The sequence below is a fragment of the Shinella granuli genome (assembly GCF_004341885.1).
Taxonomy (GTDB): Bacteria; Pseudomonadota; Alphaproteobacteria; order Rhizobiales; family Rhizobiaceae; genus Shinella; species Shinella granuli.
Window position 1 is genome coordinate 55,236 of record NZ_SLVX01000015.1, and the last position, 91,642, is coordinate 146,877.

Genomic DNA, 91,642 nt, shown 5'->3' on the forward strand with positions numbered 1-91,642 from the left:
ATGCGGCTCGACCGGTGGTTCAAGGTCCACTATCCGGGCCTCGGCTTCGGCCAGTTGCAGAAGCTGCTGCGCTCCGGCCAGGTGCGCGTCGATGGCGGCCGCGCCAAGAGCGACACCCGCATCCAGCCCGGCCAGATGGTCCGCATCCCGCCGATGGACGTGGATGCCAAGGGACCGAAGGCCGGCCCCATCGCCGGCCGCGACCTGAAACATTCCCCCGATGGCGAACTGCTCGCCCGCATGCTGCTGCATGAGGACGACAAGGTCTTCGTGCTCAACAAGCCGGCGGGCATCGCCGTGCAGGGCGGCTCGGGCGTCACCCGGCACATCGACAAGATGCTGGAAGCCTGGACGAACCAGAAGGGCGAGAAACCGCGCCTCGTGCACCGCCTCGACCGCGACACGTCGGGCGTGCTCGTCATCGCCCGCACGCGCGGCGCGGCGCAGAAGCTGACCGCCGCCTTCCGCGAGCGCGACACCAAGAAGACCTACTGGTCGCTGGTCAAGGGCGTGCCGAAGAAGCGCGAGGACAAGATCTCGACCTGGCTGGTGAAGGAGCAGACGCCTGACGGCGACCGCATGCGCATCGCCAAACATGGCGAGGACGGTGCGGACCACGCCGTTTCCTTCTACCGCGTCGTCGAGCAGGCGGGGCAGAACTTCGCCTGGCTCGAGATGGAGCCCTATACCGGGCGCACGCACCAGCTCCGCGTGCACGCCGCCCATATCGGCCACCCGATCCTCGGCGACCCGAAATATTTCGACGCGGACGTCAACTGGGCGTTTCCGGGCGGCGTGCAGAACCGCCTGCATCTCCATGCCCGCCATATCGACATCCCGCACCCGTCCGGCGGGCGCCTGCGCGTCACCGCGCCGCTGCCGCCGCACATGGTGCAGACCTGGAACCTCTTCGGCTTCGACCAGAACGCGGCGGACGAGGAAGACTGATGCGGCTCGTCCTTTTCGATTGCGACGGCACGCTGGTCGACAGCGTCAACCTGATCCATGAGGTCATGGCGCGCACCTTCGTCGATTTCGGCTTCGCACGGCCGGATATCGCGCAAACCAAGGCGATCATCGGCCTGACGCTCGACATCGCCATCGCCCGCATGCAGGGCAAGCCGCATGTCGACGACGAGGCGCTGGCGATGACCGCGCATTACAAGGCGGCCTATTCCGGCGTGCGCGCCGAACCCGGCTTCCAGGAGCCGCTCTTTCCGGGCATCGCCACGATGATGGCGCGGCTGGAGCGGCAGGACGACCTGATCCTCGGCGCTGTGACGGGAAAGTCCCGCCGCGGCCTCGATCTCATCCGCGCCGCACACGGCTTCGACAAGACCTTCTTCGTCTCGCGCACGGCCGACGACTGCCCCTCCAAGCCGCATCCGGCCATGGTGACGGAATGCTGCAGCGAGGCGGGCGTGGATGCGGTGCGCACGGTTGTCATCGGCGATGCGGTCTACGATATGCAGATGGCGAAGGCGGCGGGCGCGAAGGCGATCGGCGTTTCCTGGGGCTATGCCACCGTGCCCGAACTGGTCGAGGCCGGCGCGGATCACATCCTGCGCACGCCCGCCGACCTTCTCGAATGGCTGGAGATTTCCGATGCGTGACATCCTGAGCGACCTTTCCGATGCGATGAGCGATCCCGATCCGGTGCGCCGCGCGCAGATCCAGATGAAGCGCCCGTTGCCGAAGCGGTTCTACAAGGCCGTCTCGACGGACGAGGCGGAGGAGGGCCACCGCATCCTGCTCGACGGCCGCCCGGTGCGCACGCCCGGCAAGAAGCTGCTCGCCGTGCCGGCCAGGCCGATCGCCGACCGTCTCGTTGCCGAATGGGACGGGCAGGGCGAGGAGATCGATCCGGCGAAGATGCCCGTGACGCGGCTCGTCAACACGGCCGTCGACGGCGTCGCGGAGAATTTCGATGCGGTCTTCGAGGAGATCGTGCGCTTTGCCGGCACGGACATGCTCTGCTACCGCGCGGATTCGCCGGCCGGGCTGGTCGAGCGGCAGCGCGAGGGCTGGGATCCGGTCATCCGCTGGGCGGCCGATGCAAGGGGCGCGCGCTTCATCCTCGTCGAAGGCGTGATGCACCAGGAACAGCCGGCCCCGGCGATCGAGGCTTTTTCCGCCGCGCTTGCCGCCTTCCGCGATCCACTGGCGCTCGCCTGCCTGCACACGGTGACGACGCTCACCGGCTCGGCGCTGTTGGCGCTGGCGCTCGCCGAGGACGTCATCGACGCCGACCGCGCCTGGACGCTCGCCCATGTCGACGAGGACTGGCAGATCGAGCATTGGGGCACGGACGAGGAGGCCTTCCGTCGCCGCGAGCTGCGCCGTGCGGAAATGGACGTCGCCGCCGCCGTGCTTGCGGAAATTCCACGCTGAAAAGACTTTGTTAAGAGGTCCGCACCATTTTGGCACGCGGCCGAAATCCGACATGGAGCAGTTCCGGTGAAATCCGGTTTATCGGAATTGCTCTAAACGCCTGTTTTTATCGCATTGTCCTGCGCCGGAGCGATGCCGCCTCGGCGGGAAATGCTCCAGCATACCGGTATCGAGTTCATGCAGTTCCTTGTTCGCACACTTCTTTCCGCCACGCTTCTCCTTTCCACGCCCTTTGCCGCCAGCGCCGACGAGGCCTTTCCGGTCCGTGATATCCGCAAGATCGTGGTGAGCGGCGACGACAGCGCGTCTCCCACGGTGCTGAAGCGCACCGGCGAGCACCTGAAGCGGGCCGCCAGGGCGACGCGCCGGACCGTCGCGATCGACCCGGCGACGATGGATGTGCGGGTCTCCGGCGTCCGGGAGGGCAGCAATGGCCAGAGCACCGCGCGGGTGACGGTGACCTTGTCCGGCCCCGGCGCATCGTCGAAGAGGACGCTGACGATCAACAGCTTCATGCCGCAGCAGAAGGGCCGCGATGCGGCGCTGGGCGATGCCATCGCCAGGCGCGTGGCGCTCGCCTATCACCTGGCGCCGGTCGCAGGCGCCAAGGCGGTCGAGGGCAAGCGCCCGGGCAAGGGCCGCAAATATGCCGGCGGCAAGCGCCGCACGGCGACCACCACGTCGGTCCAGTCCTATTCGGGTGGGCAGGACCGCCCGCTCGTCATCCCCACCGAGGCGGCGCTGAACGTGCGCTCGCGCGCGCTGCCGGAAGGCTCGACGAAGAAGGTTGCACCCTGCGTCGTCACGCAGGCGATCAGCTGCGACTGATCGCCCGGCCGGGAGCGGCGACCAGGAGAATCCGGGCGGAAAGCGTGATAGCATCCTCCTTTCGTTGGAACGGAGGGAGTGAACGGCATGTTCGAGGGATTATCCGCCTATCGGCCGCAGGCGCTGGCGGCGCTGCGCATCATGACGGCGCTGCTCTTCATCGAGCACGGCACGCAGAAATTCTTCAATTTCCCGCCGTCGGATCAGCCCTTCGGCGACCTGATGAACCTGATCGGCCTGGCCGGCGCGCTGGAGATCGCCGGCGGCCTTTTGATCCTGCTCGGCCTCTTCACGCGGCCGGCGGCCTTCGTGCTCTGCGGCTTCATGGCGGTCGCCTATTTCATGGCGCATGCGCCGCAGAGCTTCTTTCCGATCAACAATCGCGGCGACGCCGCGATCCTGTTCTGCTTCGTCTTCCTCTACCTGACAGCCGCAGGGCCGGGCGCCTTCGCCTTCGACAATCGCCGTTAGAACAACTGCGGACGATTGCTCTAGGCCGCGAATTTCAGGCCGAGGATGCCGGTGACGATGAGGGCGATGCAGCCCATGCGGATGGCCGTCACCGGTTCGGCGAAGAGAAAGATGCCGAGCATCACGGTGCCGACCGTGCCGATGCCGGTCCAGATCGCATAGGCGGTGCCGATCGGCAGCGTCTTCACGGCAAGGCCGAGCAGGACGATGGAAACGACCATCGAGCCGGCGGTGAGGGCCGTCGGCAGGGGCCTGGTGAAGCCGTCGGTATATTTGAGGCCGATCGCCCAGCCGATTTCGAACAGGCCGGCGAGGGTGAGGTAGATCCAGGGCATTGCCCACTCCGTATCAAGGGAGCGAGGCCGTCCCCGCATTCGTGACCGGATGTCATCCGGCGGTAGCCGTCTACCGGGGCGCACTATACCGCTGTCGCGGGGAAGGGCAAGGACGGGGGGCGGCATGCCAGCCATGCGCCCCCGCCATGGCAATGGCTTAGAGCATTTCCGCTTTTCTCCGAATCGCGAAACGCTCTATCTGTTTGTTTTCACGCAATTCCGGACGCAAAACCGCTCCGCACTTTTGCTGGAATTGCTCTAGCCGAGACGCTCGGCATGCCACTTCAGGTGATCGTCCATGAAGGTGGAGATGAAGTAGTAGGAGTGATCGTAGCGCTCGTGCATGCGCAGCGTCAGCCCGATATCCGTATCCTTGACCGCCGCCTCGAAGAGCCAGGGGCGCAGGCCGTTTTCCAGGAAACCGTCCGCCTTGCCCTGGTCGATGAAGAATTCCGGAAACCGGGCGCCATCAGCGACGAGCGCGCAGGCATCGTATTGCCGCCACGCCGCCCTGTCGGCGCCGAGATACTTCTCGAAGGCCGGGGCCGACCAGTCGGCGGTGGACGGCTCGACGATCGGCGCGAAGGCCGAGCAGCTCCTGAAGCGCTCCGGGTTCTTGAGCGCGATCGTCATGGCGCCGTGGCCGCCCATCGAATGGCCGAAAATGCCCTGGCGCGCCATGTCCATGCGGAAATGCTGGCTGACGAAATTCGGCAGCTCCTCCGTCACGTAGCTGTACATCTGGTAGTGTTCCGCCCAGGGCGCCTCGGTCGCATCGAGATAGAAGCCGGCGCCCTTGCCCATCTGCCAGTTGGTGATTTCGTCCGGTACGTCGTTGCCACGCGGGCTGGTGTCCGGGCAGACGACGATAAGGCCGAGTTCGGCGGCCATGCGCCGGTATTCGCCCTTCTCCATGACATTGGCATGGCTGCAGGTGAGGCCGGACAGATACCAGAGCACGGGACGCGGCTCGTGGATCGCCTGCGGCGGCACGAAGACGGCGAAGGTCATCTCGCATTTGCACGCCTCGGAATCGTGGGCGAACACGCCCTGCATGCCGCCGAAGGCCGTGTTCTGGGAAAGCACTTTCATCTGGAAACTCCGCATGGGTTCAGGAAGCGAGCGACACCGCCGCATTGACGGCGGCGGCGACCAGCACCGTGTTGAAGAAGAAGGAAACGATCGCGTGCAGCAGGTTGACCTTGCGCATCGCCGTCGAGGTGATGGCGACGTCCGAGGTTTGCGCGGTCATGCCGATCACGAAGGCGAAATAGAGGAAATCGTAGGCACCGGGCGCGGCCTTGCCGGGAAAATCGAGGCCTCGGCCGGTGTCGGGGTCCGTTTCCGCGCTGCCGGGGCGCCAGTAGAGATGGGCATAGTGCATGGCCGCCATGGTGTGGATGGTGAACCAGCCGAGTGCGACGGAGGCGAAGGCGAGCACGAATTCGCCGCTAGAGACGGCGGGCCGGTTGAGCACCACAAAGAGCGAGCCCGTGGAAACGGCGACGGCCGCAAAGGTGACGGCGAAGATGACCGCGACCGGCTCGTCCGTGTCCGTCGCATAATGTTCGAGATGGGCGGCGGTCAGGCGCGGCACGCGCCAGGCGGTCAAGAGCAGATAACAGAGGAAGAAGACGACAACCGCGGTGCCGATGGCGAAATCCGGCTCGAACCAGAGCGCAGGGGCAAGGCCGAGCGCCGCCGCGCCGATGCCGACATAGAAGGGCAGGTGCCTGCCGTAGATCCTCGGCCCCGGCGCGCTTTTCATGGGGACGGGCCAGCCTGCGCGTTCTTTGCCCGGCGGCAGAGCCGGTCGAGCATTTCGAGGAAGGCGGAGCGGTCGCGCGGGGAGAAGGCGGCATTGTAGCCCTTGCTCTCGCCCGTTTCGCGCAGATGCGCGCCGAGGTCGCGCATGGCGCTCGCCATGCCGATATTGGTCTTGTCGAAGAGGCGACCGGTGGGGCCGGTGACATGCGCGCCCTTCTCGACGCAGCGCACGGCCAGCGGCACGTCGGCCGTCACGACGATGTCGTCGGCGCCGGCATGATCGGCGATCCAGTTGTCCGCCGCGTCGAAGGCACCCGAGACGATGACGTTGCGCACCATCGGGTCGCGCGACGGGCGCAGGCCCGAATTGGCGACGAAGGTCACCGCCATGCCATGGCGTTCCGCCACCTTGAGGATTTCGGCCTTTACCGGGCACGCATCCGCGTCAACGTAAATCATGGCGCCGTAATTTCCTGTATGTCGTGGTTCCGCGCAGGCTCAAGAATGGCCGGCAGGACGCTGCATGTCGATATGGGGAATACCATCCTCGACATATTCCCCCGATGTCGGCGCGAAACCCAAGGATCGGTAGAAGCGCTCCAGATGGCCTTGCGCGGAAAGGGCGATGGGTTGCCCCGGAAAATGCGCCTCGCAGGCCGATATCGCTTCGTGCATCAGAGCCTCGCCGAGGCGTTTGCGCCGGTGTCCGGGCGAAACGAGGACGCGGCCGATGCGCGGCGCCCTGTTCTCCGGTTGCCACAGGCGCGCATAAGCGGCCGTCTCGCCGTCGATCAGCAGCCGCAGATGCAGCGCGTCCTCGTCCTTGCCGTCGAGTTCGGGATAGGCGCAGGCCTGCTCGACGACGAAGACATCGACGCGCAGTCTCAAGAGAGCATAAAGCTCGACGGCGGAAAATGCTGCCATCCTCCGCACGTCGATTGTATAGGGAACCGTGTCCGTCAATAGACCACGACGCCGCGGATGGACTTTCCGGAATGCATCAGCTCGAAGCCCTCGTTGATGTCGTCGAGCGGCATGGTGTGGGTGATCATCGGGTCGATCTGGATCTTGCCCTCCATGTACCAGTCGACGATCTTCGGCACGTCCGTACGCCCGCGCGCGCCGCCGAAGGCCGTGCCCATCCACTGGCGGCCGGTGACGAGCTGGAACGGACGCGTCGAGATTTCCTGCCCCGCGCCGGCAACGCCGATGATCACCGACTTGCCCCAGCCGCGATGGGCCGATTCCAGCGCCTGGCGCATCACCTTCGTGTTGCCCGTGCAGTCGAACGTGTAGTCCGCCCCGCCGATCAGGTCGCCGTTCCGCTTCGTCAGGTTGACGAGATAGGGCACGATGTCGCCTTCGACCTCCTTCGGATTGACGAAATGCGTCATGCCGAACTTCTCGCCCCAGGCCTTGCGGTCGGGATTGATGTCGACGCCGATGATCATGTCCGCGCCGGCAAGGCGAAGGCCCTGCAGGACGTTGAGGCCGATGCCGCCGAGGCCGAAGACGATGGCGGTGGAGCCGATCTCGACCTTGGCCGTGTTGATGACGGCGCCGATGCCGGTCGTGACCCCGCAGCCGATGTAGCAGATCTTGTCGAAGGGGGCGTCAGGATTGACCTTGGCGAGCGCGATCTCCGGCAGCACCGTGTAGTTCGCGAAGGTCGAGCAGCCCATATAGTGGTGGATCTTGTCCTTGCCGATGGAAAAGCGCGAGGTGCCGTCGGGCATCAGGCCCTGGCCCTGGGTGGCGCGGATGGCGGTGCACAGGTTCGTCTTGCGGGAAAGGCAGGAATAACATTCGCGGCATTCGGGCGTGTAGAGCGGGATGACGTGATCGCCCTTCTTGACCGAAGTGACGCCGGGACCGACATCGACGACGATGCCGGCGCCCTCATGGCCGAGGATGGCGGGGAAGAGGCCTTCCGGGTCGGCGCCCGACAGGGTGAAGTCGTCGGTGTGGCAGATGCCCGTCGCCTTCACCTCGACCAGCACCTCGCCGGCGCGCGGGCCTTCGAGCTGCACGGTCATGATTTCCAGTGGTTTTCCGGCCTGAACGGCAACGGCGGCGCGTACGTCCATCTTCGTCTCCCTATGCGGATTCTGTGTCGGGCCGACCATTGCAGAGCAGGTCCGGCCTCTCAAGTGCGGTTTCCGGAAAAAATCAGCCCTGATCTTTTTTGATCAATTTTGCGACCTCGGCTTCGAGCAAGGCGATCGCCTTGCCGGTCTGGTCGTGCAACTTATGGATTTCCTGCAACTGGCGCATGAGCGGATGCAGGTGCTCCTCGCCGGAGGGGTCCGACGGCGCCTCGCCGATGCCGGCGATCAGCCAGGAGGGGGAGACCGAGAGAACGCCGGCCAGCATGAACAGCGCCTTCGTCTCCGGCTCGGCATGGTCGCGCTCCCAGCCGCTCACCGTGCCCTCGGGCAGGCCGAGACGGGCGGCGAGGTCTTCCAGGCCGAGCCCCAGCGCATCGCGCGCGCGCCAGATGCGCCCGCCGAGCGTGTCGCCGTCGGCGCGGCCCGAAGGGAAGGGGATGGTGTTGCTCTCGCCGGGAAAGGTCATCGCGGCCTCCATTGTCCTTGCCGCAAGTCTACAGGCAAGGCGCAAGGCCGGGCTACCTCAAATGCGCCGCCCCGATGACGCGATTTCCGGCATTGCCAGTGTGCGGAAAAGGACTATGCAGAGGCGAACGAAGGAGTCGCAGCATGAACACCACGGCCAGCACCACCGATCCGTCGGGCGCCGGCACGATGCAGGGCGTGGCGCTGATGGCGGTCGCCATGCTGCTCCTGCCCTGCATGGACGCCATCGCCAAATACATGGCGACCTTCGCAGACATGTCGCCGGGCCAGGTGACGTTCTACCGCTTCTTCTTCCAGGTGGTCTGCACGATCCCGCTGATCTTCACGGCGGCCGGCAGCGCCATGCTGCGGCCGAAGCGGCCGTGGCTCAACCTGTTGCGCGGCGCGATCCACGGGGCGGCGAGCCTTCTCTTCTTCGCAGCGGTGAAATACATGCCGCTTGCCGACGTCTTCGCGATCTATTTCGTCGAACCCTTCATCCTGACCGCCATGTCCGCGGCCTTCCTCGGCGACAGGGTCGGCTGGCGGCGCTGGCTCGCCATCGTCGTCGGCTTCGGCGGGGCGCTGATCGTCATCCAGCCGAGTTTCGTGCTGTTCGGCTGGACGGCGCTGCTGCCGGTCGCCTGCGCCTTCCTCTATTCCATCTATCTCTTCATGAACCGCGCGATCGGCAATGCCGATTCGCCGCTGACCATGCAGACCATCGCGGGCTTCGGCGGCACGATCTTCATGGGCGCGGCGCTCTTCCTCGGCTCCTCCGCCGGCATCGCCGATTTCGAACCCTCGCTGCCGGGCTCGCTCTTCGGCCTCGTCCTGCTCGTCATCCTCGGCGCGCTCTCCGGCTATGCCCACATGCTCGTGGTTCGCGCCTTCCGCATGGCGCCGCTCTCGCTGCTCGCCCCGTTCCAGTATTTCGAGATCATCTCGGCGACCGTGCTCGGCTATGCCATCTTCGGCGACTTCCCGACGCCCTCGAAATGGCTGGGCATCGCCATCATCGTCGCCTCGGGCCTCTTCATCATCTGGCGCGAGCACAGGAGCCGCAAGCTCAGGGCCGACATCGCCTTGGACTGACAGGTTTTTCAGGCCGGGGAACCTTAACATTTGTTAGGAGATTGCCGTTAGCCTCGATGCCACCTGCCATGACGGCCGGGGAGGACGGCATGTCGACATCGGTTTCGGTGATCCTGCTTCTGGCGATCAATCTCGGCCTGATCTGGCTGCTGATCGCCGCACCGGTCGGTCGCCGGACATTGCAGATAACCCGCATCTTCAAGGCCCCGCCACCGCGAATCGCCGCCCTCGTCAGCCCGTTCGGCAGGCAGGCAGACTGGCATCCCTCGGTCATCTCCAGCGAAAGGCTGTCGGCCGACCGCGTCCGGCAGACCTTTTCCCATCCCGACCGGCGCGGAAACCCGATCATCCGCACGCTGGCGGTCAACGAGGCGGCGGAGGCGGACAACATCGCCTGCGAAACGCGGGTGATCGAGGACAGCGCGCTCGATGCCGCCTTCTGGAAAAACTATGTGGAGCGGCGCACGCTGCGCCCGGTGCCGGGCGGCACGGCCCTGACCGTCGAGCAGACCGACCGCTACCGCGGCGTCGCCTTCCTCCTCTTCCGCTACATCCAGCTCCGCCGGGAGATGAAGGCGCTCGAACAATGGCTGGAGACCGGGAGCGGCGAGGTGCGGGGCGTGCTGGAGCGCCCGGCGACGCAGGCGGGGCTTGCGGTGCTCTCCACCCTGCTGCTCTGGCCGTTCTTCGGGCTGAATGCGCGGGGCCTGCTGCTGTCGACCCTGCTGACGGTGGTGATCGTCCTCCACGAGCTCGGCCACATGGCCGCCTACCGCACCTTCGGGCACCGGCGGGTGCGCATGATCTTCGTGCCGCTGCTCGGCGGCATCGCCGTCGGCGGGCGGCCGTACAATTCGCGATTCGAGGTGGCGGTCTGCGCCCTGATGGGCGCCGGCATGCCGGCTTTCCTCGTGCCGCCGCTCATCGCGCTGCACGATGCGGCGGGCCATCCGTCGGATACCGTATTGCTGATCTTCCTGCTGATTCTCGGCGCCTTCAATCTCCTGAACCTCCTGCCCATGCACCGGTTCGACGGCGGGCAGGTGCTGCGGCAGGTCTTTTCGAGCAGGCTCGGTCTTCTGGCGGCCAGTTTTCTCGTGACGCTCGCGATCCTTTGGGTGGGCTGGCGGATCGGCTTGCCGGTCGGCCTGCTGATCGCCGGCCTTGCGGTCTTCACCGTGCTGAGCCTCATCGGCGCGGGCGGCGTGAAGCCGCGGATGGCGCTCGACCCGATGACGGCGCCGCAGCGCCTACTCGCCGGCTTCGGCCTCTACGCCGCCATCGTCCTGCACGGTTATGCGATCATCTACGCCTGCGACAGGCTGACGGGCTGACAGTCGGCCTCCGAAACAGTGGGGCCGAAGACGCGCTCGAACGAATCGCGGATGCGCATGTCCACATCGCTCATCATGACGGGCAGGCCGAGGTCGACGAGGCTCGTCACCCCGTAGCCGCGGATGCCGCAGGGCACGATGCCGGAGAAATGGTCGAGATCCGGATCGACATTAAGCGAGAAGCCGTGAAAGCTCACCCACCGCCGCAGGCGGATGCCGATGGCCGCAACCTTGTCCTCCGCCGGCGAACCGTCCGGCAGCGGCGGACGCTCCGGCCGGCGCACCCAGACGCCGACGCGGTCCTCGCGCCGCTCGCCACGGACATTCATCGCGGACAGCGCGTCGATGACGACCTCCTCCAGTGCCGCCACGAAAGCGCGCACGTCCTGCCGTCGCCGCTTGAGGTCCAGCATGACATAGACGACCCGCTGGCCGGGGCCGTGATAGGTGTATTCACCGCCGCGGCCCGTGGAAAATACCGGGAAGCGATCGGGCGCCACGAGGTCGGCCGCGTCGGCGCTGGTGCCGGCCGTATAGAGCGGGGGATGTTCGACCAGCCAGACGAGCTCGTCGGCCTCGCCGTTCGCGATCGCCGCCGCCTCCCTTTCCATGGTTTCGACCGCCTCGTCATAGGCGACGAGGTCCTGCGCGACGCGCCAGCGCACCGGCGGCGAGCCCGGAATGGCGAGAAGGGAGGCGGAAATGTCCTGACGCTGCATGAGGGCCGTCCTTTTCGTTCCTTTGTGCCAGATATAGGCGCGATCCTGCAAGGATTTCAGGGGTTTCAGGGTGTTTGCACAGGCTCTGTTGAAATTGTTCGCTTTTCGTCATTTTTCTTTCGCGACGGCCTTGTGCACCCCAAATGCTTTTGCTACATGCACCCCCGTCGCCGCAAGACGACGCCTACCACGATGCGGTCGTGGCGGAATTGGTAGACGCGCAGCGTTGAGGTCGCTGTGGGGCAACCCGTGGAAGTTCGAGTCTTCTCGACCGCACCAAAAAAACCCGGCTGAAAAGCCGGGTTTTTTGTTTTCGTTTCGTGTTTCGATTTGCGCGTGGTCCAACGGCACCGAAACGCTGGACCGTTTCTCAGGAAACGATCTGCACGCGGGCTTCCCGTGCTGCGGCAATGAAGGCGAGGCGGGCGCGGACGGCACTGCCGCGGCCCTCCAGCGCGCGGGCGCAGAAGGCGAGCGCCCGCTGGTAGGCCTTGCCGTAGGTTACCGGCCAGAGTTCGGCCAGGACGTACATCGCGTTCCCGATATCCTCGATGAAACGCGGGCGCAGGGCGCCCGGCAGCAGGATGCCCAGTTTTCGGTTCCAGTGGGTGGTCGGCATTGGTCTCGTCCCTTGCATTCGCGCGTTAGAATGCGGGGCGGGACCGATGGTTCCCAAAAAAAATGCGAGGCGTTTCCGCTTCGTGCGGGAGGGTTTGCGCGGCTCAGGCCTTGCCCTTGCTGTACTTCCTGACGATGCGCTCGCGCTTCAGCCGCGACAGGCGGTCGATCCAGAAGATGCCGTCGAGCTGGTCGATTTCGTGCTGCAGGCAGACCGCGAGCAGGCCGTCGGCCTCCTCCGTCTGCGGGGCACCGGAAAGATCCTGGTAGGCAAGGCGGATGCGGGCAGGGCGCTCCACCTCGTCTGTCACGCCGGGCATGGAGACGCTGCCTTCCGTATGGCGCTGTTTTTCCGGCGAGAACCATTCGATATGCGGGTTCACATAGGCCTTGAGCGAACCCGGTCCGTCGAGCTCGATCACCGTCAGCCGTTCGAGAATGCCGACATGGGCCGCGGTGATGCCGATGCCGGGGGCGGCCCGCATCGTGGCGGCGAGATCGTCGGCAAGCCTCGCCAGCCGTGCATCGAAGGTTTCGACCGCCTGGCAGGGAAGGCGGAGGCGCGAATCGGGGTAACGCAGGATGGGAAGGATCGCCATGGTTTCTCCGGATGCCGGTTGAGCCGCTTTCCTAGCCTGTTTGCGGCAAGGGGAAAACGCTGCACCGGCGCGAGGCGTCGCGATTCGTGTGATTTTCGTGAAATTGCAACAGCTTGCGAAAATTTTGCATCCGGCCGGCTTTTGCCGCTTTCGGCGATGGACCGGCCGCGTTCTTTGCTTTAGCACGAGCAAAGCAGTGCATCCGCTTGGGCGGCGCGCTGCACCCGAACCCTCTACGCAATCCCTGTCGTCCCAGCGCCGCCGACATGCCGGGCGGGACGAGCCCGATACAAGGAGCGGCCCGATGGACGACACCGGCGACGACGACCGTATCCATCGGGGACAGGCAGGGCACAGTACCTTTGACGGCGAGGACATCTATGCCGAGGACGGTTCGATCCGCTCGGACTTCCTCATGCATGTCGGCGCGGCGATCGCCGACCGCGACCTCCTGTTCCTGCGCCGGCACGTCGCGCGGCTGCACGAATCGGAAATGGGCGACCTGCTGGAAGCGATCCAGCCGGAGCAGCGCCGCCAACTCGTCTCCCTGCTCGGCGACGACTTCGACCTTGCCGCGCTGACCGAGGTCGACGAGGCGATCCGCCTCGACATCGTCGAGCACATGCCGAACGAGCAGATCGCCGCCGCGCTCGGCGAGATGGATTCGGACGACGCCGTCTACATCCTGGAAGACCTCGACCAGGAGGACCAGGAGGAGATCCTCTCCAAGCTGCCGTTCACCGAGCGCATCCGCCTGCGCCGCTCGCTGGACTATCCCGAAAGCACGGCCGGGCGCCGCATGCAGACCGAATTCGTCGCCGTGCCGCCGTTCTGGACGGTCGGCCAGACGATCGATTACCTGCGCGAGGACGCCGACCTGCCGGAAAGCTTCTCGCAGATCTTCGTCATCGACCCGACCTTTCGCCTGCTCGGCGCCATCGATCTCGACCGCGTGCTGCGCACCAAGCGCGGCACGAAGATCGAGGCGATCATGCGCGAGACGAACCATCCGATCCCGGCCGAGATGGACCAGGAAGAGGCCGCCCAGCTCTTCGAGCAGTACGACCTTCTTTCCGCCGCGGTCGTTGACGAAAACGGCCGCCTTGTCGGCGTCCTGACCATCGACGACGTGGTCGACGTCATCCAGGAAGAGGCCGAGGAAGACCTGATGCGCCTCGGCGGCGTTGGTGACGAGGAGCTGTCCGACACCACCATCGAGACCGTGCGCTCGCGCGCACCCTGGCTGCTCGTCAATCTCCTGACAGCCTTCATCGCCGCCTCGGTGATCTCGCTCTTCGAGGCGACGATCGAGGAGATCGTGGCGCTCGCCGTGCTGATGCCCATCGTCGCCGGCATGGGCGGCAATGCGGGCTCGCAGACGATGACCGTCACCGTGCGGGCGCTGGCGACCCGCAATCTCGACATCCACAATGCCTGGCGCGTCGTGCGGCGCGAGGCGGGCGTCGGCCTGCTGCACGGCGTCGCCTTCGGCTTGATGATCGGCCTTGTGGCGGGCATCTGGTTCCATGACGCCAATATCGGCGGCGTCATCGCGGCGGCCATGCTGATCAACATGAGTGCGGCGGCGCTCGCCGGCATCGCCATTCCACTCTTCCTCGACAAGGCGGGGGCGGACCCGGCCGTCTCCTCCGCGGTCTTCGTGACGGCCGTCACCGATATCGTCGGGTTCTTCGCCTTCCTCGGGATCGCGACCTGGTGGTTTGCCATCCGCTGAGGCTTTTCCGGGAACGCACGGCGCGATTTCGCGTTCGGATAGACGTCGAAAAGAGCGAAAATTGACTTATACGTAAAAGTCAATAAAATGTCCGCCCAGACGAGATCGGAGCAGGCGTGGACAAGTTTTATACCATAACCGAGCTGACGCGCGAATTCGGGGTTTCCACCCGCACGCTGCGCTTCTACGAGGACGAGGGGCTGATCAACCCCGAGCGCCGCGGCCGCACGCGTCTCTTCCGCCCGGCCGACCGCCGCCTCATCCAGGAAATCCTGCGTGGCCGGCGCATCGGCTTCACCATAGCCGAGATCCGCGACATCATCCGCGTTTACAAGGATCCGCCGGGCGAGGTCGGGCAATTGGAATTGCTGATGGCGAAGGTCAGCGAAAAGCGTGACGAATTGCGCCAGAAGCGGCGCGATATCGAGGAGACGCTGGCCGAGCTCGACAATGTCGAAGAGGCCTGCCTCACCCGCCTCGCCGAAATCGGCGTCGGCACCTGAACCCTCGTCAGATCCAGCGCGTCGTCCCGTTGCAATAACGTTCGAAATCGATGCCGAAGCGTGAGAGCAGGTGCAGCTCCTCGCGCTTGATGGCGACGATGCTCGTCAGCACGGCGGCGATCATTGCCGTCACGATGCACCAGGGATTGAGCACCGCAAGGCCGATGCCGGCGGTCGCCAGCGTATAGCCGAGATAGATCGGGTTGCGGGTGAAGCGGTAGGGGCCGGACGTCACGAGATGGGTCGAGCAGCGGTTCGGCAGGATCGTCGTATGGCAGTCGAGCAGCGTGCGCATCGCCCAGACATCCAGCACGATGGCCATGAAGATCAGGAGACCGCCGGCCGTGCGGGCGATCCAGATGTTCGTCTCGGCCGCCGCGAGCGGAAAATACGCCTGGAGCAGGAAGGCCGCCGCGAGCGCCGCGCCGTAGATCAGCGGGGGCCAGGGAAAGGCGAGTGGCTTCATGCGATAGGCATTCATGATCCTACTCCTTCAGGTCGGTCTTCGTTTCCGCATCCATCGTGCATTGCGACGAGATCGCGGCGATGCGCTCGTCCTTCGTCACATCGATCGCACCGCGCGCAAGGTCGGTGAATAGGTTCTCTTCCGTCAGCCGGTCCAGCGTACAGCCGCAGAAGCTCCGGCAGAACCCGTCGCCGCGCTCGCTTTCGCAGGCGCGCATGCAGCTCTTCGTATAACCGACGACGGGATCGGCTGCAGGCGCGGGCACCACGAGGGAGAAGCCGTAGACCAGTGCGATCAGCATGGGCTGATGGATAAGGTAGATGGCGAGACTGTGGCGGCCGGCCTTTTCCAGAAGGCTTTTCCACCAGACTTTCGTCTGACCTCCGAAGCCCGCGAGCCGCTCGGGAAGCGGGCTTGAAATGAAGAGCCTGCCGAGCACGATGCCGATGAGGACCGGCGCCAGCCAGGGCAGCAGCGGCACATAGTCGTTCGAACGCGGGATGTCGACCGAAAGCCCGACCCACCAGAGCGCCGGGTGATCGAAGAGCGGGGCGCGCAGATAGAAGGGCGCTGCGACGGCGGCGGCGGCAGCAAGCAGCGTCACGACGAGCGGCAGGCGCAGGAAGAAGAGGCCGACGAGGCTCGCCGCGGCGATGGCATGCAGGATGCCGAAGAAGATGAAGGTCTCCGGGAAGGCGAACCAGGTGGCAAGTGTGATCGCCGCCGCCGCCAGCCCGATCTTGCCGAGGCGGATGAGGAAGGGCCTTGCGCGCAAACCCTGGACATGGCCGAGCACCAGGCTGAAGCCGACGAGGAACAGGAAGGAGCCGGCGATCAGCCGCGCGAAGATCTTCCAGCCGCCGGTCGTCGCCGTGTCCGGTTCGATATAGCCGAAGAAGCCGAGGTCCCAGGTGAAGTGGTAGACCGCCATGGCGACCAGCGCGAGGGCACGGAGCTGGTCGATCAGCGGGATGCGCGGAAGGCGGCGCGGTGCCGCACCTTCTCCTGCCACATTGCCGTCAATCACCGTCGTCGTCATGGGTCGGGGTCGCCGCATTGCTTTGGTCCATGGGAGAATGTCACGCCAAGCTTGCGCCGGGCGGATGGCCGAAAGGTGGCCGTCGGGAGGGGATGTCAGTCGATCCGTTCGAGAACGGCGAGCCGCGCTTCGGAATAGAACTGCCGGCGCACGAGCACGATGATGATGCCGACGGTCGTCGCGATGAAGAGATAGGGGCTGACGAACCAGCCGAGATAGCCGATCGACAGGAAGATGGCGCGCAGCCCCATGTTGAAGTGTTTCGCGGCGAGGATGTTCATGCGGATGACCTTGTCGGCGGCAAGGTCGGCGCCGGCCGGGTCCTTGTGGATGTCGCCGCTCATCGGGATCGCGCCGAGCAGGATCGTGCAGTAGTTGAAGAGGCGGTAGGACCAGCCGAACTTGAAGAAGGCATAGCCGAAGATGCCCGCGAGCCCGCCGACCTTCAGCTCGAAGCCGGCGCGGCTGCCCTGGAAGACCAGCGGCAGGTCGCTGAAGATGGCGAAGACCTGTTCCGTGGCGCCGAGCAGTGCGAAACAGCCGCCGAGCGCCAGGATCGAGGTGGAGGCGAAGAAGGCCGTGCCGTTCTGCAGGCCGGCCATGATCTGCGTGTCGATCATGCGCAGGTCGCGGTGCATCGCGTTGCGGATCCAGACGGCGCGCTGCGAGCTCATCGCCCGGGTGAGGCTGACACGGTCGAAGAATTTCGCCCGCTCCGTGATCCAGGAATATCCCGTCCACAGCAGGAGGAAGATGGCAAGGGCGACAAGATCCGATGTGCTCATGGCAAGCGTTGTGCCACGGATTCGGCATTTTGCAAGCGTCGTCGGGGCGGCCGCACGGGCCTGTTCAGACCTTGGGCGAAAAGGCGGCAATCCGCCGCCGCGGCCGTGCCGTCCAACCGTCTGATTTTGCGACATGTCATGCGTCTGGCGCGGGGCTCCTATGATCAGGACGCCTTGGTTTCGCCATCTTTCGCGATTGCGGTTTCATGAATTCTTCATTAAACAGGGCGCCGTGCAGGGCCGTCGCGGCCGTTGCAACGACATCTTCCAATCGGGGAAATCATGGAAAGTACCGTTCAGAAATCCTGCTGGGGCGTCACCGCCCGCGCAGTCCTCGGTTTTTGCGCAGTTCTGGTCATCGCCTATCTTTTCGGCGGCATCTGAAAACACCGGTCTGGCATCCTTACATGAACAGCGTGCTTCCTCGCGAAGCACGCTGTTTTTGTTTCGTGGCCTGTTGGAAGGGACATGTCGCGCAGGTAAAACCCGATGTCGGGAGATCGCCTTAAGTGCGCCGCATGATGACGTAGCTTCAGGGATCAGTGCGCCTGCCAAGGCAAGGGAGAAGTTCGGGACATGTTTCTTTCGGTATTCGATGTTTTCAAGATCGGGATCGGGCCGTCGAGCTCCCACACGATGGGACCGATGTCGGCCGCCAACCGCTTTCTCGATCTGATCCTTTCCGCCGACTGGCCGCGCCCGTCGGGCGCGCAGGTCACGGCGATCCGCATGAGCCTGCACGGTTCGCTCGCCTATACCGGCGTCGGCCACGGTTCCGACCGCGCCGTCATCCTCGGCCTGATGGGCGAGCGGCCCGATTCGGTCGATCCGGACCGCATGGACGCGATCGTCGCCGAGGTGGAGCGCGCCGGCCGCATCACCCCGCCGGGCCATCCCGGCTATGCCTTCCGGCCGAAGGACGACCTGATCTTCGACAAGAAGAACCCGCTGCCCGGCCATGCCAACGGCATGACCTTCTCGGCCTATGACCGCGACGACCGGCTGCTCCTCAAGCGCATCTACTATTCCGTCGGCGGTGGCTTCGTCGTTACCGACACCGAACTGGAACAGATGCGCGCCAGCAAGGCGCGTTCCAGCGACAAGAAGGTGCCGTTCCCCTTCGCCTCGGCCAGGCAGATGCTGGAGATGGCGGAACGCTCCGGCATGACGATCGCCCAGATGAAGCGCGCCAACGAGGAAGCCACCATGTCGCGCGAAGAGCTGGATGCTGGTCTCGACCGCATCTGGGGCGCGATGAAGAGCTGCATCGACCGCGGCCTCAAGAACGAGGGCATCATGCCGGGCGGGCTGAAGGTGCGCCGCCGCGCCCGCTCGATCCATGACAAGCTGCAGGAGGAATGGCGCTCCAACAAGGCGAACCCGCTGCTCGCCAACGACTGGCTCTCCGTCTATGCCATGGCGGTCAACGAGGAGAATGCGGCGGGCGGGCGCGTCGTGACCTCGCCGACCAACGGCGCGGCCGGCGTCGTGCCCGCGACGATCCGCTACTACCTGCATTTCCATGAGGATGCCGACCAGGACGGCATCCGCGACTACCTGCTGACGGCGGCCGCCGTCGGCGGCATCATCAAGCACAATGCCTCGATCTCGGGCGCGGAAGTCGGCTGTCAGGGGGAGGTGGGCTCCGCCTCCGCCATGGCCGCCGCCGGCCTTGCCGCCGTGATGGGCGGCACGCCGGAGCAGGTGGAGAACGCCGCGGAAATCGCGCTGGAACACCATCTCGGCATGACCTGCGATCCCATTGCCGGCCTCGTGCAGGTGCCCTGCATCGAGCGCAACGCGCTCGGCGCGGTGAAGGCCGTGACGGCCGCCTCGCTCGCGCTCAAGGGCGACGGCGTGCATTTCGTGCCGCTCGACGCCTGCATCGAGACGATGCGCCAGACGGGCGTCGACATGAACGAGAAGTACAAGGAAACCTCCACCGGCGGCCTTGCCGTCAATGTGGTGGAGTGCTGAGGCTTTCGCCGCGAACGCTGTGGAGTGCGACACGGCGGCCCCTTGACCGGGCCGCCGCAAGAGCGTTCAAAGGGGCATGGCCCTGCATCTCATCAAACTCTGTGTCGGCGCGGACTCGATCGAGGACCTGCGCGAATGGGTGTCCGAACGCTCGCTGATCGCGATCGCGGCGGGCATGGAACCGCATTCGAGCCACATCACCCGCATGGTGCCCAAGCGCGAGCAGGACCTGCTCGACGGCGGCTCGCTCTATTGGGTGATCAAGGGCCAGGTGCAGGCGCGCCAGCGCCTGCTCGACATCAAGACCTTCACGGATGCCGACGGCATTTCGCGCTGCGAGCTGGTGCTCGGGCCGGAGGTCGTCGAGACCGAGCTGCAGCCGCGCCGCGCCTTCCAGGGCTGGCGCTACCTGACGGACGACGACGCGCCGCGCGACCTGAAGAACATGGGTGACGGGACGGCCGACCTGCCGCTGGAATTGCGGCGGGAACTCGCCGAACTCGGCCTGCTCTGAAGAATCCCGCGCTCAGCGCAGGCGCAGGCGAACCGGATGGCGGCGTTCGCTGACACCGACATGGAGATGGATCCCGGCGGCCGGCTGGCCCGAGCGCCAGGCCCTGGCGCCATGGGCGAGCAGCATGCCGACGAGATCCTTCGTCCTGTTGCGCGAACGGCCGAGCCCGATATCCGCGATCCGCATCGCTGCCTCGTGCAGCGGATGGAGCGTGCCCTTCAGCGACCTGCGCTTTTCCGCGCTGGCCGCGGGAGGGACATCGAACAGGTTCTCGTTCATCGCCATGATCTGCCTCGTACGCATTACCCAATCGAGGATGGCAGAGCCGCTTTCGCGGCATTCCGCCTGCCTTGCTCCGCAGTCCCGGGACGCACTACCTGTCCGGTGACGTTGCTGGGGCAAGGCGGTAGTTGAGGGAGCGCGCCGAACCGCCGGCGCGTCCGGTCGTTCTTACTGCTGGCTGGCCCAGCAGGCGAAACCCTTGCGCTTCAGCGCGTTGCAGGCTGCCGTTGCGCCGTTCTGGTTGTCGAAGCCGCCGAAGCGGGCGCGGAAAAGCTGCTGGCTGCCGCTGTTGACGGCGACGGTGAAAGGCTGTGCGCTGGAAAGCGCCTTGCCACCCTGGCTCTTCGCCTTGGCAAGCAGGTCCTGTGCCTGGCCCTTGTCGGGCGTCGCGCCGATCTGGATGACCCAGCCGGAGGGCACGGCATTCGAGACGACGGTGGAGGAGGTGGTCAGCTCGTCGAGCGAGCCGCCCGTATCGCCCTGTTCCGTCAGGTCCGCCGGCGGCACGGCGGCGTCGCGCTGGATCTTCAGCGTTGCGGCGAGCGCACGCTTGCCGACAACTTCCGAGCTCGACGTTGCGGCATAGGCCGTCTCGATGCGGGCCTCGTTGTAGCGATAGGTCGGGATCGGGCCGTTCTCCGGCAGGTCGAGGCCACCGGAAACCGATGCGGTCGTCGCCTTGCTGGCGACTTCGGCGGTCAGCGTCGGCGCATCCTTGGTTTCGGCGATCAGGTCGCCGCTGCCGCGGCGCGAGGCCTTCGGCATGTAGGTGGCGATCAGCTTGCGCATCTGCTGGTCGCGGGCGGCGCCCGAGCGGCCGCCGATGACGACGCCGACGACGCTGCGCCCGTCGGCCACGGCCGAGGTCACGAGGTTGTAGCCGGAAGCGCGGGTATAGCCGGTCTTGATGCCGTCGACGCCGCGCACGGTGCCGAGCAGCCGGTTGTGGCCGTTGATGGTCTGCTTGCCGAAGCGGAAGCTGCGGACCGAGAAATAATCGTAATATTGCGGGAAATGCTGGCGCAGCGCGATGCCGAGGCGGGCCTGGTCACGGGCGGTGGTCACCTGCGCCGTATTGGGAAGGCCGTTGGCGTTGCGGTAGACGGTGCGCGTCATGCCGAGCGCGCGCGCCTTCTGCGTCATCATGCGGGCGAAGCGCTCTTCCGAACCGCCGAGGAATTCGGCGAGCGCCGTGGAGGCGTCGTTCGCCGAGCGGGTGATGAGGCCGAGCATCGCCTGTTCGACGGTGATCGAATTGCCGGCGCCGACACCGAGCTTCGTCGGCGGCTCGCTCGCGGCGTTCTTGGAGAAGGGGACGCGGGTGTCGAGGCGGATCTTCCCGGCCTCCAGCGCCTCGAAGGTGAGGTACAGCGTCATCATCTTGGTGAGCGATGCGGGATAACGCAGCGCGTCCGCATCCTCGCTGTAGAGCACCTTGCCCGTCTTGGCGTCGATGACGATGCCGGAATATTTCGGATTGGCTTCTGCCGGTGTGGCGACGGCGACGGTGGCGACCATTCCAATCATCACCAGACCTTTCGCCGCAATGGCAAATGCCTGGCAGGAGCGGGGGAGGAAATCGAGGAATACGGAACGGGACACTACGTTACTCTTCATTCTCGGATTGCACATGTTGTCCGGGCGTGACCTGCCGGATCGACCATTTCCGGCACAGTAGCGGGATAGCGTTACCAATCGGTTTATGATGAATCATTGGTTTCTGAGATTGGCGGTGTTTTATCGGCCGGGGCCGGTGAACGAGGGGCGGCCGTTGCGGATCAGCGACCGGCCGAGATAGTCGCGAATGCGCGCCTCCATGGCCTGCCACTGCGGCAAAAGTCTGCTCGAAAAACGATAAAGCACGGAAAGGTCCTCACCGATGTGGATATCGCGCTGGCAATCGGCGCTGGTCGACTGCGCTTCCTCGGCCGGGATCATGCAGCGCACCGCATAGTCGGAACCGTCGGGCAGGCGGCCCGTGAAGAACACCTCGTCGCCATAACCGGAGTTCTCCTTCAGGCGCCGCAGGACGAGGCCGGCCGGGCCGGGCTCGAACGTGCCGGCGAAGAGATGGCCGTAGATCGGCTCCAGCCGGCCGGACATGTCCTTCGACATCGTGCTTTGCGAAAGATTGAGGAAGACCAGGCTTTCCGGGCGGCTGGCATCGTTGAAACGGCTGCGCTGGGCATTCGAATAGCCCCGCATTTCCGGCCAGGTGAGATAGAGGTCGACCCGGTCCGCGCGGCCCGTCTGGCGCTGCTCCTCGAAGCGGATCGTGTTGGCGGGAAGGCGGATCTGGTCCTGGCCGATGACGATGTCGACGAGCGCGGCATTCTCCGTGTGCCCCGCCAGCGCGATGCGTTCACCGAGAACGCGGCCGGCGACGCTGATCGCGACCGTCAGGCTCGCCAGCACGGCGACGCCGATCGTCAGGCGCGTCAGAAGGCGATGGGAGATGAGGGGGGCATGTTCGTCATTGCCGGTCGCTGCCGCTGTCATCTCTTCCGCCTTCGATGGTCTGGCCGGAATCGGCTTCTTCCGCCGCCTCGACCCTGTGCGGAGCCTCTGTGAGCAGGGTTAATTTTTGGTTGAGATCGGCGATCCGGTGCATCAGATCCGTCCGGCGCCGGGGCGTGATCCTGCAAGATTTCCCGACTTGTTGCTGACGCATTCTGCACCTAGACTTCCCGGCGCATCCGACAGAAATCCTGCCGGCTGGATGCGGAACAGGGGAGGCAGCCATGGACGTGCTTCGAGACCCCACGCATATCGGCATGTTCGAGCCTCAGGACCTTGTCGTCCTGCAAGGCGTCTTCACCCGATTGGCGGCGGCAAAAACCCCCAGTCTCGATGAAGACCGCGCCCGGTCGCTGGCCCGGTCGATCATCACCCTCTATAGACACGGCGTGCGCGACCCCGAGCAACTCTTCGACGTGCTGCAGGTCCAGGCCTCCTGAGACCGAAGTCGATGGGCGGGTCGGCCCCGGATTAACCGGACATAAACCATGAATCATGGAAGCTTGCGGCGGGGTTCCCATCCATTCGCAATTTTGCCATCTTATTGGCATGATTAACGGACTGTTATTTACTGAGTGGCATTGACGGCCGACTTGCAGGGGCAAGGCAGTTGGCTGGCGCACCGTCGGGGACAATAGCGGCGTGGGACATAAAAAATCGAAGATCATTGCGACCCGGTTCGGCACGAGCCTGCGGTTGTTGACTATTCCGCTGGTCTGCGCGGGTCTTGCCGCCTGTGCGACGACCACGCCGGCGCCCAAGAAGAAGGTGCGCAGCAAGGAATATTTCTCCGAGGCCGAATACGGCGTGAAGGCCAGCCCGCGCGTCGTCGAGGAAGGCCAGCCCGTGCCCAAGGGCGGCGGCCGCTACCAGGTCGGCAAGGCCTACCAGGTTCGCGGCAAGTGGTATCAGCCGAAGGAAGAGCCGGGCTACAACAAGACCGGCCTTGCCTCCTGGTACGGTTCCGCCTTCCATGGCCGCAAGACGGCGAATGGCGAGGTCTACGACAAGTATCATCTCTCCGCCGCGCATCCGACCTTCCCTCTGCCGAGCTACGCGCGCGTCACCAATCTGGAGAACGGCACCTCCGTCGTGGTGCGCGTCAACGATCGCGGCCCCTATCATGAGGGCCGGGTGATCGACGTTTCCTCCAAGACGGCCGACCTGCTCGACATGAAGCGTACCGGGACGGCCAAGGTGCGCGTGCAATATGTCGGCAAGGCGCCGCTCGAGGGCAACGACATGCCCTATCTCATGGCGTCCTACGTCACCAAGGGCTCGCGCGTTCCGGCGGTCGATCCGGGCGGCCAGATCGCCACGGGCGTCATGGTGGCCTCGGCCGACAACAGCATGCTGCCGGGCGTCGGCCAGGGCGAGGGCATCCTCAGGGTTCCCGCCGAAAGCACGATGACGGCCCTTGCCAAGACAGCGCCGGCAAGCGACGCCTTCCAGGTCATGGAGCAGTTCGTCATGCTGCCTGACATCGGCCCGCTGCCCATCGAGCGGCCGAATTTCGTGCCGCAGCTTTCCGCCGATCCGAGCTATGCCGCAGCCTATGCGGACGAGCGCGTGCGGGATGCCGCCGGTGCCTTCGATGCCATCCTGACGATCGACGGCAAGCTGACGCCGCTCTCGGCGCTTGCCGACAACGCGGGCTGATCGCCCGCGTTCCCGAAGCCGTTTGCGCTCGGCAGGCGGCTGTGGGAGTGTGACGACATCCGGAGTCGCCATGCATCGCCGCCTTTTCGCCGCCCTTGTTCTCCTCCTGTCCGTCGCGAGCCTTGCGTTTGCCCAGTCGGCCGCGCCGCAGGCCGGTTTCGACGTCAAGGCGAAGCAGGTCTACCTCATCGAGGCGGAAACCGGCACGGTGCTGTTCGCACGCGCCGAAGACGAGGCGGTGCCGGCCGCTTCGCTCGCCAAGCTGATGACCATGGCGAGCGTCTTCAAGGCGCTCGCGGCCGGCGAGACGACGCTCGACACGACCTATCCCGTCACCGAACATGCCTGGCGCACGGGCGGCGCGCCGTCGCGCACCTCCACCATGTTCGCCGCCCTGAAGTCGACGCCGCGCGTGGAAGACCTCATCCGCGGCGTCACGGTGCAGTTCGCCAACGATGCCTGCATCATCCTCGCCGAAGGCCTTGCCGGCTCGGAGACGGCCTTTGCCGAGCGGATGACAACGGAGGCGCGGGCGCTCGGCCTCGAAAACGCGACCTTCGCCAACGCGACCGGCCTGCCCAACCCCGGCAACACGGTGACGATGCGCGAGATGGTGGCGCTCGCCCGGCACCTCCAGACGACCTATCCCCAGCACATGGGCTACTATCTCGAGCCGGAATTCGAGTGGAACAAGATCAAGCAGCGCAACCGCAATCCGCTGCTGGCGCTCAATATCGGCGTCACCGGCTTCGTCACCGGGTTTTCGGAGGAGGGCGGCTACTCCATCGTCGCCGCCGTGAACCGGGACGGCAAGCATCTCGTGCTCGCCATGGGCGGGATGGAAAACGACAAGACGCGTATCGACGAATCCCGCCGCATCATCGAATGGGCGCTCTCCTCCTTCGAACGCCGCACGCTGTTCAAGGAGGGCGAAGCGATCGCCGATGCCAGCGTCTATGGCGGCGATGCCTCGACGGTGCCGCTGGTCGCCGGCGAGCAGGTCGACGTCTTCCTGCCGAAGGACAATTCGCAGCGCCTCGTCGCGCGCGTCGTCTACAACTGGCCGGTGCGCGCGCCGGTGACGCCGGGGCAGGCGGTCGGCACGCTGAAGATCTGGAACGACAAGCAGCTCCTGCGCGAGGTGCCGGTGGAGACGGCGGGCACCGTCGGCGTCGGCACGCTGCGCGCCCGCGCGCTCGATGCGCTGATCGAACTGTTCTTCTTCTGGATCTGACGGGGTGGAGCGGGGCGAAAAGCGTTTCGCCGGCCGGAAACATGGGTTAGTAGTGTCCCGAGTCATCCCGGCCCTGCCGGATATCGCGCGTAAAAACGGAAACAGGATTTGTCGGCCGCACCGGGTTTGTTTGTCACGTTCGAGGGCGGCGAGGGCGCCGGAAAGTCGACGCAGATCCGACTTCTGGCCGATTCGTTGCGCGCGCGCGGCCTCACCGTGCTGATGACGCGCGAGCCGGGCGGCTCCAGGGGCGCGGAGGCAGTGCGCCACGTCCTGCTTTCAGGCGCCGCGGAACCCTATGGCATCCGCATGGAGGCGGTGCTGTTCGCCGCCGCGCGCAGCGACCATGTCGAAGAGGTGATCCGCCCGGCGCTTGCCGCCGGCACGGTGGTGCTGTGCGATCGCTTCATGGATTCCTCGCGCGTCTACCAGGGCATTACCGGCAACCTGGAACAGCCCTTCATCGAGGCGCTGGAGCGCGTCGCCATCAACGGCGTCGTGCCCGATTGCACGATCGTCTTCGACCTGCCCGCCGCCATCGGCCTGGAGCGCGCTCGCAAGCGCGGCGCCGGCGAGAGCGCGGCGCCCGACCGCTTCGAGAAGGAAGAGCTGGAAACCCACGAAAAGCGCCGCGAGGCCTTTCTCGACATTGCCGAGCGCGAGCCGCTGCGCTGCCGCGTCGTGGATGCGACGCAGGCCCCGGAGGCGATCGCCGCCCAGGTGCTCGCCCTCGTCGAGCCGCTGCTGCCCATCACCGCCCATGGCCGGCAGGATCCGGAGCACGTCTCGTGAGCGAGGAGCGGCCCGGCATTCTCGACGGCGCGGTGCATCCCGCCGAACAGACGAAACTCTTCGGCCATGCCGAGGCGGAGGCTTTCCTTGCACGCTCCTATCGCTCCGGCAAGGGGCACCATGCCATCCTGATCGAGGGGCCGAACGGCATCGGCAAGGCGACGCTCGCCTTCCGCTTCGCCAACCACGTTCTTCACCACCCGGAACCCGCCGAGGCGCCGGAGACGATCGCCGACCCGTCGCCCGCCTCGCCGGTCACCCGGCAGCTTGCCGCCGGCGCCTCGCACAATCTCCTGCATCTCACCCGTCCGGTCGACGAGAAGACCGGCAAGGTGAAGGCCTTCATCACGGTCGACGAGGTGCGCAGGGCCGGAAAGTTCCTGGCGCAGACATCGGGCACCGGCAACTGGCGCATCGTCATCATCGACCCCGCCGACGACCTCAACCGCAACGCCGCCAACGCCATCCTGAAGATCCTGGAAGAACCGCCGAAGCGCTCGCTCTTCCTCGTGCTGACCCACGCCCCCGGAAAGCTCCTGCCGACCATCCGCTCGCGCTGCCTGCCGCTGGCGCTGTCGCCGTTGTCGCAGGACGATCTCGCCGCCGCCCTCGACAGCCTCGGCGCATCGCCGTCCGGCCCGCGGGCAGGGGAGGTGCTTGCCGCCGCCCATGGCAGCGTCTCCGAAGCGCTGAAGCTCACCCATTATGGCGGCTTCGACATCGTGGAGGCCTTCCGCGCCATCGTCGCCGCCCCGGCCGAGCCGCCGCGCCGCGACGTGCACAAGCTCGCCGACGTGCTTTCGGCGAAGGACAGCGACACGGTCTTCTCCTTCTTCTGCCAGCACGCCACCGATTTCGTCACCGACGCCGCGCGTTCCGCAGCGCTGTCCGGCGACCTGGCCCGCGCCGACCGCCTCGCCCAGCTCTCCTCGCAGCTCGGCGAGCGCATCGCCGTCGCGCAAGGCTACAATCTCGATCGCAAACAGACGATCATCACCGTGCTCGACGACATTCGCGCCTCGCTTTAAGTGAACTTGCTGTTTCCCTTGCCGCCCGCATGGTCTAATACCTTGCGGCATTGCACAACCGAAGACAGAACGCTCCCATGACCGACACGTCCCGCTTCTACATCACGACCGCCATTTCCTATCCGAACGGCAAGCCGCATATCGGCCATGCCTACGAGCTGATCGCGACGGATGCCATGGCGCGCTACCAGCGGCTGGACGGGCGCGACGTGTTCTTCCTGACCGGCACGGACGAGCATGGCCAGAAGATGCAGCAGACGGCACGCAAGGAAGGCATTTCTCCACGCGAGCTTGCCGATCGGAATTCGAAAGAATTCAAGGATATGGCTGTTCTTCTTAATGCGTCGAACGATGATTTCATCCGCACGACGGAAGAGCGCCATTACGAGGCCTGCGCCGAGATCTGGCGCCGCATGGCCGCCAATGGCGACATCTACAAGGGCGGCTATGCCGGCTGGTATTCCGTGCGCGACGAGGCCTATTACCAGGAGAACGAGACGGAGATGCGCGACGACGGCGTGCGCTACGGCCCGCAGGGCACGCCCGTCGAATGGGTGGAGGAGGAGAGCTACTTCTTCCGCCTCTCCGCCTACCAGGACAGGCTGCTGAAGCATTACGAGGACAATCCGGACTTCATCGGTCCGGCCGAGCGCCGCAACGAGGTGATCTCCTTCGTCAAGTCGGGCCTCAAGGACCTATCGGTCTCGCGCACCACCTTCGACTGGGGCATCCCGGTTCCGGACGACCCTGATCATGTCATGTATGTCTGGGTCGACGCGCTGACCAACTACATCACCGCGACCGGCTACCTCACCGATCCCGAGGGACCGCGCGCCAAATACTGGCCGGCGAACATCCACATCATCGGCAAGGACATCATCCGCTTCCACGCCGTCTACTGGCCGGCCTTCCTGATGTCGGCGGGCCTGCCGCTGCCGGGCCGCGTCTTCGCCCATGGCTTCCTGCTCAACAAGGGCGAGAAGATGTCGAAGTCGCTCGGCAACGTGGTCGACCCGGTCAACCTCGTCAATCATTTCGGCCTCGACCCGATCCGCTACTTCTTCCTGCGCGAAGTCTCCTTCGGCCAGGACGGCAGCTACAGCGAGGAAGGCATCGCGACCCGCATCAACTCGGACCTCGCCAACGGCATCGGCAACCTCGCCAGCCGCTCGCTGTCGATGATCGTCAAGAACTGCGACGGCAAGGTGCCGGAGTGCGGCGACCTCTCCGACGCCGACCGCGCCATGCTCGCCTCCGTCGATGCGCTGCACGCCATCACCCGCGAGGAGATGGGCAGGCAGCAGATCCACAAGGCGCTGGCCGCGATCATCGCCGTCGTCTCGGAGGCAGACCGCTATTTCGCCGGCGAAGCGCCCTGGGCGCTGAAGAAGACCGATCCCGTCCGCATGGGCACCGTGCTTTATGTCACGGCGGAGGTCGTGCGGCAGATCGCGATCCTGCTGCAGCCCTTCATGCCGAAATCCGGCCGCAAGCTGCTCGATCTCGTTGCCGCGCCCGTCGAAAAACGCGATTTCGCGGCGCTCGGCGAGGCCGGTCGCCTCGTCAGCGGCACGCCGCTGGAAGCGCCAACCCCGGTCTTCCCGCGTTACGTCGCGCCCGAGGCGTAAATGCTGATCGATACCCATTGCCATCTGGATTTCCCCGACTTCGAAGCGGAGCGCGACGCTATCGTCGCACGGGCGCACGCGGCCGGGGTGACGCAGATGATCACCATCTCGACGCGGGTGAAGAAATTCCCCGCGATCCTGGCGATCGCGGAAAAATACCCGTCCGTCTTCTGCTCGGTCGGCACCCATCCGCACAATGCGGACGAGGAGCTCGACATTCCGGTCTCGGAACTGGTCGAACTCTCGAAGCACCCGCGGGTCGTGGCGATCGGCGAGGCGGGGCTCGACTATTTCTACGACAATGCACCGCGCGATGCGCAGGCCATCGGCCTTCGCAACCACATCGCCGCCGCGCGGGAAACCGGCCTGCCGCTGGTCATCCACAGCCGCTCGGCGGACGAGGACATGGCGGCGATCCTGACCGAGGAAACGGGGAAGGGGGCCTTTCCCTTCCTGCTGCACTGCTTTTCCTCCGGGCCGGAGCTTGCCCGCACCGGCGTGGCGCTCGGCGGCTACGTCTCCTTCTCCGGCATCCTGACCTTCCCGAAATCGGAAGAGCTGCGGGAGATCGCGAAAACCGTGCCGCTGGAGCGCATGCTGGTCGAGACCGACGCACCCTACCTTGCGCCGAAACCCTATCGGGGAAAACGCAACGAGCCGGCCTATGTGGCGCACACCGCGGCCGTGCTGGCGGAGACCGTCGGCGTCAGCGAGGACGAGATCGCCCGCATCACCACCGAGAACGCCTTCCGCATCTTCTCGAAGATGCCGCGGGTGTAGCCGTGGCCACGACGCGGCGCTTCACCATTCTCGGCTGCGGTTCGTCGCCCGGCGTGCCGCGCATCACCGGCGACTGGGGCGCCTGCGATCCCGCCAACCCGAAGAACCGTCGCACCCGCGCCGCCTTCCTCGTCGAGCAGATCGGCCCGGAGGGCAGGACGACCGTCGTCATCGACACGGGGCCGGATTTCCGCATGCAGATGATCGCCGCGGGCGTGGAAGGCATCGACGCGGTGCTCTACACCCACGCCCATGCCGACCATATCCACGGCATCGACGACATCAGGGGCTTCGTGCTGCAGAACCACAAACAGGTGCCGATCTGGGCCGATCCGGTGACGATGGAGCGCATCCGCGAGGGGTTCGGCTACTGCCTGAAGACGCCGCCGGGCAGCATGTATCCGCCCATCGTGACGGAAAACCTGATCGAGCCGATGGATGCGCCGGTGAAGATCGACGGGCGAGGGGGCGCGATCACCTTCCAGCCCCTCCTCCAGGTGCACGGCTCCATCCATTCCCTCGGCTTCCGCATCGGCGACGTCGCCTATTGCAGCGATATCAGCGACTTCCCGGACGAGACGATCCCGCGGCTCGAAAACCTCGACATGCTGATCGTCGACGCCCTGCAATACCGCTTCCATTCCAGCCACCTGTCGCTCAGCCAGGCGCTCGAATGGATCGAGCGGCTGAAGCCGGCGCGCGCCATCCTGACCCATATGCATGTGCCGCTCGATTACGACACGGTGCAAAGGGAAACGCCGGCCCATGTGGAACCGGCGTTTGACGGGCTCAGCTTCGAGATCGAACTTCCGGACGATCAGGCGAAATAGGGCTTCAGGTTCTGGCGGATCCGTTCCAGCACCGTCGCGCCCGAAAGGTCGGGCACGAAGGTCTTGCCGGTGATCTGCTCATAGGCCTGGATATAGACCTTCGAGGTCTGCTCGACGAGTTCGCGCGGGATTTCCGGGATCGGGTCCTTGTAGGGATCGCAGCGCTCGGTGACCCAGGCACGCACGAAATCCTTGTCGAAGCTCGCCGGGCGGCCGCCCGTGGCGAAACTCTGCTCGTAGCTGTCGGCGATCCAGTAGCGGCTCGAATCCGGCGTGTGGATCTCGTCGGCCAGCACGATGCGGCCATCCTTGTCCGTGCCGAACTCGTATTTGGTGTCGACGAGGATCAGCCCGCGTTCGGCCGCACGGGCCTGTCCGCGCGCAAAGAGCTCCAGCGCATAGCGCGACACCGTTTCCCATTGCTCGGGCGTCAGCAGGCCTTGCTCAAGGATTTCTGCGCCGGAGAGCGGTTCGTCGTGACCGCCGTCGAAGGCCTTGCTCGTCGGCGTGATGATCGGCTCGGGCAGCTTCTCGTTGTCCTTCAGGCCATCCGGCAGCGTGATGCCGTACATTTCGCGCTCGCCCTTGCGGTATTTCGTCAGGATCGAGGTGCTGGTCGTGCCGGCGAGATAGCCGCGCACGACGATCTCGACCGGCAGGATGTCGAGCCGCGTGCCGATGACGACGTTCGGGTCCGGATAGGAAATGACGTGGTTCGGGCAGATGTCGGCGGTTTCCTCGAACCAGTAGCGCGCCGTCTGGGTGAGAACCTGGCCCTTGAAGGGAATGGCGGTGAGGATGACGTCGAAGGCGCTGAGCCGATCCGTCGCGATGATGATGCGGCTGCCGTCCGCAAGGTCGTAGTTCTCGCGGACCTTGCCGTTGTAGCGGTTCGGCAGTTCCGGGATATGGGCGTCGGAGAGAATGCGCAAATCGCTCATCGTGGCGGGCTTTCGCTGTTGGTTTCGTCTGCCGTTTCGCTTAAGGCCACGGGTGGTGAAGGGTCAAGGCGGAAACCGGATTTCCAGAGGGTTTGGGACGTTTGCGAGCATCGTATAGTTCCATAATCTATCTTATGTGACATTTGGATATGGTTGAATATGCCCTCCTTCCGGCTGCTACACCCGCATGAATTGGACGGCGTCGTGCTGGAACCACAACGCCATTTGCATCCCGCCCGCGCGGATAGCCGCCCCTTTCGCTGACGCGATATCGACGGTCCCGATCAATTCGTAGTAGAATGCCACGAATCCCGGCCTTCGGCGTCAAGGCGAACACCCGCTCCAGCTCGCCATGTCGTCCAACCCCGCACGATCCCATGCCCGATATCCCTGTGCTTGAAACCGACCGTCTCGTCCTGCGCGGCTTTCGCCCGGACGATCTCGATGCCATGACCGCGATGTGGGCCATGCCCGAGGTTGTGCGTTATATCGGCGGCGTGCCGCTGTCCCGCGAACAGTCGTGGACCCGCCTGCTGCGCCAGATCGGCATGTGGAGCGTCATGAACTTCGGCTTCTGGGCGGTCACCGAAAAGACCTCCGGCCGGCTCATCGGCGAAGCCGGGTTCCATGAGATGCGCCGCGAGATGTCGCCCAGCATCGAGAACACGCTGGAAGCCGGCTGGGGCCTGCTCCCGGATTTCCGCGGCCGCGGCTATGCCAGCGAGGCGCTGGATGTGATGCTGCCCTGGGCGGCGGCGAACCACGGCGACCTGCCGGTGACCTGCATCATCGACCCGGAAAACACGGCCTCCATCCGGCTTGCCGAGCGGCACGGCTTCCGCGAATTCGCCCGGTCGACCTATCAGGGAACCGAGATCGTCGTCTTCCGGAAGGTCCCGGCATAGGTGTTTGCGCGCCACCCACTGCTGCCTATTGCGAGTATATCACAAATAAGTGATACTAAACTGAACTATTAGGTTTTCACGACAGGTCACTGCTTCCAAAAGACATTTCTGCCATGAATCTCCGGCGATCGGCACATATGGCCGCGTGGCAGTTCTTTTCCGACGTCCATGCTATTCTAGTTTCGTCCGAAAAGGAGAGTGCGCCATGAAAATGCTTGCCGCCGTGTTCCTTTGCGTTTCGCTGTTCCCGCTTTCCAATGCCCGGGCGGACGAACCCGTCGATACGGTTCAGGGCATCATCCAGGGCCAGATAACCGCCTTCCTCAACGACGACGCGAAGACCGCCTATTCCTTCGCCTCGCCGACCATCCGCGGAAAGTTCCCGACCGAGGACGCCTTCTTCGACATGGTGAAGAAGGGTTACGCGCCGGTCTACCGCCCGGGCAATTTCGCCTTCGGCCGCTTCAAGGTCGCGGACGACACGGTGGTGCAGGAGGTGCTGATCTCGGGGCCTGATGGCAAGGACTGGACGGCGCTCTACCAGGTCGTGAAGCAGCCGGACGGCAGCTACAAGATCAACGGCGTGCACATGGTGCGCACCGCGCCGGGGCCGGAGATCTGACCAACGGAGATCTGACCAGGGAGGCGCGGCGGAGCGCCCTCAGAGGGGGGCGAGATCGCCCCTCGCCCAGTTCTCCTGCGTCTCCGCCATGAAATCGGCGAAACGCCCCTCCTCGATCGCCGTGCGGATGCCGGCCATCAGGTCCTGGTAGTAGGAGAGATTGTTCCAGGTCAGAAGCATGCCGCCGAGCGATTCGTTGGCGCGGATGAGGTGGTGCAGGTAGGCGCGCGAATAGTCGCGCGCCGCCGGGCAGGTCGATTCCTCGTCGAGCGGGCGCATGTCCTCGGCGTGGCGCGCATTGCGCAGGTTGATGCGGCCGCGGCGGGTGAAGGCGAGGCCATGGCGGCCAGAGCGGGTCGGCATCACGCAGTCGAACATGTCGATGCCGCGGGCGACGGATTTCAGCATGTCGTCGGGCGTGCCGACGCCCATCAGGTAGCGCGGCTTTTCGGTCGGCATGTGCGGCACGGTCGTGTCGATCATGTCGAGCATGACCTCCTGCGGCTCACCGACGGCAAGGCCGCCGATGGCGTAGCCCTTAAGGTTCAATTCGGCGAGCGCCTGCGCGGAGCGCACGCGCAGATGCGGGATGTCGCCGCCCTGCACGATGCCGAACATCGCCTTGCCCGGCTGGTCGCCGAAGGCGGTCTTGCAGCGCTCGGCCCAGCGCAGCGACATTTCCATGGCGCGCTCGATTTCCTTCGGCGAGGCCGGCAGCGCCACGCATTCGTCGAGCTGCATCTGGATGTCGCTGTCGAGCAGGCCCTGGATTTCGATCGAGCGCTCCGGCGACATATGGTGCAGCGCGCCGTCGACATGGCTCTTGAAGGTGACGCCCTTCTCGTCGAGCTTGCGCAGGCCCGCGAGCGACATGACCTGGAAGCCGCCCGAATCGGTGAGGATCGGGTGCGGCCAGCGGATGAGCTCGTGCAGGCCGCCGAGGCGCGCGACGCGCTCCGGGCCGGGGCGCAGCATCAGGTGATAGGTGTTGCCGAGGATGATGTCGGCGCCGAGGTCGCGCACCTGGTCGAGATACATCGCCTTGACGGTGCCCACCGTACCGACCGGCATGAAAGCCGGCGTGCGGATCGTGCCGCGCGGCATGGAGACCTCGCCGCGGCGCGCCTTGCCATCGGTTGCAAGCAGTTTGAACTGGAAGGTTTCGGTCATCGGTCGTTCCGGAAAAGCAGGCTGGAGTCGCCGTAGGAATAGAAGCGGTAGCCGGTGGCGATCGCATGGGCATAGGCGCCGCGCATCGTCTCCAAGCCTGAAAAGGCGGAGACGAGCATGAAGAGCGTCGATTTCGGCAGGTGGAAATTGGTCATCAGCATGTCGGCCGTGCGGAAGCGGTAGCCGGGCGTGATGAAGATGCCCGTCGCGCCGGACCAGGGCCGGATCGTGCCGTCTTCGTCCGCGGCGCTTTCGAGGAGGCGCAGCGAGGTGGTGCCGACGGAAACGATGCGCCCGCCCCTCGCCCTGACGGCGTTGAGCGCGGCGGCCGTCGCCTCGCAGACATGGCCGATCTCCTCGTGCATGACATGGTCCGTCGTGTCGTCGGCCTTCACGGGCAGGAAGGTGCCGGCGCCGACATGCAGCGTCACGAAATGCCGTTCGACGCCGAGCGCGTCGAGTTTTTCGAAGAGGGCGTCGGTGAAATGCAGGCCGGCCGTCGGCGCCGCGACGGCACCTTCCTCGCGGGCGTAGATCGTCTGGTAGTCGCGGCGGTCCGCCTCGTCGTCCTCGCGCTTGGAGGCGATGTAGGGCGGCAGCGGGATATGGCCGACGGAGGCGATGGCGCGGTCGAGATCGGGACCGGAGATGTCGAAATGCAGGGTGACCTCCCCGCCCTCGCCTTTCTGCTCGACGATCGCCGAAAGCGCCTCCGCCGCGCCGAAGGCGATGCGGTCGCCGCGCTTGATGCGCTTGCCGGGCCTGGCAAAGGCCTTCCAGCGGTCGCCCGCGATGCGCATGTGCAGCGTCGCGGACACCTTCTGGCCACCGGCGCCCTCGCGATGGCGGATGCCTTCGAGCTGGGCGGGGATGACGCGCGTGTCGTTGAAGACCAGCGCATCGCCGGGCCGGAGCAGCGAGGGCAGGTCGCCGACGGTGCGGTCCGCGTAGGGCGTCTCCTGCCCCGGGCGCACGACGAGCAGCCTTGCCGCCTCGCGTGGCGTCACCGGACGAAGCGCGATATTGTCTTCCGGAAGATCGAAATCGAAGAGATCGACGCGCATGCCCGGCCTCAATACAAGCGGATCAGCAGCGCACCGACGACGAGCAGCATGGCCCCCGCGATGCGGCCGAGGGAGATTTCGCGCACGGCCATGCCGAGAAAGCCGATGCGGTCGAGCAGGATGCCGGCCATGAGCTGGCCGGAAACGGCGAAGGCCATGACGGCGGCCGCGCCGATGCGCGGCGTCAGGAAGATGGCGGTCGTCACATAGACCGTGCCGAGCGCGCCGCCGGCAAAATAGAGCCAGGCATCCGGCCCGCGCCAGTCCGGCGCCCGGCCCTCGAAGGCGGCGGTGGCGAAGACGACGAGGGCGAGGACGAGCGCGCCCGAGAAGAACGAGACGCAGGCGGCGGCGACCGGCATGCCGAGCCCGCGGCCAAGCAGCGCATTGATGGGGGCCTGGATGGCGATGCACGCGCCCGCCGCAATGCCGAGCAGCGCCCAGAGGAAAGCAGCCATATCGACTTGTCTCTTGAAAAGCGCACAAAGAAAAACCGCGCCCGCCGGGGCGAGCGCGGTCGAAAACGAAAGGTTCTCTATCAGGCCGCCACGTCGGCGGCAACCTTCATCGAGACGATGGTGTCGGGATCGCGCACCGGCTCGCCGCGCTTGATCTTGTCGATGTTTTCCATGCCTTCGACGACCTGGCCCCAGACGGAATACTGCTTGTTGAGCCAGGGGGCATCGGTGAAGCAGATGAAGAACTGCGAGTTGGCCGAGTTCGGCATCTGGCTGCGGGCCATGGAGCAGGTGCCGCGCACATGGCTCATGTTGGAGAACTCGGCCTTGAGGTCCGGCTTTTCCGAGCCGCCCATGCCGGCGCGGGCCGGGTTGAAGTCCTTGCCGCCGGTCTTGCCGTACTGCACGTCGCCGGTCTGGGCCATGAAGTCCTCGATGACGCGGTGGAACACGACGCCGTCATAGGCGCCTTCGCGCGTCAGCTCCTTGATGCGCGCGACGTGGCCCGGTGCGAGATCCGGAAGCAGTTGGATGACCACCTTGCCCTTCGTGGTCTCCATGATGATGGTGTTTTCCGGATCCTTGATCTCGGCCATGGTCTTTCTCCTTCAAAGGCATGTTGCGCAAAAGGTGTGTCGCCGTTCTGCGATTGCAACGGGCGACACAGCAAAAAGTGGATTACTTGCCGACGGTGACCTTGATCATCCGGTCGGGATCGGTGACCGCGCCGTTGTTGGCCTCGTCGCCGCGCTTGATCTTGTCGACGTTCTCCATGCCGGAAACGACCTTGCCGACGACCGTGTACTGGCCGTTCAGGAAGTCGCCCGGGGCGAACATGATGAAGAACTGCGAATTGGCGGAGTTCGGGTCCTGCGAACGGGCCATGCCGACCGTGCCGCGCTCGAAGGGCACGTCGGAGAATTCCTGCGGCAGGTCCGGCTGGCTGGAACCGCCCGTGCCGGCCGCGCCCGGCTGGAAGCCGTCTTCCATGTCGCCGAACTGCACGTCGCCGGTCTGTGCCATGAAGCCTTCGATCACGCGGTGGAAGGCGACATTGTCGTATTCGCCGGCGGCGGCGAGCGCCTTGATGCGCTCGACATGCTTGGGCGCGACCTTATCGTTCAGCTCGACGACGACGGGGCCGTCCTTGAGCTGGATCGTGATGAACTCGGCGGCCTGGGCAACGACGGCGCTCGTCGTGGTCGCAAGGAAGAGGGCTCCTGCAAAGGCAAAACGGAGGATGGTCATGATAGCTCCCTTGAGGGGTTCAGGATGATGGGCTCAGCCCGTCTTGCGGGCTTTCAGCGCCGTGAAGACGGGCGCCGGAACGAAGGCACTGACATCGCCGCCCATGGCCGCGATCTGGCGGACCAATGTGGCGGTAATGGGCCGCGAGGCGACGCCCGCCGGCAGGAAGACGGTCTGCACATCAGGCGCCATCTGGCGGTTCATGCCGGCCATCTGCATTTCATAGTCGAGATCCGTGCCGTCGCGCAGGCCCCGGATCAAGAGGCGCGCACCGTGCTCGCGCGCGGCATCGACGACCAGATTGGAAAAGGAGACGACGCTGACATCCCCTGCCCGCGCCGGCAACGCCTCGGCGATCGACCGGCGGATGAGGTCCGCGCGCTCCTCGAAGGAGAAGAGCGGTGTCTTGCCGGGATGGATGCCGATCGCGACGATGACCTCGGGCGCCACGTTCAGCGCCTGCACGAGCACGTCGATATGGCCGTTGGTGATCGGATCGAAAGAGCCAGGGTAGAAGGCGACTGTCATCGGCGGGGTCCCGTTTGCCGCCTTTTGTCACGGACGGCCCCTTTCCGCAAGGGCGCGGCCCGTCGCAGCCCACACTGTCCCCTGCCAAGAACATGAACGCGGCATGAACGGGCCGTTCAAGACCATTTCAGGCAGGCCATGTCTAAATAGCAGCATCGGAGCCGGGAACAAAGGTCGCCCTCGCGCATTCTCCCGGCTGAATACAGTGAAACAAGTAATGCGTTTCCTTAGGCTTGAAGGAACACGAAAATGGCCCTCGCTCTACTCTGCATGACCATGTTCATCGCCCTTACCGCCGCGACCATCCATGCGCTGCGGGAAGAGGATCGCCCGGCAACGCCGAAAATCGCCGCCCGCGGCAAGTGGCTGCGTTGAGCGGAACAGCACCATGGCCGCGCTCACCATCTTCTTCACGATCTTCATCAGCACCGTCTTCACCTTCGACTTCGTGCGCACGATCCTTGAACTGAAACGGGACCGCGCAGCCCTGAAGGCGGCCAGGCTGAAAACCCAAGCAGGCGGCTTCGGCGTCTGAGAACGTCTCCCTGCGGCGCGCCGCCCCCGGCGTCGGACCTGCCGCAGCACGTATGCCGCCGTCAGAGCGGGCAGCCTTTCCTCCGGGCTGCCCGCAAAATTGAAAAGCCGGACGGTCGTTCCCTGCCGTCCGGCTTTTCCGTTTCAAGAAAACAGGGCCTTTCCGGCGCGTGCCGGAAAGGCCCTGTTTTGTTTCGATTGCGAAGGCCGGACCGTTTCCGGCCTATTCCTCGGCCGGCGGCGTCGCATCCCCGGCGTCGACATCGCCTTCGATGCCGTTGCCGTCCGCATCGTCCTCGCCTTCCGGCTCGCTGATGCGCTCGACCGAGACGACCTTCTCGTCCTTGGCGGTGGAGAAGATGGTGACGCCCTTCGTCGCGCGGCTGGCGATGCGGATGCCGTCGACCGGCACGCGGATCAACTGTCCGCCGTCGGAGACGAGCATGAGCTGGTCCTTCTCCTCGACCGGGAAGGCGGCGACGAGTTCGCCGATCTCGTTGGTCTTCGAGGTGTCGGTGGCGCGGATGCCCTTGCCGCCGCGGCCGGAGGTGCGGAAGTCGTAGGAGGACGATCGCTTGCCGAAACCCTTCTGTGACACCGTCAGCACGAACTGCTCGCGGGACCTCAGGTCCTGGTAGCGCTCTTCGGAGAGATCGCCGACTTCGCCGACCTCCTCGCCGACCAGCGCGATATCCTCCTCGTCGACGCCGCTGGCGCGGCGTTCCGCGGCGGAGCGCTTCAGGTAGGCGGCGCGCTCCCACGGTTCGGCATCGACATGGCTGACGATCGTCATCGAGATGATGCGGTCGCCGGCGCCCAGCGTGATGCCGCGCACGCCGACCGAGTTGCGGCCGGCGAAGACGCGCACGTCGTCGACCGGGAAGCGGATGCACTGGCCGAGCGCCGTCGTCAGCAGCACGTCGTCGTTCTCCGTGCAGGTCTCGACATTGAGGATCTCGTCGCCCTCTTCCTCCAGCTTCATCGCGATCTTGCCGTTGCGGTTGACCTGGACGAAATCGCTGAGCTTGTTGCGGCGCACCGTGCCGCGGGTCGTCGAGAACATGACGTCGAGGTTTTCCCAGGTCGTCTCGTCCTCGGGCAGCGGCATGATGGTGGTGATGCGCTCGCCGGGCTCCAGCGGCAGCATGTTGATCAGCGCCTTGCCCTTGGATTGCGGCGTGCCGATCGGCAGGCGCCAGACCTTCTCCTTGTAGACGATGCCGCGCGAGGAGAAGAACAGGACCGGCGTGTGCGTGTTGGCGACGAAGAGGCGGGTCGCGAAATCCTCGTCCTTCATGGCCATGCCGGAGCGGCCCTTGCCGCCGCGGCGCTGCGCGCGGTAGGTGGCGAGCGGCACGCGCTTGACGTAGCCGGCATGCGACACGGTGACGACCATGTCCTCGCGGGCAATCAGGTCCTCGTCGTCCATGTCCGGGCCGCCCTCGGCGATCTCGGTGCGGCGCGGCGTGCCGAATTCATCGCGGATCGCGCCGAGCTCGTCCTTGACGATGGTCATGATGCGCAGGCGCGAGGACAGGATGTCGAGGTAGTCCTTGATCTCCTCGCCGATCTTGTTCAGCTCCTCGTCGATTTCGTCGCGGCCGAGGGCCGTGAGACGGGCGAGGCGCAGCTCGAGGATGGCGCGGGCCTGCTCTTCGGAGAGATTGTAGGTCAGGTCCTCGTTGATGCGGTGGCGCGGGTCGTCGATGAGGCGGATCAGCGCATCGACGTCCTTGGCCGGCCAGCGGCGCTCCATCAACTGCTCGCGCGCCGTCTGCGGATCGGGCGCGCGGCGGATGAGGCTGATCACCTCGTCGATATTGGCGACGGCAATCGCAAGGCCGACCAGGACGTGGGCGCGGTCGCGCGCCTTGCGCAAGAGGTATTTCGTGCGGCGGCTGACGACCTCCTCGCGGAAGGCGACGAAGGCGCGCAGCATGTCGAGCAGCGTCATCTGCTCCGGCTTGCCGCCGTTCAGCGCCACCATGTTGCAGCCGAAGGAGGTCTGCAGCGGGGTATAGCGGTAGAGCTGGTTCAGGATGACGTCGGCATTGGCGTCGCGCTTCAACTCGATGACGACGCGGTAACCGTCGCGGTCGGACTCGTCGCGCAGGTCGGAAATGCCCTCGATGCGCTTGTCGCGCACGAGTTCCGCCATCTTCTCGATCATCGTCGCCTTGTTCACCTGGAACGGGATCTCGTTGATGATGATCTGCTCGCGGTCGCCGCGCATCGGCTCGATGCGGGCGCGGCCGCGCATGATGACGGAGCCGCGGCCGGTCTCGTAGGCCTGGCGGATGCCGGCACGGCCGAGGATCAGCGCGCCGGTCGGGAAATCCGGGCCGGGGATGATCTGCATCAGGTCGAGCAGTTCGATCGCCGGATTGTCGATCAGCGCGATACAGCCGTTGATGACCTCGGCGAGATTGTGCGGCGGGATGTTCGTCGCCATGCCGACGGCGATGCCGCCCGCGCCGTTGACGAGCAGGTTGGGGAATTTCGCGGGAACGACGACGGGCTCGCTCATCGTGCCGTCATAGTTGTCGCGGAAGTTCACCGTTTCCTTGTCGAGGTCGTCGAGCAGGGAATGGGCGGCCTTCTCAAGGCGGCATTCCGTATAACGCTGGGCCGCCGGCGGGTCGCCGTCGACGGAGCCGAAATTGCCCTGGCCGTCGATCAGCGGCAGGCGGAGCGACCAGTCCTGCGCCATGCGCGCCAGCGCGTCGTAGATCGCCGCATCGCCGTGCGGATGGTATTTACCCATCACGTCACCGGTGACGCGCGCCGACTTCACGTATTTCTTGTTCCAGTCGACGCCCATCTCGCTCATCGAGTAGAGGATGCGCCGGTGCACGGGCTTGAGGCCGTCGCGCACATCGGGCAGCGCGCGGGACACGATCACGCTCATGGCGTAGTCGAGATAGGACCGCTGCATTTCCTCGATGATGGAAATAGGCTCAATGCCGGGAGGGTTTTTTCCGCCGGGTGTCGATTGCTCTGTCAATTTCGGTCACGATCGTTGTTCAGAATCAGAAGGGAATTTTATAGCCTACCGGCGCTGGGAGCGCCAATTTTGCCGGGGGTTTTGAACAGGCTTTTCCAAGTAAAATCCGCCAATTTGCGCATTTTCATGGCCGTGGCGCCGCATTGGTCCGACCGCCCTTCCCTTGCGCGGCGCCCTCCCCTAACAATAGCCGGACAAGGCCGGGAAAAATCGGCCGCGCAACGGCGAGGGGAACGCCAGACATGCTCAATATCGATCTTCTGATCAATGCGATCACGACCCTGCTCGTGACCATCGATCCGCCGGGCCTCGCCCCGATCTTCCTGGGGCTCACCGTCGGCATGACGCGCCCGCAGCGCACGCAGGTGGCGCTGCGCGGCTGCATCATCGCCTTCTGCATTCTCGCCGTCTTCGCGCTGACGGGCGCCGGCGTGCTCTCGCTGCTCGGCATCTCCATCGGCGCCTTCCGCATCGCCGGCGGCCTGCTCCTGTTCTGGATCGCCTTCGAGATGATCTTCGAGCGCCGCAACGAGCGGAAGGAAAAGACCAGCGAGGTGGCGATCACCCGCGACCACATCCACAACATCGCCGTCTTCCCGCTCGCCCTGCCGCTGATCGCCGGCCCCGGCGCGATCTCCGCGACGATCCTCACCTCGGGCTCCTTCCCCTCGGCGCTCGAACGCGGCGCCCTGATTGGCGTCATCGCGCTCTGCATCGCCATCCTGTTCCTGTCGCTGGTCATCGCCGAGCGCATCGACCGCTTCCTCGGCAAGACCGGCCGCGCCATCCTGACACGCCTGCTGGGCGTCATCCTCGCCGCGCTCGCCGTGCAGTTCGTGGTGGACGGCGTGAAGTCGGTGTTCATCGGCTGATGGATGCCCCGCTCCCCGCGGAGCGATCGCACGGGGAAGGAAACCGCCGCCACATCCACCTTCTCCCCGCTTGCGGGGAGAAGGTGCCGGCAGGCGGATGAGGGGGATGCCGAAGGCAAGAAAAGCCAAGGATTTCACCCGCCCCTCATCCGACCCTTCGGGCCACCTTCTCTCCCAGGGGAGAAGGGAAGATCAGCGATGTCGGATTCCATAAGCTCACCTAGGAGAAGCCTGGGAGGCACCCGCAGGGAGAGAGGCGTGGTGCCGTCATTCCACAGGCTATAGTCCGGCGCCTCGTGCGGGTGTCCGCCGGTTAGGGATTTTCGGCGAACCATTTTGCGATGGCCGGCATGTTCTCCTCGAAACCGCCGGGAAGGAACACGTTGAGCAGCCCGACGCGCTCGTCCGTGCGGTTCTCGAAGTCATGCAGCACGGTCGCCGGAATGCGCACGAAACTGCCCGCCGGCGCCTCCAGCCACTCCTCGCCGGCCAGGATGCTGGCGACACCGGCGATCACGTAGAAAAGCTCGACATTGTCCGCATGGGAATGGGCGCCCGGCCCGGCCGCACCGGGCTCCAGCCACCATTCGGAGACGCTGTAGGCATTGCGGGTCTCGCCATGGTCCGCCTTGAAGACCGCGCTCATGCGGCCGAGCGGATAGCTGCGTCCCTCGCCCGGCCGCAGGAACAACACGTCTGCGGCCGTCTTTTCAAAGTCCATGACGCTTCCTTTCCTGGCGTGCCTGCCCGTCGAAAGCGCCCGGGAAGGCCGGCGACAGCCGGCCTCGCTCCCTATCCTCAGAACGGGATGTCGTCGTCCATGTCGCGCGAGAGCGAGCCGCTCGAACGGCTGCTGCTGCTGCCGCCGCCCGAAGCCGGACGCGAGCCGTAGTCGTCGTAGTTCGGCGCCGCGCCGAAGTCGCCGCCGCCCCGGCGCTCGCCGCCGCCTTCGCCGCGGCCGTCCAGCATGGTCAGGGTCGAGTTGAAGCCCTGCAGCACGACTTCCGTCGAATAGCGGTCGTTACCGGTCTGGTCCTGCCACTTGCGGGTCTGCAGCGCGCCCTCGATATAGAGTTTCGCGCCCTTCTTCACATATTGCTCGACGACCTTGCACAGACCCTCGTTGAAGACCACGACATTGTGCCATTCGGTCTTCTCGCGGCGCTCGCCGCTGTTGCGGTCGCGCCAGGTTTCCGAGGTGGCGATGCGCAGGTTGGCGATCGGCCGACCGTCCTGCGTGCGCCGGATTTCCGGGTCCGCCCCGACATTGCCGATCAAGATCACCTTGTTGACGCTTCCAGCCATACCCGTAACTTCCCGTTATCGCGCCGGGCACATGGCGCCCGACATCATTTCACTACACGAATGCGGCATCTTATCGGCTGCCGATCGCCGGCGCCGCCCCGCACGAGTGGTAATCCACAGATCAATTGCAAAAATTCGTTCTTTTTTTGTTCTAATAATTCCCTACACTCTTGTCAACCGAATCGGAAACGGGCACGGAATTCTCAAGACCGCGCATGGACACGCCCCAACCCATCCCTACATAGGGGCCAGATCCGAAATTGATGCGCAACGACCCCTGACGCTGGATACCATGAGCGAACTCAAGACCATTTCCATTCGCGGCGCACGCGAACACAATCTCAAGGGCATCGACCTCGACCTGCCCCGCAACAAGCTGATCGTCATGACCGGGCTTTCGGGTTCCGGCAAGTCGTCGCTCGCCTTCGACACGATCTATGCCGAGGGCCAGCGGCGCTATGTCGAGAGCCTTTCGGCCTATGCCCGCCAGTTCCTGGAGATGATGCAGAAGCCTGACGTCGACCAGATCGACGGCCTGTCGCCGGCCATCTCCATCGAGCAGAAGACGACCTCGAAGAACCCGCGCTCGACCGTCGGCACGGTCACCGAGATCTACGACTACATGCGCCTGCTCTTCGCGCGCGTCGGCGTGCCCTATTCGCCGGCGACCGGCCTGCCGATCGAGAGCCAGACGGTCAGCCAGATGGTCGACCGCGTCATCGACTTCGGCGAGGGAACACGCCTCTACATCCTCGCGCCCGTCGTGCGCGGCCGCAAGGGCGAGTACAGGAAGGAACTCGCCGAATTGATGAAGAAGGGGTTCCAGCGCGTCAAGGTCGACGGCCAGTTCTATGAGATCGCCGACGTGCCGGCGCTCGACAAGAAGTACAAGCACGACATCGACGTGGTGGTCGACCGCGTCGTCGTGCGCCCGGACCTTTCCTCGCGCCTGGCGGACAGCCTCGAGACCTGCCTGAAGCTCGCAGACGGCCTGGCGATCGCCGAATTCGCCGACAAGCCGCTGCCCGTTGAGGAAACGTCGGCCGGCGGCTCGGCCAACAAGTCGCTGAACGACACACACGAGCGCGTGCTGTTTTCCGAAAAGTTCGCCTGCCCGGTTTCCGGCTTCACCATCCCGGAAATCGAGCCGCGGCTCTTCTCGTTCAACAACCCGTTCGGCGCCTGCCCGACCTGCGACGGCCTCGGCAGCCAGCAGAAGATCGACCCGGACCTGATCGTGCCCGAGGCGGAGCGCACGCTGCGCGACGGCGCCATCGCGCCCTGGGCCAAATCCTCCTCGCCCTATTACAACCAGACGCTGGAAGCGCTCGGCGCCGCCTATGGCTTCAAGCTCTCCAGCCGCTGGTCGGAACTGTCGGAAGCCGCGCAGGACGCCATCCTCAACGGCACGAAGGAGAAGATCGAGTTCAACTACAAGGACGGCGCGCGCTCCTACAAGACGGTGAAGACCTTCGAGGGCATCGTGCCGAACCTCGAACGGCGCTGGAAGGAGACCGATTCCGCCTGGTCGCGGGAAGAGATCGAGCGCTACATGTCGGCCGCCCCCTGCCCGGCCTGCAACGGCTTCCGCCTGAAGCCGGAGGCGCTGGCGGTGAAGATCAACAGGCTGCATATCGGCGAGGCGACGGCCATGTCGATCCGCGTCGCGCGCGACTGGTTCGAGGCGCTGCCGGAGCACCTCAATGCCAAGCAGAACGAGATCGCCGTCCGCATCCTCAAGGAGATCCGCGAGCGCCTGAGCTTCCTCAACGATGTCGGCCTCGAATATCTGTCGCTCTCGCGCAATTCCGGCACGCTGTCTGGCGGCGAGAGCCAGCGCATCCGCCTCGCCTCGCAGATCGGCTCCGGCCTGACGGGCGTGCTCTACGTGCTGGACGAGCCCTCCATCGGCCTGCACCAGCGCGACAATGCGCGCCTGCTCGATACGCTCCGGCACCTGCGCGACATCGGCAACACCGTCATCGTCGTCGAGCATGACGAGGACGCGATCCTGACGGCGGACTACGTGGTCGATATCGGTCCCGCCGCCGGCATCCATGGCGGCGAGGTGATCGCGCAGGGCACGCCCGGCGAGGTCATCGCCAACCCGGCCTCGCTGACGGGAAAATACCTGTCGGGCGAGCTTGCCGTCGCGGTTCCGGCGGAGCGCCGCAAACCGAAGAAAAAGAAGGAAATCAAGGTCGTCGGCGCGAAAGCGAACAATCTGAAGAATGTCACGGCATCGATCCCGCTCGGCGTCTTCACGGCGGTGACGGGCGTTTCGGGCGGCGGCAAGTCGACCTTCCTCATCGAGACGCTCTACAAGTCGGCCGCCCGCCGCATCATGGGCGCACGCGAAATCCCGGCCGAGCATGAGCGCATCGACGGGTTCGAATATATCGACAAGGTCATCGACATCGACCAGTCGCCGATCGGCCGCACGCCGCGCTCGAACCCGGCGACCTATACCGGCGCCTTCACGCCCATCCGCGACTGGTTCGCCGGCCTGCCGGAGGCCAAGGCCCGCGGCTACCAGCCGGGCCGCTTCTCCTTCAACGTCAAGGGCGGACGCTGCGAGGCCTGCCAGGGCGACGGCGTCATCAAGATCGAGATGCACTTCCTGCCGGATGTCTACGTCACCTGCGACGTCTGCCACGGCAAGCGTTACAACCGCGAGACGCTCGACGTCACCTTCAAGGGCAAGTCGATCGCCGACGTGCTCGACATGACGGTGGAGGAAGGCGTCGAGTTCTTCGCCGCCGTGCCGGCCGTGCGCGACAAGCTGACGACGCTGAACCAGGTCGGCCTTGGCTATATCAAGGTCGGCCAGCAGGCGAACACGCTGTCGGGCGGCGAGGCGCAGCGCGTCAAGCTCGCCAAGGAACTGTCGAAACGCTCGACCGGCCGCACGCTCTACATCCTCGACGAGCCGACGACGGGCCTGCACTTCCATGACGTGGCGAAGCTGCTCGAAGTGCTGCACGAACTGGTCAACCAGGGCAATTCGGTCGTCGTCATCGAGCACAATTTGGAGGTCATCAAGACCGCCGACTGGATCATCGACTTCGGCCCGGAAGGCGGCGACGGTGGCGGCGAGGTGATCGCCGAGGGCACGCCGGAGGACGTGGTGAAGGTGGAGCGCTCCTATACCGGCCACTTCCTCCGGGAATTGCTGGAACGCCGGCCGATGAAGAAGGTCGCGGCGGAGTAACCCATGATCCTGATCGGCCAGTACGATTCGTCCTTTGTGCGCCGTGTGGGCATTGCGCTGCGGCTCTATGGCCTCCCCTTCGAGCACCGGCCCTGGTCGGTGTTCGGCGAGGGCGACAAGGTGCAGGCGGTCAACCCGCTGATGCGGGTGCCGACGCTGGTGCTGGACGATGGCGACGTGGTGGCCGACAGCTCCTCGATCCTCGATCATCTCGACGGCCTCGTGCCGCCGGAAAAGCGCCTCCTGCCGCAGGCCGAGCCCGCACGGCGGCAGGCGCTGAAGGTGATGGCCTTCGCGACCGGTCTTGCGGACAAGGGCGTCGGCCTGTTCTACGAGCTGCACCTGCACGAAACGCCTTCGGCCTTTTTCGTCGAGCGCTGCCGCTTGCAGATTTCAACCGTCCTTGCCGCGCTGGAGGCCGAGCGGGCCGCGCGGCCCGGAACATATTGGTTCGGCGGCATCACCCATGCCGATATCGCGGTCGCCTGCGCCTGGCGCCATGTCGGCGAGGCCCATCCCGGTCTCATCGACCCCGTCGCCTATCCCGCGCTTGCGGCCCATTGCGCCGGCATGGAGGCGCTGCCGGTGTTTCAGGACATTTCCCAGCCCTTCATCGCGCCCGCCTGAGAGGCGCCGCCATCTGTCTGTCGAGGAGAACTGACATGAGCACATCCGGCACCATCAGAACCGGCATCGGCGGCTGGACCTTCGATCCCTGGGAAGGAACCTTCTATCCGGAAAAGCTGGCGAAGAAACGCCAGCTCGAATTCGCCAGCCGCGAACTGACGGCGATCGAGGTCAACGGCACCTATTACGGCTCGCAGAAGCCGGAAACCTTCGCCAAATGGGCCTCCGAAGTGCCGGACGGCTTCATCTTCTCGCTGAAGGCCAGCCGCTTCACGACGAACCGCAAGGTCCTGGCCGATGGCGGCGAATCCGTCGAAAAGTTCCTGACGCAGGGGCTGACCGAACTCGGCGACCATCTCGGCCCGATCCTCTGGCAGTTCCCGCCGACGAAGAAGTTCGAGCCGGACGATTTCGAGGGTTTCCTGAAGCTGCTGCCGGAAAAGCTGGACGGCCTCGCGCTGAAACATGCGCTGGAAGTGCGCAACGATACGTTCCTCGTGCCGGAATTCGCGGCGCTCGCCCGCAAGTACAAGGCGGCGGTCGTCTACGCCCAGCATGCCGACTACCCCGAGATCGCCGACGTGACGGCGGATTTCGTCTATGCCCGCCTGCAGAAGGGCTCCGACGACATCAAGACCTGCTACCCGCCCGAAGCGCTCGATGAATGGGCGGAGCGGCTCAAGGCCTGGTCCGGTGGCGGCGAACCGGCCGATTTGCCGAAGATCGACCCGGCGACCAAGCCGGCGCAGAAACCGCGCGACGTTTTTGCCTTCTTCATCACGTCGGGCAAGGTGAACGCGCCGAACGGCGCGCGCGAGCTGCAGCGGCGCACCGGCTGATGCCGCCGGCTGCCTGGCCCCTCGCCTTCGCCCATGTCTTTCGGCGCGGGCGTCAGCCCGGGGCCGCGGAGCGGAAGAGCCCGGTGGCATCCCGTACGATGTCGGCATTGTCTGCCGCTGTCTCGCCATTGAGGCGCAGGCAATCGTCCTCCAGTCCGACACGGGTGGACCAGCGCTGCCGGTGGGCGCGCCGGACGAAATGCCAGACGGTCGCATCGGCCCCATGCAGCAGGATCGGCCGGCGGACATTCGCCCTTGCGAGAACTTCTGCGATCCCGTCGGCGGTGGCGTCCGCTTCGCCAAAATCCTGTTCGTGATCGATCTCGATGAGGACGCGCAGCGCCCGTCGGCAATCCGGCAGGGCGACGAACCGTTCGGCATCCGCCACGCTGGCCAGCCCCGCCTCGACGCCGACGCCCATGTGGTGCAACAGGGCCATGACGGCAGGCGCATCGGGTTCGCAGAGGTTGACGGAGGCATAGTCGGGGAGTTCTCGCCATGCCGCGATGCGATCGCGCGTCCGCTCCTCGTCGCCTTCGATCCACGCGCCCGTCGACACGCCGATGAACGTGCCGGGGCATGTCTCGCGCACGGCGCGCACCGTCTCGTCGACGGCCGCCAGGCTCTCGCGCCCGTCCGGCCCGCGCGGATGGATATGGAGCTCCGCCGCGCCGGCGGAAATGCAGGCCGCGGCGTCGATCGCCATCGCCTGTGCCGTCAGGGGCAGGCGCGGATGGTAGTCGGCGGGGCGCGCGCCGTTGATGCAGGCTTGAACGATCATGCCGGTCTCCCCGGGTCTGGTTGCGTTTGATCCCATGCAGGGATGCGGTGCCTGTCCTATTCGGGCCAGGGCGGAATGGCGTCCGGCAGATCCTCCGCCGTCAGCCCCTCGCCTGCGATCCGGCCCGCCTCGCCATGGCGCCAGACGGCGCTGGCGGCCGCTTCGAAGGCCGGCATGCCCTGCGCAAGATGCGCGCCGACGATGCCGGCGAGCACGTCGCCGGAGCCGGCCGTGGCAAGCCAGGGCGGCGCGTTCCCGTTGACGAGGACCCGGCCGTCCGGCGCGGCGATCACGGTGTCGGCGCCCTTGAGGATCAGGATGCCGTTGCTGCGCGCGGCCGCCTTCCGGGCGCGATCGATCTTCGACAGGGCGCCGTCTTGCGCAAGATCCGGAAAGAGGCGGGCGAACTCGCCGTCATGCGGCGTCAGCACCAGCCGCGGGCTTTCGCCGGAAAAGAGCGCGAAGAGCGCCGCCGGATCGTCGCGGAAGGCGCTGATGCCGTCTGCATCGAGCACCAGGCGACGGCCGCCTTCGGCAAGCAGGCGGACGTGGCCCCGTGCCCGCGCGCCGTCGCCGAAGCCGGGGCCGAGCACGAAGGTCTGCAACCGCGCATCGTCGAGCAGGGCCGAAAGGTCATCGTCGCCGTCGACGGGTTTCAGCATCGCCGCGGTCAGGTGCGCGGCGTTGACGGAAAGCGCCTCCCGCGGCGAGAGCAGCGTGACGAGACCGGCGCCGGCGCGAAGGCCGGCCGCGGCGGAGAGGCGCGCGGCGCCCGTGGCCGTCGCCGGGCCGGAGAAGACGGCAAGATGGCCGCGCCCGTATTTGTGGATCGCCCCCTCCTGTTCAGGCAGCGCGAGACGCCAGATCGCCGGCACATTCACGCGCATGTGGTCCGCATGCCGGGCCAGCAGGCGTGCGGGGATGCCGATGTCGAAGACCTCCAGGTCGCCCGCGAGGCTGCGGCCGGGCAGCAGCAGGTGGCCGGGCTTGCGGCACATGAAGGTGACGGTCGCGCTGGCCTCGAAGGCCGCGCCGCGCACCTGCCCGGTCCGGCCGTCGACGCCGGAGGGCAGGTCCACCGCCAGCACGGGCAGCGCCGCCTTGCGGCACACGGCCTCGATGATATCGGCGACCGCCTGCGGCACGTCGCGCGACAGGCCCGCGCCGAACAGCGCATCGATGACCACGTCGCCGGCGGCGGGCACATAGGCGGAAAGCGGCGCGACGGAACCGGAAAAACAGGCGAAGGCGCTCGCCGCGTCTCCCGTCAGCGCCGCGGTCTCCCCGAGCGCATGGACGGCGACCGCGGCCCCCGCCTCCTGCAAGGCGCGGGCGGCAACATAGCCGTCGCCGCCGTTGTTGCCCGGCCCGCACAGGACGGCAAAGCGCAGGGCGCCGGGAAAGCGGCGCAGCGCCGCGGCGGCAACCGCCTGTCCCGCCCGCTCCATCAGGCCGTAGCTCGAAAGATCGAGGGCGGCGGCGCGGTCGATCCGGCCCATGTCCTCGGGCGTGACGATGAGTGTGTCTATATCCTTGTGCATGCCGCCACCATGCGCGCAAAGCCGGGGTGGAGACAAGCCCACGGATCGATCCGGCGTAACGACCGTTTTTTGTGCATTTGCACATTCCATGCGCTCAACATTGCAGCTTTACGCGGCAGGTCCGCCGGCCCGGCCCTCCAGAGGCATCGGCCCGGGTGGAAAGTGACAATTTTTAGGCAGATTCCGCTGGCCCTTTTGCCCGGAAAGCCGCATCATCCGCCGTGTGAGGACGGGCAGGATCGCACCGGAAGCGGATTTCATCCCATCCGGCACGCACCCTGCTCAAATTGGCATGATACGTGCATTTGAATGTGCAGCGGGCGCAAACCGCGCGCAAACGGGAGAAGCGGAGAGACATTTTCTCATGAAAAAGATCGAAGCGATCATCAAGCCCTTCAAGCTCGATGAAGTGAAGGAAGCCCTCCAGGAAGTTGGCCTGCAGGGTATCACCGTCACCGAGGCGAAGGGCTTTGGACGCCAGAAGGGCCACACGGAGCTTTACCGCGGGGCCGAATACGTCGTCGACTTTCTGCCCAAGGTGAAGGTCGAGGTCGTCCTGGCGGACGAAAACGCGGAGGCCGTCATCGAGGCCATCCGCAACGCGGCCCAGACCGGCCGCATCGGCGATGGCAAGATCTTTGTCTCCAACGTCGAAGAAGTCATCCGCATCCGCACCGGCGAAACCGGCGTCGACGCCATCTGATCCCGCCCGGCCGTCCGGCCGAGGCTTCCACCTCGTCATCTCACACAGGGACTCCATAAAATGACGACTGCCAATGAAATCCTCAAGCAAATCAAGGAAAACGACGTCAAGTTCGTCGACCTGCGCTTCACCGACCCGCGCGGCAAGATGCACCATGTGACGATGGACGTCGGCGTCGTCGACGAAGACATGTTCGCCGATGGCGTCATGTTCGACGGCTCCTCGATCGGCGGCTGGAAGGCGATCAACGAGTCCGACATGGTGCTGATGCCCGACCCGGCGACCGTCCACATGGACCCGTTCTTCGCGCAGTCCACCATGGTCGTCATGTGCGACATCCTCGACCCGGTCTCGGGCGAGAGCTACAACCGCGATCCGCGCGGCACGGCCAAGAAGGCCGAAGCCTACCTGAAGGCCTCGGGCATCGGCGACACGATCTATGCCGGCCCGGAACCGGAATTCTTCGTCTTCGACGACGTCAAGTACAAGGCCGACCCGTACAATACCGGCTTCAAGCTGGATTCCTCGGAACTGCCGTCCAACGACGACACCGACTACGAGACCGGCAATCTCGGCCATCGCCCGCGCGTCAAGGGCGGCTACTTCCCGGTTCCCCCGGTCGACAGCTGCCAGGACATGCGCTCGGAGATGCTGACCGTGCTCACCGAGATGGGCGTCACCGTCGAGAAGCAGCACCATGAGGTGGCGGCCGCCCAGCACGAGCTCGGCGTCAAGTTCGACACGCTGGTGCGCAGCGCCGACAAGGTGCAGATCTACAAGTACGTCGTGCACCAGGTCGCCAATGCCTATGGCAAGACGGCGACCTTCATGCCGAAGCCGGTCTTCGGCGACAACGGCTCGGGCATGCACGTGCACCTGTCGATCTGGAAGGATTCCAAGCCGCAGTTCGCCGGCGACGAATATGCCGGCCTGTCGGAAACCTGCCTCTACTTCATCGGCGGCATCATCAAGCATGCCAAGGCGATCAACGCCTTCACCAACCCGACGACGAACTCCTACAAGCGTCTCGTCCCGGGCTACGAGGCGCCGGTCCTGCTCGCCTACTCGGCCCGCAACCGCTCGGCCTCGTGCCGCATTCCGTTCGGCACGGGTCCGAAGTCCAAGCGCGTCGAGATCCGCTTCCCCGACCCGCTCGGCAACCCCTATCTCGGCTTCGCCGCCATGCTGATGGCCGGCCTCGACGGCATCAAGAACAAGATCCATCCCGGCAAGGCCATGGATAAGGACCTCTACGACCTGCCGCCGAAGGAGCTGAAGAAGATCCCGACCGTCTGCGGCAGCCTGCGCGAAGCGCTGGAAAGCCTCGACAAGGACCGCAAGTTCCTGACGGCCGGCGGCGTGTTCGACGACGACCAGATCGATTCCTACATCGAGCTGAAGATGGTGGAGGTCATGCGCTACGAAATGACCCCGCACCCGGTCGAGTTCGACATGTACTACTCCGCCTGATCGGCAGCGTTTTTCGACGAAAAACCCGGCTTCTGGCCGGGTTTTTTGTTTGTCGGGGAGCGTCGTGGGCGGCGCTTGGATCCTCGGGTCGAGCCCGAGGATGACGCAAGAAGGGATGTCTGGCAAAACAGGCGGACATGCCCTATGCCGCACCGTTCGATAGGCGGCCAGCCTCTCCTCATCCGTCATCCTCGGGCTCGACCCGAGGATCCAAGCCGCATGGGATGCCGGAAGCGAAGAACATTCGTCTACGGCTGGAGCCGCTGCTTGAGCAGGTTGAGATATTCCTCGTTGCTGTCGTCCGTGGCGCTCGTGGCGGCAGCGGCGGCGGGTTTGCAGGCGGGCTTGTAATCGAGCGCCATGCCGGCCTTCACGCAGACGCCGACCTGCCAGCCGGGCGGCAGCGCGGTGAGGTCCACCGTCTTCCATTTCGGATGGCCTGTCGTCTTCAGCTTGTCGAGGCCGGTGACGATGAGGTTGGAGAAGTCCGCCACCGTCTTGCAACTGTCCCGGTGATAGGCGTTGCGCTTGGTGTCGTAATCGTAGGTCATCATCACGGCCTTGACGGCGATGAGGTCGACCGGCGTGTCCTGGAAGGAATAGGTGCCGGCCTCGATGCGCGAGGGCGTGTAGGTGGCGAGCAGCGGCGCCTCGGTGATCGGCACGAGATGGAACTTCGCCCTGTCGATGGTGTTGCCGGTAAAGAGCGAGGCCGGCGCGCCGGCGACGTAGAAGAAGGCGTCGATCTCGCCGGAGAGGAGTTTCGGCAGCGCCTCGTCCGGGTTGATGTCCATGCGCTCGCCGGCCTTGACCTGCAGGATGTCCATGATGAGCGTGGCGGTGAGGAAGGTGCCCGAATCCTTCTTGCCGACGGCGACCTTCTTGCCCGCGAGGTCCTTGAGGCCCGCAATGTCGGTGCGGGCGAGGACGTGGATCTCCTCGTTGTAGAGCGGGAACATGATGCGCACGCCCTTGACCGCCTTCTGCACTTCGGGATCGTTCTTCTCGAAGGTCTTCAGGTATTCGAGCACGTCGCTCTGCACGATGCCGAACTGGGTGTTGCGGCGGTTGCGCACACCGACGAAGTTCTCCAGCGATCCCGCGCTTTCGAGGACATTGAGCGTCTGGCCGCATTCGGCGCCGAGCGCGGCGATGTCGCGGCCGATCTTGATATAGGTGCCCTGCGGGCCGCCGGTCATGATGTTGCGCTCGAAATCCGCGGCAAGAACGCCTGCGGTGGAAAGCGCCAGCCCGAGCGCGGCCAAAAGAACAGATCGCTTCATTCCTTTTCTCCCATCCAAGGCAGGTTCAGTGAGGGGTTCAGCAGTCGGCATCGAGGTCGCGCATGAGATTTCTGAGGGCAAGCACCGGAATGCGCCGGAAGACGCCGCCGAGCGCCCTGGTCACGCATTCGCCGGCGGCAAGCGAACGTTCGAGCTGTTCGCGCTGCACGCTGGTGAGGGAATCAAGGCCGGGCGTTTCGCGCATCGCCTCGGCCACACGCGCGCCGTTGCGCGGGTTGAGGGCCTGGATGGTGATGTCCCGGGCAGCATCGTCGGTCGCCTGCTTGTCCGGCACCGCCTTCCTGCCATTGTCGTTCGGCTCCTTCGGCAGCGGCATGCAGTTGGCCGCCTCGAGCGCCTCGACCTGCCCCGTCAGCGCCTTGGTGCGCTCGCCGAGGGCGGCGATCTCCTTGTCCTTGCGGTCGATCTCGTCCTGAAGCGCCGGCAGGTTTTTCGTGCGCAGCGCCTCTTCGGCCGTGCGGGCCTTGTCCAGTTCCGCGCGCAGGCCGGCGGTCTGCGTCTTCAGGTCCTCGGCCTCCGCGCCGCGTGCGGCGGCCTCTTGCGTGCAGGACTTTTCAAGGCCGGCGATCTTGTCGGTCTGGAGCGAAAGCCGGCGCTCGCGGTCCTTGACGGCCTCCTCGGCCTTCTTCTGCTGCGCTTCGGCATCCGCGACGCGCTGGCCGAGCAGCTGGAGCTTTTCTTCGAGCGCGGGCACAACCTCCTGCGCAAGCCTGGTGCGTTCGGCGGCGATCGCCGCCACATCCGCGCCCGACGTATTCGCATCCTTGCGCAGGGTCTCGAGCTGGCGCTTGAGCGTGCCGTTCTCCTGCGTCAGCGCCTGCGCCTTCCGGGTGCTTTCCTCGACCTCGGCGGTGCGGGCGTCGAGGTCGCGCTGAAGGTCGGCGATACGCGTGTCGCGCGCTTCGAGCTCGCTGTGCGGAACCGTGTCGTCCATCATGCGGAAGGCGCCGTAGCCGCCGGCCGCGCCGAGCGCCAGGCACACCACGGAGGCGAACAGGATGCCTCCGATGCCGCCGCCTGCTGCCGGTCCGTTACCGCTCCTGCCCCACTGATTGTTCATGCCACCCGACCCACATGAGACGCCCCCTTTGGGGTACGCCGAAACCATCGGTGGCGCAAGCGCCCCGCTCCCTTGGATAAAGACGTGCGAGATGGCCGAACTATTGATGTTTCGGCGTATTTACCCAAATATAGGAGGAAAGGTAGGTACGACATGAAGATGCGTAACGCAAAATTTGCCATTGGCGACATCGTCCGCCACCGGGTTTTCCCCTTTCGTGGCGTGGTCTTCGATGTCGATCCGGAATTCGCCAACACGGAGGAATGGTGGAACGCCATTCCCGCCGAAATCCGGCCGTCCAAGGACCAGCCGTTCTATCATCTCTTCGCGGAGAACGAGGATACGGAATATGTCGCCTATGTCTCGGAGCAGAACCTCGTTCCCGACGACAGCGGCAAGCCGATCCGCCATCCGCAGGTCCGCGCCCTGATGGATGTGGAGAAGGGGCATTATCGCTGGAAGGAGCAGAGCGGCATTTTCCACTGAAGCGCGCCCGTCGCCGCGCTTCCGCTTCGCCCAACAAAAAACCCGGCCTTTGGCCGGGTTTTTCGTGATCGCATCAAGCGGGACGCTTACTGGCTCTTGGCGGCCTTCTGGGCCTCTTCGAGCTTCTTGCGGGCTTCTTCCGCCTTCTTCTGCATTTCTTCCTGCAGCAGGCGCTGGCGCTCTTCGAGCTGCGACTGTTCGATCGGCTCGCCGTCGAAGACGCCGGTGAAGCCTTCGAGCGAGATCTTGATCGGGTTCGGCGCGCGCTGGAAGTTGACCGAGGTCAGGACAAGCTCGCCGCCCTTCTTGAGGCTGGAGATCATCTGGTCGGTCAGCGGCACTTCGGCGACGCACTTGTCGGGCATGCAGATGGCGTAGTCGAGCTTCTGGGCCTTGCCGCCGTCGATCTGCATCTGGACGCCCGGCGGGATCAGGCGGGCGCTCGGCACAGAAACCTGCATGATCTTGCGGTTGGCCTTGCCGGCAACGGTGATGAGGCCGACCGCGGTGATGAGCTGGCCGCTGTTGGCCGTCAGCAGGTTCTGCACGATGCAGACGTCGTTGTCTTCCTGCTTGGTGCAGACCTTGAACCAGCCCTTCGGCGGCGCAGCCTGCTGCTGTGCCAGCGAAGCGGAAGGAGCAGCCGCCAGGGCAACGGAAGCAGCAAAGGCGGAAAGCACGGTCCGCTTGATGAGGTGCGATGTGAAGATCATAACGAGTTCGGTCTCCTGAAAATCCGGTGCCGGAGCGACAGCGCCCCCTTGGGGCCCTTTCGGGCGATTTGGTCAGCCGTGCGCTCTCCTGTCGGCGAAATGAGGCATTTGCATGACCCGCTTCGGGGAACCCTGTTACAATGGGCCGCGCCGGATATCCAGCCTTTCTTGATGAAATTCCCGCGTGCATCGGATTTCCCGCACCTGCCACGCTGCCGTCCCGTTTCGAGCGCGTATAATGGACGAGAATCATCCGGACCCCACGAGGAGACACAATTGCGCCCCTTCCTGACGGCCTTTGCCGCCTGCCTTCTCGGCCTGCCCGCCCCCCTCGCCCATGCCGCCCCGGTGCACGGCATCGCCATGCACGGCGAGCCGGCCCTGCCGGCGGACTACAAGCATTTCAGCTACGTCAATCCGGACGTGAAGAAGGGCGGGCGCATCTCCTACGGTGTCGTCGGCACCTTCGACAGCCTCAACCCCTTCATCCTGAAAAGCATGCGCACCACGGCGCGCGGCATGTGGGACCCGGAATTCGGCAACCTCGTCTACGAATCGCTGATGGTGCGCTCGCGCGACGAGGCCTTCACCATGTACGGCCTGCTCGCCGAAAGCGTGGAATGGGACGACGACCGCAGCTTCGTCGAGTTCCACCTCAACCCGAAGGCGCGCTGGGCGGACGGCAAGCCGGTGACGCCCGAGGACATCATCTTCACCTTCGAGCTGATGCGGGACAAGGGCCGCGCCCCCTTCAGCATTCGCCTGAACGGCGTGGAGAAACTCGAAAAGACCGGTGAAAACAGCGTCCGCTTCACCTTCAACGAGAAGGGCGACCGCGAAGCGCCGCTCCTGATCGCGCTGTCGCCGATCCTGCCGAAGCACGCCACCGAAGTGGAGACCTTCGACCGGTCGTCGCTCACCTTCCCGCTCGGCTCCGGTCCCTACAAGGTCAAGGCCGTGAAGCCCGGCGAGCGCATCGTCTACGAGCGCGATCCGAACTATTGGGGCAAGGACATTCCCTCGAAGATCGGCTTCGACAATTACGACGAAATCTCCGTGGAATATTTCCTGCAGGACAATTCGCTGTTCGAGGCCTTCAAGAAGGGCGCCGTCGACGTCTACCAGGAAGGCAATCCGACGAAATGGGCACGCGGCTACGATTTTCCCGCGGTCCAGTCCGGCACGGTCATCAAGGATGCGGTGAAGTCGAAGCTGCCGCCGGTCATGTTCGGCTTCGTCTTCAACACGCGCCGCCCGGTCTTCCAGAACGCGGAGCTGCGCAAGGCGCTGCTCTATGCCTTCGATTTCGAATGGGTCAACCGCAGCCTGTTCGAAAACGCCTATACGCGCACGGAAAGCTTCTGGCAGAACACCGAACTGTCCTCGATGAACGCGCCGATCGATGCGCGTGAGCGCGAGATCCTCGGCGAGGCGGTAAACCGGATCGATCCCGCCATCCTCGACGGCACCTATCGCCTGCCGGTGACCGACGGTTCGGGCCGCGACCGCAAGGTGCTGCGCGAGGCGATGAACCACTTCAAGAATGCCGGCTATTCCATCAAGGACGGCCGCATGGTCGATGCGTCGGGCACGCCGCTCGCCTTCGAGATCATGACGCAGAACGCCGACCAGGAAAAGCTCGCCCTCGCCTACCAGCGCTTCCTCGGCGCGCTCGGCATCCACATCACCCTCAGGACCGTCGACGATTCGCAGTACCAGAGCCGCAGCCAGACCTTCGACTACGACGTCATCATGAAGGCCTTCCTTTCGTCCCTGTCGCCGGGGCTCGAACAGGTGCGGCGCTGGGGATCGCAGGCGCGCGACACCGAGGGCAGCGAAAGCTTTGCCGGCGTTGCCGATCCCGACCTCGACCGCGTCATGGCGGCCATTCTCTCCGCGCGCACGGCAGAGGATTTCCGCTCGGCCGTTCGGGCCCAGGACAGGATGCTGCTCTCCGGCAACTATGTCGTCCCGCTCTATCACCTCGGCGAGCAATGGATCGCGCGCAACAAGACCATCGGCCGTCCGGAGGTGACGCCGCTCTGGGGCTTCCAGCTCCCCGTCTGGTGGGATGAACGGGTGCAATGAAAAGGGGCTATCCCCAGAATTGGGGTTACCGCAAGGTAACCTGTTGAAAGCCGTCGCAAGCCGGCCTATCTCGGCGGTGAGAGCGGCACGCCGAGCCGCCGCCGCAGATGTCAGACACTGCCACGCAGCCCGCAGGACGCGGCTGCGCGGCGGCCGGGATTGTCCGGCGCCTTGAAAGGAAACGCAGATGGAAGCCATTACGATCGATGTCGTCTCCGACGTCGTCTGCCCATGGTGCTATCTCGGCAAGAAGCGGCTCGACAAGGCGATCGAGGCCGTCGGCGACGATCTCGCCGTCGCCGTGACGTTCCGCCCCTACCAGCTCAATCCCGACATGCCGGCCGAAGGCGTCGACCACAAGACGCACCTTGCCGAAAAGCTCGGCGGCGACGAGGCCGTGACGCGCGCCCACGAGATGCTGGCGGGCCTCGGCCAGGAAGCCGGCATCGCTTTCGACTTTCCCGCGGTGAAGATCAGCCCGAACACGCTCGACGCCCACCGGCTGCTGCGCTGGGCGATGATCGAAGGTCCCGAGGTGCAGAACCGGGTCGCGCTCGCCCTCTTCAAGGCCTATTTCGAGGAAGGCCGCAATGTCGGCGACCGCACCGTCCTGCTCGACATCGCCGAAGCCTGCGGCATGGACCGGGCCGTCGTCACCGCCCTCTTCTCGGCCGGCGCGGATGTCGATTCGGTCAAGGAAGAGATCGGCATGGCCCGCGACATGGGCGTGACGGGCGTGCCCTGCTTCATCATCGACAACAAATATGCCGTGATGGGCGCGCAGTCGGTGGACGTGCTGACCAATGCCTTCCGCGAGATCGCGGCCCTGAAGGCGCAGGAGCGCATCGGGAAGAACTGACCGGCTTCACGCCCCGGCGGCGATGACGGAGGGGCGGGCCTTGACCCGCTCCCACCAGGCGTGGATTTCCGGAAAATCCGCAAGCAGCGTCGCGCCTTCCGGCGCCTGACCGAACAGGGCGAACATCGGCGCGGCGTGAAAATCGGCAAGCGACGCGTCCGGCCCGGCCAGCCAATGCCCCTTGCCGCAGAGGCCCGAAAGCGCCGCAAGGACGGTGCGCGCCTTTTCCAGCCCGGCGGCGATGCGCGCCTCGTCCGCAGGCGCCGTTTCCACGCGCTGGACATAGACGTCCCACACCATCGGCCGATAGGCGTAGTTGTCCAGCATGGCGATGATCTGGTTCATCCGTGCCCGCTCGCGCAGGCCACGCGGCTGGAGCGGCGGGCCGGGAAAGGCCTCGTCCACATAGCGGGTGATGGCGCTCGCCTCGTAGAGGCCGAAACCGTCATGCTCGAAGGCGGGGATGCGGCCGAACGGATGGCGCGCCCGATAGTCCGCCGGCAATCCGCCCTCGGCGAACACGTCGATCGGTACGAGATCGTAGGGCACGCCCTTCTCGTGGAGGGCAATCCGCACGATGCGGACATAGACGCTGTAGGTGGCGCCGTAGACGGTGACGGATACATCGGCGGCAGACATCTTCATCCTCCATCCCGGCGCAGCGCACCGGAGCATGTGCGCTTTTCTCCGAACCGCGAAAACGCCCTATTGCTTCGCCAGTCCCGCAAGCTGCGTCATCACCTGCGCCGCACCGGTCAGCCGCTTTTCCGGCGTCGGGTAGTCCCGGGCGAGGAACAGGCTCTGGTCGGGCCGGATCTTGGCCAGCGTGCCCTGCTTGGCGATATAGCCGACCAGCGCCGCCGGGTTCGGGAACTCCTTGTGGCGGAACTGCACGACGACGCCCTTCGGGCCGGCATCCAGCTTCTCGACATTGGCCACGCGGCAGAGCGACTTGATGTAGACGATCTTCAGCAGATGCTGCACCTCGACCGGCAGCGGCCCGAAGCGGTCGATGAGCTCGGCGCCGAAGGCGTCGATGTCGCCGAGCTCGGTGATCTCGCCGAGGCGGCGGTAGAGGCCGAGGCGCAGGTGCAGGTCCGGCACGTAGTCGTCGGGGATCATCACCGGCGTGCCGACGGAGATCTGCGGCGACCAGCCGCTGTCGGCAACCTCCTCGTCGCCCTTGATCTCCGCGACCGCCTCTTCGAGCATCTGCTGGTAAAGCTCGAAGCCGACTTCCTTGATATGGCCGGACTGTTCCTCGCCGAGCAGGTTGCCGGCGCCGCGGATATCGAGGTCGTGGCTGGCGAGCTGGAAGCCCGCGCCGAGCGTATCGAGCGATTGCAGCACCTTGAGGCGGCGCTCCGCCGTACCCGTCAGCGTGCGGTTGACCGGGAGCGTCAGCAGCGCGAAGGCGCGCACCTTCGACCGGCCGACACGGCCGCGCAACTGGTAGAGCTGGGCAAGGCCGAACATGTCGGCGCGGTGGATGATCATCGTGTTCGCCGTCGGCACGTCGAGGCCGGATTCGACGATGGTCGTCGAGAGCAGCACGTCGTAGCGGCCCTCGTAGAAGGCGTTCATGATGTCTTCGAGTTCGGTGGCCGGCATCTGGCCGTGCGCGACCGCGACCTTCAATTCGGGAACATCCTGGCGCAGGAAGTCTTGGATTTCCGAGAGGTCACTGAGGCGCGGGCAGACGTAAAAACTCTGGCCGCCGCGATAGTGCTCGCGCATCAGCGTTTCGCGGATGACGAGCGGATCGAAGGGCGAGATGAAGGTGCGCACGGCCATGCGGTCGACCGGCGGCGTGGTGATCAGCGAGAGTTCGCGCACGCCCGTCATGGCAAGCTGCAGGGTGCGCGGGATCGGCGTCGCCGAGAGCGTGAGCACATGCACGTCGCTCTTCAGCTCCTTCAGCCGCTCCTTGTGCTTGACGCCGAAATGCTGCTCCTCGTCGATGATCAGGAGGCCGAGATTGGCGAACTTGATCGACGAGCCGAGCAGCGCATGCGTTCCGACGACGATATCCGTCTTGCCTTCCGCCAGTTCCTTCTTGGTGAGCGCGAGTTCCTTCGAGCCGACCAGGCGGGAGGCCTGCTGGACACGGATGGGAAGCCCCCGGAACCGGTCGGAAAAGGTCTTGAAATGCTGGCGGGCGAGCAGCGTCGTCGGCACGACGACGGCGACCTGCACGCCGTTCATCGCCGCGATGAAGGCGGCGCGCAGCGCCACTTCCGTCTTGCCGAAGCCGACGTCGCCGCAGACGAGCCGGTCCATCGGCCGGCCGGCCCCGAGATCCTCGCGCACGGCATCGATGGCGTTCGCCTGGTCGTCGGTCTCGTCATAGGGGAAGCGGGCGGCGAATTCGTCGTAGACGCCCTCCGTCGAGACGAGCACCGGCGCATGGCGCACGAGGCGCGCGGCGGCGATCTGGATGAGTCCGCCGGCCATGTCGAGCAGGCGCTTCTTCAGCTTGGCCTTGCGCGCCTGCCAGGCGACGCCGCCGAGCTTGTCGAGCAGCGCGTCCGTGCCCTCGCCGCCGTAGCGCGACAGGAGGTCGATGTTCTCGACGGGCAGGAAGAGTTTCGCCTCGTCCGCATAGACGAGTTCGAGGCAGGCATGCGGCGCGCCCGCGGCCTCGATGGTTCTGAGGCCGACGAAGCGGCCGATGCCGTGCTCGGCATGGACGACGATCGAGCCCTCGTCGAGCCCGGCGACCTCGGTGATGAAATCCGCCCCGCGCTTGCGCCGTTTCGAGCGCCGCACCATGCGGTCGCCCAGAATATCCTGCTCGCCGATGACGACGATATCGCCGGCCTCGAAGCCGCTTTCGAGGCTGAGCACGGCCGAGCCCGCCTCGCCGGGCTTCAGCTTGCGGAGATCGGAGAACCTCTCGACCGGCACGACATTGCCGAGGCCGTGTTCGGCAAGCACCTGCAAGAGGCGGTCGAGCGAGCCTTCCGACCAGCCGGTGACCAGCACCTTGGCACCGGAGGCCCGTTTGTCGGCGATATGTTTCACTGCCTGGTCGAAGACATTGACCCGGGCGCTGTCCGCATCCTCGCTGCCGGCCGGCCGTGCCCAGCGCATGCCGGGCCGCGCCGCGATGGTCTCGACATGCCGCGCCTCGCCCTCGTGCTCGTTGAAGGGCGAGAGACGGATGGCGTCGCGTTCGTCGAGTTCGCGGGCGAACCGCTCGGCATCGAGATAGAGAAGGCCCGGCGGCACCGGCTTGTAGGGCGTCGCCTGCGCCACCTGGCCCTTGCCGGGCGTCGCGGACGCCACGCGGGCCTCGTAGTAGTCGCGCACGAGACGGGAGCGCTCGACGGCCGCCTCACGCACCGTATGGTCCGTGACGATACGGAAGCCGGCAAGATAGTCGAAGGCGGTTTCGAGGCCGTCGTAGAACAGCGGCAGCCAATGCTCCATGCCGGCGTAGCGCCGGCCTTCGGAAACGGCCAGGTAGAGCGCGTCGTCGCGCGTCGCGGCGCCGAAGGAGGAGAGGTAGTGCTTGCGGAAATGCGAGATCGTCTCCGGCGTCAGCGTCACCTCGCTCATCGGGTTGAGGTCGAGGGAGCGCGCCTGGCCGGTCGTGCGCTGGCTGGCGGGATCGAAGGAGCGGATGCTCTCCAGCGTATCGCCGAAGAAATCCAGGCGCACCGGCTCGCCGCTGCCGGGCACGAAGACATCGAGGATGCCGCCGCGCACCGCATATTCGCCGACCTCGCGCACGGTCGCGACGCGCTCGAAGCCGTTGCGCTCCAGCCGGGCGGCGATGTCGTCCATGCGCACCTGGTTGCCGGGGCGGGCGGAAAAGGCAAGGCTCTCGATGATCGCGCGCGGCGCCGTCTTCTGCAGCATGGCGTTGACGGTGACGAGCACGATGGCCGCATGCGGCTTCTTCTGGTGGGCGATCAGCGCCGAGAGGGCGGAAAGGCGGCGCGCGGACACTTCCGCGCTCGGCGAGACGCGGTCATAGGGCAGACAGTCCCAGCCCGGCAGCGTCAGCACCGGAATATCAGGCGCGACGAAGCCGAGCATCTGTTCGAGATCGGAGATGCGCTGGCCGTCCGACAGCACATAGGCGAGCGGGCCGGAGCTGCGGGCGAGTTCGGCAAGGATCAGCGGCTCGACGCCGGACGGCACGGCGCCGATGGTCATCGGCCGGCCGGCGGCCGCAATGCGTTCGGGGGAAAATCCGGGGATCATGCGCTGATGTCTTTGAAGAGCGGCGAGAAATCGGGGCGGTAGGCGGCGATGCGCGGGAAGAGGCCGTCGCGGAACGCCTCCGGCACCGGCTTTTCCCCCGTCACCCACTTGATGAGGTCGTTGTCCTCCTCGGCCATGATGCGCTCCAGCTCGTCGAGCTCGGCCTCGGAAAGCGTCTCGATCTCCGCATCGGCGAACGCGCCGAGCACCAGGTCCATCTCGCGGATGCCGCGGTGCCAGCAGCGGAAGAGGATGCGCTTGCGGCGCGGGTCGATCTCGGCGCTGGAGCGTGTCGTGCCCGTCATGATCGTGCTCGCTTTTCTTTCACTCAGGTATAATTCCGCGTTTCTATAGACCGGCAAAAGCCGCTTGTCAGCCTTGCCAAAGCGTCCCGGTCCGGCGATTTTGGCCGCCATGAGACCCGCATTGCTCGATCCGCTCTTCGCTCCCCTCTCCTCGCTCCCGGGCATCGGCCCGAAGCTCGGCGATCTCTTCGCGCGCCTGCTCGGCCAGGAGAGCATCGAGGACTGCCGGGTCATCGACCTCGTCTTCCATTTCCCGCACTCGATCGTCGACCGGCGCAACCAGCCGGGTATCGCCCATGCGCCGCAGGGCGTCATCGTCACCATCACCGGCCGCGTCGACCGCCACCAGCCGCCACCACCGGGCAAATCGAGCCAGCCCTACCGCGTCTTCCTGCACGACGAGACCGGGGAGCTGGCGCTCACCTTCTTCCGCGTCAAGGGCAACTGGCTGGAAAAGGCCCTGCCGATCGACGAGACGGTGGTGGTGAGCGGCAAGGTCGACTGGTTCAACGGCCGTCCCTCCATGGTGCATCCGGACTATATGGCCCGGCTCGGCGAGGCGGACACGGTGCCGCTGGTCGAGCCCGTGCACGGCCTTACCGCCGGCCTCACCGCGCGCGTGCTGCGCAAGTCGGTGGAGGCGGCCGTCGCGCGCGTGCCGCACCTGCCGGAATGGATCGAGCCGACATTGCTGCAGCGGCAGGGTTTCTCCTCTGCCTTCGACGCCATCCACCGCCTGCACGATCCGCGCGACGAGACGGATCTCGACCCGCAGGCCCCCGCCCGCCGCCGGCTCGCCTATGACGAATTCCTGGCGGGCCAGATCTCGCTCGCTCTGGTGCGCCAGCGCCTGCGCAAGGTCGCCGGGCGGCCGGTGATCGCAACCGGCGAACTGAGCCGCCCGGTGATCGATGCCCTGCCCTTCTCGCTGACCGGCAGCCAGCAGGCGGCGATCGCCGAGGTGCTGAAGGACATGGCGGGCGAGCAGCGCATGCTGCGGCTCTTGCAGGGCGATGTCGGCGCGGGCAAGACGGCGGTGGCGCTGATGGCGATGCTGGCGGCCGTCGAATCGGGCGGACAGGCCGTGCTGATGGCGCCGACGGAAATCCTGGCGCGCCAGCATTTCGCCACGCTCTCGCGCATGGCGGCGCCATCGGGCGTCACCATCGACGTCCTGACCGGGCGCACCAAGGGCCGCGAGCGCGACGCCATCCTCGACCGCATCGCCTCGGGCGAAACGCAGATCGTCATCGGCACGCACGCGCTCTTCCAGGACAATGTCGCCTACAGGGACCTCGTGCTCGCCGTGGTGGACGAGCAGCATCGTTTCGGCGTGCACCAGCGCCTGCGGCTGACGGCCAAGGGCATCTCGCCGCACATGCTCGTCATGACCGCGACGCCCATTCCCCGCACGCTGGTGCTCGCCGCCTTCGGCGACATGGACGTGTCGAAGCTCACGGAGAAGCCCGCCGGCCGCAAGCCGATCCAGACGGTCGTCATGCCCCAGGAGCGCATCGGCGACATCGTCGACCGGCTGCGCACGGCGCTTGCCGAGGGCAAGAAGGCCTACTGGATCTGCCCGCTGGTGGAGGAGACGGAAGAGAGCGAGCTGATGTCCGTCGAGGAACGGCATGCAACGCTCGCCAGCGTCTTCGGTGAGGCCGCCGGGCTCGTGCACGGGCGGATGAGCGGGCCGGAGAAGGATGCCGCCATGCTCGCCTTCAAGAACGGCGAGACGCGGCTGCTCGTCGCGACGACCGTGGTGGAGGTCGGCGTCGACGTGCCGGATGCCTCCATCATGGTGATCGAACATGCGGAGCGCTTCGGGCTTGCTCAGCTCCACCAGTTGCGCGGCCGCGTCGGGCGCGGCGCGGAGGCGTCGAGCTGCATCCTCATCTACAAGGGGCCGCTCAGCGAGAACGGCCGGGCGCGGCTTTCCATCCTGCGCGAGACGGAGGACGGTTTCCGCATCGCCGAGGAGGACCTGAAGCTGCGCGGCGAAGGCGAGCTTCTGGGCACCCGCCAGTCCGGCACGCCCGGCTTCCTGGTGGCCAGCCTCGAAGCCCATGGCGACCTTCTCGAAATCGCCCGCAAGGACGCCGCCTATGTGCTGGAACGCGATGCGGACCTGACCAGCGAACGGGGCGAGGCGATCCGCACGCTGCTCTATCTCTACCGCCGCGACGAGGCGATCCGCTTCCTGCGCGCCGGCTAGGGTCCAGCCGCAAACGCTCCGGCCACAAAAACGTGATTTCGCCGATATCCGTCGTGAAGGCATACTTCCTCCTGCCTCAGCGAAGAAGGAGAAATGCCATGAAGACAGTTCTCGCAGTCGCAGCAACGCTCGGCCTTTCGGCGTCCGCCGCCTTTGCGGATTGCGCCTGGCACAACAAGGTCAATGCGGAGGTCAAGGTCGACAAGACGATCACCACCGCAAGCGTTACCACCACCCAGAAACAGTCCCGCCTGCCGGCGGAGGAAAGCAAGATCATTCTGGAAGACCAGACGGACGCCGCCGTCACTGAATAGGCTTTTCCGGCCGCCCCTTCGCGGGGCGGCTCGAAGGCTGACCGCCGACATCATGCGCAAACCTGCCCTCCGTCATCCTCGGGCTTGACCCGACGATTCATGCCGCAAGGTGGGGCGTGCCTTGACGCGTGGACCTCGGCTCAAGCCCGAGGATGACGTCGAGGGCGGGGCTGGCTCGCGGCAAACGAACCTCTTTGTCCCTCAGCCCTTCTTCTTGCCCTTCGCCTTGATTTTCTGTTCCTCGCTCTCGACGAGCTGGAGCGGCTTTTCCGGCGGCGTGACGAGGCCGACGGAGATGATGAGCTTTGCGGCGTCCTCCGCGCTCATGTCGAGCGGCACGATCTTCTCCCGCGGCACATAGACAAGCCACCCGGCCGTCGGGAACGGCGTCGGCGGCAGGAAGCAGGCGACCATGTCCTTGCCCATCGCCTTGAATTTCGTCGCGATCTCGCCGCGCGCATCCGTCGCCACGAAGACGATCGCCCACAGGCCCGGGCTCGGATATTCGATCATCGCCGCCTTGTTGAACGAGGTGCCTTTGTCCTTCAGCACCGTCTCGAAGATCTGCTTCAGGCTCTTGTGCACCGTGCGCACCAGCGGTGTGCGGTTGAACAGCCCGTCGCCGAACTCGACGATGGTGCGGCCGATGAGGTTCTTGCCGAGGAAGCCGACGAGCGTGATCAGCACCAGCGCCGTCAAGAGGCCGAAGCCGGGGATGGCGAACTGGAGATAGTTTTCCGGGTTGTACTGCGCCGGAATATAGGGCTTCACCCAGCTGTCGGCCCAGCGGATGAAGGTCCAGGTCAACCATATGGTGATGGCGATCGGCGCGCAGATGACGAGGCCGGTCAGGAAATTGTTGCGCAGCCGCATGGCAAGCGACTGCCTCGGGACAAGGTCGGTCATCGGATATCCAGCATCTGGCGAGCGTGGGAGGGCACTCAGCCGTAGAAACCCGGATGATAGGAAACGGTTCCTCCGCCGTAAACCGGTGAAAACGCCACACGCATGAAATAGTCCGGCGGCACGCCGTCGAGCGTCAGCTTCGGATCGGCCGCAAAGCCGAACCGGCCGTAATAGGCGGGATCGCCGAGCAGCACGCAGCCCGCCGCTCCCAGCGCCTTCAGCCGCTCCAGCCCGTCCTTGACGAGCCTGCCGCCGATGCCCTCGCCCTGGCGGGCCGGATCGACGGAAATCGGGCCGAGGCCGTACCAGCCCACGCTGCCGTCGGAAACCGTGACCGGCGAGAAGGCGACATGGCCGACGATCACGCCGTCCGATTCCACCACCAGCGAAAGCGTCAGGGCGCCCGCGGCGCGCAGGCGGTCGATGATGAGGTGTTCGGTGCCGTCGGCATGCGGCGCCGTCCTGAAGGCCGTCTCCGTCAGCGTGCGGATGGCGTCCACGTCGTCGGGTCGTTCCGGGCGCAGAAAGATCATTCGACGGTCACGGATTTGGCGAGGTTGCGCGGCTGGTCGACGTCCGTGCCCATGAAGACGGCGGTGTGGTAGGCGAGAAGCTGGATGGGCAGCGAATAGATCATCGGCGCGATGATCTCGTCGACGTTGGGCAGCACGATCGTCGCCATGGTTTCGAGTTTCGAGGCGGCCGCGCCCTTCTCGTCGGTGATAAAGATGATCCGCCCGCCGCGCGCGGCCACTTCCTGCATGTTCGAGACGGTCTTCTCGAAGAAGCGGTCATGCGGGGCGATGACGATGACCGGCATGTTCTCGTCGATCAGCGCGATCGGTCCGTGCTTCAGTTCACCGGCGGCATAGCCCTCTGCGTGGATATAGGAGATTTCCTTGAGCTTCAGCGCGCCTTCCATGGCCAGCGGATAGCTGGTGCCGCGGCCGAGATAGAGCACATCCTTGCATTTGGAGAGTTCGCGCGACAGTTGCTCGATCGACGGCTGGATGGTGTTGAGCACGCCCGCCATGATGCGCGGCATTTCCGCGAGATTGCGCACCAGCGCCTTCTCCTCGGCTTCGCTGATCGTGCCGCGCGCCCGCCCCGCGCCGACCGCGAGCGCGGCCAGCACGGCGAGCTGGCAGGTGAAGGCCTTCGTCGAGGCGACGCCGATTTCCGGGCCGGCGAGGATCGGGAAGACGGCATCCGATTCGCGGGCGATCGTCGATTCGCGCGTGTTGACGACCGCGCCGATCTTCAGGCCGTTTTCCTTGCAGTAGCGCAGCGAGGCGAGCGTATCGGCCGTCTCGCCGGACTGCGAGATGAAGAGGGCGGCCGAGGCCGGGTTCAGCGGGATCTCGCGGTATCGGAATTCCGATGCGACATCGATCTCCACCGGCAGGCGGGCATAGCGCTCGAACCAGTATTTGCCGACGAGGCCGGCGAGATAGGCCGTGCCGCAGGCGGAAATGGCAAGGCTCGGCACCGTGGAGAAATCGATTTCCGAGGCGATCGGCCGTACCGTATGGGCGAGGAAATCGACATAGTGGCTGAGCGCGTGCGAGATCGCTTCCGGCTGCTCATGGATTTCCTTTTCCATGAAGTGCCGATGATTGCCCTTGTCGATGAGATAGGCGGCGGCGGACGAGACCTGGCGCGGCCGCTCGACGCGGTTGCCGTCGATATCGAAGAGGAAGGCGCCGTCGCGGCCGATCACCGCCCAGTCGCCGTCGACGAGATAGGTGATCTCGTTGGTGAAGGGGGCAAGCGCGATGGCGTCGGAGCCGAGGAACATCTCGCCGCGGCCGTGGCCGATGGCGAGCGGCGGACCGCTGCGGGCCGCCATGATGGTCGACGGGTCGTCCTCGAAGATCACGGCGAGCGCATAGGCGCCGGTGACGCGGCGCAGCATGGCATGCATCGCCTCGCGCCGGCCAAGGCCGTCGCGGCGGTACTTCGCCACGAGCTGGGCGACGACTTCCGTGTCGGTCTGCGTGGCGAAGGTCGCGCCGCCGGCGATCAGCTCGTCCTTCAGCTCGGAAAAATTCTCGATGATGCCGTTGTGCACGACGGCGACGCCCTCGACGAAATGCGGATGGGCATTGGCCTCCGTCGGCGCGCCATGCGTCGCCCAGCGGGTATGGGCGATGCCGACCGTGCCCGACAGGGGCTCCTCGGCGAGGCGCTTTTCGAGGTTGAAGAGCTTGCCCTCGGCGCGGCGGCGCACCAGCTTGCCCTCGACGATGGTGGCGACGCCGGCGGAATCATAGCCGCGATATTCAAGGCGCTTCAGGGCATCGACGAGACGGCCGGCGACAGGCTGGATTCCGACGATACCGACAATTCCGCACATGGAGCGCTCCGCAGGTTCAATTCGTTCTACTGCATTCGTTTCGTAGTGGTTTTTCGCGGCGGTGCAACACGACCGTACTCACTTTCGATTGCAAGCGTTAACGCGGGCAGTGGTCTATTCTGCGGCCTTCTTCCGTTCGGCCTTGATCGCCTGGTTTCGCTCGCGCACGAGGACGGCCCTGCCCGCCTTGTTCTCCTGCCGGGCCCGGCCGAAGGCGACGGCATCGTCGGGCACGTCGGCGGTGATGACGCTGCCCGAGGCGATATAGGCGCCATCGCCGATCGAAACGGGGGCGACGAGCGACGTATTGGAGCCGATGAAGGCATGCGCGCCGATGCGGGTCAGGTGCTTGTTGATGCCGTCATAGTTACACGTGATGGTGCCTGCACCGATATTCGTCTTTTCGCCGATGATGGCGTCGCCGATATAGGTAAGGTGGTTGACCTTGGCGCCCGCGCCGATCTCCGCCTTCTTCACCTCGCAGAAATTGCCGACCTTGGAGTGCGGGCCGAGATTGGCGCCCGGCCGCAGGCGTGCATAGGGGCCGATCTCGGCATCGGCGGAAATATGCGCCCCTTCGATATGCGAGAAGGAATGGATGAGCGCGCCGCTTTCCACGGTGACGCCGGGGCCGAAGAAGACGTTCGGTTCGATGGTGACGTCCGGTGCGATTTCCGTGTCGTAGGAGAGGAAGACGGTCTCCGGCGCGATCATCGAGACGCCGTCCAGCATCATCTGCTGGCGACGGCGCTGCTGCCAGAGCCGTTCGATGACGGCAAGCTCTGCGCGGGTGTTGCAGCCGGTCAGCTCCTCCTCCGGGGCCTTGACGGCGACCGCACGGCCGCCCGAAGCGCGCACCACCTCGACGATGTCGGTGAGGTAGTATTCGCCCTTGGCATTGGCGTTGCCGATGCGGCCGATCAGGTCGAGCGCCTTGCGCCCGTCGATCGCCATCAGGCCGCCATTGCAATAGGTGATGGCCCGTTCGGCCTCGCTGGCGTCCTTCTCCTCGCGGATCGCCAGAAGCGCGCCGTTCTCGACGATCAGCCGGCCGTAGCCGGTCGGGTCCGCCGTCTCGAAACCGATGACGACGACATCCGCCCCCCCGGCCAGGCCCGCGCGCGCATCCGCCAGCGGCGCCTCGGTGATGAGCGGCGTATCGCCGAAGATGACCAGCACGTCGTCAAACCCCTTGGCGATGGCCTCGCGTGCGGCAAGCACGGCATGGGCGGTGCCGAGGCGCTCCGTCTGGACATGCACCGAGCTTGTCACCGCGGGATTGTGCGCCGCCGCCTCGACCTTGTCCGCATCGCGGCCGAGCACCAGCGCGATGTCGCAAATGCCGGCGCCGGCCAGCGCATCGACCACATGGGCGATCATCGGCCGGCCGGCCACGGGATGCAGCACTTTCGAGCGGGAGGATTTCATCCGCGTGCTTTCGCCGGCAGCCAGGATGACGGCCAGGCAGGTGCGCTTCGTTGCAGTCATGGGAATCCTCGTTCACCCGAAATAGACGCCGTTCCTTAGCAAAAACGGAACGCAGGAGACAAAGGGATTTCTCAGGCGGGCCGGCAAAGGCCGCCCGACCCCGCCCCTGGACCGAGGCCGTTTCAGCCGGCGCTGCTGCGCAGGCGGCTCTCCGTCAGGAGCCCGTTCTCGTCGAGGATCGGGTAGGCGACCGAGACGAGGTGGGCGTTGACGCGCTTCAGGTCGCGCAGCATGTCGAGATGCAGCGAACTCGTCTGCAGGCTGTCGAGCCGGCCGTCGCGCAGGCGCTCCAGGTGCCGCTCGGAGGACTGCTTCTCCATCCGCCGCACATCCACCTTCACCTCGACGAGCTGGCGCGCCAGCCCCTCGTCGCGCGTGACGAAGATCGTCTGGGCGATGCGCAGGTTCTCGATCGTCAGGTTGAAGAGGTTGGCCAGCTCCTTGTAGCCGTCATCGGAGAATTTCAGGCCGTTGGCGATCTTCTTGCGCACCTGCTCCTGCAGGCCCTTCTCGATGATGTCGCCGACATGTTCGAGGTTGATCGCATAGTCGATGATGACGATGGAGCGCGCCGCGCTTTCGCCGGTGATGCCCTGCCGGCCGAGGCGCGAGAGGTAGATCTTCACCTCCTGCTGCAGGACGTCGACCTGCCGCTCCAGTTCGCCGACATCCTTCAGCGGCGCCAGGTTGTTGTCGTTGAACGCCCGCATGGTGCGGATCAGCATGGATTCGATGATGTCGCCGACGCGCAGCACCTCGCGCGTTGCGCCGGACAGCGCCACGACCGGGTTCGAAAGCGCGGAATCGTCGAGATATTTCGGCCCTGTCTCCGGCTGCTTTTCTTCCGGCACGAGCTTTTCCATCAACCTGGAAAGCGGGCCGGACAGCGGCCAGAGGATCAGCGCCACCACGAGGTTGAACGCAAGGTGCACGTCGACGGGAAGCTTGGTGGCCGGAATCGGCAGGAGCGCCAGCAGCTCGGCGACCTGTCCGGCGAAGGGCAGCACGGCAAGGCAGCCGACCCCGCGCACGAGAAGGTTTCCGAGCGTGACGCGCCGGGCCGAGGCCGCCGCTTTCAGCGTGGCGATGACCGGCGGCACGGCGCCGCCGAGATTGGCGCCCAGCACGAGGATGACCGTCAGCGCCGGCGACAGGATGCCCATCGCCGTCAGCGAGAGGATGAGCACGACGACGGCGAGGCTGGAGGAGGAAATGATGGCGAGAACCGTCGAGAAGGCGAGCGCGACGGGCCAGGCGCCGTCGAGCAGCGTCAGGAAGGCGCCGAGCGCGGGCGACTGGCGCATCGGCTCGGTCGCAAGGCTGAGCAAGTGCAGCGACAGCAGCATGAGGCCGATGCCGACCAGCGCGGAGCCGAGGCCCTGCCGGGCCGTGGAACTGCTCGATTTGTAGAAGACGATGCCGACGAGGATGATCAGCGGGGAGATCGATTCGATGCCCGTCGCCACCAGCCAGGCCGTCACCGCCGTGCCGACATTGGCGCCGAGCAGCACGATCTGCGCCATGCGCGCCCTGACGAGGTTGCGTTCGACGAAGGAGGCGATCATCAGCGCCGTGGCCGTCGAGCTCTGCAGCGCGACGGTGGCGACGAAACCGGCGAAGAAGGAGCGGAACGGCCCGCGCGTGCCGAGCGCCAGGCCCGAGCGCAGGCGTACGCCGAAGGCGCGCGTCATGCCGTCCTTCACCTGTGCAAGGCCGAAGAGCAGCAGCGCGACCGCGCCGAAAAGATTGATCATGACGATCGTGGATTCCACGTTCTGTCCTCCTTCCGGCCGGTGAAAACGGGACTCACCGGCCTGATCGCGCATCCGAGCACGAACTTTCCTATCGTGATAGGCCATTTTGGCGGCATTCCGTCAATAATTTCAGAAAACTTTTGTTTGCCGGCAAAATAAATCGGCAACGCCCGACACATTTGCGTCAGGCCGGCTTTTCCCAAGCATTGCACGCCCCGGGCGGACTTCAATTCCCGCGAACTTTCCGTTAAGAGACGATTTCCGGCCGCATGGCCGCCGAGATTGAGGAAATTTAGACGATGCTCGAAGCCCTGAGACGCGCCTCCCATACCTGGGTGGCAAAAGCCCTGCTGATCGTTCTGGTCGGTTCCTTCGCTGTCTGGGGCGTTTCGAGCTCTCTCATCACCGGCTCGGCCAATTCCGTCGTCACGGTCGGCGATGTCAGCGTCTCGCCGACGGATTTCCGCCTGGCCTACGAGCGCCAGGTCGCGACCATGTCGCAGCGCTTCGGCATGCGGCTGAATGCCGAGCAGGTCCGCGCCTTCGGCATCGAGAATCAGGTCTTCGCCGAACTCGTCGCCGGCGCCGCGCTCGACCAGCTGTCGCGCGACATGAATCTCGGCCTTTCCGAGGGCCGCCTCGCCCAGTTGATCGCCGACGATCCGGCCTTCCGCGGCGTCAACGGCCAGTTCGACCGCCTGGCCTTCTCCGCCGTGCTGCGCAATGCAGGCCTTCGCGAGAACGACTACATCAACAACCGCAGCCAGGTGGCGATCCGCGCGCAGGTCGTCGAGGCGGTTTCGGACGGCTACAAGGCCCCGGACGTGCTGACGGCGGCGCTGCGCCAGTACCGCAACGAATCCCGGACCATCGACTATCTCATCCTGAGCAATGCCAATATCGACCCGGTCAAGACGCCGGGCGACGATGTGCTTTCCCCCTGGTTCGAAGAAAACAAGGCCAGGTACCGCGCGCCGGAATACCGCAAGGTCGTCTATGTCTCGCTCGAGCCGAAGGACATCGTCGATACGGCCGCGATCACCGACGAGGCGCTCCGGGCCGATTATGAGAAGAACAGGGAAAAGTACCGCACGCCGGCCACGCGCACGATAGAGCAGCTGACCTTCGCCGACCGCGCGAGCGCGGACGATGCCGCCGCCAGGCTCGCCGCCGGCACGACCTTCGACGCGATCGTCGCCGAGCAGGGCAAGACGGCCGCCGACGTCCTGCTCGGCGATTTCACCGAGGCGAACGTTCCGGACCAGAAATTCGCGGCTCCCGCCTTCGCCGTTGCCGAAAACGGCGGCACGACGCCGGTCATCGACGGCACCTTCGGCCCGATCATCCTGCGCGTGACGAACATCCGCCCGGAAAACCTCAAGACCTTCGACGAGGTGAAGGAGGAGCTGCGCAACGAGCTGGCGCTGAGCGAGGCCGCCAACGGCATCCTCGCCGTGCACGACCGGCTGGAAGACGCGCGTGCCGAGGGCCTCGCCCTTGCGGAAGCCGCCGCCAAGAACAACCTGAAGGCCGTGACGATCGACGCCATCGACGCCCAGGGCAACGACCAGAAGGGCGAGGAGATCGATGGCCTGCCCGAAAAGGCCGCCCTCATCGCCGAGATCTTCAAGACGGATGTCGGCACGGAAACGCAGCCGATCAATGTCGGCCGCGAGGGCTACGCCTGGTTCGAGGTGCTCGACGTGATCCCGGACCGCGACCGCACGCTCGACGAGGTGCGCGAGCGCGTGATCGCCGACTGGACCGCCGAGCAGCAGCGCCAGACGCTTGCCAGGAAGGCCGAAGAGCTGGCCGAGCGCGTGCGCAAGGGCGGCGACATTGCCGCCATTGCCGGGGAACTCGGCATGGTCGTGGAGAACAAGACCGGCCTCAACCGCGGCGCCCAGGATCCGGTGCTGAGCCCGGCGGCCGTCGCCGCCGCTTTCGCCGGTCCCGTCGGCCATGTCGCCAACACGCCCGGCGTCGATGGCGAGGGCCAGATCCTCCTGAAGGTGACGGACGTGAACGCCGAGACCGCCACCGACGCGCTGTCGGGCGACGAGCAGCAGATCGCCGCCGTTGCCCGCGCCAGCGGCGACGACATCCTCGACCAGATGGTGAGCGCCCTGCAGGCCTCCTACGGCGTCTCGATCAACCGCACGCTCGCCGAGCAGAGCATCGCCCGATAGGGAGACGGGAACCGCATGTCCGACCTGAAACCCTATATCGCCAAGGTCGCCGGGGGCGCGGCGCTGGACCGCGAGGACGCCCGCGGCGCCTTCGAGATCATCATGTCCGGCGCCGCCACGCCCTCGCAGATCGGCGGCTTTCTGATGGCGCTGCGCGTGCGTGGCGAGACCGTCGACGAGATCTACGGCGCCGTCGGCTCGATGCGCGCCCGCATGCTGCCGGTCGATGTTCCCGCCGACGCGATCGACATCGTCGGCACGGGCGGTGATGGCGCCGGCACCTACAACATCTCGACGCTCGCGGCGATCATCGTCGCCGGCGCCGGCGTTCCGGTCGCCAAGCACGGCAACCGGGCACTGAGCTCGAAGTCGGGCACGGCGGACGCCCTCTCCTGCCTCGGCGTCAAGCTGGACATCGGCCCCGCCGAGATCGCCCGCTGCGTGCACGATGCCGGCCTCGGCTTCATGTTCGCCCAGTTGCACCATCCCGCCATGAAGCATGTCGGCCCGTCGCGCGTCGAGCTCGGCACGCGCACGATCTTCAATCTGCTCGGACCCCTGTCCAATCCCGGCAGCGTCAAGCGCCAGCTTCTCGGCGTCTTCTCGCCGCACTGGCTGCTGCCGATCGCCGAGGTGATGCGCGACCTCGGCTCGGAGAGCATCTGGGTCGTGCATGGCGAAGGCCTCGACGAAATCACCACGACGGGCACCACCCGGGTCGCCGCGCTCGAAGACGGCAAGATCCGCACCTTCGAGCTGACGCCCGCCGATTTCGACCTGCCCCAGGTGACGCTCGACGACCTGCGCGGCGGCGACGGCGCGCACAATGCCGCCGCGCTCCTCTCCGTGCTCGGCGGCGCGCACATGCCCTACCGGGACATTTCGCTCGCCAATGCCGCGGCCTCGCTGGTCGTCGCCGGCAAGGCGGAAACGCTGAAGGACGGCATGCGCCTTGCCGTCGATGCGCTGGAAAGCGGCCGCGCCCGCACCGTGCTGGAACGCCTTGTCGCGGTTTCCAACGAAGGCCAGGCGGAGTAGGATTGTCCATGACCGATATCCTGAAGAAGATCGAAGCCTACAAGCTGGAGGAGATTGCCGCCGCCAAGACGCGCGTCTCCCCCGCCGAGCTTCGCGCCCGCATCCGCGACCAGGAGCCGCCGCGCGGCTTCTTCGCCAGCCTGAAGGCGAAAAAGGCCGAGGGCCGCTTCGGCCTCATCGCCGAGATCAAGAAGGCGAGCCCGTCCAAGGGCCTCATCCGGCCGGATTTCGATCCGCCGGCGCTGGCGAAGGCCTATGAGGCCGGCGGTGCCGCCTGCCTTTCCGTGCTCACGGACACGCCGAGCTTCCAGGGCGCACCGGAGTTCCTGACGGCGGCGCGTGCGGCCTGCGCCCTGCCGGCGCTGCGCAAGGATTTCATGTTCGACAGCTACCAGGTGCTGGAGGCCCGTGCCTGGGGTGCCGACTGCATCCTCCTCATCATGGCCTCGCTCAGCGACGACGACGCGAAGATGCTGGAAGACGCCGCCTTCTCGCTCGGCATGGACGTGCTGATCGAGGTGCACGACGCCCCGGAAATGGAGCGCGCGCTGAAGCTCAGGTCCAAGCTCGTCGGCATCAACAACCGCAACCTGCGCACCTTCGAGGTGGATCTCGCCGTGTCGGAAAAGCTCGCCGGCATGGTGCCCGAGGACCGGCTGCTGGTCGGCGAGAGCGGCATCTTCACCCATGCGGATTGCGAACGCCTCGGCAAGGTCGGCATCTCCACCTTCCTCGTCGGCGAAAGCCTGATGCGCAAGGATGACGTGGCGGCGGCGACCCGCGAACTCCTCACCGGCTCGGCCGGCATGCTGGCAGCGGAATGATGGCCGAGGAGGCCCGCACGCTCACCCATATCGGCGCGTCCGGCGAAGCCAGCATGGTGGATGTCGGCGACAAGGCCGAGACGGTGCGCATCGCGGTTGCCGAAGGGTCCATCCGCATGGCGCCGGCAACGCTGGACCTCATCCTCAAGGGTGATGCCAAGAAGGGCGACGTGATCGGCACGGCGCGCCTTGCCGGCATCATGGCCGCCAAGCAGACCGCCAGCCTCATCCCGCTCTGCCATCCCCTGATGCTGACGAAGGTCGCCGTCGATATCCGCGAGGACCGCGCCCTTCCGGGCCTGCGCGTCGAGGCGATGGCCAGGCTCACCGGCCGCACCGGCGTCGAGATGGAGGCGCTGACGGCCGTCAGCGTCGCGTGCCTGACCATCTACGACATGGCGAAAGCCGCGGACCGCGAAATGGAGATAGGCGGCATCCGCCTCGTCGAAAAATCCGGCGGCCGCTCCGGCGACTACCGGCGCGGGGACGCCGGTTGATGGCGGCGCTGCTTCCCGTCGAGGACGCCCTCCACCGCCTGCTTCTGTCCGCCCGTCCGATCCGGCGCACGGAGACGGTCCGGCTGCAGGAGGCCGACGGCCGCGTGCTTGCCGAGGATGTCGCCGCCCGGCTGACGCAGCCGCCCTTCGACAATTCCGCGATGGACGGCTATGCCGTGCGCCACGCGGATATCGCCGCGCTCGGCGCGATCCTGAGGGTCGCAGGCCTCTCCTCCGCCGGCCACGCCTTCGAAGGCACCGCCGGTCCCGGCGAGGCCGTGCGCATCTTCACCGGCGCCCCGCTGCCGGCCTTCGCCGATACCGTGCTGCTGCAGGAAGATGCCGAGGTGCTGGAAGACGGCCGCATCCGCACCACCTTCCTCACGCCGAAAGGCCGCCACATCCGCCCGCGCGGCCAGGATTTTGCCGAAGGCGAGATCGTCCTGAAGGCCGGGGACGTGCTCGATGCCGGCCGCCTGACGGTCGCGGCGGCCATGAACCATGCGGAACTGACCGTCCGTGCCCGCCCGCGCATCGCCCTGCTCGCCACCGGCGACGAGCTCGTGCCGGCAGGTACGCCGCCCGGCGCCAGCCAGATCATCGCCTCCAACACCTACGGCGTCGCGGCCCTCGCCCGCGCGGCCGGCGCCGAGGTGATCGACCTCGGCATCGTCGCCGACGACAAGGAAGCGATGCTGGCGGCCGTGCGCCACGCGCTGACGCTCGGTATCGACGCCCTCGTCACGCTCGGCGGCGCCTCCGTCGGGGATTTCGACCTCGTGAAGCCCGTGCTCGGCGCGGCCGGCATGGAACTCGACTTCTGGCGAATCGCGATGCGCCCGGGCAAGCCCCTGATGGTCGGCCGCCTCGGCGCCGTCCAGGTCATCGGCCTGCCCGGCAATCCCGTTTCGAGCCTCGTCTGCTCCCACCTCTTCCTCGTCCCCCTCGTGCGCCGTCTCGCCCACCTGCCGGCCAAGAGCCTGGAGCATCCGGCCATCACCGCCGTGCCGCTCAAGGAAAACGACCACCGGCAGGATTATGTCCGCGCGCGCATCACCCGCGGCCCCGCCGGCGAACTGCGCGTCACGCCCCTCGAAAAGCAGGATTCCTCCATGATGAAGGCCTTCGCCACCGCCGAAGGCCTCCTCATCCGCCCGCCGCATGCCCCGGCGGCACCCGCGGGCGCGGCCTGCACGGTCCTGCTCCTGCGCGAACCGTCCGCCTGAACAGTATTATTGTTTCAGCAGCCCCTTGCAGAACACATATGGAACAGATAGTGTCTGTTCTGGATTTGTTTCACGATTCTCGGTGGAGGGGCCATGCTCACGCGGAAACAACAGGAACTCCTCCTGTTCATTCACGAACGGATGAAGGAATCCGGCATTCCCCCCTCTTTCGACGAGATGAAGGATGCGCTGGATCTCGCCTCCAAATCCGGCATCCACCGCCTCATCACGGCGCTGGAAGAGCGCGGCTTCATCCGGCGCCTGCCCAACCGGGCCCGCGCGCTGGAGGTGATAAAGCTTCCCGAAGCCTATACGCAGAGCCTGCAGCCGCGCCGCGGCTTCTCGCCGGCCGTCATCGAGGGCAGCCGCGGCAAGCAGCCGCCCGTCGCCGCCCCGCCGCAGCGCACGCCCGTGGCGGAGGTTTCCTCTTCCGTCTCCGTTCCGGTCATGGGCCGCATCGCCGCCGGCGTGCCGATCTCCGCCATCCAGAACAACACCCATGACATCACCGTGCCGGCCGAGATGATCGGCAACGGCGAACACTATGCGCTGGAGGTCAAGGGCGATTCGATGATCGAGGCCGGCATTCTCGACGGCGACACGGTGATCATCCGCACGGCGAGCAGCGCCAATCCCGGCGAGATCATCGTCGCGCTCGTCGACGACGAGGAGGCCACGCTGAAGCGCTTCCGCCGCAAGGGCGCCTCCATCGCGCTCGAAGCGGCAAACCCCGCCTACGAGACCCGCATCTTCGGGCCGGACCGGGTGAAGATCCAGGGCAAGCTGGTCGGCCTCATCCGCCGCTATCACTGATCCTGAGAGCAATTCCAGCAGACGTGCCAAGCGGCCCTTCGTCCGGAATTGCGTTAAAACAAAGAGTTGGCGTGTTTTCGCGGTTCGAGGAAAAGCGGAAATGCTCAAGACGGATCGAAGCTGCCGGTGCGCCAGTCATAGGTGCGGTGGCGGGTCCAGGGCCGGTCGAGGCTTTCCACGGCCGGCAGGATGCGCGCTTCGGAGAAGGCGCGGGATGTGTCCCCGTCGGCCGGCTGGATTTCGAGGGCGCCGGTTCGCCTCAGGTGGCGCGCCGTCACCAGGCGCGCGCCGGAGCGGCAGGCCTCCAGCCGCAGGGCCAGGGACACGATGACAAGGTCGGCCGCATCGCAGGCCGTGCCCAGGAAGGCGACGTCGTCCAGGGTGACGATCCGCCAGCCGCTCGGCGAGACGGCGGCGCAGAATGCCTTTGCTTCACAGACGAAACCCTTGCCGGTCCGGGCCGCCGCGAGCGCTGAGACCATGGCATCCTTCGCCTTCTGCCGGTCGGCCTGGCGCCGCGGCCGTTTCTGCCCCTCGGTCGTGCCGGCGGTTTCGCCGGCGTCCTCAAGGGTCAGTCCGGCGCTCCTGCGGATCTCCGGTTTCGTGAGATCGCCGAGCCGGAGGGCGCGCCGCCACTGGGCATAGATGAAGTCCGGCGGTCTCGCCCGGTTGGTCGCGACGGTTTCGCCGCGAAGAATGGCGACGAGGCGGCCGTCCTCGGACACCAGCACTTCCGGCGTGGCGCTTGCGACTGGAAAGCAGGCAAGCGCGAGGCCGAGACCGACAAGCAGCGTTCCGGCATGGCGCAGCCGCGTGCGCAGGATGCAGACAAGCCCGCCGCCGAGGCCGACCAGCAGGAACGCGGCCGGCGGAATGCGGCCGGTGACGATCTCGCCCTTCCAGCCTGCAACCCATGTCGACAGCGCAATCATCCAGTCGATGCCCTTGCCCATGATCGCGAAGGGCACGGCATCGAGGCCGAAGGGCATCAGCAGCACGGCGATGAGGCCGAAGGGCATGACGACGGCGCTGATGACGGGCATGGCAAGCAGGTTGCCGGCAAGTCCATAGGCCGGAATGCGATGGAAATGGCCGATGGAATAGATCAGCGTCGAGAACCCGCCGATCAGCGAGGACAGCATGAGCCCGCCGAAGAAGCGCCCGAGCGCGCCGCCGAACAGTTTCAGGCGCTCTCCCCCGCCCTCCCGGCGGACCGGACGCTCGCGCCAGGCCGCATAGCCGGCGACGAGACCGAGCGTTGCGGCATAGGACATCTGGAACCCCGGGTTTGTGACGGCAGAGGGTGTCACGACAAGGATGAGGATCGCCGAGAGCGCCACATTGCGCAGGCTTATCGCCGCGCGGCCGAACAGCACCGCCACCAGCATGATGCAGATCATGATCCAGGAGCGCACCGCGGAGATCGCGCCGCCCGAAACGAGGATGTAGAGCGTGACCATGACGAGCGCGCCGGCAGCGGCGATCTTCTTGGCGGGGTAACGCTCGGAGAACCCCGGGACGAGCGCCATCAGGACACGCGCGCCGACGAGGAAGGTGCCGGCGGCAAGCACCATGTTGAGCCCGGAAATGGCGAGCACATGGGCGAGGCCCGCCTGCCGCAGCGCCTCCACCGTCTGCGCGCCGATCGCCCGCTGCTCGGCCGTCACCAGCGCCGCGGCGATCGCGCCGGCATCGCCGCCGATCCGGCCGCGGATATGCTCGGTGAGGTTGTTGCGCCAGGTCGCGATCTCCTGCCGGATCCGCCCCTCCAATCCCGGCCCGGCCACCGCAATCGCGGTCGGCGCGCGATAGAAATAGCCGACAGCGCCGGTGCCGGCGAAATAGGCATCGAAGGCGAAGTCGTTGAGGCCGGACAGCGCCGGGCCGGAGGGCGGCCCGAGCCGCGCCCGCCCGGTTATGCCGCCGCCGATCGGGATCGGCGTGTGCCGGCTGCGGGCCAGGAGCGTCACCATGCCGGGCGGCCGCTTCAGCACCGGGTCGCGCGTCGCCTCCAGTGCGATGCGGTAGCGGATCGCACCCCGCTCGTCGCTTTCGCGCGCCAGCACCCGCCCGCTGATCTCGGTGGTGACAGGCGCGTCGAGCAGGACCGTTGCGAGCCGGGCGCTTTCGAGCGCCGCCAGCAGCATGCCGACCGGGACGAGCAGCGCGGCGCCGGCCGCAAGCGCGATCCAGTCCTCGCGATGGCGAAGGCGCCAGGCCGGCCAGAGCGCGAGCGCAATGACGAAAAGCGTGGTGGCAAGCGGCGGATCGGTGGCGGCGGCGAACCAGAGCGCCGCCCCCGCGCCGAGGAAGACCGGAACGAAAAGGAAGAAATGGCCATGCGCCCTTTCCTCGGCGAATGCGGCCGCGCTTGGCTGCTTGGCAGCCACCGCAGCCTTGAAGCGCCCCGCTGCCCGCCGCAGGATGGCCAGCGCTCCCCGGCGCACGGGATCGCGAACCGGGGCGCGCGGGACGGCGGCGTCATCGGGCGCCACCCGCCAGGCATCGGCCTCGGGCATTTCCCGCCGTTCCGCGACGCCGACCTTCTCCATGACCCCGGCCCCACCCGTTCCCGTCCCATTGTGCAACCGAACGGAAAAATCTTCAATCAACAGTAGGCGCGGAAAATGCTAAGCCAGGCAGAAAGGATGCCCCCTCCATATCTCGCGAAACACGCGTAAAAGTTGCTTGAAACTTGCGGGAAAGGGTAGATATTGCGTTGCCGGAAAGCCCATTTCCGCAATGCACAATTTGCCTTTCGTCTCGCTTGGCAGTCAGGTGCAAATGGGCTAGCAAAACGAGCATGTTCATGGTTCCGGCACAACCTCGTGCCGCCATTGGAAACAACGGAGGATCGTTATGACAGGAACAAGCGCGGATGTATCGATCGGTGGCAAGACAATCGAGTTGCCGACGCGATCCGGTACGATCGGCCCCGATGTGATCGACATCGGCACGCTGTACAAGAATACAGGCGCCTTCACCTACGATCCCGGGTTCACCTCCACCGCCTCCTGCGAATCGAAGATCACCTATATCGACGGCGATGAAGGCGTCCTGCTGCACCGCGGCTACCCCATCGAGCAGCTGGCCGAACACGGCGACTTCCTCGAAGTCTGCTATCTCCTGCTGTACGGCGAACTGCCGACCAAGTCGCAGAAGGACGATTTCGACTATCGCGTCACGCACCACACCATGGTGCACGAACAGATGTCGAAGTTCTTCACCGGTTTCCGCCGCGACGCCCACCCGATGGCCGTCATGTGCGGCGTCGTGGGCGCGCTGTCGGCCTTCTACCACGACTCGACCGACATCACCGATCCGCACCAGCGCATGGTCGCCTCGCTGCGCATGATCGCCAAGATGCCAACGATCGCCGCCATGGCCTACAAGTACCATATCGGACAGCCCTTCGTTTACCCGAAGAACGACCTCGACTACGCGTCGAACTTCCTGCGCATGTGTTTCGCCGTGCCGTGTGAAGACTATGTGGTGAACCCGGTGCTGTCGCGCGCCATGGACCGCATCTTCATCCTGCACGCCGACCATGAGCAGAACGCCTCCACCTCGACGGTCCGCCTCGCCGGTTCCTCCGGCGCCAACCCCTTCGCCTGCATCGCCGCCGGCATCGCCTGCCTCTGGGGCCCCGCCCATGGCGGCGCGAACGAGGCCGCGCTCAACATGCTGGCCGAGATCGGCTCCGTCGAGCGCATCCCGGAATATGTCGCCAAGGCCAAGGACAAGAACGATCCGTTCCGCCTGATGGGTTTCGGCCACCGCGTCTACAAGAACTACGACCCGCGCGCCCGCATCATGCAGAAGACGACGCACGAGGTTCTCGGCGAACTCGGCATCAAGGACGATCCGATGCTGGAAGTCGCCATGGAACTGGAGCGCATCGCGCTGACGGACGAGTATTTCATCGAGAAGAAGCTCTATCCGAACATCGACTTCTACTCCGGCATCACGCTGAAGGCGCTGGGCTTCCCCACCACCATGTTCACCGTACTCTTCGCGCTCGCCCGCACGGTCGGCTGGATCGCTCAGTGGAACGAGATGATCGAAGATCCGGAACAGCGCATCGGCCGTCCGCGCCAGCTCTATATCGGCGCCCCGAAGCGGGACTACCTGCCGGTCTCCAAGCGCTGAGGCCAGAGCTACCCATGAAAAAGGCCCGGCTGCGGATGCAGCCGGGCCTTTTCCTTGATGTGAACCGCGCCTCAGTCGACGAAGACCTCGCGGCGCAGCATTTCCCAGCTCTCCTTGTCCGGCGCGACCAGGAGGCCGCCCTCGACATGGTGCGGCTTGTAGGCCGAACCGTCGAAGCGCGCGGCATAGGCGCCGGCCTCCTCGGCGATCAGCGTGCCGGCGAGGTGATCCCAGGGCATCAGCTTGTTGTACATCAGGTAATGCAGGTGACCGCCGGCAAGGGTGCGGTATTCGTGCGCCGCGCAGCGATAGTTGGAGACGAAGGCGACCTTGGCGAGGTTCGACAGGATGCGGGCGCGGCGCGCCCGGTCGAGGAAGCTGGTCGAGGCCATGCCGGTCATCGCTTCGAGCGGCGCGCCGCCGCGCGTCTTCAGCCGCACGGCCGGGCGGTGGTCACCGGTCTGCCAGGCGCCGCCGCCCTTTTCCGCCATGACGAAATCATCGCCCATCGGGTCGTAGATGATGCCGCCGACCGTCTCGCCGCCTGAGACGATCGCCGCCATGACGCCGAAGAGCGGCACGCCGGCGGCGAAGTTGAACGTGCCGTCGATCGGGTCGACGACGATCGCGACATCCGCATCCTTGAGCTTCGGCAAGAGCGCCGGATCGGCCGCCACCGATTCCTCGCCGACGAAGAGAACGCCCGGAAACTGCGCCTTCACCTCCCGGCTGATGAAGCGTTCGGCCGCCTCGTCGGCTTCCGTCACCAGGTCGTTGGCGTCCGCCTTGGTGCGGATGTCGCCCTTGGCGAGCGCGCGGAAGCGCGGGCGGATTTCCGCCTCCGCCGCCTGTGCAAGCACGAGGGCGAGGGCATTGATGTCAATCGTCGTCATGGGGCCTTACCGTTTCGAGGGAGGAGAAATCGAAAAGCTTCGGGTCGAGAAGATGGGACGGGTTGGTATGGCCGAGCGCGCGCAGCATGGCGTCCTTGCGGCCCGGCATGCGCGTCTCGATATCCGCCAGCATCGCCTTCATCGCATTGCGCTGGAGGCCGTCCTGCGAGCCGCAGAGGTCGCAGGGGATGATCGGGAACCGCATGGCGGCGGCGAATTTGGCAAGATCGTCCTCCGCCGCATAGGCGAGCGGACGCAGCACCATGAGGTCGCCCTCGTCGTTCAGAAGCTTCGGCGGCATGGCGGCGAGCCGCCCGCCATGGAAGAAGTTCATGAAGAAGGTTTCGAGAATATCCTCGCGATGGTGGCCGAGCACCAGCGCATCACAGCCCTCCTCCCGGGCGATGCGATAGAGATTGCCGCGCCTGAGGCGCGAGCAGAGCGAACAATAGGTCGCCCCCGACGGCACCTTCTCCTTCACGATGGAATAGGTGTCGCGGTATTCGATCCGGTGCCTGACGCCGATGGATTTCAGGTAATCCGGCAGGATGTGCTTCGGGAAATTCGGCTGGCCCTGGTCGAGATTGCAGGCGACGAGCTCCACCGGCAAAAGGCCGCGCCATTGCAGGTCCATCAGCAGGGCGAGCAGGCCGTAGCTGTCCTTGCCGCCCGAAAGGCCGACGAGCCAGCGCCTCTGGCCCTTCAGCATCGCGAAATCGTCCATCGCCTGCCGGACCTGCCTGAGCAGGCGCTTGCGCAGCTTGTTGAAGGAGACGCTGGAAGGCGCATCCGCAAAGAGCGGATGGCGGCCGGCATCCGGTGCGTCGTCGTCGGTATCAGCAAAGGCCAAGGTCATGGGCCTGCAATGCCCCGAACCGGCCGCACAATCAAGCCCCGAACACCGACCAGCCGGTGCGCGCCGCCAGCATTTCCAGCGCCAGCGAGCCGATGAGCGAATTGCCGTTCTCGTTGAGCCCCGGCGACCAGACGGCGACCGAGGCCTTTCCCGGCGCAACGGCCAGGATCCCGCCGCCGACGCCGCTCTTGCCCGGCAGGCCCACGCGGTAGGCGAAGTCGCCCGAGCCGTCATAATGGCCGCAGGTCAGCATGAGTGCGTTGATACGCCGCGCCCGAAGATGCGAGACGACGCGGTGGCCGGTCAGCGGATTGGTGCCGTTGTTGGCAAGGAACAGCCCCGCCTTGGCGAGCTGGCGGCAGCTCATCGCCAGCGCGCACTGATGGAAATAGACGCCGAGCACCAGTTCGGCCGCATGGTCGAGCTTGCCGAAGGAGCGCATGAAATTGGCCAGCGCGACATTGCGGAAGCCCGTCGCCTGCTCCGAGCGCGCCACGGCCTGGTCGATGATGATGTCGTCCTCGTCCGCGAGATAACGCAGGAACCGCACGATCTCGCCGATCGCCTCCTTCGGCGTATGGCCGGCGAGCACGAGGTCGGTGATGGCGATGGCGCCGGCATTGATGAAGGGATTGCGCGGGATGCCGCCCTCGTGCTCGAGCTGGACGATGGAGTTGAAGGCCGAGCCCGACGGCTCGCGCCCCACACGCTTCCAGATCGCCTCGCCATGCTTGCCGAGGGCGAGCGTGAGGGTGAAGACCTTGGAAATGCTCTGGATGGAAAAGGCCTCGTCCGCATCGCCGGCAAGATGCACCGCGCCGTCGACCGTCACCACGGCGATGCCGAACTTTTTGGGATCCACATGGGCAAGCTGCGGAATGTAGTCCGCCACCCTGCCCTCGCCGCATCGTGGCGACAGGTTCGCGTGGATCTCCTCGACAATGCCCTGCAAGTCCGTCATCCCGTTCCCCCGAAACGAAAAAGCCGCCAATCTCTTGGCGGCTTTTCCGGATTGCGCAAGGTGTCGCCCGCGAATTAACGCGAATAGAATTCGACGACCAGGTGCGGTTCCATGACGACGGCATAGGGCACGTCGGAGAGAATCGGAACGCGAACGAAGGTCGCGGTCATCTTGTTGTGGTCGGCTTCGATATAGTCCGGAACGTCGCGTTCAGCCAGGCCAACGGATTCGAGAACCGTGACGAGCTGCTTGGACTTTTCCTTGACTTCGATGACGTCGCCCGGCTTGCAACGGTAGGAACCGATGTTGACGCGGACGCCGTTGACCTTGACGTGGCCGTGGTTGACGAACTGACGGGCAGCGAAGACCGTCGGGACGAACTTGGCGCGGTAGACGATCGCGTCGAGGCGCGATTCGAGCAGGCCGATCAGGTTTTCCGGGGTGTCGCCCTTGCGGCGCTCGGCTTCGGCGAAGATCGCGCGGAACTGCTTCTCGCGGATATCGCCGTAGTAGCCCTTCAGCTTCTGCTTGGCGCGAAGCTGGACACCGAAGTCCGAAAGCTTGGACTTGCGGCGCTGGCCGTGCTGGCCCGGGCCGTATTCGCGGCGGTTGACCGGGGACTTCGGACGGCCCCAGATGTTCTCGCCCATGCGGCGGTCGATTTTGTACTTGGATGCAGCGCGCTTGCTCATCGCATTTCCTCTTGGTCTCGTTATGCCGGGCCGTTGCCGGACCGGCTGAAGGAAACACGCCCTCCTCTGAACCTTTCGGGTTCCGACAGGCTTCTCACGATCGCGACCGGAGAATCCACGGGACATGTCAAATGAAACACCGGACATTTCTGCCCGGCGCTGGCGGGGTCATTAGGGGAGTTTTACAGGACTGTCAACGAGCAAGACTCGGAAAATCCGCCTATTCCGCCGCATCGCGGTGGGAATCGGCAAGGTCCGGCCCGTTGGCGTCCCCCGGCAGTGTCTCGCAGTTCAGATCCGGGAAGGCGACGATGCGGTGGCCGGCAAGATCGCTGTGCACGACCACCAGTCCCTGCTCCTCGAAATAGCCGAGCAGGCGCCGCGCCCGGCGAGCCGAATGCGTGCCGTAGGCCCGCGCGATCCGGGCGTCCGAGGGACAAGAGAGCCCGCGCACCGCGGCCTGCGCGACGAGCAGGAATACGCCCTGCAGATCCTCGGTGACACTGCGGGAAAGGTCGAGCGCCCTGCCCCAGATCTCGCTTGCCGCCGTCTCGGCATCGACGCCGGAGCGCGCGACCGCCATCTTGCGGCGGAAGGCCGGCAGCGACAGCGGCGCGCCCGGCACGCGGCGGATGCGGCAGCGCACGAGGAAATCCTGGAACAGTTCGGCATCGGCCCGGAAGGCCGCATCGGGATTGCCGAGGATTTCGGCGAGCGCCTGGTCGAGAAGGCCTTCCCGCTCTTCGGCGGAGATTTCCGGCACCGGTGCCTTCGCCTCCGCCTGCACCGGCTCCGGCCGCGCGCGGGACAGTTCGGCGAGGATGTCCGTCGTCGGGCGCGGCGCCGGCGGCGCGCGGCGGACGAGCGGGCGGGAAAACTCGTCCGGATCGGGCGTGAAGATCAGGTCCTCCACGTCCGGTAGTGCATCCGGCAGCGGCATCAGCTTGGGGCTGGTCGAGCGCGCGGAGGTCTCGACCGCGCCGATCGTCACCGGCAAGGGGCGGCGCGACAGCGCCGGGCCGAGGGCGACGAAGGAACCGCGCGGTAGGTCGCGGAACATCTCCGCCTGCCGGCGATCGAGGCCGAGCAGGTCGGCGGCGCGCGCCATGTCGATATCGAGGAAGGTGCGGCCCATCAGGAAGTTGGAGGCCTCGGCCGCGACGTTCTTGGCAAGCTTGGCAAGGCGCTGCGTGGCGATGACGCCGGCAAGGCCGCGCTTGCGGCCGCGGCACATCAGGTTGGTCATCGCGCCGAGCGACAGTTTTCGCGCCTCCTCGGAGACCTCGCCGCTGACGGCGGGCGCAAAGAGCTGCGCCTCGTCGACGACGACGAGCACCGGATACCAGAAGTCCCGGTCCGCATCGAACAACGCATTGAGGAAGATGCCGGCCGCCCGCATCTGCTCGTCGGCCTCAAGCCCTTCCAGAGAGAGCACGCAGGAGACGCGGTGCTGGCGGATGCGGTTGGCGATGCCGACGAGTTCGGCTTCCGTGCGTTCGCCATCGACCACGACATGGCCGAACCGGTCGGAAAGCGTGACGAAATCCCCTTCGGGATCGATGATGACCTGCTGGACCCATTGGGCGGACTGTTCGAGCAGGCGCCGCAGCAGATGCGACTTTCCCGAGCCCGAATTGCCCTGCACGAGCAGGCGCGTCGCCAGCAGTTCCTCGATATCGAGCCTGGCCGGTGCGCCGCCCTGCACCGTTCCCATGTCGATGCCGACCTTCATCCCGTTCCTCGTTCCAAAATTCCTGATTCGCCGGCCGCCACCGGATATCCGGCAAGCCCTAACACGAAACAAGCAGCCGTCACGCCCGGCTTTTTGAAAAAATCCACAAGGTTCTCGCCGAGGCCGCGCTCAAGCGGCCTTGTCATCGAGCGGCTGTACCTCGGGCTGCGCGCGCTGCATCGCCTGCGCAAGATCGAAATTGGCCTGCATGGCGAGCCATGCGCGCGCCGTGCTGACCCCTGCCCGTTCCAGGCGCAGGGCAAGATCGGGGCTGACGGCGGCACGCCCATGCAGCACGCGCGAAAGCGCGACCCGGGACATGCCGAGCCGACTGGCCGCGTCCGTCACCGAAAGGCCGAGCGGCTGAAGCACGTCCTCGCGGAGCAATTCACCGGGATGGGGCGGAAGTCTCATCATCGCCGTGTTCCTCTCAATGATAATCCTGGTAGTCGACCAGCTCGACATCGGTCCCGACGAAACGGAACGTCACTCGCCAGTTGCCATTCACCCAAACCGACCAATGTCCCTTCATCGTTCCCTTGAGGGGATGAAGCCTGAAGCCCGGCAGGTCGACGTCGACAGGTGCGCTCGCGACATCCAGCACGCCAAGGATGCGCCCGAGTTTGGCGGCGTGCGACGCCTGGATCCCTTTCGTCGATCCCGACGCGTAGAAGAGTTCCAGACCCTTGTGTCGGAAACTGACGATCATGGCGCAGTGTATCGCGTATCGATACGCGATACAAGCCTCAGACGACCCGAAGCCCGAACCCCTGCATCAGCCGGCGTGTCGAAAAGTCCGGCTTGCCGGAGGTGAAGACGGCGATGTCCTCGCCCGGGGCGAGGGTTTCCAGCGGGGGGACGAGGCGGCGGGCCTGGCGGGCGATGGCCTCGGCGGGGTCGAGCCAGTCGACCGGCCAGGGGGCGAGCTTGCGGAAGAGGTTGGCCATGAAGGGATAGTGCGTGCAGGCGAGCACGACGATGTCCGTCTTGAGGCCGTCCTCGTCGACGAAGCAGGGCATGATCTCGGCGCGCACGGCCTCGTCGGAGACGGTCTCGCCGCGGATATAGGCCTCGGCCATGCGGGCGAGGTTCTCAGAGCCGACGAGGCGTACGTCGCACTGGCTGGCGAAGGACTGGATGAGGTCGCGCGTATAGGCGCGCTTCACCGTGCCGGGCGTGGCCAGCACCGAGACAAGGCCGGAACGGGTGCGCTCGGCGGCGGGCTTTATCGCGGGCACGGTGCCGACGAAGGGCATGTGGGGGAATGCGGCGCGCAGGTCCGCGCCGACGAGCGTGAAGGCCGTGTTGCAGGCGATGACGCAGATTTCCGGGTCGTGTTCGGCGAGCAGTCTTGCGAAGAGATCGACGACATGCGCCTTCAGCGCCGGCTCTTCCCAGCCGCCATAGGGAAAGCCGGCATCGTCGGCCACATAGGTGAAGTGCCGCTCGGGTATCAGCACGCGCGCCTCGCGCAGCACGGTCAGGCCGCCGATGCCGCTGTCGAACATCAGGATGGGCTTGGCCGACGCCTGTTCCGGAAAGGGCCTATGCGTCGTCACGGGGCACCTTGGGCCGGCGGTTGCGGGTGCGGTTGGGGTTGGTCGCGCCGCGCGGCGATTCGCGGGTGAAGCGATCGAGGCAGGAGATGATGCCGCGCAGGACCTGGATCTCCGTGCCGGTGAAGGACGGACGCGTCAGGATGGCGCGCAGGTTCTCCACCAGCTTGGGCTTTTTCTCGGCGGGCCGGAAGTAGCCGCGCGCCTCCAGCGTCTCCTCCACATGGTCGAACAGCCCCTGCAGCTCCTCCTTTTTGGCCGGGCGCTGCGGCAGCGCGTCGAAGGGCGTGTCCTCGACCGAGGCAAGGCCGCTCTTCATCCACTCGTAACTCATCAGGAGCACGGCCTGGGCGAGGTTGAGCGAGGCGAAGGCGGGGTTGACCGGGAAGGTCACCAGCTCGTCGGCGAGCGCGATCTCCTCGTTGGTGAGGCCCGTGCGCTCACGGCCGAAGAGAATGCCGGTCTTCTGCCCGGCGCGGAAGCGCACGCGCAGGTCGTCGGCAGCGACGACCGGCGAGCGGACCTCCTTGTAGCCGTAGCGGTCGCGCGCGGTCGTCGCATAGACGAATTCGAGGTCGGCGACGGCCGCCTCCAGCGACGGATAGACCTTCGCCGCCTCGATGACGTGATCGGCCTTGCTGGCGGCGGAGATCGCCTTCTCGCTCGGCCAGCCGTCGCGCGGATTGACGAGGCGCAGTTCGGCAAGGCCGAAATTCGCCATGGCGCGCGCCACCATGCCGATATTCTCGCCGAGTTGCGGATGAACGAGGATGATCGCCGGTCCCTCGGCGATCAGCGTGCGTTCGCTGTTCGTGCCTGCCATGCCCAAATATCCCTGGAAAGTTCGGGCTTCACTGGCACAATAAGCGGCAAATGAAAAGCATGAAGCCGCTCATTCGGGGGATTCGGCGGCGCTGCCGTTGCCGTCATTGGCGCCGGCCTCGGCGATCTCCACCATTTCCTTCTTCAGGGAGGCGCCCTCCTCGAAGCTCGGGCGCTCGATGTCGTCGATCACCGCCCGGCCGTCCTCCTCGATCAACTTGAAGACCAGCGTTTCCGGCTGCCAGTCGGCGGCCCGCTCGCCGAAGCAATGGCTGTTGTCGAAGGTCACGGTCACGTCTTCCGCGCCGTTCGCCGGCTGTCCCTCGGTGGTCGTGACGTCCTTCAGCGCACAGCCGTCCTGGCCGCCGATGATCGGATCGTAGTCGAAGGGCGAACCGTCGTCCTCATAGGCGGGATACTTCGCCGCTTCCTTGTACTTGGCGACGAAATCCTTGCTGTAGAGACGCTTCAGGAAGTCCTCGGAGAAGTAGTCGGCATAGGGCGGCGGCGTATCGGTGTCCGCGCCGAGATCCTGCCAGTTGGCCGCCGCGGCCGCCATGACCTCCGAAACGGGTGCCTTGAAATCGGCAGCCTCCACGGAAACGGGAAGCAAAAGGGCAAGCGCAACGAGGCCGAGACGCGACATCATGTTCTCCATTGAATGACGGCGGACCGGAACGGCCGCCCGAGAGCCTTCCTGAAACGGAATTCCGGCGAAACTTATTCTCAACCCCGGCGAAAATAAACCGTCTCGGCAATTGGTTGGCTTTGCCTTCCCGGCCGCGAGTGCTATAGGGCCAAACATTCCTTTAAAGTCCACGATCCGGGGCGCAAGGCCCCGACAAAATACGAGGCTCTCCATGGCAAAGATCAAGGTCGCCAACCCGGTCGTCGAGCTCGACGGCGACGAGATGACGCGCATCATCTGGCAGTTCATCAAGGACAAGCTGATCCATCCGTACCTGGACATCGACCTCGAATATTACGACCTCGGCATGGAGAACCGCGACGC

92 protein-coding genes, 1 tRNA gene and 1 pseudogene (1 of these 94 running past the window's edge) are annotated in these 91,642 nt (G+C 65.8%); 43 read left to right on the forward strand and 51 right to left on the reverse strand.

Annotated elements, in window-relative coordinates; genetic code table 11:
- From EV665_RS21045 to EV665_RS21065, 5 genes are all read left to right on the forward strand, one after another.
- On the forward strand, positions 1 to 948 hold the 3' portion of the coding sequence (locus tag EV665_RS21045) for an RluA family pseudouridine synthase (RefSeq protein WP_133035565.1). 45 nt of this gene lie to the left of the window's left edge; only the last 948 of its 993 coding nucleotides appear in the window; the start codon falls outside the window, past its left edge; the stop codon is at positions 946 to 948.
- A complete protein-coding gene (locus EV665_RS21050; protein WP_064330090.1) occupies positions 948 to 1,613 on the forward strand; it encodes an HAD-IA family hydrolase in 666 nt (221 codons plus the stop codon). The genes EV665_RS21045 and EV665_RS21050 overlap by 1 nt, the downstream gene beginning before the upstream one ends.
- Positions 1,606 to 2,391, forward strand: coding sequence for an ATP12 family chaperone protein (locus tag EV665_RS21055; protein ID WP_133035566.1), 786 nt, complete (start codon positions 1,606 to 1,608; stop codon positions 2,389 to 2,391). Before EV665_RS21050 ends, EV665_RS21055 begins: the two co-directional genes overlap by 8 nt.
- Positions 2,392 to 2,541: 150 nt before the next feature.
- The gene (locus EV665_RS21060; protein ID WP_162853121.1) at positions 2,542 to 3,219 is read left to right on the forward strand and encodes a hypothetical protein; all 678 of its coding nucleotides are present in this window, start codon (positions 2,542 to 2,544) and stop codon (positions 3,217 to 3,219) included.
- Positions 3,220 to 3,306: 87 nt separating this feature from the next.
- A complete protein-coding gene (locus EV665_RS21065) occupies positions 3,307 to 3,690 on the forward strand; it encodes a DoxX family protein (RefSeq protein ID WP_133035568.1) in 384 nt (127 codons plus the stop codon).
- Positions 3,691 to 3,710: 20 nt separating this feature from the next.
- Here the strand turns inward: EV665_RS21065 and EV665_RS21070 are convergent, their stop codons facing one another.
- The 7 genes from EV665_RS21070 to EV665_RS21100 all read right to left on the reverse strand — a co-directional run bounded on the left by EV665_RS21070 (position 3,711) and on the right by EV665_RS21100 (position 8,366).
- Positions 3,711 to 4,025 carry a DMT family transporter gene (locus tag EV665_RS21070; protein WP_064330086.1) on the reverse strand — a complete coding sequence of 105 codons (315 nt, stop codon included), beginning with the start codon at positions 4,023 to 4,025 and terminating at the stop codon, positions 3,711 to 3,713.
- 258 nt (positions 4,026 to 4,283) lie between these two features.
- Complete coding sequence (gene fghA, locus EV665_RS21075) at positions 4,284 to 5,117, reverse strand: S-formylglutathione hydrolase (RefSeq protein ID WP_133035569.1); 834 nt, start codon at positions 5,115 to 5,117, stop codon at positions 4,284 to 4,286.
- 19 nt (positions 5,118 to 5,136) lie between these two features.
- Positions 5,137 to 5,793, reverse strand: coding sequence for a DUF1345 domain-containing protein (locus tag EV665_RS21080; protein ID WP_133035570.1), 657 nt, complete (start codon positions 5,791 to 5,793; stop codon positions 5,137 to 5,139).
- Positions 5,790 to 6,251 (reverse strand): YaiI/YqxD family protein, encoded by a 462-nt coding sequence (locus tag EV665_RS21085; RefSeq protein WP_064330083.1) that lies wholly within the window; start codon positions 6,249 to 6,251, stop codon positions 5,790 to 5,792. Before EV665_RS21085 ends, EV665_RS21080 begins: the two co-directional genes overlap by 4 nt.
- 39 nt (positions 6,252 to 6,290) lie before the next feature.
- Positions 6,291 to 6,716 (reverse strand): GNAT family N-acetyltransferase, encoded by a 426-nt coding sequence (locus EV665_RS21090; RefSeq protein WP_133035571.1) that lies wholly within the window; start codon positions 6,714 to 6,716, stop codon positions 6,291 to 6,293.
- Positions 6,717 to 6,751: 35 nt separating this feature from the next.
- Positions 6,752 to 7,879, reverse strand: a complete 1,128-nt coding sequence (locus tag EV665_RS21095; RefSeq protein WP_133035572.1) for an S-(hydroxymethyl)glutathione dehydrogenase/class III alcohol dehydrogenase — start codon at positions 7,877 to 7,879, stop codon at positions 6,752 to 6,754.
- An 82-nt stretch (positions 7,880 to 7,961) separates the two neighbouring features.
- The gene (locus EV665_RS21100) at positions 7,962 to 8,366 is read right to left on the reverse strand and encodes a helix-turn-helix domain-containing protein (protein ID WP_133035573.1); all 405 of its coding nucleotides are present in this window, start codon (positions 8,364 to 8,366) and stop codon (positions 7,962 to 7,964) included.
- 143 nt (positions 8,367 to 8,509) lie between these two features.
- Between EV665_RS21100 and EV665_RS21105 the strand changes: the two genes are divergently transcribed.
- Both EV665_RS21105 and EV665_RS21110 read left to right on the forward strand, forming a co-directional pair.
- Positions 8,510 to 9,460 (forward strand): DMT family transporter, encoded by a 951-nt coding sequence (locus tag EV665_RS21105; protein WP_133035574.1) that lies wholly within the window; start codon positions 8,510 to 8,512, stop codon positions 9,458 to 9,460.
- Between the two features lie 89 nt (positions 9,461 to 9,549).
- Positions 9,550 to 10,794: a hypothetical protein gene (locus EV665_RS21110; protein ID WP_133035575.1), complete on the forward strand. Its 1,245-nt coding sequence runs from the start codon at positions 9,550 to 9,552 to the stop codon at positions 10,792 to 10,794.
- Here the strand turns inward: EV665_RS21110 and lipB are convergent.
- Complete coding sequence (gene lipB, locus EV665_RS21115; RefSeq protein WP_133035576.1) at positions 10,767 to 11,513, reverse strand: lipoyl(octanoyl) transferase LipB; 747 nt, start codon at positions 11,511 to 11,513, stop codon at positions 10,767 to 10,769. The two genes, EV665_RS21110 and lipB, sit on opposite strands and share 28 nt — an antisense overlap.
- Before the next feature lie 194 nt (positions 11,514 to 11,707).
- Between lipB and EV665_RS21120 the strand changes: the two genes are divergently transcribed.
- Positions 11,708 to 11,792, forward strand: a tRNA-Leu gene (locus tag EV665_RS21120).
- A 91-nt stretch (positions 11,793 to 11,883) separates the two neighbouring features.
- Here EV665_RS21120 and EV665_RS21125 read toward each other — a convergent pair.
- Together EV665_RS21125 and EV665_RS21130 are read right to left on the reverse strand one after the other, a co-directional pair.
- A complete protein-coding gene (locus EV665_RS21125; protein ID WP_064330081.1) occupies positions 11,884 to 12,132 on the reverse strand; it encodes a DUF982 domain-containing protein in 249 nt (82 codons plus the stop codon).
- Between the two features lie 103 nt (positions 12,133 to 12,235).
- A complete protein-coding gene (locus EV665_RS21130) occupies positions 12,236 to 12,730 on the reverse strand; it encodes a peptide deformylase (protein WP_064330080.1) in 495 nt (164 codons plus the stop codon).
- Positions 12,731 to 13,034: 304 nt separating this feature from the next.
- Between EV665_RS21130 and mgtE the strand changes: the two genes are divergently transcribed.
- Both mgtE and EV665_RS21140 read left to right on the forward strand, forming a co-directional pair.
- A complete protein-coding gene (gene mgtE / locus EV665_RS21135) occupies positions 13,035 to 14,465 on the forward strand; it encodes a magnesium transporter (RefSeq protein ID WP_133035577.1) in 1,431 nt (476 codons plus the stop codon).
- 116 nt (positions 14,466 to 14,581) lie between these two features.
- On the forward strand, positions 14,582 to 14,968 hold the full coding sequence (locus EV665_RS21140) for a MerR family transcriptional regulator (protein ID WP_023514262.1): 387 nt from the start codon (positions 14,582 to 14,584) through the stop codon (positions 14,966 to 14,968).
- Between the two features lie 7 nt (positions 14,969 to 14,975).
- Here EV665_RS21140 and EV665_RS21145 read toward each other — a convergent pair whose 3' ends face one another.
- The 3 genes from EV665_RS21145 to EV665_RS21155 all read right to left on the reverse strand — a co-directional run bounded on the left by EV665_RS21145 (position 14,976) and on the right by EV665_RS21155 (position 17,258).
- Positions 14,976 to 15,449, reverse strand: a complete 474-nt coding sequence (locus EV665_RS21145) for a methyltransferase family protein (protein ID WP_064330078.1) — start codon at positions 15,447 to 15,449, stop codon at positions 14,976 to 14,978.
- Between the two features lie 4 nt (positions 15,450 to 15,453).
- Positions 15,454 to 16,473 (reverse strand): acetyltransferase domain-containing protein, encoded by a 1,020-nt coding sequence (locus EV665_RS21150; RefSeq protein ID WP_133035578.1) that lies wholly within the window; start codon positions 16,471 to 16,473, stop codon positions 15,454 to 15,456.
- Between the two features lie 95 nt (positions 16,474 to 16,568).
- Complete coding sequence (locus EV665_RS21155; protein ID WP_133035579.1) at positions 16,569 to 17,258, reverse strand: DUF599 domain-containing protein; 690 nt, start codon at positions 17,256 to 17,258, stop codon at positions 16,569 to 16,571.
- A 576-nt stretch (positions 17,259 to 17,834) separates the two neighbouring features.
- On the opposite strand from EV665_RS21155, the gene EV665_RS21160 reads away from it, so the two are divergent.
- Together EV665_RS21160 and EV665_RS21165 are read left to right on the forward strand one after the other, a co-directional pair.
- Complete coding sequence (locus EV665_RS21160; RefSeq protein WP_133035580.1) at positions 17,835 to 19,235, forward strand: L-serine ammonia-lyase; 1,401 nt, start codon at positions 17,835 to 17,837, stop codon at positions 19,233 to 19,235.
- 76 nt (positions 19,236 to 19,311) lie between these two features.
- Positions 19,312 to 19,749 (forward strand): DUF1489 family protein, encoded by a 438-nt coding sequence (locus tag EV665_RS21165; protein WP_064330075.1) that lies wholly within the window; start codon positions 19,312 to 19,314, stop codon positions 19,747 to 19,749.
- A 12-nt stretch (positions 19,750 to 19,761) separates the two neighbouring features.
- Here EV665_RS21165 and EV665_RS21170 read toward each other — a convergent pair whose 3' ends face one another.
- The 4 genes from EV665_RS21170 to EV665_RS32395 all read right to left on the reverse strand — a co-directional run bounded on the left by EV665_RS21170 (position 19,762) and on the right by EV665_RS32395 (position 22,642).
- Complete coding sequence (locus tag EV665_RS21170) at positions 19,762 to 20,034, reverse strand: hypothetical protein (protein ID WP_064332506.1); 273 nt, start codon at positions 20,032 to 20,034, stop codon at positions 19,762 to 19,764.
- A gap of 165 nt (positions 20,035 to 20,199) precedes the next feature.
- A complete protein-coding gene (locus tag EV665_RS21175; protein WP_133035581.1) occupies positions 20,200 to 21,648 on the reverse strand; it encodes a D-alanyl-D-alanine carboxypeptidase in 1,449 nt (482 codons plus the stop codon).
- Between the two features lie 120 nt (positions 21,649 to 21,768).
- Entirely contained in the window at positions 21,769 to 22,530 is a 762-nt protein-coding gene (locus EV665_RS21180; protein ID WP_133035582.1) for a hypothetical protein, read from the reverse strand.
- Entirely contained in the window at positions 22,505 to 22,642 is a 138-nt protein-coding gene (locus EV665_RS32395; RefSeq protein WP_162853122.1) for a hypothetical protein, read from the reverse strand. Before EV665_RS32395 ends, EV665_RS21180 begins: the two co-directional genes overlap by 26 nt.
- Positions 22,643 to 22,772: 130 nt before the next feature.
- On the opposite strand from EV665_RS32395, the gene EV665_RS21185 reads away from it, so the two are divergent.
- The 8 genes from EV665_RS21185 to EV665_RS21220 all read left to right on the forward strand — a co-directional run bounded on the left by EV665_RS21185 (position 22,773) and on the right by EV665_RS21220 (position 30,499).
- A complete protein-coding gene (locus EV665_RS21185) occupies positions 22,773 to 22,988 on the forward strand; it encodes a hypothetical protein (protein ID WP_064330072.1) in 216 nt (71 codons plus the stop codon).
- 202 nt (positions 22,989 to 23,190) lie between these two features.
- On the forward strand, positions 23,191 to 24,207 hold the full coding sequence (locus tag EV665_RS33115) for a septal ring lytic transglycosylase RlpA family protein (protein ID WP_281048270.1): 1,017 nt from the start codon (positions 23,191 to 23,193) through the stop codon (positions 24,205 to 24,207).
- A gap of 70 nt (positions 24,208 to 24,277) precedes the next feature.
- Positions 24,278 to 25,441, forward strand: coding sequence for a D-alanyl-D-alanine carboxypeptidase family protein (locus EV665_RS21195; protein ID WP_133035583.1), 1,164 nt, complete (start codon positions 24,278 to 24,280; stop codon positions 25,439 to 25,441).
- Positions 25,442 to 25,549: 108 nt separating this feature from the next.
- Positions 25,550 to 26,233 (forward strand): dTMP kinase, encoded by a 684-nt coding sequence (tmk, locus tag EV665_RS21200; RefSeq protein WP_084437870.1) that lies wholly within the window; start codon positions 25,550 to 25,552, stop codon positions 26,231 to 26,233.
- A complete protein-coding gene (locus EV665_RS21205; protein ID WP_133035584.1) occupies positions 26,230 to 27,261 on the forward strand; it encodes a DNA polymerase III subunit delta' in 1,032 nt (343 codons plus the stop codon). Before tmk ends, EV665_RS21205 begins: the two co-directional genes overlap by 4 nt.
- A 77-nt stretch (positions 27,262 to 27,338) precedes the next feature.
- The gene (metG, locus tag EV665_RS21210; RefSeq protein ID WP_133035585.1) at positions 27,339 to 28,889 is read left to right on the forward strand and encodes a methionine--tRNA ligase; all 1,551 of its coding nucleotides are present in this window, start codon (positions 27,339 to 27,341) and stop codon (positions 28,887 to 28,889) included.
- Positions 28,890 to 29,669, forward strand: a complete 780-nt coding sequence (locus EV665_RS21215) for a TatD family hydrolase (protein ID WP_133035586.1) — start codon at positions 28,890 to 28,892, stop codon at positions 29,667 to 29,669. It begins immediately after the preceding gene.
- Between the two features lie 2 nt (positions 29,670 to 29,671).
- Positions 29,672 to 30,499, forward strand: coding sequence for an MBL fold metallo-hydrolase (locus EV665_RS21220; protein WP_133035587.1), 828 nt, complete (start codon positions 29,672 to 29,674; stop codon positions 30,497 to 30,499).
- On the opposite strand, the gene EV665_RS21225 is transcribed toward EV665_RS21220, so the two are convergent.
- Positions 30,487 to 31,431, reverse strand: a complete 945-nt coding sequence (locus tag EV665_RS21225) for a phosphoribosylaminoimidazolesuccinocarboxamide synthase (protein ID WP_133035619.1) — start codon at positions 31,429 to 31,431, stop codon at positions 30,487 to 30,489. The two genes, EV665_RS21220 and EV665_RS21225, sit on opposite strands and share 13 nt — an antisense overlap.
- 386 nt (positions 31,432 to 31,817) lie before the next feature.
- Here EV665_RS21225 and EV665_RS21230 point away from each other — a divergent pair, with 386 nt between their 5' ends.
- Together EV665_RS21230 and EV665_RS21235 are read left to right on the forward strand one after the other, a co-directional pair.
- Positions 31,818 to 32,345 (forward strand): GNAT family N-acetyltransferase, encoded by a 528-nt coding sequence (locus EV665_RS21230; protein ID WP_133035588.1) that lies wholly within the window; start codon positions 31,818 to 31,820, stop codon positions 32,343 to 32,345.
- Positions 32,346 to 32,550: 205 nt separating this feature from the next.
- A complete protein-coding gene (locus EV665_RS21235) occupies positions 32,551 to 32,967 on the forward strand; it encodes a DUF4864 domain-containing protein (protein ID WP_133035589.1) in 417 nt (138 codons plus the stop codon).
- Between the two features lie 39 nt (positions 32,968 to 33,006).
- On the opposite strand, the gene tgt is transcribed toward EV665_RS21235, so the two are convergent.
- The 6 genes from tgt to coaD all read right to left on the reverse strand — a co-directional run bounded on the left by tgt (position 33,007) and on the right by coaD (position 37,435).
- A complete protein-coding gene (gene tgt / locus EV665_RS21240) occupies positions 33,007 to 34,137 on the reverse strand; it encodes a tRNA guanosine(34) transglycosylase Tgt (protein WP_064330063.1) in 1,131 nt (376 codons plus the stop codon).
- The gene (gene queA / locus EV665_RS21245) at positions 34,134 to 35,201 is read right to left on the reverse strand and encodes a tRNA preQ1(34) S-adenosylmethionine ribosyltransferase-isomerase QueA (RefSeq protein WP_133035590.1); all 1,068 of its coding nucleotides are present in this window, start codon (positions 35,199 to 35,201) and stop codon (positions 34,134 to 34,136) included. Before queA ends, tgt begins: the two co-directional genes overlap by 4 nt.
- A gap of 8 nt (positions 35,202 to 35,209) precedes the next feature.
- On the reverse strand, positions 35,210 to 35,659 hold the full coding sequence (locus tag EV665_RS21250; protein WP_064330061.1) for a DMT family transporter: 450 nt from the start codon (positions 35,657 to 35,659) through the stop codon (positions 35,210 to 35,212).
- Positions 35,660 to 35,739: 80 nt separating this feature from the next.
- Positions 35,740 to 36,255: a peptidylprolyl isomerase gene (locus EV665_RS21255; protein WP_064330060.1), complete on the reverse strand. Its 516-nt coding sequence runs from the start codon at positions 36,253 to 36,255 to the stop codon at positions 35,740 to 35,742.
- An 82-nt stretch (positions 36,256 to 36,337) separates the two neighbouring features.
- Positions 36,338 to 36,907, reverse strand: a complete 570-nt coding sequence (locus tag EV665_RS21260) for a peptidylprolyl isomerase (RefSeq protein ID WP_064330059.1) — start codon at positions 36,905 to 36,907, stop codon at positions 36,338 to 36,340.
- Between the two features lie 33 nt (positions 36,908 to 36,940).
- Positions 36,941 to 37,435 (reverse strand): pantetheine-phosphate adenylyltransferase, encoded by a 495-nt coding sequence (coaD, locus tag EV665_RS21265; RefSeq protein ID WP_133035591.1) that lies wholly within the window; start codon positions 37,433 to 37,435, stop codon positions 36,941 to 36,943.
- 249 nt (positions 37,436 to 37,684) lie between these two features.
- Here coaD and EV665_RS33120 point away from each other — a divergent pair, with 249 nt between their 5' ends.
- Together EV665_RS33120 and EV665_RS32400 are read left to right on the forward strand one after the other, a co-directional pair.
- Entirely contained in the window at positions 37,685 to 37,810 is a 126-nt protein-coding gene (locus EV665_RS33120) for a hypothetical protein (protein ID WP_256388514.1), read from the forward strand.
- Between the two features lie 13 nt (positions 37,811 to 37,823).
- Positions 37,824 to 37,970 carry a hypothetical protein gene (locus EV665_RS32400; protein WP_162853123.1) on the forward strand — a complete coding sequence of 49 codons (147 nt, stop codon included), beginning with the start codon at positions 37,824 to 37,826 and terminating at the stop codon, positions 37,968 to 37,970.
- 222 nt (positions 37,971 to 38,192) lie between these two features.
- Here EV665_RS32400 and gyrA read toward each other — a convergent pair whose 3' ends face one another.
- Entirely contained in the window at positions 38,193 to 40,973 is a 2,781-nt protein-coding gene (gene gyrA / locus EV665_RS21270) for a DNA gyrase subunit A (RefSeq protein WP_064330057.1), read from the reverse strand.
- Between the two features lie 242 nt (positions 40,974 to 41,215).
- On the opposite strand from gyrA, the gene EV665_RS21275 reads away from it, so the two are divergent.
- Positions 41,216 to 41,845, forward strand: coding sequence for a MarC family protein (locus EV665_RS21275; RefSeq protein WP_064330056.1), 630 nt, complete (start codon positions 41,216 to 41,218; stop codon positions 41,843 to 41,845).
- 313 nt (positions 41,846 to 42,158) lie between these two features.
- On the opposite strand, the gene EV665_RS21280 is transcribed toward EV665_RS21275, so the two are convergent.
- Both EV665_RS21280 and EV665_RS21285 read right to left on the reverse strand, forming a co-directional pair.
- The gene (locus EV665_RS21280; protein WP_133035592.1) at positions 42,159 to 42,566 is read right to left on the reverse strand and encodes a cupin domain-containing protein; all 408 of its coding nucleotides are present in this window, start codon (positions 42,564 to 42,566) and stop codon (positions 42,159 to 42,161) included.
- Between the two features lie 77 nt (positions 42,567 to 42,643).
- Positions 42,644 to 43,150 (reverse strand): single-stranded DNA-binding protein, encoded by a 507-nt coding sequence (locus tag EV665_RS21285; protein ID WP_064330054.1) that lies wholly within the window; start codon positions 43,148 to 43,150, stop codon positions 42,644 to 42,646.
- A gap of 292 nt (positions 43,151 to 43,442) precedes the next feature.
- On the opposite strand from EV665_RS21285, the gene uvrA reads away from it, so the two are divergent.
- The 3 genes from uvrA to EV665_RS21300 are packed head-to-tail and all read left to right on the forward strand — an operon-like array spanning position 43,443 to position 47,827.
- A complete protein-coding gene (uvrA, locus tag EV665_RS21290; protein ID WP_133035593.1) occupies positions 43,443 to 46,361 on the forward strand; it encodes an excinuclease ABC subunit UvrA in 2,919 nt (972 codons plus the stop codon).
- A gap of 3 nt (positions 46,362 to 46,364) precedes the next feature.
- Positions 46,365 to 46,988 carry a glutathione S-transferase family protein gene (locus EV665_RS21295; protein ID WP_133035594.1) on the forward strand — a complete coding sequence of 208 codons (624 nt, stop codon included), beginning with the start codon at positions 46,365 to 46,367 and terminating at the stop codon, positions 46,986 to 46,988.
- Positions 46,989 to 47,023: 35 nt separating this feature from the next.
- Positions 47,024 to 47,827, forward strand: coding sequence for a DUF72 domain-containing protein (locus EV665_RS21300; protein WP_133035595.1), 804 nt, complete (start codon positions 47,024 to 47,026; stop codon positions 47,825 to 47,827).
- Positions 47,828 to 47,879: 52 nt separating this feature from the next.
- Here EV665_RS21300 and EV665_RS21305 read toward each other — a convergent pair whose 3' ends face one another.
- Together EV665_RS21305 and EV665_RS21310 are read right to left on the reverse strand one after the other, a co-directional pair.
- A complete protein-coding gene (locus EV665_RS21305; protein WP_133035596.1) occupies positions 47,880 to 48,608 on the reverse strand; it encodes a 3-keto-5-aminohexanoate cleavage protein in 729 nt (242 codons plus the stop codon).
- Positions 48,609 to 48,664: 56 nt separating this feature from the next.
- On the reverse strand, positions 48,665 to 50,149 hold the full coding sequence (locus tag EV665_RS21310; RefSeq protein ID WP_133035597.1) for an NAD(P)H-hydrate dehydratase: 1,485 nt from the start codon (positions 50,147 to 50,149) through the stop codon (positions 48,665 to 48,667).
- 364 nt (positions 50,150 to 50,513) lie between these two features.
- On the opposite strand from EV665_RS21310, the gene EV665_RS21315 reads away from it, so the two are divergent.
- Both EV665_RS21315 and glnA read left to right on the forward strand, forming a co-directional pair.
- Positions 50,514 to 50,852: a P-II family nitrogen regulator gene (locus tag EV665_RS21315; protein ID WP_003515720.1), complete on the forward strand. Its 339-nt coding sequence runs from the start codon at positions 50,514 to 50,516 to the stop codon at positions 50,850 to 50,852.
- Positions 50,853 to 50,912: 60 nt separating this feature from the next.
- The gene (gene glnA / locus EV665_RS21320) at positions 50,913 to 52,322 is read left to right on the forward strand and encodes a type I glutamate--ammonia ligase (protein WP_064330048.1); all 1,410 of its coding nucleotides are present in this window, start codon (positions 50,913 to 50,915) and stop codon (positions 52,320 to 52,322) included.
- A 248-nt stretch (positions 52,323 to 52,570) separates the two neighbouring features.
- On the opposite strand, the gene EV665_RS21325 is transcribed toward glnA, so the two are convergent.
- Both EV665_RS21325 and EV665_RS21330 read right to left on the reverse strand, forming a co-directional pair.
- On the reverse strand, positions 52,571 to 53,605 hold the full coding sequence (locus tag EV665_RS21325; protein ID WP_064330047.1) for a TAXI family TRAP transporter solute-binding subunit: 1,035 nt from the start codon (positions 53,603 to 53,605) through the stop codon (positions 52,571 to 52,573).
- 37 nt (positions 53,606 to 53,642) lie between these two features.
- Positions 53,643 to 54,686, reverse strand: coding sequence for a hypothetical protein (locus EV665_RS21330; RefSeq protein WP_133035598.1), 1,044 nt, complete (start codon positions 54,684 to 54,686; stop codon positions 53,643 to 53,645).
- A gap of 153 nt (positions 54,687 to 54,839) precedes the next feature.
- Between EV665_RS21330 and hspQ the strand changes: the two genes are divergently transcribed.
- Positions 54,840 to 55,172, forward strand: a complete 333-nt coding sequence (hspQ, locus tag EV665_RS21335) for a heat shock protein HspQ (RefSeq protein ID WP_064330045.1) — start codon at positions 54,840 to 54,842, stop codon at positions 55,170 to 55,172.
- Positions 55,173 to 55,258: 86 nt separating this feature from the next.
- Here the strand turns inward: hspQ and EV665_RS21340 are convergent, their stop codons facing one another.
- Entirely contained in the window at positions 55,259 to 55,885 is a 627-nt protein-coding gene (locus EV665_RS21340) for an invasion associated locus B family protein (protein ID WP_064330044.1), read from the reverse strand.
- A 288-nt stretch (positions 55,886 to 56,173) separates the two neighbouring features.
- On the opposite strand from EV665_RS21340, the gene EV665_RS21345 reads away from it, so the two are divergent.
- Positions 56,174 to 57,973: an extracellular solute-binding protein gene (locus EV665_RS21345; RefSeq protein ID WP_245507783.1), complete on the forward strand. Its 1,800-nt coding sequence runs from the start codon at positions 56,174 to 56,176 to the stop codon at positions 57,971 to 57,973.
- A 187-nt stretch (positions 57,974 to 58,160) separates the two neighbouring features.
- A complete protein-coding gene (locus tag EV665_RS21350) occupies positions 58,161 to 58,832 on the forward strand; it encodes a DsbA family oxidoreductase (protein WP_064330043.1) in 672 nt (223 codons plus the stop codon).
- 6 nt (positions 58,833 to 58,838) lie between these two features.
- On the opposite strand, the gene EV665_RS21355 is transcribed toward EV665_RS21350, so the two are convergent.
- From EV665_RS21355 to EV665_RS21365, 3 genes are read right to left on the reverse strand one after another with little or no spacing between them, the layout of a single operon-like run.
- The gene (locus tag EV665_RS21355; protein ID WP_245507780.1) at positions 58,839 to 59,477 is read right to left on the reverse strand and encodes a glutathione S-transferase family protein; all 639 of its coding nucleotides are present in this window, start codon (positions 59,475 to 59,477) and stop codon (positions 58,839 to 58,841) included.
- Positions 59,478 to 59,537: 60 nt separating this feature from the next.
- Positions 59,538 to 63,044, reverse strand: coding sequence for a transcription-repair coupling factor (gene mfd / locus EV665_RS21360; protein WP_133035600.1), 3,507 nt, complete (start codon positions 63,042 to 63,044; stop codon positions 59,538 to 59,540).
- Positions 63,041 to 63,349: an FAD assembly factor SdhE gene (locus EV665_RS21365; RefSeq protein WP_064330040.1), complete on the reverse strand. Its 309-nt coding sequence runs from the start codon at positions 63,347 to 63,349 to the stop codon at positions 63,041 to 63,043. Before EV665_RS21365 ends, mfd begins: the two co-directional genes overlap by 4 nt.
- 109 nt (positions 63,350 to 63,458) lie before the next feature.
- Between EV665_RS21365 and recG the strand changes: the two genes are divergently transcribed.
- Together recG and EV665_RS21375 are read left to right on the forward strand one after the other, a co-directional pair.
- Complete coding sequence (recG, locus tag EV665_RS21370) at positions 63,459 to 65,564, forward strand: ATP-dependent DNA helicase RecG (RefSeq protein ID WP_133035601.1); 2,106 nt, start codon at positions 63,459 to 63,461, stop codon at positions 65,562 to 65,564.
- Positions 65,565 to 65,662: 98 nt separating this feature from the next.
- Complete coding sequence (locus tag EV665_RS21375) at positions 65,663 to 65,878, forward strand: hypothetical protein (protein ID WP_064330038.1); 216 nt, start codon at positions 65,663 to 65,665, stop codon at positions 65,876 to 65,878.
- A 201-nt stretch (positions 65,879 to 66,079) separates the two neighbouring features.
- Here EV665_RS21375 and EV665_RS21380 read toward each other — a convergent pair whose 3' ends face one another.
- The 5 genes from EV665_RS21380 to EV665_RS21400 form a co-directional block, all read right to left on the reverse strand.
- Positions 66,080 to 66,784 (reverse strand): DUF502 domain-containing protein, encoded by a 705-nt coding sequence (locus tag EV665_RS21380; RefSeq protein ID WP_133035602.1) that lies wholly within the window; start codon positions 66,782 to 66,784, stop codon positions 66,080 to 66,082.
- A gap of 35 nt (positions 66,785 to 66,819) precedes the next feature.
- Positions 66,820 to 67,314, reverse strand: coding sequence for a GNAT family N-acetyltransferase (locus EV665_RS21385; protein WP_210234661.1), 495 nt, complete (start codon positions 67,312 to 67,314; stop codon positions 66,820 to 66,822).
- Positions 67,314 to 69,140, reverse strand: a complete 1,827-nt coding sequence (gene glmS / locus EV665_RS21390) for a glutamine--fructose-6-phosphate transaminase (isomerizing) (protein ID WP_133035604.1) — start codon at positions 69,138 to 69,140, stop codon at positions 67,314 to 67,316. Before glmS ends, EV665_RS21385 begins: the two co-directional genes overlap by 1 nt.
- Positions 69,141 to 69,254: 114 nt before the next feature.
- Complete coding sequence (gene glmU, locus EV665_RS21395; RefSeq protein WP_133035605.1) at positions 69,255 to 70,628, reverse strand: bifunctional UDP-N-acetylglucosamine diphosphorylase/glucosamine-1-phosphate N-acetyltransferase GlmU; 1,374 nt, start codon at positions 70,626 to 70,628, stop codon at positions 69,255 to 69,257.
- A gap of 122 nt (positions 70,629 to 70,750) precedes the next feature.
- Positions 70,751 to 72,400, reverse strand: a complete 1,650-nt coding sequence (locus EV665_RS21400) for a Na/Pi cotransporter family protein (protein WP_064330033.1) — start codon at positions 72,398 to 72,400, stop codon at positions 70,751 to 70,753.
- 281 nt (positions 72,401 to 72,681) lie between these two features.
- Here EV665_RS21400 and EV665_RS21405 point away from each other — a divergent pair, with 281 nt between their 5' ends.
- From EV665_RS21405 to lexA, 6 genes are all read left to right on the forward strand, one after another.
- Positions 72,682 to 74,571, forward strand: coding sequence for a peptidylprolyl isomerase (locus EV665_RS21405; RefSeq protein WP_133035606.1), 1,890 nt, complete (start codon positions 72,682 to 72,684; stop codon positions 74,569 to 74,571).
- A gap of 15 nt (positions 74,572 to 74,586) precedes the next feature.
- Entirely contained in the window at positions 74,587 to 75,609 is a 1,023-nt protein-coding gene (gene trpD, locus EV665_RS21410) for an anthranilate phosphoribosyltransferase (protein ID WP_133035607.1), read from the forward strand.
- A gap of 8 nt (positions 75,610 to 75,617) precedes the next feature.
- Entirely contained in the window at positions 75,618 to 76,433 is an 816-nt protein-coding gene (gene trpC / locus EV665_RS21415) for an indole-3-glycerol phosphate synthase TrpC (RefSeq protein WP_133035608.1), read from the forward strand.
- The gene (moaC, locus tag EV665_RS21420) at positions 76,433 to 76,930 is read left to right on the forward strand and encodes a cyclic pyranopterin monophosphate synthase MoaC (protein ID WP_064330030.1); all 498 of its coding nucleotides are present in this window, start codon (positions 76,433 to 76,435) and stop codon (positions 76,928 to 76,930) included. Before trpC ends, moaC begins: the two co-directional genes overlap by 1 nt.
- Positions 76,930 to 78,156: a molybdopterin molybdotransferase MoeA gene (locus EV665_RS21425; protein WP_133035609.1), complete on the forward strand. Its 1,227-nt coding sequence runs from the start codon at positions 76,930 to 76,932 to the stop codon at positions 78,154 to 78,156. Before moaC ends, EV665_RS21425 begins: the two co-directional genes overlap by 1 nt.
- A 93-nt stretch (positions 78,157 to 78,249) precedes the next feature.
- On the forward strand, positions 78,250 to 78,969 hold the full coding sequence (lexA, locus tag EV665_RS21430) for a transcriptional repressor LexA (protein ID WP_064330029.1): 720 nt from the start codon (positions 78,250 to 78,252) through the stop codon (positions 78,967 to 78,969).
- 104 nt (positions 78,970 to 79,073) lie between these two features.
- Here lexA and EV665_RS21435 read toward each other — a convergent pair whose 3' ends face one another.
- Positions 79,074 to 81,521, reverse strand: coding sequence for a ComEC/Rec2 family competence protein (locus EV665_RS21435; RefSeq protein WP_245507781.1), 2,448 nt, complete (start codon positions 81,519 to 81,521; stop codon positions 79,074 to 79,076).
- Positions 81,522 to 81,828: 307 nt separating this feature from the next.
- Here EV665_RS21435 and gltA point away from each other — a divergent pair, with 307 nt between their 5' ends.
- On the forward strand, positions 81,829 to 83,118 hold the full coding sequence (gene gltA / locus EV665_RS21440) for a citrate synthase (protein ID WP_064330028.1): 1,290 nt from the start codon (positions 81,829 to 81,831) through the stop codon (positions 83,116 to 83,118).
- A gap of 71 nt (positions 83,119 to 83,189) precedes the next feature.
- On the opposite strand, the gene EV665_RS21445 is transcribed toward gltA, so the two are convergent.
- The 10 genes from EV665_RS21445 to EV665_RS21490 all read right to left on the reverse strand — a co-directional run bounded on the left by EV665_RS21445 (position 83,190) and on the right by EV665_RS21490 (position 91,279).
- Positions 83,190 to 84,011 (reverse strand): inositol monophosphatase family protein, encoded by an 822-nt coding sequence (locus tag EV665_RS21445; protein ID WP_064330027.1) that lies wholly within the window; start codon positions 84,009 to 84,011, stop codon positions 83,190 to 83,192.
- Complete coding sequence (ttcA, locus tag EV665_RS21450) at positions 83,998 to 84,867, reverse strand: tRNA 2-thiocytidine(32) synthetase TtcA (protein WP_133035610.1); 870 nt, start codon at positions 84,865 to 84,867, stop codon at positions 83,998 to 84,000. The genes EV665_RS21445 and ttcA overlap by 14 nt, the downstream gene beginning before the upstream one ends.
- 31 nt (positions 84,868 to 84,898) lie before the next feature.
- Positions 84,899 to 85,828, reverse strand: coding sequence for a glutaminase (locus EV665_RS21455; protein ID WP_064330025.1), 930 nt, complete (start codon positions 85,826 to 85,828; stop codon positions 84,899 to 84,901).
- Positions 85,829 to 85,902: 74 nt separating this feature from the next.
- Positions 85,903 to 86,520, reverse strand: coding sequence for a 30S ribosomal protein S4 (gene rpsD, locus EV665_RS21460; protein WP_064330024.1), 618 nt, complete (start codon positions 86,518 to 86,520; stop codon positions 85,903 to 85,905).
- 220 nt (positions 86,521 to 86,740) lie between these two features.
- Positions 86,741 to 88,252: a helicase HerA domain-containing protein gene (locus EV665_RS21465; RefSeq protein ID WP_133035611.1), complete on the reverse strand. Its 1,512-nt coding sequence runs from the start codon at positions 88,250 to 88,252 to the stop codon at positions 86,741 to 86,743.
- A gap of 129 nt (positions 88,253 to 88,381) precedes the next feature.
- Positions 88,382 to 88,669: a HigA family addiction module antitoxin gene (locus EV665_RS21470; protein ID WP_133035612.1), complete on the reverse strand. Its 288-nt coding sequence runs from the start codon at positions 88,667 to 88,669 to the stop codon at positions 88,382 to 88,384.
- 13 nt (positions 88,670 to 88,682) lie between these two features.
- On the reverse strand, positions 88,683 to 88,961 hold the full coding sequence (locus EV665_RS21475) for a type II toxin-antitoxin system RelE/ParE family toxin (protein WP_133035613.1): 279 nt from the start codon (positions 88,959 to 88,961) through the stop codon (positions 88,683 to 88,685).
- Positions 88,962 to 88,998: 37 nt separating this feature from the next.
- Entirely contained in the window at positions 88,999 to 89,760 is a 762-nt protein-coding gene (gene murI / locus EV665_RS21480; protein WP_133035622.1) for a glutamate racemase, read from the reverse strand.
- Positions 89,761 to 89,797: 37 nt separating this feature from the next.
- Positions 89,798 to 90,631 carry an RNA methyltransferase gene (locus EV665_RS21485; RefSeq protein WP_133035614.1) on the reverse strand — a complete coding sequence of 278 codons (834 nt, stop codon included), beginning with the start codon at positions 90,629 to 90,631 and terminating at the stop codon, positions 89,798 to 89,800.
- A gap of 69 nt (positions 90,632 to 90,700) precedes the next feature.
- Complete coding sequence (locus EV665_RS21490) at positions 90,701 to 91,279, reverse strand: hypothetical protein (protein ID WP_133035615.1); 579 nt, start codon at positions 91,277 to 91,279, stop codon at positions 90,701 to 90,703.
- Between the two features lie 211 nt (positions 91,280 to 91,490).
- Here EV665_RS21490 and EV665_RS21495 point away from each other — a divergent pair.
- Positions 91,491 to 91,642: pseudogene (locus EV665_RS21495) on the forward strand (isocitrate/isopropylmalate family dehydrogenase); the annotation flags it as partial.

Excerpts from the sequence above, each read along its gene's own strand:
- EV665_RS21050 (WP_064330090.1), top strand. The coding sequence starts at position 948 with ATGCGGCTCGTCCTTTTCGATTGCGACGGCACGCTGGTCGACAGCGTC.
- EV665_RS21055 (WP_133035566.1), top strand. The coding sequence starts at position 1,606 with ATGCGTGACATCCTGAGCGACCTTTCCGATGCGATGAGCGATCCCGAT.
- EV665_RS21060 (WP_162853121.1), top strand. The coding sequence starts at position 2,542 with ATGCTCCAGCATACCGGTATCGAGTTCATGCAGTTCCTTGTTCGCACA.
- EV665_RS21065 (WP_133035568.1), top strand. The coding sequence starts at position 3,307 with ATGTTCGAGGGATTATCCGCCTATCGGCCGCAGGCGCTGGCGGCGCTG.
- EV665_RS21070 (WP_064330086.1), bottom strand. The coding sequence starts at position 4,025 with ATGCCCTGGATCTACCTCACCCTCGCCGGCCTGTTCGAAATCGGCTGG.
- fghA (WP_133035569.1), bottom strand. The coding sequence starts at position 5,117 with ATGAAAGTGCTTTCCCAGAACACGGCCTTCGGCGGCATGCAGGGCGTG.
- EV665_RS21080 (WP_133035570.1), bottom strand. The coding sequence starts at position 5,793 with ATGAAAAGCGCGCCGGGGCCGAGGATCTACGGCAGGCACCTGCCCTTC.
- EV665_RS21085 (WP_064330083.1), bottom strand. The coding sequence starts at position 6,251 with ATGATTTACGTTGACGCGGATGCGTGCCCGGTAAAGGCCGAAATCCTC.
- EV665_RS21090 (WP_133035571.1), bottom strand. The coding sequence starts at position 6,716 with ATGGCAGCATTTTCCGCCGTCGAGCTTTATGCTCTCTTGAGACTGCGC.
- EV665_RS21095 (WP_133035572.1), bottom strand. The coding sequence starts at position 7,879 with ATGGACGTACGCGCCGCCGTTGCCGTTCAGGCCGGAAAACCACTGGAA.
- EV665_RS21100 (WP_133035573.1), bottom strand. The coding sequence starts at position 8,366 with ATGACCTTTCCCGGCGAGAGCAACACCATCCCCTTCCCTTCGGGCCGC.
- EV665_RS21105 (WP_133035574.1), top strand. The coding sequence starts at position 8,510 with ATGAACACCACGGCCAGCACCACCGATCCGTCGGGCGCCGGCACGATG.
- EV665_RS21110 (WP_133035575.1), top strand. The coding sequence starts at position 9,550 with ATGTCGACATCGGTTTCGGTGATCCTGCTTCTGGCGATCAATCTCGGC.
- lipB (WP_133035576.1), bottom strand. The coding sequence starts at position 11,513 with ATGCAGCGTCAGGACATTTCCGCCTCCCTTCTCGCCATTCCGGGCTCG.
- EV665_RS21125 (WP_064330081.1), bottom strand. The coding sequence starts at position 12,132 with ATGCCGACCACCCACTGGAACCGAAAACTGGGCATCCTGCTGCCGGGC.
- EV665_RS21130 (WP_064330080.1), bottom strand. The coding sequence starts at position 12,730 with ATGGCGATCCTTCCCATCCTGCGTTACCCCGATTCGCGCCTCCGCCTT.
- mgtE (WP_133035577.1), top strand. The coding sequence starts at position 13,035 with ATGGACGACACCGGCGACGACGACCGTATCCATCGGGGACAGGCAGGG.
- EV665_RS21145 (WP_064330078.1), bottom strand. The coding sequence starts at position 15,449 with ATGAATGCCTATCGCATGAAGCCACTCGCCTTTCCCTGGCCCCCGCTG.
- EV665_RS21150 (WP_133035578.1), bottom strand. The coding sequence starts at position 16,473 with ATGACGACGACGGTGATTGACGGCAATGTGGCAGGAGAAGGTGCGGCA.
- EV665_RS21155 (WP_133035579.1), bottom strand. The coding sequence starts at position 17,258 with ATGAGCACATCGGATCTTGTCGCCCTTGCCATCTTCCTCCTGCTGTGG.
- EV665_RS21160 (WP_133035580.1), top strand. The coding sequence starts at position 17,835 with ATGTTTCTTTCGGTATTCGATGTTTTCAAGATCGGGATCGGGCCGTCG.
- EV665_RS21165 (WP_064330075.1), top strand. The coding sequence starts at position 19,312 with ATGGCCCTGCATCTCATCAAACTCTGTGTCGGCGCGGACTCGATCGAG.
- EV665_RS21170 (WP_064332506.1), bottom strand. The coding sequence starts at position 20,034 with ATGGCGATGAACGAGAACCTGTTCGATGTCCCTCCCGCGGCCAGCGCG.
- EV665_RS21175 (WP_133035581.1), bottom strand. The coding sequence starts at position 21,648 with ATGAAGAGTAACGTAGTGTCCCGTTCCGTATTCCTCGATTTCCTCCCC.
- EV665_RS21180 (WP_133035582.1), bottom strand. The coding sequence starts at position 22,530 with ATGACAGCGGCAGCGACCGGCAATGACGAACATGCCCCCCTCATCTCC.
- EV665_RS32395 (WP_162853122.1), bottom strand. The coding sequence starts at position 22,642 with ATGCACCGGATCGCCGATCTCAACCAAAAATTAACCCTGCTCACAGAG.
- EV665_RS21185 (WP_064330072.1), top strand. The coding sequence starts at position 22,773 with ATGGACGTGCTTCGAGACCCCACGCATATCGGCATGTTCGAGCCTCAG.
- EV665_RS21195 (WP_133035583.1), top strand. The coding sequence starts at position 24,278 with ATGCATCGCCGCCTTTTCGCCGCCCTTGTTCTCCTCCTGTCCGTCGCG.
- metG (WP_133035585.1), top strand. The coding sequence starts at position 27,339 with ATGACCGACACGTCCCGCTTCTACATCACGACCGCCATTTCCTATCCG.
- EV665_RS21215 (WP_133035586.1), top strand. The coding sequence starts at position 28,890 with ATGCTGATCGATACCCATTGCCATCTGGATTTCCCCGACTTCGAAGCG.
- EV665_RS21230 (WP_133035588.1), top strand. The coding sequence starts at position 31,818 with ATGCCCGATATCCCTGTGCTTGAAACCGACCGTCTCGTCCTGCGCGGC.
- EV665_RS21235 (WP_133035589.1), top strand. The coding sequence starts at position 32,551 with ATGAAAATGCTTGCCGCCGTGTTCCTTTGCGTTTCGCTGTTCCCGCTT.
- tgt (WP_064330063.1), bottom strand. The coding sequence starts at position 34,137 with ATGACCGAAACCTTCCAGTTCAAACTGCTTGCAACCGATGGCAAGGCG.
- queA (WP_133035590.1), bottom strand. The coding sequence starts at position 35,201 with ATGCGCGTCGATCTCTTCGATTTCGATCTTCCGGAAGACAATATCGCG.
- EV665_RS21250 (WP_064330061.1), bottom strand. The coding sequence starts at position 35,659 with ATGGCTGCTTTCCTCTGGGCGCTGCTCGGCATTGCGGCGGGCGCGTGC.
- EV665_RS21255 (WP_064330060.1), bottom strand. The coding sequence starts at position 36,255 with ATGGCCGAGATCAAGGATCCGGAAAACACCATCATCATGGAGACCACG.
- EV665_RS21260 (WP_064330059.1), bottom strand. The coding sequence starts at position 36,907 with ATGACCATCCTCCGTTTTGCCTTTGCAGGAGCCCTCTTCCTTGCGACC.
- coaD (WP_133035591.1), bottom strand. The coding sequence starts at position 37,435 with ATGACAGTCGCCTTCTACCCTGGCTCTTTCGATCCGATCACCAACGGC.
- EV665_RS33120 (WP_256388514.1), top strand. The coding sequence starts at position 37,685 with ATGGCCCTCGCTCTACTCTGCATGACCATGTTCATCGCCCTTACCGCC.
- EV665_RS32400 (WP_162853123.1), top strand. The coding sequence starts at position 37,824 with ATGGCCGCGCTCACCATCTTCTTCACGATCTTCATCAGCACCGTCTTC.
- EV665_RS21275 (WP_064330056.1), top strand. The coding sequence starts at position 41,216 with ATGCTCAATATCGATCTTCTGATCAATGCGATCACGACCCTGCTCGTG.
- EV665_RS21280 (WP_133035592.1), bottom strand. The coding sequence starts at position 42,566 with ATGGACTTTGAAAAGACGGCCGCAGACGTGTTGTTCCTGCGGCCGGGC.
- EV665_RS21285 (WP_064330054.1), bottom strand. The coding sequence starts at position 43,150 with ATGGCTGGAAGCGTCAACAAGGTGATCTTGATCGGCAATGTCGGGGCG.
- uvrA (WP_133035593.1), top strand. The coding sequence starts at position 43,443 with ATGAGCGAACTCAAGACCATTTCCATTCGCGGCGCACGCGAACACAAT.
- EV665_RS21295 (WP_133035594.1), top strand. The coding sequence starts at position 46,365 with ATGATCCTGATCGGCCAGTACGATTCGTCCTTTGTGCGCCGTGTGGGC.
- EV665_RS21300 (WP_133035595.1), top strand. The coding sequence starts at position 47,024 with ATGAGCACATCCGGCACCATCAGAACCGGCATCGGCGGCTGGACCTTC.
- EV665_RS21305 (WP_133035596.1), bottom strand. The coding sequence starts at position 48,608 with ATGATCGTTCAAGCCTGCATCAACGGCGCGCGCCCCGCCGACTACCAT.
- EV665_RS21310 (WP_133035597.1), bottom strand. The coding sequence starts at position 50,149 with ATGCACAAGGATATAGACACACTCATCGTCACGCCCGAGGACATGGGC.
- EV665_RS21315 (WP_003515720.1), top strand. The coding sequence starts at position 50,514 with ATGAAAAAGATCGAAGCGATCATCAAGCCCTTCAAGCTCGATGAAGTG.
- glnA (WP_064330048.1), top strand. The coding sequence starts at position 50,913 with ATGACGACTGCCAATGAAATCCTCAAGCAAATCAAGGAAAACGACGTC.
- EV665_RS21325 (WP_064330047.1), bottom strand. The coding sequence starts at position 53,605 with ATGAAGCGATCTGTTCTTTTGGCCGCGCTCGGGCTGGCGCTTTCCACC.
- EV665_RS21330 (WP_133035598.1), bottom strand. The coding sequence starts at position 54,686 with ATGAACAATCAGTGGGGCAGGAGCGGTAACGGACCGGCAGCAGGCGGC.
- hspQ (WP_064330045.1), top strand. The coding sequence starts at position 54,840 with ATGAAGATGCGTAACGCAAAATTTGCCATTGGCGACATCGTCCGCCAC.
- EV665_RS21340 (WP_064330044.1), bottom strand. The coding sequence starts at position 55,885 with ATGATCTTCACATCGCACCTCATCAAGCGGACCGTGCTTTCCGCCTTT.
- EV665_RS21350 (WP_064330043.1), top strand. The coding sequence starts at position 58,161 with ATGGAAGCCATTACGATCGATGTCGTCTCCGACGTCGTCTGCCCATGG.
- EV665_RS21355 (WP_245507780.1), bottom strand. The coding sequence starts at position 59,477 with ATGAAGATGTCTGCCGCCGATGTATCCGTCACCGTCTACGGCGCCACC.
- mfd (WP_133035600.1), bottom strand. The coding sequence starts at position 63,044 with ATGATCCCCGGATTTTCCCCCGAACGCATTGCGGCCGCCGGCCGGCCG.
- EV665_RS21365 (WP_064330040.1), bottom strand. The coding sequence starts at position 63,349 with ATGACGGGCACGACACGCTCCAGCGCCGAGATCGACCCGCGCCGCAAG.
- recG (WP_133035601.1), top strand. The coding sequence starts at position 63,459 with ATGAGACCCGCATTGCTCGATCCGCTCTTCGCTCCCCTCTCCTCGCTC.
- EV665_RS21375 (WP_064330038.1), top strand. The coding sequence starts at position 65,663 with ATGAAGACAGTTCTCGCAGTCGCAGCAACGCTCGGCCTTTCGGCGTCC.
- EV665_RS21380 (WP_133035602.1), bottom strand. The coding sequence starts at position 66,784 with ATGACCGACCTTGTCCCGAGGCAGTCGCTTGCCATGCGGCTGCGCAAC.
- glmS (WP_133035604.1), bottom strand. The coding sequence starts at position 69,140 with ATGTGCGGAATTGTCGGTATCGTCGGAATCCAGCCTGTCGCCGGCCGT.
- glmU (WP_133035605.1), bottom strand. The coding sequence starts at position 70,628 with ATGACTGCAACGAAGCGCACCTGCCTGGCCGTCATCCTGGCTGCCGGC.
- EV665_RS21405 (WP_133035606.1), top strand. The coding sequence starts at position 72,682 with ATGCTCGAAGCCCTGAGACGCGCCTCCCATACCTGGGTGGCAAAAGCC.
- trpD (WP_133035607.1), top strand. The coding sequence starts at position 74,587 with ATGTCCGACCTGAAACCCTATATCGCCAAGGTCGCCGGGGGCGCGGCG.
- trpC (WP_133035608.1), top strand. The coding sequence starts at position 75,618 with ATGACCGATATCCTGAAGAAGATCGAAGCCTACAAGCTGGAGGAGATT.
- moaC (WP_064330030.1), top strand. The coding sequence starts at position 76,433 with ATGGCCGAGGAGGCCCGCACGCTCACCCATATCGGCGCGTCCGGCGAA.
- EV665_RS21425 (WP_133035609.1), top strand. The coding sequence starts at position 76,930 with ATGGCGGCGCTGCTTCCCGTCGAGGACGCCCTCCACCGCCTGCTTCTG.
- lexA (WP_064330029.1), top strand. The coding sequence starts at position 78,250 with ATGCTCACGCGGAAACAACAGGAACTCCTCCTGTTCATTCACGAACGG.
- EV665_RS21435 (WP_245507781.1), bottom strand. The coding sequence starts at position 81,521 with ATGGAGAAGGTCGGCGTCGCGGAACGGCGGGAAATGCCCGAGGCCGAT.
- gltA (WP_064330028.1), top strand. The coding sequence starts at position 81,829 with ATGACAGGAACAAGCGCGGATGTATCGATCGGTGGCAAGACAATCGAG.
- EV665_RS21445 (WP_064330027.1), bottom strand. The coding sequence starts at position 84,011 with ATGACGACGATTGACATCAATGCCCTCGCCCTCGTGCTTGCACAGGCG.
- ttcA (WP_133035610.1), bottom strand. The coding sequence starts at position 84,867 with ATGACCTTGGCCTTTGCTGATACCGACGACGACGCACCGGATGCCGGC.
- EV665_RS21455 (WP_064330025.1), bottom strand. The coding sequence starts at position 85,828 with ATGACGGACTTGCAGGGCATTGTCGAGGAGATCCACGCGAACCTGTCG.
- rpsD (WP_064330024.1), bottom strand. The coding sequence starts at position 86,520 with ATGAGCAAGCGCGCTGCATCCAAGTACAAAATCGACCGCCGCATGGGC.
- EV665_RS21465 (WP_133035611.1), bottom strand. The coding sequence starts at position 88,252 with ATGAAGGTCGGCATCGACATGGGAACGGTGCAGGGCGGCGCACCGGCC.
- EV665_RS21470 (WP_133035612.1), bottom strand. The coding sequence starts at position 88,669 with ATGATGAGACTTCCGCCCCATCCCGGTGAATTGCTCCGCGAGGACGTG.
- EV665_RS21475 (WP_133035613.1), bottom strand. The coding sequence starts at position 88,961 with ATGATCGTCAGTTTCCGACACAAGGGTCTGGAACTCTTCTACGCGTCG.
- murI (WP_133035622.1), bottom strand. The coding sequence starts at position 89,760 with ATGTTCGACAGCGGCATCGGCGGCCTGACCGTGCTGCGCGAGGCGCGC.
- EV665_RS21485 (WP_133035614.1), bottom strand. The coding sequence starts at position 90,631 with ATGGCAGGCACGAACAGCGAACGCACGCTGATCGCCGAGGGACCGGCG.
- EV665_RS21490 (WP_133035615.1), bottom strand. The coding sequence starts at position 91,279 with ATGATGTCGCGTCTCGGCCTCGTTGCGCTTGCCCTTTTGCTTCCCGTT.